Origin of the sequence: Sphingomonas alba (assembly GCF_023516555.1) — a bacterium.
Lineage (GTDB): Bacteria > Pseudomonadota > Alphaproteobacteria > Sphingomonadales > Sphingomonadaceae > Sphingomicrobium > Sphingomicrobium album.
Window position 1 is genome coordinate 1,622,501 of the sequence record NZ_JAMGBD010000001.1, and the last position, 110,971, is coordinate 1,733,471.

The 110,971-nt window shown below is 64.0% G+C and carries 118 protein-coding genes and 1 tRNA gene (2 of these 119 cut by a window edge); 50 read left to right on the forward strand and 69 right to left on the reverse strand.

Annotated elements, in window-relative coordinates:
• The 4 genes from LZ536_RS08535 to LZ536_RS08550 form a co-directional block, all read right to left on the reverse strand.
• Positions 1-2,171, reverse strand: partial view of a CHAT domain-containing protein gene (locus LZ536_RS08535; RefSeq protein WP_249848092.1) — the 5' portion only. 892 nt of this gene lie to the left of the window's left edge; the window shows 2,171 of its 3,063 coding nt (coding positions 1-2,171); its start codon is at positions 2,169-2,171; the stop codon falls past the left edge of the window.
• Positions 2,168-10,540: a beta strand repeat-containing protein gene (locus LZ536_RS08540; RefSeq protein ID WP_249848093.1), complete on the reverse strand. Its 8,373-nt coding sequence runs from the start codon at positions 10,538-10,540 to the stop codon at positions 2,168-2,170. The genes LZ536_RS08535 and LZ536_RS08540 overlap by 4 nt, the downstream gene beginning before the upstream one ends.
• Before the next feature lie 3 nt (positions 10,541-10,543).
• Complete coding sequence (locus LZ536_RS08545) at positions 10,544-12,304, reverse strand: ShlB/FhaC/HecB family hemolysin secretion/activation protein (protein WP_249848094.1); 1,761 nt, start codon at positions 12,302-12,304, stop codon at positions 10,544-10,546.
• Between the two features lie 243 nt (positions 12,305-12,547).
• Entirely contained in the window at positions 12,548-13,429 is an 882-nt protein-coding gene (locus LZ536_RS08550; RefSeq protein WP_249848095.1) for an arginase family protein, read from the reverse strand.
• Positions 13,430-13,470: 41 nt separating this feature from the next.
• Here LZ536_RS08550 and hutI point away from each other — a divergent pair, with 41 nt between their 5' ends.
• The 3 genes from hutI to hutH are packed head-to-tail and all read left to right on the forward strand — an operon-like array spanning position 13,471 to position 17,840.
• The gene (hutI, locus tag LZ536_RS08555) at positions 13,471-14,676 is read left to right on the forward strand and encodes an imidazolonepropionase (RefSeq protein ID WP_249848096.1); all 1,206 of its coding nucleotides are present in this window, start codon (positions 13,471-13,473) and stop codon (positions 14,674-14,676) included.
• Positions 14,677-16,338, forward strand: coding sequence for a urocanate hydratase (gene hutU, locus LZ536_RS08560; RefSeq protein WP_249848098.1), 1,662 nt, complete (start codon positions 14,677-14,679; stop codon positions 16,336-16,338).
• Complete coding sequence (hutH, locus tag LZ536_RS08565; RefSeq protein ID WP_249848100.1) at positions 16,335-17,840, forward strand: histidine ammonia-lyase; 1,506 nt, start codon at positions 16,335-16,337, stop codon at positions 17,838-17,840. Before hutU ends, hutH begins: the two co-directional genes overlap by 4 nt.
• Here hutH and LZ536_RS08570 read toward each other — a convergent pair.
• From LZ536_RS08570 to serS, 8 genes are read right to left on the reverse strand one after another with little or no spacing between them, the layout of a single operon-like run.
• On the reverse strand, positions 17,837-18,421 hold the full coding sequence (locus tag LZ536_RS08570; RefSeq protein ID WP_249848102.1) for an SOS response-associated peptidase: 585 nt from the start codon (positions 18,419-18,421) through the stop codon (positions 17,837-17,839). The two genes, hutH and LZ536_RS08570, sit on opposite strands and share 4 nt — an antisense overlap.
• 17 nt (positions 18,422-18,438) lie before the next feature.
• Entirely contained in the window at positions 18,439-18,837 is a 399-nt protein-coding gene (locus LZ536_RS08575; RefSeq protein ID WP_249848104.1) for a DUF2147 domain-containing protein, read from the reverse strand.
• Positions 18,838-18,879: 42 nt separating this feature from the next.
• Complete coding sequence (locus LZ536_RS08580) at positions 18,880-22,191, reverse strand: error-prone DNA polymerase (protein WP_249848106.1); 3,312 nt, start codon at positions 22,189-22,191, stop codon at positions 18,880-18,882.
• Positions 22,191-23,702 (reverse strand): DNA polymerase Y family protein, encoded by a 1,512-nt coding sequence (locus LZ536_RS08585; protein ID WP_249848108.1) that lies wholly within the window; start codon positions 23,700-23,702, stop codon positions 22,191-22,193. The genes LZ536_RS08580 and LZ536_RS08585 overlap by 1 nt, the downstream gene beginning before the upstream one ends.
• On the reverse strand, positions 23,629-24,321 hold the full coding sequence (locus tag LZ536_RS08590; protein WP_249848110.1) for an ImuA family protein: 693 nt from the start codon (positions 24,319-24,321) through the stop codon (positions 23,629-23,631). Before LZ536_RS08590 ends, LZ536_RS08585 begins: the two co-directional genes overlap by 74 nt.
• 59 nt (positions 24,322-24,380) lie before the next feature.
• Positions 24,381-25,214: an alpha/beta fold hydrolase gene (locus LZ536_RS08595; protein ID WP_249848111.1), complete on the reverse strand. Its 834-nt coding sequence runs from the start codon at positions 25,212-25,214 to the stop codon at positions 24,381-24,383.
• A 49-nt stretch (positions 25,215-25,263) separates the two neighbouring features.
• Positions 25,264-25,914: an alpha/beta fold hydrolase gene (locus LZ536_RS08600; RefSeq protein WP_249848113.1), complete on the reverse strand. Its 651-nt coding sequence runs from the start codon at positions 25,912-25,914 to the stop codon at positions 25,264-25,266.
• 35 nt (positions 25,915-25,949) lie between these two features.
• A complete protein-coding gene (gene serS, locus LZ536_RS08605) occupies positions 25,950-27,245 on the reverse strand; it encodes a serine--tRNA ligase (protein WP_249848115.1) in 1,296 nt (431 codons plus the stop codon).
• A gap of 18 nt (positions 27,246-27,263) precedes the next feature.
• Between serS and LZ536_RS08610 the strand changes: the two genes are divergently transcribed.
• Positions 27,264-28,217: a DUF808 domain-containing protein gene (locus tag LZ536_RS08610; RefSeq protein WP_249848117.1), complete on the forward strand. Its 954-nt coding sequence runs from the start codon at positions 27,264-27,266 to the stop codon at positions 28,215-28,217.
• On the opposite strand, the gene LZ536_RS08615 is transcribed toward LZ536_RS08610, so the two are convergent.
• On the reverse strand, positions 28,214-28,723 hold the full coding sequence (locus tag LZ536_RS08615; protein ID WP_249848119.1) for a flavin reductase family protein: 510 nt from the start codon (positions 28,721-28,723) through the stop codon (positions 28,214-28,216). The two genes, LZ536_RS08610 and LZ536_RS08615, sit on opposite strands and share 4 nt — an antisense overlap.
• 153 nt (positions 28,724-28,876) lie before the next feature.
• Between LZ536_RS08615 and LZ536_RS08620 the strand changes: the two genes are divergently transcribed.
• The 3 genes from LZ536_RS08620 (at position 28,877) to LZ536_RS08630 (ending at position 31,236) form a co-directional block, all read left to right on the forward strand.
• Positions 28,877-29,068 carry a hypothetical protein gene (locus LZ536_RS08620; RefSeq protein WP_249848121.1) on the forward strand — a complete coding sequence of 64 codons (192 nt, stop codon included), beginning with the start codon at positions 28,877-28,879 and terminating at the stop codon, positions 29,066-29,068.
• A 116-nt stretch (positions 29,069-29,184) separates the two neighbouring features.
• Positions 29,185-29,865, forward strand: coding sequence for a winged helix-turn-helix domain-containing protein (locus LZ536_RS08625; RefSeq protein WP_249848123.1), 681 nt, complete (start codon positions 29,185-29,187; stop codon positions 29,863-29,865).
• Positions 29,866-29,874: 9 nt separating this feature from the next.
• A complete protein-coding gene (locus tag LZ536_RS08630) occupies positions 29,875-31,236 on the forward strand; it encodes a HAMP domain-containing sensor histidine kinase (protein WP_249848125.1) in 1,362 nt (453 codons plus the stop codon).
• Positions 31,237-31,301: 65 nt separating this feature from the next.
• Here the strand turns inward: LZ536_RS08630 and LZ536_RS08635 are convergent, their stop codons facing one another.
• The gene (locus LZ536_RS08635; protein ID WP_249848126.1) at positions 31,302-32,072 is read right to left on the reverse strand and encodes a phenylalanine 4-monooxygenase; all 771 of its coding nucleotides are present in this window, start codon (positions 32,070-32,072) and stop codon (positions 31,302-31,304) included.
• Between the two features lie 287 nt (positions 32,073-32,359).
• Entirely contained in the window at positions 32,360-32,548 is a 189-nt protein-coding gene (locus tag LZ536_RS08640; protein WP_249848128.1) for a hypothetical protein, read from the reverse strand.
• A 235-nt stretch (positions 32,549-32,783) separates the two neighbouring features.
• On the opposite strand from LZ536_RS08640, the gene LZ536_RS08645 reads away from it, so the two are divergent.
• The gene (locus LZ536_RS08645; protein ID WP_249848130.1) at positions 32,784-33,383 is read left to right on the forward strand and encodes a hypothetical protein; all 600 of its coding nucleotides are present in this window, start codon (positions 32,784-32,786) and stop codon (positions 33,381-33,383) included.
• Positions 33,384-33,541: 158 nt separating this feature from the next.
• Here LZ536_RS08645 and LZ536_RS08650 read toward each other — a convergent pair whose 3' ends face one another.
• Positions 33,542-33,721, reverse strand: coding sequence for a hypothetical protein (locus LZ536_RS08650; protein WP_249848132.1), 180 nt, complete (start codon positions 33,719-33,721; stop codon positions 33,542-33,544).
• Positions 33,722-33,804: 83 nt separating this feature from the next.
• Here LZ536_RS08650 and LZ536_RS08655 point away from each other — a divergent pair, with 83 nt between their 5' ends.
• The gene (locus LZ536_RS08655) at positions 33,805-34,236 is read left to right on the forward strand and encodes a hypothetical protein (protein WP_249848134.1); all 432 of its coding nucleotides are present in this window, start codon (positions 33,805-33,807) and stop codon (positions 34,234-34,236) included.
• A gap of 25 nt (positions 34,237-34,261) precedes the next feature.
• Here the strand turns inward: LZ536_RS08655 and LZ536_RS08660 are convergent, their stop codons facing one another.
• Together LZ536_RS08660 and LZ536_RS08665 are read right to left on the reverse strand one after the other, a co-directional pair.
• Positions 34,262-34,516 carry a 4a-hydroxytetrahydrobiopterin dehydratase gene (locus tag LZ536_RS08660; protein ID WP_249848136.1) on the reverse strand — a complete coding sequence of 85 codons (255 nt, stop codon included), beginning with the start codon at positions 34,514-34,516 and terminating at the stop codon, positions 34,262-34,264.
• 8 nt (positions 34,517-34,524) lie between these two features.
• The gene (locus LZ536_RS08665) at positions 34,525-35,445 is read right to left on the reverse strand and encodes a transporter (RefSeq protein WP_249848137.1); all 921 of its coding nucleotides are present in this window, start codon (positions 35,443-35,445) and stop codon (positions 34,525-34,527) included.
• Between the two features lie 112 nt (positions 35,446-35,557).
• Here LZ536_RS08665 and hppD point away from each other — a divergent pair, with 112 nt between their 5' ends.
• The 3 genes from hppD (at position 35,558) to paaD (ending at position 38,405) form a co-directional block, all read left to right on the forward strand.
• Complete coding sequence (gene hppD / locus LZ536_RS08670) at positions 35,558-36,667, forward strand: 4-hydroxyphenylpyruvate dioxygenase (protein ID WP_249848139.1); 1,110 nt, start codon at positions 35,558-35,560, stop codon at positions 36,665-36,667.
• A 101-nt stretch (positions 36,668-36,768) separates the two neighbouring features.
• Positions 36,769-37,971: a 3-oxoadipyl-CoA thiolase gene (gene pcaF, locus LZ536_RS08675; protein ID WP_249848141.1), complete on the forward strand. Its 1,203-nt coding sequence runs from the start codon at positions 36,769-36,771 to the stop codon at positions 37,969-37,971.
• The gene (gene paaD / locus LZ536_RS08680; protein ID WP_249848142.1) at positions 37,968-38,405 is read left to right on the forward strand and encodes a 1,2-phenylacetyl-CoA epoxidase subunit PaaD; all 438 of its coding nucleotides are present in this window, start codon (positions 37,968-37,970) and stop codon (positions 38,403-38,405) included. Before pcaF ends, paaD begins: the two co-directional genes overlap by 4 nt.
• Here the strand turns inward: paaD and LZ536_RS08685 are convergent.
• The 7 genes from LZ536_RS08685 to cyoA are packed head-to-tail and all read right to left on the reverse strand — an operon-like array spanning position 38,399 to position 45,395.
• Positions 38,399-39,316, reverse strand: coding sequence for a chorismate synthase (locus LZ536_RS08685; protein ID WP_249848144.1), 918 nt, complete (start codon positions 39,314-39,316; stop codon positions 38,399-38,401). The genes paaD and LZ536_RS08685 overlap by 7 nt on opposite strands.
• Positions 39,313-40,590: a 3-phosphoshikimate 1-carboxyvinyltransferase gene (gene aroA / locus LZ536_RS08690; RefSeq protein ID WP_249848145.1), complete on the reverse strand. Its 1,278-nt coding sequence runs from the start codon at positions 40,588-40,590 to the stop codon at positions 39,313-39,315. Before aroA ends, LZ536_RS08685 begins: the two co-directional genes overlap by 4 nt.
• Before the next feature lie 4 nt (positions 40,591-40,594).
• A complete protein-coding gene (locus LZ536_RS08695; RefSeq protein WP_249848147.1) occupies positions 40,595-41,302 on the reverse strand; it encodes an SURF1 family protein in 708 nt (235 codons plus the stop codon).
• On the reverse strand, positions 41,299-41,688 hold the full coding sequence (gene cyoD, locus LZ536_RS08700; RefSeq protein ID WP_249848148.1) for a cytochrome o ubiquinol oxidase subunit IV: 390 nt from the start codon (positions 41,686-41,688) through the stop codon (positions 41,299-41,301). The genes LZ536_RS08695 and cyoD overlap by 4 nt, the downstream gene beginning before the upstream one ends.
• Complete coding sequence (gene cyoC / locus LZ536_RS08705; protein ID WP_249848596.1) at positions 41,685-42,317, reverse strand: cytochrome o ubiquinol oxidase subunit III; 633 nt, start codon at positions 42,315-42,317, stop codon at positions 41,685-41,687. Before cyoC ends, cyoD begins: the two co-directional genes overlap by 4 nt.
• A 4-nt stretch (positions 42,318-42,321) precedes the next feature.
• A complete protein-coding gene (cyoB, locus tag LZ536_RS08710) occupies positions 42,322-44,319 on the reverse strand; it encodes a cytochrome o ubiquinol oxidase subunit I (protein WP_249848150.1) in 1,998 nt (665 codons plus the stop codon).
• The gene (cyoA, locus tag LZ536_RS08715) at positions 44,319-45,395 is read right to left on the reverse strand and encodes a ubiquinol oxidase subunit II (protein ID WP_249848151.1); all 1,077 of its coding nucleotides are present in this window, start codon (positions 45,393-45,395) and stop codon (positions 44,319-44,321) included. Before cyoA ends, cyoB begins: the two co-directional genes overlap by 1 nt.
• 154 nt (positions 45,396-45,549) lie before the next feature.
• Between cyoA and LZ536_RS08720 the strand changes: the two genes are divergently transcribed.
• Together LZ536_RS08720 and LZ536_RS08725 are read left to right on the forward strand one after the other, a co-directional pair.
• A complete protein-coding gene (locus LZ536_RS08720) occupies positions 45,550-46,884 on the forward strand; it encodes an MFS transporter (protein WP_249848153.1) in 1,335 nt (444 codons plus the stop codon).
• Positions 46,885-47,498: 614 nt separating this feature from the next.
• Positions 47,499-48,098, forward strand: coding sequence for an SOS response-associated peptidase (locus LZ536_RS08725; RefSeq protein ID WP_249848154.1), 600 nt, complete (start codon positions 47,499-47,501; stop codon positions 48,096-48,098).
• On the opposite strand, the gene LZ536_RS08730 is transcribed toward LZ536_RS08725, so the two are convergent.
• The 8 genes from LZ536_RS08730 to LZ536_RS08765 all read right to left on the reverse strand — a co-directional run bounded on the left by LZ536_RS08730 (position 48,095) and on the right by LZ536_RS08765 (position 53,033).
• Positions 48,095-48,373: a hypothetical protein gene (locus LZ536_RS08730; RefSeq protein ID WP_249848156.1), complete on the reverse strand. Its 279-nt coding sequence runs from the start codon at positions 48,371-48,373 to the stop codon at positions 48,095-48,097. The genes LZ536_RS08725 and LZ536_RS08730 overlap by 4 nt on opposite strands.
• 55 nt (positions 48,374-48,428) lie before the next feature.
• The gene (locus LZ536_RS08735; RefSeq protein WP_249848158.1) at positions 48,429-49,022 is read right to left on the reverse strand and encodes a tyrosine-type recombinase/integrase; all 594 of its coding nucleotides are present in this window, start codon (positions 49,020-49,022) and stop codon (positions 48,429-48,431) included.
• A gap of 90 nt (positions 49,023-49,112) precedes the next feature.
• Positions 49,113-49,481, reverse strand: a complete 369-nt coding sequence (locus LZ536_RS08740; protein ID WP_249848159.1) for a hypothetical protein — start codon at positions 49,479-49,481, stop codon at positions 49,113-49,115.
• Positions 49,482-49,654: 173 nt separating this feature from the next.
• Complete coding sequence (locus LZ536_RS08745) at positions 49,655-50,434, reverse strand: hypothetical protein (RefSeq protein ID WP_249848160.1); 780 nt, start codon at positions 50,432-50,434, stop codon at positions 49,655-49,657.
• 515 nt (positions 50,435-50,949) lie between these two features.
• The gene (locus LZ536_RS08750; RefSeq protein ID WP_249848161.1) at positions 50,950-51,132 is read right to left on the reverse strand and encodes a helix-turn-helix domain-containing protein; all 183 of its coding nucleotides are present in this window, start codon (positions 51,130-51,132) and stop codon (positions 50,950-50,952) included.
• A gap of 104 nt (positions 51,133-51,236) precedes the next feature.
• Positions 51,237-51,569, reverse strand: a complete 333-nt coding sequence (locus LZ536_RS08755) for a hypothetical protein (protein ID WP_249848165.1) — start codon at positions 51,567-51,569, stop codon at positions 51,237-51,239.
• Between the two features lie 56 nt (positions 51,570-51,625).
• A complete protein-coding gene (locus LZ536_RS08760; RefSeq protein ID WP_249848168.1) occupies positions 51,626-52,804 on the reverse strand; it encodes a tyrosine-type recombinase/integrase in 1,179 nt (392 codons plus the stop codon).
• Positions 52,805-52,942: 138 nt separating this feature from the next.
• Positions 52,943-53,033: transfer RNA gene (locus tag LZ536_RS08765), tRNA-Ser, on the reverse strand.
• A 55-nt stretch (positions 53,034-53,088) separates the two neighbouring features.
• On the opposite strand from LZ536_RS08765, the gene LZ536_RS08770 reads away from it, so the two are divergent.
• Genes LZ536_RS08770 through LZ536_RS08780 form a run of 3 tightly spaced genes read left to right on the forward strand, consistent with a single transcriptional unit; the run spans position 53,089 to position 54,697 of the window.
• Positions 53,089-53,517, forward strand: a complete 429-nt coding sequence (locus LZ536_RS08770; RefSeq protein WP_431357924.1) for a metallopeptidase family protein — start codon at positions 53,089-53,091, stop codon at positions 53,515-53,517.
• Positions 53,514-54,062 (forward strand): heme ABC exporter ATP-binding protein CcmA, encoded by a 549-nt coding sequence (gene ccmA / locus LZ536_RS08775; RefSeq protein ID WP_249848170.1) that lies wholly within the window; start codon positions 53,514-53,516, stop codon positions 54,060-54,062. The genes LZ536_RS08770 and ccmA overlap by 4 nt, the downstream gene beginning before the upstream one ends.
• Positions 54,059-54,697 (forward strand): heme exporter protein CcmB, encoded by a 639-nt coding sequence (locus tag LZ536_RS08780; protein WP_249848172.1) that lies wholly within the window; start codon positions 54,059-54,061, stop codon positions 54,695-54,697. Before ccmA ends, LZ536_RS08780 begins: the two co-directional genes overlap by 4 nt.
• Here the strand turns inward: LZ536_RS08780 and LZ536_RS08785 are convergent.
• From LZ536_RS08785 to LZ536_RS08815, 8 genes are read right to left on the reverse strand one after another with little or no spacing between them, the layout of a single operon-like run.
• On the reverse strand, positions 54,694-55,554 hold the full coding sequence (locus tag LZ536_RS08785) for a class I SAM-dependent methyltransferase (protein ID WP_249848175.1): 861 nt from the start codon (positions 55,552-55,554) through the stop codon (positions 54,694-54,696). The genes LZ536_RS08780 and LZ536_RS08785 overlap by 4 nt on opposite strands.
• Positions 55,551-56,783 (reverse strand): M16 family metallopeptidase, encoded by a 1,233-nt coding sequence (locus LZ536_RS08790; RefSeq protein ID WP_249848177.1) that lies wholly within the window; start codon positions 56,781-56,783, stop codon positions 55,551-55,553. Before LZ536_RS08790 ends, LZ536_RS08785 begins: the two co-directional genes overlap by 4 nt.
• The gene (locus tag LZ536_RS08795; protein ID WP_249848179.1) at positions 56,780-57,385 is read right to left on the reverse strand and encodes an SURF1 family cytochrome oxidase biogenesis protein; all 606 of its coding nucleotides are present in this window, start codon (positions 57,383-57,385) and stop codon (positions 56,780-56,782) included. The genes LZ536_RS08790 and LZ536_RS08795 overlap by 4 nt, the downstream gene beginning before the upstream one ends.
• The gene (locus LZ536_RS08800) at positions 57,382-57,726 is read right to left on the reverse strand and encodes a DUF983 domain-containing protein (protein ID WP_249848181.1); all 345 of its coding nucleotides are present in this window, start codon (positions 57,724-57,726) and stop codon (positions 57,382-57,384) included. Before LZ536_RS08800 ends, LZ536_RS08795 begins: the two co-directional genes overlap by 4 nt.
• Complete coding sequence (locus LZ536_RS08805; RefSeq protein ID WP_249848182.1) at positions 57,726-58,568, reverse strand: cytochrome c oxidase subunit 3; 843 nt, start codon at positions 58,566-58,568, stop codon at positions 57,726-57,728. The genes LZ536_RS08800 and LZ536_RS08805 overlap by 1 nt, the downstream gene beginning before the upstream one ends.
• A 32-nt stretch (positions 58,569-58,600) precedes the next feature.
• A complete protein-coding gene (locus LZ536_RS08810) occupies positions 58,601-59,146 on the reverse strand; it encodes a cytochrome c oxidase assembly protein (protein ID WP_249848185.1) in 546 nt (181 codons plus the stop codon).
• A complete protein-coding gene (locus LZ536_RS13060; protein ID WP_283938395.1) occupies positions 59,143-59,274 on the reverse strand; it encodes a hypothetical protein in 132 nt (43 codons plus the stop codon). Before LZ536_RS13060 ends, LZ536_RS08810 begins: the two co-directional genes overlap by 4 nt.
• Complete coding sequence (locus LZ536_RS08815; RefSeq protein WP_431357925.1) at positions 59,271-60,185, reverse strand: heme o synthase; 915 nt, start codon at positions 60,183-60,185, stop codon at positions 59,271-59,273. The genes LZ536_RS13060 and LZ536_RS08815 overlap by 4 nt, the downstream gene beginning before the upstream one ends.
• Before the next feature lie 147 nt (positions 60,186-60,332).
• Between LZ536_RS08815 and LZ536_RS08820 the strand changes: the two genes are divergently transcribed.
• Both LZ536_RS08820 and LZ536_RS08825 read left to right on the forward strand, forming a co-directional pair.
• The gene (locus tag LZ536_RS08820) at positions 60,333-60,944 is read left to right on the forward strand and encodes a peptidylprolyl isomerase (protein ID WP_249848187.1); all 612 of its coding nucleotides are present in this window, start codon (positions 60,333-60,335) and stop codon (positions 60,942-60,944) included.
• A gap of 417 nt (positions 60,945-61,361) precedes the next feature.
• Positions 61,362-61,808 carry a hypothetical protein gene (locus LZ536_RS08825; protein ID WP_249848189.1) on the forward strand — a complete coding sequence of 149 codons (447 nt, stop codon included), beginning with the start codon at positions 61,362-61,364 and terminating at the stop codon, positions 61,806-61,808.
• 425 nt (positions 61,809-62,233) lie between these two features.
• Here LZ536_RS08825 and ctaD read toward each other — a convergent pair whose 3' ends face one another.
• Both ctaD and coxB read right to left on the reverse strand, forming a co-directional pair.
• Complete coding sequence (ctaD, locus tag LZ536_RS08830; RefSeq protein ID WP_249848190.1) at positions 62,234-63,922, reverse strand: cytochrome c oxidase subunit I; 1,689 nt, start codon at positions 63,920-63,922, stop codon at positions 62,234-62,236.
• Between the two features lie 18 nt (positions 63,923-63,940).
• Positions 63,941-65,008 carry a cytochrome c oxidase subunit II gene (gene coxB, locus LZ536_RS08835; RefSeq protein WP_249848192.1) on the reverse strand — a complete coding sequence of 356 codons (1,068 nt, stop codon included), beginning with the start codon at positions 65,006-65,008 and terminating at the stop codon, positions 63,941-63,943.
• Between the two features lie 134 nt (positions 65,009-65,142).
• On the opposite strand from coxB, the gene pyrE reads away from it, so the two are divergent.
• The 5 genes from pyrE to LZ536_RS08860 are packed head-to-tail and all read left to right on the forward strand — an operon-like array spanning position 65,143 to position 68,844.
• Positions 65,143-65,727, forward strand: a complete 585-nt coding sequence (pyrE, locus tag LZ536_RS08840; protein WP_249848195.1) for an orotate phosphoribosyltransferase — start codon at positions 65,143-65,145, stop codon at positions 65,725-65,727.
• Entirely contained in the window at positions 65,724-66,452 is a 729-nt protein-coding gene (locus LZ536_RS08845; RefSeq protein ID WP_249848197.1) for a pyridoxine 5'-phosphate synthase, read from the forward strand. The genes pyrE and LZ536_RS08845 overlap by 4 nt, the downstream gene beginning before the upstream one ends.
• Entirely contained in the window at positions 66,449-66,856 is a 408-nt protein-coding gene (gene acpS / locus LZ536_RS08850; RefSeq protein WP_249848198.1) for a holo-ACP synthase, read from the forward strand. Before LZ536_RS08845 ends, acpS begins: the two co-directional genes overlap by 4 nt.
• Complete coding sequence (lepB, locus tag LZ536_RS08855; protein ID WP_431357926.1) at positions 66,857-67,732, forward strand: signal peptidase I; 876 nt, start codon at positions 66,857-66,859, stop codon at positions 67,730-67,732. It abuts the gene before it with no gap.
• Positions 67,732-68,844, forward strand: a complete 1,113-nt coding sequence (locus tag LZ536_RS08860; RefSeq protein WP_249848200.1) for an AI-2E family transporter — start codon at positions 67,732-67,734, stop codon at positions 68,842-68,844. The genes lepB and LZ536_RS08860 overlap by 1 nt, the downstream gene beginning before the upstream one ends.
• On the opposite strand, the gene LZ536_RS08865 is transcribed toward LZ536_RS08860, so the two are convergent.
• A complete protein-coding gene (locus tag LZ536_RS08865) occupies positions 68,829-69,347 on the reverse strand; it encodes an FKBP-type peptidyl-prolyl cis-trans isomerase (RefSeq protein WP_249848202.1) in 519 nt (172 codons plus the stop codon). The genes LZ536_RS08860 and LZ536_RS08865 overlap by 16 nt on opposite strands.
• A gap of 73 nt (positions 69,348-69,420) precedes the next feature.
• A complete protein-coding gene (gene rpsU, locus LZ536_RS08870) occupies positions 69,421-69,627 on the reverse strand; it encodes a 30S ribosomal protein S21 (protein WP_118858261.1) in 207 nt (68 codons plus the stop codon).
• A gap of 312 nt (positions 69,628-69,939) precedes the next feature.
• Here rpsU and LZ536_RS08875 point away from each other — a divergent pair, with 312 nt between their 5' ends.
• Complete coding sequence (locus LZ536_RS08875; RefSeq protein WP_249848204.1) at positions 69,940-70,629, forward strand: murein L,D-transpeptidase catalytic domain family protein; 690 nt, start codon at positions 69,940-69,942, stop codon at positions 70,627-70,629.
• Positions 70,630-70,680: 51 nt separating this feature from the next.
• Here the strand turns inward: LZ536_RS08875 and LZ536_RS08880 are convergent, their stop codons facing one another.
• Positions 70,681-71,994, reverse strand: coding sequence for a L,D-transpeptidase family protein (locus tag LZ536_RS08880; protein ID WP_249848206.1), 1,314 nt, complete (start codon positions 71,992-71,994; stop codon positions 70,681-70,683).
• Between the two features lie 236 nt (positions 71,995-72,230).
• On the opposite strand from LZ536_RS08880, the gene LZ536_RS08885 reads away from it, so the two are divergent.
• From LZ536_RS08885 to LZ536_RS08895, 3 genes are all read left to right on the forward strand, one after another.
• Entirely contained in the window at positions 72,231-72,545 is a 315-nt protein-coding gene (locus LZ536_RS08885; RefSeq protein ID WP_249848208.1) for a PilZ domain-containing protein, read from the forward strand.
• A 23-nt stretch (positions 72,546-72,568) separates the two neighbouring features.
• Entirely contained in the window at positions 72,569-72,868 is a 300-nt protein-coding gene (locus LZ536_RS08890; RefSeq protein ID WP_249848216.1) for a PilZ domain-containing protein, read from the forward strand.
• Positions 72,869-73,004: 136 nt separating this feature from the next.
• Entirely contained in the window at positions 73,005-73,265 is a 261-nt protein-coding gene (locus LZ536_RS08895; RefSeq protein WP_249848218.1) for a hypothetical protein, read from the forward strand.
• A gap of 54 nt (positions 73,266-73,319) precedes the next feature.
• Here the strand turns inward: LZ536_RS08895 and LZ536_RS08900 are convergent, their stop codons facing one another.
• On the reverse strand, positions 73,320-74,201 hold the full coding sequence (locus LZ536_RS08900) for a peptidylprolyl isomerase (protein WP_249848220.1): 882 nt from the start codon (positions 74,199-74,201) through the stop codon (positions 73,320-73,322).
• Positions 74,202-74,273: 72 nt separating this feature from the next.
• On the opposite strand from LZ536_RS08900, the gene purT reads away from it, so the two are divergent.
• The 6 genes from purT to LZ536_RS08930 are packed head-to-tail and all read left to right on the forward strand — an operon-like array spanning position 74,274 to position 79,402.
• The gene (purT, locus tag LZ536_RS08905) at positions 74,274-75,443 is read left to right on the forward strand and encodes a formate-dependent phosphoribosylglycinamide formyltransferase (protein ID WP_249848222.1); all 1,170 of its coding nucleotides are present in this window, start codon (positions 74,274-74,276) and stop codon (positions 75,441-75,443) included.
• Between the two features lie 37 nt (positions 75,444-75,480).
• Positions 75,481-76,482, forward strand: coding sequence for an N-acetyl-gamma-glutamyl-phosphate reductase (gene argC / locus LZ536_RS08910; RefSeq protein ID WP_249848224.1), 1,002 nt, complete (start codon positions 75,481-75,483; stop codon positions 76,480-76,482).
• Complete coding sequence (gene argJ / locus LZ536_RS08915) at positions 76,479-77,642, forward strand: bifunctional glutamate N-acetyltransferase/amino-acid acetyltransferase ArgJ (RefSeq protein WP_249848232.1); 1,164 nt, start codon at positions 76,479-76,481, stop codon at positions 77,640-77,642. The genes argC and argJ overlap by 4 nt, the downstream gene beginning before the upstream one ends.
• Positions 77,639-78,490 (forward strand): acetylglutamate kinase, encoded by an 852-nt coding sequence (gene argB, locus LZ536_RS08920; protein WP_249848236.1) that lies wholly within the window; start codon positions 77,639-77,641, stop codon positions 78,488-78,490. The genes argJ and argB overlap by 4 nt, the downstream gene beginning before the upstream one ends.
• A complete protein-coding gene (argR, locus tag LZ536_RS08925) occupies positions 78,487-78,948 on the forward strand; it encodes an arginine repressor (protein WP_249848241.1) in 462 nt (153 codons plus the stop codon). The genes argB and argR overlap by 4 nt, the downstream gene beginning before the upstream one ends.
• A 49-nt stretch (positions 78,949-78,997) precedes the next feature.
• Complete coding sequence (locus LZ536_RS08930) at positions 78,998-79,402, forward strand: hypothetical protein (protein ID WP_249848243.1); 405 nt, start codon at positions 78,998-79,000, stop codon at positions 79,400-79,402.
• Between the two features lie 8 nt (positions 79,403-79,410).
• On the opposite strand, the gene LZ536_RS08935 is transcribed toward LZ536_RS08930, so the two are convergent.
• From LZ536_RS08935 to LZ536_RS08945, 3 genes are all read right to left on the reverse strand, one after another.
• Positions 79,411-79,689 (reverse strand): hypothetical protein, encoded by a 279-nt coding sequence (locus tag LZ536_RS08935; protein WP_249848244.1) that lies wholly within the window; start codon positions 79,687-79,689, stop codon positions 79,411-79,413.
• Positions 79,690-79,813: 124 nt separating this feature from the next.
• A complete protein-coding gene (locus LZ536_RS08940) occupies positions 79,814-80,026 on the reverse strand; it encodes a hypothetical protein (protein ID WP_249848246.1) in 213 nt (70 codons plus the stop codon).
• A 217-nt stretch (positions 80,027-80,243) separates the two neighbouring features.
• The gene (locus LZ536_RS08945) at positions 80,244-80,591 is read right to left on the reverse strand and encodes a hypothetical protein (protein ID WP_249848247.1); all 348 of its coding nucleotides are present in this window, start codon (positions 80,589-80,591) and stop codon (positions 80,244-80,246) included.
• A gap of 221 nt (positions 80,592-80,812) precedes the next feature.
• Here LZ536_RS08945 and LZ536_RS08950 point away from each other — a divergent pair, with 221 nt between their 5' ends.
• The 5 genes from LZ536_RS08950 (at position 80,813) to LZ536_RS08970 (ending at position 83,286) form a co-directional block, all read left to right on the forward strand.
• Positions 80,813-81,136, forward strand: coding sequence for a hypothetical protein (locus LZ536_RS08950; protein WP_249848249.1), 324 nt, complete (start codon positions 80,813-80,815; stop codon positions 81,134-81,136).
• Positions 81,137-81,182: 46 nt separating this feature from the next.
• The gene (locus LZ536_RS08955) at positions 81,183-81,413 is read left to right on the forward strand and encodes a hypothetical protein (RefSeq protein WP_249848251.1); all 231 of its coding nucleotides are present in this window, start codon (positions 81,183-81,185) and stop codon (positions 81,411-81,413) included.
• Between the two features lie 230 nt (positions 81,414-81,643).
• Entirely contained in the window at positions 81,644-82,468 is an 825-nt protein-coding gene (locus LZ536_RS08960; protein WP_249848253.1) for a hypothetical protein, read from the forward strand.
• A 42-nt stretch (positions 82,469-82,510) separates the two neighbouring features.
• Positions 82,511-82,843 (forward strand): hypothetical protein, encoded by a 333-nt coding sequence (locus LZ536_RS08965; RefSeq protein WP_249848255.1) that lies wholly within the window; start codon positions 82,511-82,513, stop codon positions 82,841-82,843.
• Between the two features lie 176 nt (positions 82,844-83,019).
• Positions 83,020-83,286, forward strand: a complete 267-nt coding sequence (locus tag LZ536_RS08970; RefSeq protein WP_249848257.1) for a hypothetical protein — start codon at positions 83,020-83,022, stop codon at positions 83,284-83,286.
• A 13-nt stretch (positions 83,287-83,299) separates the two neighbouring features.
• Here the strand turns inward: LZ536_RS08970 and LZ536_RS08975 are convergent, their stop codons facing one another.
• Positions 83,300-83,893, reverse strand: coding sequence for a hypothetical protein (locus tag LZ536_RS08975; RefSeq protein ID WP_249848259.1), 594 nt, complete (start codon positions 83,891-83,893; stop codon positions 83,300-83,302).
• A gap of 68 nt (positions 83,894-83,961) precedes the next feature.
• On the opposite strand from LZ536_RS08975, the gene LZ536_RS08980 reads away from it, so the two are divergent.
• Positions 83,962-84,324, forward strand: a complete 363-nt coding sequence (locus LZ536_RS08980) for a DUF2200 domain-containing protein (protein WP_249848268.1) — start codon at positions 83,962-83,964, stop codon at positions 84,322-84,324.
• 27 nt (positions 84,325-84,351) lie between these two features.
• Positions 84,352-84,921: a hypothetical protein gene (locus LZ536_RS08985; RefSeq protein ID WP_249848270.1), complete on the forward strand. Its 570-nt coding sequence runs from the start codon at positions 84,352-84,354 to the stop codon at positions 84,919-84,921.
• 358 nt (positions 84,922-85,279) lie between these two features.
• Here the strand turns inward: LZ536_RS08985 and LZ536_RS08990 are convergent, their stop codons facing one another.
• Together LZ536_RS08990 and LZ536_RS08995 are read right to left on the reverse strand one after the other, a co-directional pair.
• Entirely contained in the window at positions 85,280-85,480 is a 201-nt protein-coding gene (locus LZ536_RS08990; protein WP_249848271.1) for a hypothetical protein, read from the reverse strand.
• Positions 85,481-85,518: 38 nt separating this feature from the next.
• Positions 85,519-85,968, reverse strand: coding sequence for a DpnI domain-containing protein (locus tag LZ536_RS08995; protein WP_249848273.1), 450 nt, complete (start codon positions 85,966-85,968; stop codon positions 85,519-85,521).
• Between the two features lie 309 nt (positions 85,969-86,277).
• Here LZ536_RS08995 and LZ536_RS09000 point away from each other — a divergent pair, with 309 nt between their 5' ends.
• Together LZ536_RS09000 and LZ536_RS09005 are read left to right on the forward strand one after the other, a co-directional pair.
• The gene (locus tag LZ536_RS09000) at positions 86,278-86,739 is read left to right on the forward strand and encodes a thermonuclease family protein (protein WP_249848275.1); all 462 of its coding nucleotides are present in this window, start codon (positions 86,278-86,280) and stop codon (positions 86,737-86,739) included.
• A 23-nt stretch (positions 86,740-86,762) separates the two neighbouring features.
• Positions 86,763-87,047, forward strand: coding sequence for a hypothetical protein (locus tag LZ536_RS09005; protein ID WP_249848276.1), 285 nt, complete (start codon positions 86,763-86,765; stop codon positions 87,045-87,047).
• Positions 87,048-87,141: 94 nt separating this feature from the next.
• On the opposite strand, the gene LZ536_RS09010 is transcribed toward LZ536_RS09005, so the two are convergent.
• The 8 genes from LZ536_RS09010 to LZ536_RS09040 all read right to left on the reverse strand — a co-directional run bounded on the left by LZ536_RS09010 (position 87,142) and on the right by LZ536_RS09040 (position 91,804).
• The gene (locus LZ536_RS09010) at positions 87,142-87,321 is read right to left on the reverse strand and encodes a hypothetical protein (RefSeq protein ID WP_249848278.1); all 180 of its coding nucleotides are present in this window, start codon (positions 87,319-87,321) and stop codon (positions 87,142-87,144) included.
• 231 nt (positions 87,322-87,552) lie between these two features.
• Complete coding sequence (locus LZ536_RS09015; protein ID WP_249848279.1) at positions 87,553-88,632, reverse strand: ribonucleotide-diphosphate reductase subunit beta; 1,080 nt, start codon at positions 88,630-88,632, stop codon at positions 87,553-87,555.
• A gap of 2 nt (positions 88,633-88,634) precedes the next feature.
• Complete coding sequence (locus tag LZ536_RS13065; RefSeq protein ID WP_283938396.1) at positions 88,635-88,766, reverse strand: hypothetical protein; 132 nt, start codon at positions 88,764-88,766, stop codon at positions 88,635-88,637.
• Positions 88,763-89,146: a hypothetical protein gene (locus LZ536_RS09020; RefSeq protein ID WP_348538826.1), complete on the reverse strand. Its 384-nt coding sequence runs from the start codon at positions 89,144-89,146 to the stop codon at positions 88,763-88,765. Before LZ536_RS09020 ends, LZ536_RS13065 begins: the two co-directional genes overlap by 4 nt.
• Positions 89,059-89,484, reverse strand: a complete 426-nt coding sequence (locus tag LZ536_RS09025; protein WP_249848281.1) for a PepSY domain-containing protein — start codon at positions 89,482-89,484, stop codon at positions 89,059-89,061. The genes LZ536_RS09020 and LZ536_RS09025 overlap by 88 nt, the downstream gene beginning before the upstream one ends.
• 63 nt (positions 89,485-89,547) lie before the next feature.
• Positions 89,548-89,742 (reverse strand): hypothetical protein, encoded by a 195-nt coding sequence (locus LZ536_RS09030; protein ID WP_249848283.1) that lies wholly within the window; start codon positions 89,740-89,742, stop codon positions 89,548-89,550.
• Positions 89,743-89,744: 2 nt separating this feature from the next.
• Complete coding sequence (locus LZ536_RS09035; RefSeq protein ID WP_249848285.1) at positions 89,745-89,942, reverse strand: hypothetical protein; 198 nt, start codon at positions 89,940-89,942, stop codon at positions 89,745-89,747.
• Positions 89,939-91,804 carry a ribonucleoside-diphosphate reductase subunit alpha gene (locus tag LZ536_RS09040; protein ID WP_249848286.1) on the reverse strand — a complete coding sequence of 622 codons (1,866 nt, stop codon included), beginning with the start codon at positions 91,802-91,804 and terminating at the stop codon, positions 89,939-89,941. The genes LZ536_RS09035 and LZ536_RS09040 overlap by 4 nt, the downstream gene beginning before the upstream one ends.
• Before the next feature lie 432 nt (positions 91,805-92,236).
• Here LZ536_RS09040 and LZ536_RS09045 point away from each other — a divergent pair, with 432 nt between their 5' ends.
• Entirely contained in the window at positions 92,237-94,612 is a 2,376-nt protein-coding gene (locus LZ536_RS09045) for a membrane-bound PQQ-dependent dehydrogenase, glucose/quinate/shikimate family (protein ID WP_249848288.1), read from the forward strand.
• Here the strand turns inward: LZ536_RS09045 and LZ536_RS09050 are convergent.
• Genes LZ536_RS09050 through LZ536_RS09060 form a run of 3 tightly spaced genes read right to left on the reverse strand, consistent with a single transcriptional unit; the run spans position 94,609 to position 96,491 of the window.
• On the reverse strand, positions 94,609-95,493 hold the full coding sequence (locus LZ536_RS09050; protein ID WP_249848290.1) for a diacylglycerol/lipid kinase family protein: 885 nt from the start codon (positions 95,491-95,493) through the stop codon (positions 94,609-94,611). The genes LZ536_RS09045 and LZ536_RS09050 overlap by 4 nt on opposite strands.
• Positions 95,494-95,529: 36 nt before the next feature.
• Positions 95,530-95,922 carry a VOC family protein gene (locus tag LZ536_RS09055; RefSeq protein ID WP_249848291.1) on the reverse strand — a complete coding sequence of 131 codons (393 nt, stop codon included), beginning with the start codon at positions 95,920-95,922 and terminating at the stop codon, positions 95,530-95,532.
• Entirely contained in the window at positions 95,919-96,491 is a 573-nt protein-coding gene (locus LZ536_RS09060; protein ID WP_249848293.1) for a DUF3617 domain-containing protein, read from the reverse strand. The genes LZ536_RS09055 and LZ536_RS09060 overlap by 4 nt, the downstream gene beginning before the upstream one ends.
• 194 nt (positions 96,492-96,685) lie before the next feature.
• Here LZ536_RS09060 and uvrB point away from each other — a divergent pair, with 194 nt between their 5' ends.
• The 4 genes from uvrB to LZ536_RS09080 all read left to right on the forward strand — a co-directional run bounded on the left by uvrB (position 96,686) and on the right by LZ536_RS09080 (position 102,274).
• A complete protein-coding gene (uvrB, locus tag LZ536_RS09065) occupies positions 96,686-98,875 on the forward strand; it encodes an excinuclease ABC subunit UvrB (RefSeq protein WP_249848295.1) in 2,190 nt (729 codons plus the stop codon).
• Positions 98,876-98,985: 110 nt separating this feature from the next.
• Entirely contained in the window at positions 98,986-100,272 is a 1,287-nt protein-coding gene (locus tag LZ536_RS09070) for a L,D-transpeptidase family protein (protein ID WP_249848297.1), read from the forward strand.
• A 63-nt stretch (positions 100,273-100,335) separates the two neighbouring features.
• A complete protein-coding gene (locus tag LZ536_RS09075) occupies positions 100,336-100,695 on the forward strand; it encodes a hypothetical protein (protein WP_249848299.1) in 360 nt (119 codons plus the stop codon).
• Between the two features lie 82 nt (positions 100,696-100,777).
• The gene (locus LZ536_RS09080) at positions 100,778-102,274 is read left to right on the forward strand and encodes a S10 family peptidase (protein ID WP_249848301.1); all 1,497 of its coding nucleotides are present in this window, start codon (positions 100,778-100,780) and stop codon (positions 102,272-102,274) included.
• Positions 102,275-102,286: 12 nt separating this feature from the next.
• Here the strand turns inward: LZ536_RS09080 and LZ536_RS09085 are convergent, their stop codons facing one another.
• Positions 102,287-102,742 (reverse strand): NUDIX hydrolase, encoded by a 456-nt coding sequence (locus tag LZ536_RS09085; RefSeq protein WP_348538827.1) that lies wholly within the window; start codon positions 102,740-102,742, stop codon positions 102,287-102,289.
• Between the two features lie 89 nt (positions 102,743-102,831).
• On the opposite strand from LZ536_RS09085, the gene LZ536_RS09090 reads away from it, so the two are divergent.
• The gene (locus LZ536_RS09090; RefSeq protein WP_249848304.1) at positions 102,832-104,280 is read left to right on the forward strand and encodes a CYTH and CHAD domain-containing protein; all 1,449 of its coding nucleotides are present in this window, start codon (positions 102,832-102,834) and stop codon (positions 104,278-104,280) included.
• 7 nt (positions 104,281-104,287) lie between these two features.
• Here the strand turns inward: LZ536_RS09090 and LZ536_RS09095 are convergent, their stop codons facing one another.
• The 4 genes from LZ536_RS09095 to LZ536_RS09110 all read right to left on the reverse strand — a co-directional run bounded on the left by LZ536_RS09095 (position 104,288) and on the right by LZ536_RS09110 (position 110,102).
• Complete coding sequence (locus LZ536_RS09095) at positions 104,288-106,624, reverse strand: putative bifunctional diguanylate cyclase/phosphodiesterase (protein WP_249848306.1); 2,337 nt, start codon at positions 106,622-106,624, stop codon at positions 104,288-104,290.
• 236 nt (positions 106,625-106,860) lie between these two features.
• Positions 106,861-107,556, reverse strand: coding sequence for a phosphatase PAP2 family protein (locus LZ536_RS09100; protein ID WP_249848307.1), 696 nt, complete (start codon positions 107,554-107,556; stop codon positions 106,861-106,863).
• Between the two features lie 2 nt (positions 107,557-107,558).
• Entirely contained in the window at positions 107,559-109,499 is a 1,941-nt protein-coding gene (locus LZ536_RS09105; protein ID WP_249848309.1) for a M1 family metallopeptidase, read from the reverse strand.
• An 18-nt stretch (positions 109,500-109,517) separates the two neighbouring features.
• Positions 109,518-110,102, reverse strand: coding sequence for an HD domain-containing protein (locus LZ536_RS09110; protein ID WP_249848311.1), 585 nt, complete (start codon positions 110,100-110,102; stop codon positions 109,518-109,520).
• A gap of 118 nt (positions 110,103-110,220) precedes the next feature.
• Here LZ536_RS09110 and LZ536_RS09115 point away from each other — a divergent pair, with 118 nt between their 5' ends.
• Positions 110,221-110,971, forward strand: partial view of a sensor histidine kinase gene (locus LZ536_RS09115; RefSeq protein ID WP_249848313.1) — the 5' portion only. The gene runs 443 nt beyond the window's last position; 751 of the gene's 1,194 nt are visible here — the first part of the coding sequence; it begins with the start codon at positions 110,221-110,223; its stop codon lies beyond the right edge, outside the window.

Here is a 110,971-nt window from a genome sequence, read left to right on the forward strand (position 1 = left end):
CTCGCCTGCTTGGTGATCAGCAGATACGGCGGCAGCTGGAGCATCGGCCCGTCCGGCTCGAACACCAAATGCTTGAGCCCCTGCACCTCTGCATCGACGGGGCCGAACAGCTGCAAATAGAGCTTGCGGGCGCGGACCGCGTCGAACGGGTCGGTGATCGCCTTGTCGCCCTGGAAATAGACGATGCTGTCGCGGATCTTGGCGACATCGTCGGCCATTTGCCGCTTGGTGGGATCGAGCCGATAGGCGCGCGCCGTGTCGTGCGTCGCATAGATGGCGTACATCCGGTCGCCGATGACCATCATCTTGTAATAGCCCTCGCCGGGGCGAAGCGCGGCGCGAACTTCGGCGAGCTCGGTCTGTTGCGGCGCCAATACCTTGTACCGCGGATAGTCGGCGAGCTTGGCTTGCAACTGGGTCTGGTCGGCCTTCATCGAGTCGAGACTGGCCTTCGCCTGCGCAAGGTTGGTGAGGTCGCGGGCCGTCGGCGCCGGTTTGGTTGACAGACGGGCGATATCGGCTTCGGTGCGGACGATTTCGCGGGTGCGCGCGACCGCCAACCGGAACATCGTCGAGGCCTCGTCATTGCCTTCCGACATCTGGCGGGCAAGCACCGCCTGGGTCTGGGCGACGCCGGGGCGCTGCAAGGCCTGGCTAGCGCGGAACATGTTCGCCGCCGCATCGGCCGAACCATCGCGGGAAAGCAGCCCAAAATAGGGTGCCAGCAACTCGCGCAGGGCCGTGCCGCTGTCCGGGATGGTCGAGCTCTGGTCGACGACCTCGGCATAAAGGGTGCGTGCACCGGCCTCATCGCCCGAGCGCGCGAGGTAGCCCGCCTTGCGGGCCTTGGTCGCCAGCAACATCGGCGACTGCGGGAAGTTCTGCTGGAGAATGCCGATCGCCGTGTCGAAGGCGCCGATGGTCGAACCGTGGTCGCCGGAGGCTTCCGCGACCAGCGCTCGTTCGACGTCGATCTCGGCACTCAGCCATGCGGCCGATTGCAGCTTGCCTTCACGGACCTGCTGCAGCTTGCCGCGGGCCTGGCTGAGCAGGTTGCTAGCGTCCGCGAGACGGCCCTGCATACGGGCGGCGATTCCCGCGAGCTGGAGCGCCTGGGCATCGAGTACGGCCGCGCGCTCCGCTGGCCGCAATTCGTTGCCAAGGCCCGTGACCTGAGCGGCCGTGTTGGCGTCCTTGTTGATTTCGTCCGCCAGCGGGAGCGTGATGAGCCCGCCGCGCAGGGAATCCTGGTCATCTGAATCGATGACATCCGCAACGGCGGTCTTCAGTGCAGCCAATGCCCCATTGGCGTCGTGCTGGTTCAACTCATTGATGGCGCGATAATTGCGGAGCAGGCGCTGGATGACGCCATTGCCCTTCGGCGAGGCGCGCTCCGCGGCGGAGAGAAGCCGCTCGGCGGCGGCGAAATTGGCGAGGTTGGACTGTTGCAGGCCCTGGTTGGCCAGCGCCTCGGCGCGCGATGCGGCATCATTGCCCTCGCGGTCGGCGAGATTTTCGAAAAACTCAGCGGATTCAGCGAAGCGGCCGCCGTTGTTGCGTGCGTAAGCCTCGGTCCGGGCGGCTGACGGATCGAAGGCGCCGGCCTGCGTCCGGGCGAAAGCCGCCGCGTCGCTGACCTCGGTCGTCGCGACCTGGATCGAACCCTGCTGCATGCGGTCAGTAACCACCGACGCCAGCGCCAGGCGCAGCGCCGGGTCATAACCGGCGAGGCCTTCGACCATGTAATTGGTGCGGCCCCGAGACGCAGTGTAGCGTTTATAGTCGAGCTTGCTGACGTCATCGCGGCAATTGACGCCTGTGACATTGCCGACATTTTCGACGGTGGCCGCCGCCGGCGCAGTGCACGTGAGGGCGCCCGTCTTGATGATGCTTTGTTCGTTGGCAAGATCGATGGCGCGACGAACGGCAATGACGCTGCCGACGGCGCTCGCGGCGTCGCGGCAGGTCAGCACATAGGCGCGGTCGAAGACACCGGTCAGGCGGCGATCGGCCGAACGGATCTGCGCCGTGCACAGAACGCCGGCATCGCCCAGCCGGAAGCCGTTCATGGTCGAGAGAGGCTGCTCCGCCTTGCCGGAGGCGGCGCTGGCGGCGAGCAGGCTCGAGGCGAGAAGCGCCAGGCGCAGGCTATGTCCGAATACGCGGGTCATTGGCCATTGTCCTTCACGGGAGTGGGGCACTGCCCTTGCTCGCTCGCGTCGCAGTCGGCGTCGCTGCCGAGCAGTGCCGGGTTGCCGGTACCGGATACCGGATCATTGACGTCACCCGACGGGATCAGCGGCCGGGTGTCGAACAACGGCTGCGGCGGCACGATCGGGTTGGATGCGCCGTCATCACCTTCCTCATTGTCGTCGATATCCGGCTCGTTGCCGAACTCGCTGTCGCCGAGGGGGTTATTCGTGATGAGGTCGATCTGATTGTCGACCACGTTGGATGATGGCGGCGGCGCCGGCGGCCGGATGATGCATTCACCGGTCAGCGGGCAGCCGTTGATGGTGCTGTTCGACGTGAACGGCGTGATGTCGGTCTCTGGCGTGATCAATGCATCGCGGACGGCCACGCCAGTCAGCGTGCCCCCTTCGGTCACCAGCTGGCCGTTGACGATGAGGTTGATCGAACCTGCAGGTCCGGCGGTCTCGAAGTCTTCGTTGAGGAAGGCCTGGCGAACCAGGAAGCCGGCCGGCGCGCCATTCTGTCCGCTGGTGCCCATGTTCTGGATGAGCACGTCCTGCAAATTGTCGGACTCGATCCAGAGTGTGTCGGCACGCAGGACGCCTTCGGGTCGCTGGGTCGTCGCGGCCTTGTTCAGGTCGTCTTGGTAGTTGGTGTACGTCGGGTTGGCCGCCAACTTGTCGAGAATCGTACCTTCGGCAACGTGGATGCGGTCTGCGTAGAGACCGAGCTCGCCGCTCAGGCTGCTGCCGTTCGATGTAATTGAAATCGACCCTGTCCCCGCATCAAGCTCGAAGCGTGTCGCATAAAATTCCATGGACTGGCCGCTTGTGAAGTTCGGCGCATTGACATCGCCCACGACGCGGATGACGCCGCTCGGCGATTGAGTCTGCAGATTGCCGACCGCGAATACCAGGGCACCTGTCGGGCTGAGAATGGTGTGGCCGGTGGTCGCGTTGTTGACCGTGAGATCGCCCACCAGCATGTCCAGCGCCGCGCTTGCATCGCCGCGTCCGACGAGGGCCACGTTGCCGCCGGCAATCCGGCCGAACTCGGCATTGGACAGCGAGTAACCGCTTCCCGTGAAGCCGTCGCCGATCAGCATCTGCAGGGCGTTGCTCGACGCGATGGTCAGCGTGCCGTTCGCAATCATTTGACCCGTGCTGGTGATGTCGATGTTGTTGGACGTCAGCTGGGCGTCGTTGCCGACGTTCCACGCGCCGTTGATGGTCGCCGTGCCGCCGGCGCTCGCAGTCGCATTGGTTGCCGTCAGCGCCTGCGTCGTCAGGCCGGTGCCGGCGGCCGCGCGGAACGCGCCGGTCGTGACCGGACCGTTGATCGTGATCGACCCGCCGGTGGCAACCGGCGCAAGCGCGAGGACCGCATTCGCGTCGAAGAAGCCATCACCGTTGATCGTGCCGCCGTGCGCGAAGAACATGGAGTCGTCGGCCATATAGACCTGGGCGCCCGGCGCGTTCGGCGTGGTGATGGAGCCTGTGGTCGTGTTGCCGCCAACCAGAGTCATGATGAGCTGGTTGGAGTTCAGGTCGCCGGTAACGAGGTTGGCGCTGGTCGCAAAGCCCACCGGCCCCGGCCCGGAGGCGTTGCCGACGGTGAGGTTGCCGACCGCCCCGATCCCGATTGAGAAGTCGCCGTCGAGCGACAACCCGGCGATGAGGTTGCCGAGGTTGATCGTGCTGCCAGCTCCGCCGGAGATTTCATTGCCCGCGGTGACATTGCCGCCGATGATCGATTCGTCGGAGTCAAAGTCGATTGCCCCGCCGATGCCGGCATTGCCGAAGGCCATGTTGCCGGTCGAACTCAGGTCGGCATCATATCCGATGTCGAGATCGCCAAGCGTCATCGTTCCGCCGGCATCTGCATTGAGATAGCCGCCGGCATCGATGTCGTCGGTCAGCATGTTGCCACCCGAATAAAGCTCGACGAAGTCGAACGCATCGATGAGGCCGGTCGTCAAATTGCCGCCCGCATTGGCCCAGACGCCATCGATAGAGCTGATGTCGCCGGTCGAGATGTCGCCGCCCGCGTCGAGCGAGATGCTCGCGCCCGGGAAGGACAAGGTGTGTATGCCGTCGAAGGCGAACAACTGCAGGAATGCGGTCGTCAGGTCGCCGGTCGTGATGTCGTCGCCAGCGACGAGGTCGATGCTGCCGGCGAAGATGTCGCCGGTGCTGATGTCGTCGAATGCATCCAGGGCCACGGCACCGGAAGCGTCGATGTCGCCCGTGTTGATGTCGCCGCCAGTGCTCGTCATGTTGACCGAGAAGGCAAGAATATCGCCGGTCGTGATTGACCCGCCATTAGCCAGCACGAAGTCGCCAACGTCGAGGTCGCCGGTCGTAATTGCGCCACCGGCATCGAGCGAAATGCCACTGTCGGTGTTAAGCAGGCCGATCGTCAGATCCGTGCCCGCGGCCGCGGTGAAGCTTGCTGCGTTGACGTCGCCGACCGTGATGGAGCCGCCGGTCTTCTTCGGCGTCGCCGCGAAGATGTCTTCGACGTCCCCGCCATCGTTGCTCGGGATGGTGCCCCCTGCATCGGTATACATCGCATAGTCCGCGAGCAGGACCCGATCGCCGGCCGTGATGTCTCCCATGACGATATTGCCGTGCGCCAAGCCGAGCACGTCGTTGCCGGCATTGACGTCGCCGGTGTTAATGGTGCCGACCGAGATGAACGCGGCGCCATAAGCCGCGTCGACAGTGCCTACGTCGATCGATGTCCCTGAAATGAGGCCAAGCGAGAAGTTGTCGTTCTGCGGCTGCGGATTGACGAACCCAACCGAGATGTTGCCGTAGTGGATGGCGCCAAGCGCATCGGTGAAGAGAACGTTGCCGGTGGTCACGTCGCCGCCGGTAACGGACCCGAGCGCAGTGATGTCGGCCCCTCCTGCGGAATTGATGTCCGTGAGCGAAACCGAGCCGTCGCTGATGATCCGAATGGCGACCTGTCCGACCGATGCCGGACCTGCAACCAGATGGCCAACCGTGACATCGTCGCCTGCTTCGATGCGGATGTCGGAACCCGCGGTCAGATTGAGGGCATCGACGGTACCGCCGGCATCCATATGGATCGAATGATTCGTCGTCGCATCATTCATCGAGATCAGACCGGCGGCGGTCAGGTTGATGTCGCCATCGGCGTGTATGTCGCCATCGGTAACCGGGTCGTCGCCTGCGACCAGGAAGAGATCGTTCCCCGCGTCCAAGGTGACGGTGCCGAACGTCGAAGTCAGGTTTTCGAGACTGATGTTGCCCGTCGTCGTCTGGGCATAGATGTTTCCGCCGGTCGTGATGTCTTCGCCGTGGATCGCGCCATCGGCAATCAGCGTGACAAAGCTGTTCGCGGTCAGGTTGCCGACCTCGATCGATCCGCCTGTCGATTCCTCGTAAATGCTCGTGCCCGCGCCGATGTCGCCGGTGTCGATATTGCCTCCCGCGACCAGGGACACATAGGTGCCCGCCGAGAAGCCGCCCTGGATGCCGATCGAGCCGCCTGCCGTGAAATCAACGCCATTGTCGTCATGGATGCTGTCGAGCTCGATGAGGCCCGGCACGTTGACGAGGAAGGTGTTTGTCACATCCCAATTGGCATCGGCAACGAAGTCGCCGTCGCTGGTGATGTTGACCGTATCGGCCGAAATCAGGCCGCTGTTGGTCCAGGTGCGACCGTCATAAATGAAGTTGCCCGCGCCGAGCGTGAGCGTTTCGACATTGAAGGCTGCATTGTCGACGAAAACAGCAAGATTGCCGATGGTGTTGAAAGTGAAATTGTCGGCCGTAACGTTGCTGCCGGTGATCGAGATGAGGTCGTTGTTAGCGCCGCTGCCCAAGACGTCGGCGCCGACTTCGAAGTCGAGCGAGCCGATGGTGCCGGTGGCGTTGATGAATTGGACGAAATTGCCGCCCATGCTCGTGCCGACACCGTCGGCGGAGCCGAGGCCACCGGTCGCGCTGGCGCTTCCGTAGATCGTTCCGTTTGCCGCATTCAGCGTGCCATGCTGTGCCGGGAACTGGAAGCGCGGGCTGACGAGGACCGCGATGCCGCCGTCGCCGCCGACCAATGCGTCGCCGCCGATGCCGTCGCCATCGCCGCCATAACCGCCGTCGCCGCCAAAGGCGTCTGCGTACATGTCGGCTTCGCCGGTCAGGTTGACCGTAGAGCCGCGGACCAGCAGCGTGACCGATCCGCCCGTCGCGTCGCCGCCATTGCCGCCAACGCCATCCACTCCAAGGCTGCCCGAAAGGCCGGTGCCGCCGGCCGGAGTGCCAGGACCGCCGGTGCCGCCGGCGCCGGCCGATCCGCCAAAGCCGCCCGAACCGCCGCGACCACCATAAGCGCTCGCATCGGCCGTGACGTTCCCGAAGGTCGCGACGCCGAGGTTGCTACCGGTCGCTTCCGCAAATCCGCTGGACGTCCCGAAGTTGACCAGGCCGCCAATACCGGCGCCGCCGGTACCGCCCGTACCACCAGTCCCGCCGTTGCCGCCGGTCCCGCCGTTGCCGCCAGCCCCGGTGCTGCCGGTTCCGCCGGTTCCACCGGTGCCGCCAGTCCCGCCGTTGCCACCGGTCCCGCCCGAGCCGCCGTCGCCAGTCGCGGAAATATTCAGGCTATCGATGGTCAGCGAACCATTGCCGGCCGCCGCAAAGGCAAATGCAATTCCGCCCTGACCGATGCCGCCACTGCCGCCCGTACCGCCCGCGCCGCCGTTGCCGCCGGTACCGCCGTTGCCGCCCGTGAGGCCGTTGGTGCCCGGCAATCCGTCGAGGCCGCCCTGGCCGTCGAGGCCCACATCGCCGTCGCCGCCATAGCCGTCCGCGCTCACATAGGCGCTGGAATCAATTCCCTGAATCTTGACGGAGCTCGGGCCATCATCGCTGTTCGCTGCGAAGATGGACGCCCAGCCGCCGGTGCCGCCGCCGCCGTCGCCACCTGACCCGCCGGCAAAATAATAGCCCGCATCGCCGCCGTAGCCGTCCGATGAAACGCTGGCCCCACCGAGAATGATCGAGCCATGCTCGGCGACGATGTGCGCGCCATTCGTCCCGGTGCCCGTGTCGATGTTGTAGACGCCGCCGCCGGTGCCCTTGCCGCCGGTGTCGCCGTTGCCGCCGTAACCATCCGTGGCGACGCTCGCATAGCCGATGGTCACGGTCGCGCCGTTGGATGCGTAGACTTCGGCGTTCTTGCCGCGGCCGTCGCCGCCTATGCCGCCGGAACCGTCGACGCTGCCATCGCCACCGCTGCCGATGGCTGTTCCGTAAAGGCTGTTGTCGATGGTGATCGAGCCGGCATTGCCATAGACGCCCGCGCTGCCGCCGGTACCGTCGCCGCCGATGTTGCCGCTGCCGCCGAAGGACGAGAAGCTGCCGCCGTAACCGTCCGCACTGATGTAGGCGCTGCCGTCGATATTGAGTGAGACCGTGCCGGTCCCGAAGGTCAGGATTTCGATCGTTCCGCCGAAACCGTCGCCGCCGGTCGAAAGATCGCCGCTATAGCCGCCACCGCCGTAGCCGTCGGCCTCCAGGGTGACATCATTGTCGATATCCACCGATCCGCCATCATATGCCGCAAGCTGCGCAAATCCGCCCGTGCCCTTGCCGCCGACGCCGCCATCGGCAGGCAAGCCGCCATAGCCGCTCGCATAAGCGTAGATGTTTCCGGCCGAATTGAGTGATGCGCCCGTCCCGTTCGCAGTCACGTAGACTTGGCCGCCAAAACCGTCGCCGCCGCCGCCGCAGCTGAAGCATTCGCCGCCGCCGCCGGCCGTACCTTCGGCATTCAGGGTCGTATCGAATGCGATGTCGACCTTGGCATTGGTGCCGCTTGCGCTCAGGGTGATATCGCCACCCCGTCCGTCGCCGCCGTTGACGAGGCTTCCAAACGTGTCGCCGCCGAAGCCTTGAGCGTAGGCGTAGATATAGCTGTCGATCGTCAGGTGACCGCCGGCCTGGGCATTGATGGCGACGCTGCCACCGGTGCCGTCTCCCGACGTGGCGCCCGAAGTCTCGGTTGATCCGCCCTCACCATTCGCCCGGGCATATAGATAGCTGATGTCCAGGATGCCGCCATTCGCGCTGACGCTGATGCTGCCACCGTCTCCCGCGCCGCCATTTCCGCCGAATCCGTCGCCGCCAAAACCCTGTGCGTAAACATAGGCGTCACCGGGCAGATCGACGTTGCCGACGCCAGAACTGTTGATGCCGGCGCTGCCGCCGTTGCCGGCGCCACCGACCAGGCCGCTGCCGCCAAGGCCGTTGCCTGTGAGCGAGACCGATCCCGAAACATCGACTTCAGCCCCGGCGCTGTAGATACCGGCCGTTCCCCCCGTGCCGGTGCCGCCGGTCAACAGGTTCGAGCCCCCGCCAAATCCGACGGCGTGGAAGTCTGCTGCGCCGTTGATGATATAATGATGCGCGTTCGCGGACAGGAGGGCGTTCCCGCCCTGACCCGCTCCGCCGTTACCGCCGTCGGAGAAGCCGCCGGTCCCGTCCGCGGACAAGGAGACATTGCCGTTGAGGGTCATCAGGCCGCCACTGGTCGAGCCGCTGGATTGGACCAGGTATGCACCACCGCCAATGCCGCTGCCGGCGGTCGCCGTATCATGGCCGCCGCCTTGGCCGTCGCTGGCGACATTGGTCGTTCCGTTGACCGTCAGACCCCCGTTCTGGCCGACGTAGACATAAGCCTGGCCACCGTGCCCGGTTCCGGATACGCCAGCACCGGTCGCATTGCCGCCGGTCCCGCTCGCATTGACGTCGACGTTGCCGGTGATTGTCAGTGTCGAACTGTTGTCGCCATGAATCCAGACCGTGCCGCCGGTGCCGTTGCCGGCGTTGACGCCGGAGACGAGGCCGTTGCCGCCCGTACCCAGAGCAGTGACGTCGAGCGCGTGGAGGTTCATCGGCCCGCCATTGGCGTTGACGTTGATAAACCCACCGGTGCCGCTGCCAGCTGTGCCGCTGGAAGAATCCGCGCCGGTGACATTGGCGCTGAGATTCGTCGTGCCGGCAACCGTAAACGTTCCGCCGACTCCGGTCGAAAGCGAAATGTCGCTTGCGGTCAGGGACTGGCCGGCGGCGGCGGAGAGGTCGGTCGAAAGAACGAGATCGCCGCTAACGGTGAGCGACGCTCCCGCGCCAGATGCGTACATGCCAATGTCGCCGTCTGCGTGGACGGTCAGGTCATTGTTGAACAGCGTGGTTTGACCGGCGTTGGAGAAGATATTGGCGTTGCCGGTGGCCTCGCCGAAGACATTGTTGGTGAAATGCGCGCCGGAGGCCTGGAAGCTCGCGGTACCGCTGCCGTGACCGGCCGACTTCGACCCGATCACTCCGTCGACAACGTCGTTGCCCGCCGAAAGGATGATAACGCCATTGTCATCGACGGCCGTGTTGGCAAGCGTGAAGCCGAGATCGGCGCCGCTGCTGATGGCCATGGTCATGGCCTGGTTCTTCGGGACCGCAACCAAATAGATGCCCTGGCGATCGGTCGGTCCCGATGGCGTCGGCCCGGTGATGTCGCCGGAAACGTTGATGCCCTGGCTGTCGCCGCTGCCGACCGTCACCTGGATGTCGAACAGGCCGTCTGGCGAGAAATTGATCGTCGCTGCTTCGGCGGCGACCAGCGCCGCAGCGCCATTGGCCGTAATTGTGCCGGTATGGACGACGCGCGGCGCGATCAGCGCAACATAGCTGTTGCTGGGCGGCAGGGCGCCAATGCCGCTGTTGTTGACACTGATGCTGCCGTTCACGGTGATTGAGGCGTTCGAGTTGGGCGCCTGGCCGAAGGTGATCGTGCCGAAGCCGTTGTTACCTGCGCCGGCGAAGCTCGCGTTGCTGATTGGCAGCGCCGAAAGCCCCAGGGAGCCGACGCTGACAATGCTGGTTCCACCGAGCAGGAAGCCGCCCGGCGCATAGAAATAGACGGCGCCGCGCTGAGACGTGCCGACGCGCGCCTGGATCGTGCCATTCATCTCCACGACACGGGTGAGGCTGGCCGTATTGATGTTGTTGAGGACCGCGAAGTCGTTGCTCGCGGTGAAAAGCGCCGTCGTGCCGCTGTTCTGGAAGACGATGTTGCCGCCGGCCAGCGCATTGTCCGTTGGCGTCCAATTGATGACCGAATTGCCCGAATTCAGGGTGATCGTGGTCGTGCCGGCACCCGTCGCGATATTGGCGCTGCCGCCGCCGTTGACCGCAAACGTGCCGGTTCCGTTGAAACTCTGCGCCGCGGCGGGCGTGGCCCCGACTGCGAGCACGGTCGCAAGCGCGAGGACGGAGCAGCTTGGGCGGCTGCGGCGGCTGTTTCGGACGTTACGCATCATCGATCAGCTCCAGGGCAACAGACGGGTAGTGAACGTCAGCAGGAAACGGGGGCCGGGCTTGCGGCGCTCGTTGAGCAGGCCGGCTTCGTCGATCGGCACGGCGACGCTCATATCGAGCGCTGCGCGGTCGCTAAATTCGCCGCGGACACCCGCGCCAACGGATTTGAGGTGCCGGGGATCGTGCCAGTGAGCGCCTGGCTGGTCTTCGAGGAGCGCACCCTTGGTCCATGCCCAGGCAGCATCGCCGAAGGCATAAGGCTGTAGCGACAAAGGCATGCGCTGGAACGGAGACAGCCGCGGGCCGCGCAACTCGACGGCAACGCCGACGCCGCTGTCGCCGGTGATGATCGACGGCTCATAGCCCCGGCCGACGGTATAATTGCCAAGCGTGAACTGTTCGAACGACAGCAGCTTGTCGAACGCATATTGGGCGCGCGGGCTGACCGCGACCGCGAGCGAATTGAACAGGCCGACCTCGGCCGTGCCGTTGAACCGGACGACCATCGCGGTCGGATCCGCGTCGATCCTTGCCTGCGGCGTCGATCCATCAGAGCATCCGCTTTGCGGGCAGCTTTCGCTGGCATCGAACACGTCGATGCCGTGACGAAGCTCCAGCGTGCCAGCGACGCGCCACTTCGGCCGGCGCGAGCGGAGGTCGACGGCGTCGAAATCGGCCCGCGCCCAGATCACGCGCAGCCGGTCGCGGGCGATTGGGATGAGCAGGTTGGTGTTCTGGTTGACGAAATCGAAGCCGGCGCCGAGCGTCAGGTTCTTTTCCTGGGTCCGAATAAGCGGGTACGCCGCGCCGAGCGACGCGAACAATGTCTTGGACTTGAGGTTGTCCTCGACGTCGTCAAGCGCGGGCTGCGACCAGGCGTAGGTGAACTGGCCGCTGATCGTCAGGCCCTCGTTACCGGGCCGGAAGCTGTGGCTCGCCTGGAGGATCTGCTGCTCTTTGAAATCCGACGTCGAATAGATGGAGACGGTGGTTTCATCGCCAAGGCCGGTGAGGCCAAATGCCTGGGCGCGGAGCTGCCCGCCCCAGCGGCCGGTTTCCTTGGCCGCGAGGTTGGAGACCATCGCGTCGACCGCATAGGCGCGCCGGATGACGTTGACCTCGCCGATCATTTCGCCCGGCGCAGTGCCGGCGGGTTTGAGGACGAGCTGGACGTTGTAGCCGGGAAGGTCGCGGGCCAGCAGCAAATAGCGTTCTGCCCGGTTGCGATCGAAGATCTCGTCCTGGGTCAGCTTGCTCAGGTAACCGGCAAGCTTCGCCTCGGCGCCGCCGGTCTGGCCGCGGGCGCGGATAGTGGTGACGCGCGCGTAAAGCAGTTCGAGCCGGACCTGCCCATTCTCGATGCGTTGGGTCGGCACCTGGACGGCGGCGAGATAGCCCTTGTTCCGCAAATAGGTCGCGGCGCGGTCGCGGATTTCGCAGATGATGGAAACGGGCTGGTCTGTGCCGGCATATTCGGCCCAGGTCTGCCGCATCTCTTCGGGCGTCGCGCCCTTGAGGTTATGGAAGTCGACGTTGGAGATCGTCACCCGGACGTCGTTGAATTCGGGGTTGGCGAGCGGGCACGGTGAACGCTCGACTCCGCCGATGACGTTGAGCGTGGATTTGGCGGGAGGCGGCGCAAGCTGCGGCCGGGTCAGTTCCTCTCGAGTCGGCGCGACCGCCTGAGCCGCGACGGGAGTCTCCGCAAGGAGCCCGGCAGTCGCTGCCAGCGATCCCAGTACATAAACGCCAGCCCGAAGATCCATGCCGACAACCCCCTCGTCTCAGACACGGAAAAAGACCGACCCACCCCCAGCGACTCGGTCTTAGTCCCCTGTTAACTTTCGTGTAACCAGACTTAACCAGAGTCAATTGAATAGGTTGGAAAAATTGTCCTGCATCGGGTCATTTTTCCTTGAGCAACAAGCCTGTCCGCCTCACGGTCGGAACCCGTGCTCATCTCGAGCATGCAAAGTTAACGGCGCCGATAGCGCCTACCGAGGCCGTGGCTAGCGCGCCTCGAAGCCCGCCAGCACCTCGGCCAGCCAGCGCCCCGCCGTCAGCGCGCTGAGGTCGGTCGGGTCGAGCGGCGGGTCCCACTCCGTAAGGTCCATGACCCGCACTTTCGGCTCCGTCGCCAGCATGCGGACCGCCGCGAAGAAATCCTCGGCCCGCATGCCGCCCGGCCGTGCCCCCGGGGCGCCGGGAAATTGTGAACGGTCGATCACGTCGATGTCGCAGTCGACGACAATCGCGTCGCAATGGGCAACATGATCGAGCGCGTGGTCGATGGCTTGGTCGATACCTGCGTCACGGACCTCGCCGATCGTGACGACCAGATGTCCGCCCTCGACCGCGTCACGATGCATGTCAGCGGAATTGGCGAAGGGGGCGAGACCGATCTGGGCGATATTCCGGCCCGGTAGACCGTCCTCGATCAGGGCCCGGACCGGATTACCGTTGCCGAGGCCGCGGCTGAGATCGCGCATGTCGAAATGGGCATCGAGCGTAATCAACCCGACCTTGTTCAGCGGCAGTCCGAGGGCATGGACGCCCGGCCGGGTCACCGCATTGTTGCCGCCGATCAGCAGAGTCAGCCGATGCCGCTCCACGCTGGCCTTGCAGGCGGCCAAGATCGCGGGAGTCGCTTCCTCAATGCCGAGGCCGGCGACCGGCACGTCGCCATGGTCGGCGACCAACGTCTGTAGCTCGCGCAAGGTCTCGACGTCATAGCGCCCGATCCGCCGCAGAGTCGCCCGCAGCAGCCCCGGCGCTAGGTCGCACCGCCCGGGCGTCACCGATCCCATGTTGAGCGGGGCGCCGACCAGGCCGATTGGCGCATCGCTCGCCTTGTCGACGATGAGGTCGGAAAGGTTGGGCCAGCCGCTCATGGCTTTGACGCTAGCATCTGCCCCGCTTAATGCCAGCCGCCATGTGGGATCGCCTGTTCGTCGACTGCAATATCGCGACCATGGACGCGCGCGCCGGCGACCCGCTCGGCATCGTCACCAATGGCGCCATCGCCATCGAGGATGGCCGCATCCTGCGTGTCGGCAAGCGTACAGAACTGGCCGGATTCCGCGCAAAGGAAGTGGTGGCACTGGGCGGGGCATGGGTGACTCCGGGCCTGGTCGATTGTCACACGCACTTGGTTTTCGGTGGAACGCGCGCGGCTGAGCATGCCATGCGCCGGGCCGGCGCGACCTACGAGGAAATCGCCAAGGCGGGCGGCGGCATCGCCTCAACCGTCGCCGCGACGAAGAAGGCGTCCGACACTGAGTTGCTGGAACAGTCGCGCCGCCGCCTGCGGGCTCTGATGGCGGGCGGCTGCACCACGGTCGAAATCAAGTCCGGCTACGGCTTTGATACGGCCAGCGAACTGCGCTTGCTCGAAATCGCCCGAAAGCTCGGCGAGCAGGAAAAGGTGCGGATCGTTTCGACGCTCCTTGCTCTCCATGCCTTGCCGAAGGACGCGGACCGCGAGACCTTCGTCAAGGAAGCGACGGACAAGCTCATCCCCGAGGCCGCGCGCCGAAAGTTGGCCACCAGCGTCGACGCCTTTTGCGAGACCATCGCCTTCACGCCGGCCGAGGTCGAGCGCGCCTTCACCGCCGCCCGCGCCCACGGCCTCGGCGTTCGCCTTCACGCCGAGCAATTGTCGCACCAGAAAGGCGCCGAGATCGCTGCCAGGTATAAGGCGCTCTCGGCCGACCATCTCGAGCACCTCGACGCCGCGGGCGCCAAGGCGATGGCGCGCGCTGGCACCGTCGCCGTACTGCTGCCCGGGGCCTTCTACGCGCTCAACGAAATGACCAAGCCGCCGGTGCAGTTGCTGCGCGACGCCGGGGTGCCAATCGCGGTTGCTACGGATTGCAATCCGGGCACAGCGCCGCTTCTCAATCCGCAATTGGCGATGAACATGGCTTGCACCTTGTTCGGGCTGACGCCGGAGGAAGCGATTGCCGGCATGACGATCAACGCGGCTCGCGCTCTCGGCTTGGCGCACGAGGTTGGCAGCATCGCCGCCGGCAAGGCCGCCGACCTCTGCGTCTGGCGCATCGCCGAACTGGCGGAGCTCGGCTATTGGGTCGGCATGCCCGGCCCGGAACGCCGCATCTATGGGGGAATGGATTCCTAAGTGACCGATCGACGCGACAATTCACGCCATATCCGTGCCCGCCGCGGCAGCGACATCAAGGCGAAGCATTGGACGACCGAGGCCGCCGTCCGCATGCTGATGAACAACCTCGACGACGAGGTCGCCGAGGACCCGCAAAGCCTGGTCGTCTACGGCGGAATCGGCCGCGCGGCGCGCAATTGGGAGTCCTACGACCGGATCGTCGAGACGCTGGAGCGGCTGGAAGAAGACCAGACCCTGCTCGTCCAGTCGGGCAAGCCGGTCGGCGTCTTCCGCACGCACAAGGATGCGCCCCGCGTGCTCCTCGCCAACTCGAACCTCGTGCCCAAATGGGCGAACTGGGAAGTCTTCAACGACCTCGATCGCAAGGGGTTGATGATGTACGGCCAGATGACGGCCGGCAGCTGGATCTACATCGGTAGCCAGGGCATCGTCCAAGGAACGTACGAGACCTTCGCGGAGATGGGCCGCCAGCATTTCGATGGCGATCTCAGGGACAAGTGGATCCTGACTGCCGGCCTCGGTGGCATGGGCGGCGCGCAGCCGCTGGCGGCGGTCATGGCCGGCGCGCATTGCATCGCCGTCGAATGCCAGGAAAGCCGCATCGAGAAGCGGCTGGAGACGCGCTACGTCGACAAGCGCGCCACCAGCATCGACGAGGCGCTCGACATTATCAAGAACGCCACCGAGCCGACCAGCGTCGGCCTGCTCGGCAATGCCGCCGAAATCCTGCCGGAGATGGTTGCGCGGGGCATCCGCCCGGATGCGGTCACCGACCAGACCTCGGCGCATGATCCCGCCAACGGCTACTGCCCCGCAGGCTGGAGTGTCGCGAAGTGGCAGGAGATGCGTGAGAAGGACCCGGCCACCGTTGCTACCGCAGCGCGTCACTCGATGGCAAAGCACGTCGAGGCGATGCTCGCCTTCAAGGCGATGGGCATTCCGACCTTCGATTATGGCAACAACATCCGCCAGGAAGCCTATGACGACGGCGTCCTGAACGCCTTCGATTTCCCCGGCTTCGTTCCGGCCTATGTCCGCCCGCTCTTCTGCCGCGGCATCGGTCCGTTCCGCTGGGCGGCGCTGTCGGGCAACCCTGAGGACATTTACCGCACCGATCAGCGCGTCAAAGAGCTGATCACGGACGATGCGCACCTCCACCGCTGGCTGGACATGGCGCGCGAGCGCATCGCCTTCCAGGGCCTGCCGGCACGCATTTGCTGGGTCGGGCTCGGCCAGCGCCATCGCCTCGGCCTCGCGTTCAACGAGATGGTGAGGAACGGCGAAGTCTCGGCGCCGATCGTCATCGGCCGCGACCACCTGGACAGCGGCAGCGTCGCCTCGCCCAATCGCGAGACCGAAAGCATGATAGACGGCAGCGACGCCGTTTCCGACTGGCCGCTGCTCAATGCCCTCCTCAACACCGCCAGCGGCGCAACCTGGGTGTCGCTGCACCACGGCGGCGGCGTCGGCATGGGTTATTCACAGCATGCCGGCATGGTCATCGTCGCCGATGGCACGGACGATGCCGCGCGGCGGCTGGAGCGGGTGCTTTGGAACGACCCCGGCACTGGTGTCATGCGCCACGCCGATGCCGGCTACGACATCGCCGTCGACTGCGCGAAAGAACAGGGCTTGGATTTGCCGATGGTGACGACGTGAAACTGAATCCGGAGAGCATCGACCTCACCACATTGCGCCAGCTTTGGCAGGGCGCCGATGCGCGTCTCGATGACGCTGCGATGGGGCGCATTGCGGGCGCCGCCGACAGCGTTAGCCGCATCGTTGCCGGCGGCGAAACGGTCTATGGCGTGAACACGGGCTTTGGCCTGCTCGCCAACACGGCGATTCCGGCGGAACGCCTCGCCGAGCTTCAGACCAACCTCATCCTTTCGCATAGCGCCGGGATCGGCGACCCCCTGCCACGCCACGTCACACGGCTGATGATCGTCCTCAAGCTGCTCGGGCTCGGTCGGGGTTTCTCGGGCGTTCGGCCCTTGGTGATCGACGCGCTGCAGGCATTGCTCGACCGCGACGCAATGCCGGTCATCCCGAGCCAGGGGAGTGTCGGCGCTTCCGGCGATCTCGCACCGCTCGCGCACCTGATCTCGGCGCTAATGGGTTACGGCAAGATCGACCTTGCAGGCACCATCGTGCCGGCCAAGGACGCGCTGACGAAACTGGGAATGCAGCCACTTGAGCTCGGCCCGAAAGAAGGCCTTGCACTCATCAATGGCACGCAGGCTTCGACCGCCATCGCCCTCGATGCTTTGTTCGCCGCCGAGCGCGTCTTTGCTTCGGCCATCGCCGCCGGAGCCCTCTCCGTTGATGCCTTGAAAGGCAGCGCCAAGCCATTCGATCCGCGCATCTCCGCGCTGCGCGGCCAGCCCGGCCAGATTCGAGTCGCGGCCGTCATTGCCGAGTTGTTGGCGGGCAGCGAAATCCTCGACAGTCACGGCCGCTGCGGCAAAGTGCAGGATCCCTACAGCTTCCGCTGCCAGCCGCAGGTCATGGGCGCGTCGCTCGACCTCCTCGTCAATGCTGCGCGCACGTTGGTAATCGAGGCGGGCGCGGTGACCGACAATCCGATCGTCTTCCCCGACGAGGATTCGGCCATTTCGGGTGGCAATTTCCACGCGCAGCCGGTGGCGTTCGCCGCCGACACCATCGCCATTGCGTTGTGCGAGGTCGGCTCGATCTCGGAGCGGCGGACCAGCGTCCTGGTCGACCCGAAGATGAGCGGCCTGCCTGCCTTCCTGACCGACGATCCGGGCGTCAATTCGGGCCTGATGATCCCGCAGGTGACGGCCGCCGCATTGACCTCGGAAAACAAGAGCCTCGCCTTCCCGGCCAGCGTCGATTCCATCCCGACATCGGCGGGGCAGGAAGATCATGTGTCGATGGCGCCGATCGCCGCCCGCAAGGCCGGCCAGATCGCCCGCAACGCCGCCGGCATCATCGCCGTCGAGCTGATCACGGCAGCGCAGGGCATCGACCACCATGCGCCGCTGAAGACATCGGCAAAGCTGCGGAAGGTGCATGCGAAGATCCGCAACTCATCGCCGCATTTCGGCGCCGACCGCTATTGGGCGGATGAAATGACATTGCTGCAGTCGGCTGTGCTGGCCGGGGATTTCGGCACATTCGAAGCGGAAGGTCGCTAGGCCTGCGATACCTCAAGGCTTCCGGCAGGCAGCGGGCCGATCACATCTTTCGCGGGGACTTGGGGATCGAGCCAGTCGCGCCATTGGCTTCGGTTGAGCAGTGCGACCTGGCGCGTGTGATAGGGCGTAATGTCCGGGCCCGGCTCGGTCGTCAGCATCGTGAACGCTTCGCCGACTTGCGGATGCGTCCGCCACAGCCCCGCAATGCAGAACCAGGGCTCGTCCGCCTTGGTGAACAGCCAGCGGTCCTTGGGCCCCTTGCCGGCTGCCGGCGTCGTATATTCATAGAATCCGTCGGCGACGATCAGGCAGCGCCCTTGCGGGAATTCGCGGCCGTCCGAACGATAGTTGAAGACCGGCTTGCCGGTCGGGCCGGGCCAGCTCCAGCGGCGCTGCACTAGCTCTGGCGCGCCATCGTCGGCGGCACGGATGATGGTGCCCGTATCGGTGATGCAGATATCCGTCGCCTGCAGGTTCGGCCGGCCTTCGGGGAAGCGCAGCGGGATGCGGATGTCGGAGATTTCGGTGAAGCCGACGTCGATCTCACCCAGCGTAATGGCGCGGCGATAGCGGTTGCACATGGCGCCTGCACTAGCAGCTATTGCGGCAGCGGGTCGTCGTATTTGTTCCAATATTGCGTGTGGCAAAGGACGCCGGCGGCGCAGCCGGTGACCTTGAGCTGCCCTGGGCTGGTGAGCTGGATTTTTGCGGTGACGCGCATGTTGCGGTCCGGAACGAAGAGCTTCCCCTGCCAGCGGCCCGCCTTGGTCTCTTTAAGGTCGGTCAGCAATTGCGTTCCGATCAGCTGGCTGGTCGTCTTGGCGGCATCCTGCTTTGCCTTGTCGCTCGCCCAGGCAACGGTGCCGCAATAATTGCTGCCGCACGATGCGATCTCGATGATGCTGTTACCGCCGGGGCTCCGCCAGCGGCCCTCGATCTCTGCTGCTGCGAGCGGGGCGGACGAACTAAGCAAGGCGATCGCTCCAAGAACGCGCATACCGACTCCTACTGGAGCCGCCTTTTAGCGGGTAAGTGGCGACTAATGGAAATCCCGACTTTTCGGGATGACCTGGACGTCGCGCGGGTGGCGCCCGACCGGCTGCCGCCACGACCCACCGGCATCGCCCTGGTTGAGCGTCGACGGGAGCAATCCGTCACCTAGGTGCCGGAGCATGTCCGTCCCGTCTTCCAGCTTGCGGACGACGACATGGATGACCTCGCTGTCCGCATCGCGCTGGACGATGCCGCGGACGACCAGTAGCCGCGCGCCCATGACGACCCGGCGTTGCTTGTCGAACACGTCCGGCCAGACGATGAGATTGGCGACGCCAGTCTCATCCTCCAGCGTGATGAAGCAGACGCCCTTGGCGCTGCCCGGCCGCTGGCGGGTCAGGATGACCCCGGCCAACAGCACGCGCTTGCCGTCGCGGATGGTCTTCAGCCGGTCGGCAGTGATGAAACCCTTGCCCGCATAATGGTCGCGCAGGAAATGCATTGGGTGCGCCTTCAGCGACAAACGGACGGTCTGGTAATCGCTGACGACATGCTCGCTCAAAGGCATTGCCGGCAGTTCGGCGGTTTCCATTTCGTCGCCTTCGTCGCGGGCATCGGCTGCGACGAACAGAGGCAAATCGAGCGCCGGTTTCAGCGCGCGCGCGTCCCATAGGGCGGCCCGTCGATCGAGGCCGATCGAGCGGAAAGCATCGGCCTCGGCCAGCCGTTCGATGGCATGCACCGGCAGCCCGCCGCGGCTACGCAATTCCTCGACCGTCCGGTATGGCCGCGACCGTTTCGCGACCAGTTTATCCGCCGCGTCGCGGTGACAGCCTTCGACCTGGCGCAGGCCGAGCCTAAGCGCCAAGCTTCCAACTTCGTTCGTCCTGAGCGTAGTCGAAGGGCGAGCGATTGTTGGTTCAAGCGTGCAATCCCAGTCGCTGTGATTGACGTCGACGGCGCGCACCTCGACGCCATGCTCGCGCACGTCGCGGACGATCTGCGCCGGTGCGTAGAATCCCATCGGCTGCGAATTGAGCAATGCCGCCGCGAACGCCGCCGGATATTTCCACTTCAACCAGGTCGAAATGTAGGCGAGGTGCGCGAAGCTGATCGCATGGCTTTCGGGGAAACCATATTCGCCGAACCCCTTGATCTGGTCGAAGCAGCGTTGCGCGAATTCGCGGTCGTAACCGCGCCCGACCATCCGTCCGACCATCAATTCTTCCAGCTTGGCGATCGTACCGCGCGAGCGGAAGGTCGCCATCGCCTTGCGCAATTCATTGGCTTCCTCGGGGCTGAACTTGGCGGCATCCAAAGCGATCTTCATCGCCTGCTCCTGGAAGATCGGCACGCCCATCGTTCGGTCGAGGATGCGCTTCAATTCGTCGGGTGGGCCATGTTCGGGAGATGGCGAAGGATAGGTGACCTTCTCCTTGCCGGAACGCCGCTTGAGATAGGGATGGACCATATCGCCCTGGATCGGTCCCGGACGGACGATGGCGACCTGGATGGCGAGGTCGTAGAATTCGCGCGGTTTCAGCCTCGGCAGCATGTTCATCTGCGCCCGGCTTTCGACCTGGAAAACGCCGAGGGAATCGCCCCGGCACAGCATGTCGTAAACCGCCGGTTCTTCGCGCGGGACGGTCGCCAGGTCCCGGCGCTCGCCATGGTGCTGCGCGACCAGGTCGAACGCCTTGCGGATGCAGGTCAGCATGCCGAGGCCGAGCACGTCGATCTTGAGGATCTTCAAATCGTCGATGTCGTCCTTGTCCCATTCGATGAAGGTCCGCTCTTCCATCGCGCCATTGCCGATCGGCACCGTCTCGGTCAGCGGCCGCTCGGTCAGGATGAAGCCGCCGACATGCTGCGACAGATGGCGCGGCATGCCGATCATCTGCTGTGCGAGCTTGATCGTCCGCTTGAGATGCGGGTCGGAAAGGTCGAGCCCGGCATCGTTCGCGCGCTCCTCCTCAAGCTCGCCGCCGGCACCCCAGATCATCGACGCAAGCGCGCCGCACATATCCTCCGACAGCCCCATGGCCTTGCCGACTTCGCGGACCGCCGAGCGCGGGCGGAAATGGATGACGGTGGCGGCGATCCCGGCGCGGTCGCGGCCATATTTCTCGTAGATGTGCTGGATCACTTCCTCGCGCCGCTCATGCTCGAAATCGACGTCGATGTCGGGAGGTTCGCGGCGTTCTTCGGACAGGAAGCGCTCGAACAGCAAATCGTTCACGGCCGGGTCGGCATTGGTGATTTTCAGGCAATAACAGACCGTGCTGTTCGCCGCCGATCCGCGTCCCTGGCAGAGAATGCCGATGCTGCGGGCGAAAGCAACGATGTCGTGAACAGTCAGGAAATAGCGCGCGAAATCGAGCTTCGCGATGATCGCCAGTTCCTTGTCGATTTGTTTACGGACCTTCTTTGGAATGTCGCCGGGCCAATAATCTTCGGCGCCTTTCCAGGTGAGATAGGCCAACTGCTCCTGCGGCGTCCGGCCGTCGGGCACGCTTTCGCGCGGATATTCGTAACGCAGCTCATCGAGCGAGAAATGGAGGGCATCGGCGAACTCGCGCGTCGCGGCAATGGCATGCGGCCAGCGCGCAAAAAGGCGCCCCATCTCCTCCGGTGGTTTCAAATGCCGCTCGGCATTGGCGTGCAGCAGGAAGCCAGCTTCGGTGATGGCCGTTTTCTCGCGGATGCAGGTCAGTATGTCCTGCAGCGGTCGCCGGTCGGGCGCGTCGTAATGCACGTCGTTGGTCGCGAGGATCGTGCCGCCGATCCCGCGCGCCAGCCGGTCCAGCCGCTCGATCCGGGCAAGGTCGTCTCCGCGATAACAATGCGCGGCGGCGACATGGCGGAGTGACGGCAAGGCCGCCTTCAGCCGATGCAGCTCGCTTTCGAAACCGTCGAGATCGTCCGGCGGCCAGGCGATGAAGGCGACGCCTTCCTGGCGCCCGGCGACATCGTTCAGCACCAGATGGCACTCGCCCTTGTCGGACCGCATCTTGCCGAGGCTGAGCAGGCTGGAAAGCCGGCCATAACCTTCGCGATCCAGCGGATAAGCGAGCAGGCTTGGCGCGTCGGCAAGGTCCAGGCGGCAGCCGATCAGCGGCCGCATCTTCGCGCCCTTGGCCGCGCTGTGCATCCGGACGACGCCGGCCAAAGTGTTGCGGTCGGCGATGCCGATGGCGTCGTACCCAAGGTCATAGGCGCACATCGCCAGTTCTTTCGCGTCGGACGCACCGCGCAGGAATGAAAAGGGCGACGTTACGCCGAGCTCGACGAACGGCGCCGGCGGGTTGGGCGGCCCTTCCAGGACCAGCCGGACCCGTGCATGGACATTGTCGGGCATCAGCCGAAAAGCCCGTGAAGGTACCATTCGGGCGCACCGCCGCGCCCGTCGCCGACCAGCCCTTCGCGGAAAATCCAGTAACGGCGGCCGTCCTTGTCCTCGACGCGATAATAATCGCGAAGACGAGCGGTCGACCGTTCCCGCCACCACTCGGGCGCGATCCGCTCCGGGCCTTCCGCCTTGGCGATGTCATGCACCAGCCGCCGCCAGACGAAGCGGCGCGGCAGCCCCTCGGGCGTCGCATAAACGACGGCAATGGCTTCCGGCCGGTCGAGGAGATGTTGCGGACGCGTGCTCCCTCTCCCGCTTGCGGGAGAGAGTTGGGGTGAGGGTCTCTCTTCAACCGCTAACCGCCAGCCATTCGCCCGCTCGGGAAGATGGCTGGCAATGGGTTGCGGCCGCCGCACGCGCTGCGGCCCCAGCTTGACGCTCAGCCGGTCAACCAGCTTCGCCACTTCTGCCTCACCGCTTGGTTCGTCGACTAGGCTCTCCTGCGTGGCGCCGAGCGGCTCGCACCAACTTGCCGTCAAAGCGAAGGCATCGAAGCCGAATTCGGGATCGAGGACGGTCGCCTTGTCGATCAGCAGGCGCATCAGATGCTTCGGATCGCGGGTCGGGATGGCGGTAGCGACGCCGGTGCCGGCGACGCTGCCGTCGACCCGATAGCCCGCGAGATGCAGCCGCCGCGCGCCGAGCTTCCGGTCCTGCAACTGCCGCGCCAGCCCCGGCACGAGGCGGCCTAACGCCTGGCCCGCCGCTTCCGGATGAGTTGCCGGCTCAGACAGCTTTGCAAGCACGCGGGGCGGGAGCTCGATACGCTCACCGGTCAGCGGCTCATCCTTGAGGCCCAACGCCCGATCGAGCGCATTCAGCGGATTATCCGCCTCGCGGAACCGCCGCTGCAGGCTCTTGCGGGGGACCTTCGCAAGCTGGCCGATGGTCTTGAGGCCCAGCCGTTCGAGGATCTGGATCGAACGAGCATCGAGCCGGAGGGCCGCGACGGGGAGGGGCGCCAAGGCCTTCGCCACATCCTTATCGACGACGCGGGGGGAGAATCGCGCCAATGCCCAGGCTGCTCCGGCGGTCGGGGCGATGGCGGTGCAGGCCGTCAGGCCAAGCGCGCCGAAGCGGCTCCGTATGTCTGTGGCCAAACCTTCCTCACCGCCGAACAAATGCGCGACGCCGCTGACGTCGAGCCGCAGCCCATCCTCGCCATCCACTTCGACCAAAGGCGACCAGCGTCCCGCCCACCGCGCCAGCCGCTTCAACAGCGCCGCATCGCCTGCCGGATCGGCCGGCTCGGCGAGCAACTTTGGGTCGAGCGCGCGGGCATCGGTCAGGCGCATGCCGGGATGGGCGCCCCGTTCGGCGGCGGCGGGCGTGACGGCATGGATCAACTGGCCATGCGCGGCCTCGACGACGAGTGCGACCGGAGCCTCAGGCGCGTCGGCGAAACGGCTCCAGCGCTCGATCGCCAGTACCGGCAAGCAAATGGAAGCGATCCGTTTCATGGGCGATGCCCCACGATCCCGGCGCATGCCCGCGCGCCCGGAACAGCTCCGCCTCCCAGGCCGGTGTGCCGGGCGCCTTTAAGTCGAAAGGGTGCGGCAGTGACGGCATGCTGCCCACCCGCCAGCGCATTCGCGCGCCGCTCAAATTGGCTGTGCCGCCCAGCCGCACCAGCCAGCAGGGCACTTGAGTTCGCTCCGCCGCGACCGCCAGCCGCCGCGTCGCGGTAAAGTCGAGGTTGACCGGATCGCCGTAAAGCTCGCCGATGACGGCGCCGATGCCAAAGCATCTCAGGCCCTCCTCCATCGCCCACAAGGCATCGCGCCCGTCGCGTGCTTCGACATGAATGAGTTCGATGCCCGGCAGGCCGGCAGGATGGACGCGGCCGGATTCGCGGATCGCCATCCGATCCTGGATCCAGAGCAAAGGCTTGGCCGCTTCCAGCTGGGGCAGGAGGAAGCCCGCCCAGCCGCCGTCCCGGGGACTGGACGCGAACAGCTCGCTAAGCGTCGGCTGGAGCGGCGCGGGTAGCCGGAAAGGTTCGCCCAACTCCCTCTGGAGCAGACGTTTTTCGGCCGCACGGCTTTCGCCGCCGGCGACCAGGGTAAGACCTGCAGCCACACGACTCGCAACGCTTATGTTCTTCTTTTGTTCTTATTCCCGTGAATCCGGGAACAGAGTCAAGGCTGCGACTCGGGAGCGCCCTTGAGGACCCGCGCCGGCGCCTTGGGTGAGGCTTCCGCCATCGGGTGAAGTTCGGGGGCGTTACCCTCCATTTCCGTGAGGAAGATGCCGATCTCCGCGACCACCCGGCTCAATGCCGGCCGGTAAACGGCGAAGCCCATGTGGTTGGTGTCGATTTCGACCGCCTTGTCGACCTCGGTGGCAAGGCCTCGCGCCGCGCTAGGCGCGACAATGCCATCGCGGCGTCCCCACAAAGCCAAAGTCGGTACGGGCGGTTTGTCATTATTCACCGGAAACGGCGGCCTGTTGACGTCGTGACCGGCGACCCGTTCGTAAATCTCGCGGACGTTGGTGTTGGTCTTGAGGTCGCCGGAGAAGGGCGAGGCGAGGGTGATCACCGCCCGCACCTTGTCCGGGCATTTGTGCGCCAGCTGCCGGGCGAACATTCCGCCGAGGCTCCAGCCGACGACCAGCACCTTGCGCGGATCCTCAAGGTCGGCGAGCCGCCTGCAGAGCAGGTTCAGCGTGTTTTTCTTCGCACCGCTGTTGATGCCGAGCAGCCAGGGATGTGCCCGCCATCCGGCCCGTGCCAGCGCCCGACGCAGGTCCATCGTCGTCCGGTCGGTGCCGAAGAAACCGGGGATGACCAGCACCGGAGGCCCGTCCTCGGGCCCGCGCGGGCCCAGCGGCCCAAGCCCCGAAAGCATGCGCGGCATGTGCCAGGCGACTTCGCGAAAGCGGCTCCAGGCCGACGGCGCAACGTCGTCGGGATTAACCTCACCCTCGGCGGCCGGTGGGCCGGCGGGCGCAGGGGCGCGCAGCCACTTCATGGGCCTGAAAATGGGGTCAATCCGCGAACGAAACAAGAATCGACGGTCGTCAGGGATGCTTTTTCAGGAAGCTGTCGATTTCCCGCACCACCTTGCGAGTGGCCGATTGCGAAACCGCGAAGGCCATATGGCCGCAGGATAGCTCCACAGCTTCGTCGCTTTCGCCAGCCAGTCCCTTGGCAGCCCGGATGGCGACAATTCCGTCTTTAGGCGACCAGATCGCCAATGTGGGGACCGGAGGCTTTTCGAAGATTCGTTCGACCGGCGGCTCATCAACTTTGTGACCGGCGACCCATTCATAGAGCCGCCAGACGTTGTTCCAGTGCGCGTCACCCGAGAATGGCGAGCCGAGGGTAGTGACTGCCCGGACCTTGTCAGGCACAGCCCTTGCGAGCTCACGAGCGAAGATCCCGCCGAGGCTCCAGCCGATGATGAGTACCGGCCTGCCATCCCAGATTTCGTCGAGGCGCTTGCGAAGCCGGTCAATGATGTCCTCGGTCGCGCCCAGGTTCCAGCCCATGCTCCACGGATAAACCCGCCACCCGGCCTCCGCGAGCGCGCGCCGCAGCTCCATGGTTGTCCGGTCATTGGCGACAAAGCCTGGAATAACGAGTGCCGGCTCTCCGTCTTCCGGACCGCGCGCGTCGAGATGTCCAAAGCCATGAGCTGTCCGCGACAGGAGGTAGCCCGCTTCGGACAATCGCCGCCAACCCGGCGGCGGACGCGTCTCATCCCTCAGAGATATTCTCCCCCCATCAGATCTTGCAGCGCCTTGGGCAGCCGCACCCTTCCGTCCTCGACTTGGTGGTTTTCCAGTAGCGGAACCAGGATGCGTGGGCTGGCCAGCGCCGTATTGTTGAGCGTGTGCGCGAAGCGCACTTTCCCATCGCTGCCGCGATACCGGATGTTCGCCCGCCGCGCCTGCCAGTCGTGCAGGGTCGAGCAGCTGTGCGTCTCACGATATTTGCCCAGGCTCGGCACCCAGCTTTCGATATCGTTCATGCGATATTTGCCGAGGCCCATGTCGCCGGTCGACGTCTCGATCACTTGGTAAGGGATTTCGAGGTCGGTCAGCAGACTTTCGGCGAGCGCCAGCAGCTTGGCATGGAATTCGGCGGACTGCGCATCGTCAGCCTCACAGATGACATACTGCTCCACCTTCACGAACTGGTGGACGCGCAACAGGCCGCGCACGTCCTTGCCGGCGCTGCCCGCCTCGCGACGGAAGCAGGGTGAATAGCCGGCATAAAGGATGGGCAGCCGGTCGGCCTCGATGATCTCGCCCGAATGGAGCGACGTCAGCGCGACCTCGGCCGTCCCCGCCAGCCAGACGTCGTCATTGGGCAGCTCGTAGGTCTCTTCCTTGTGGCCGGGAAACTGGCCCTGATTGAGGAAAGCCTGCTCCCGGGCGATGGCGGGTACCGTGATCGGCGTGAAGTCGGCGGCGGCGATTTTCTCCAACGCCCAGGCCATCAGCTTCATTTCCAAGAGCGCCAGCCTGCCCTTGAGGCAGTAGGTCCGCGATCCGGAAACCTGGGTGATGCGGCTCAAATCCGCCCAGTCGTTCTTCTCGATCAGCGCGACATGGTCGAGCGGCTCAAAGCTGAACTTGGGAACTGTCCCTTCCTGCCGGACGACGGTGTTGAAGCTTTCGTCCGGGCCAACCGGCGCGCCCTCATAAGGAATGCCGGGAAGCTTCAGCATCAGGCCTTTGAGCGCCGCTTCCTTGTCATTCAGCCCATTCTCAAGCTCGCTCGCACGAGCGCCGGCTTCCTTCGCCTTGCGGCCAAGCTCGGCCTTCTCCTCGGCTGCTGCCTTCGGAAACTGAGCGCTGATGGCGTTGCGTTCGGCTCGAAGATTGTCGATCTCGGTCTTCAGCGACCGCGTCTCGCCGTCGAGCGCCAGCAATGCATCGAGGTTGAGGTCGACCCCTTTGTCCCGGATCGCTTTCTCGACCGTCTCGCGGTTCGCCTTGATAAAATCCATCGCCAGCATGGCCGGGTCGATGCGCGAATTGCGCCCCGACCGCAAGTTTCCTAAGCGCCCGCCATGCCGTCCGGTCTAATCGCCCTCCTCGACGATGTCGCCACCATCGCCAAACTGGCGGCCTCCTCGATCGACGATGTCGCCGGCGCGGCCGGCAAGGCCAGCGCCAAGGCAGCGGGCGTCGTCATTGACGACACCGCCGTCACGCCGCGCTATGTGATCGGGCTGGCGCCGGAGCGGGAACTGCCGATCATCGGCAAGATTGCCCTCGGCTCGCTCAAGAACAAGTTGCTGTTCCTGCTCCCGGGCGCACTGCTGCTGACCGCTTTCGCGCCCTGGGCGATCGTTCCGATCCTGATGCTCGGCGGTTCCTATCTGGCCTTCGAGGCCGCGGAGAAAATCGCCGAGGCTTTGCTCCATGAGCATCACCACAAGAAACAGCTGCTCGATTCGATCGACGACCCGAAGGAGCTTGAGCAGCTGCAGGTGAAAGGGGCGATCCGCACCGACCTCATCCTCTCGGCGGAAATCATGGCGATCGCACTCTCCAGCCTCGAGCATTTGACGCTGGGCCGGACCGCCATCGCGCTGACGGTAGTCGCCTTCGCCATCACCTTCGGCGTCTATGGCGCCGTCGCCGTCATCGTAAAGCTCGACGACATCGGCCTGGAGTTATCGAAGCGGAAGCGGGGCCGCCGTCTCGGCAATCTGCTGGTGCGGATCGTCCCGGGTCTTCTCAGCTTCATTTCTACGCTGGGCACTGCGGCAATGCTGTGGGTCGGCGGCGGCATTCTGGTGCACGGCCTCGAGGAACTGCACATCCTGACCGTCGTCCCGGAGACGATTCATCACCTGTCGCTGAAGGCCGACGTCGCGGCCGGCTCGCTCGGCCCGGTCGCCGAATGGCTGGTGAATGCCCTTGGCGGCGCGGTCGTCGGCCTCGTCATCGGCGGGATCATCGCGATGATCGTCCGCAAACTGACCAAGCACCCAGAAGACTTCGTCGTCGACGCCTAGTCGAAGTGAAGCCGCCGGTAGCTGCCGCGGAAATAGAGCAACGGGTCGAGCGCGGAATCGAAGGTCGCCTTGATGACCCTGCCGAGCAGGATGTGATGGTCGCCGCCCTCATGGACGGCGTGTGCCTCGCACTCGAATACGCCCAGCGACTGATTCAGGACCGGGGCGCCTAGCTCGCCCGGCGACCAGTCGTTCGGGCCGAAGCGGTCTTCGTGACGTGTTGCAAAGCGGATCGAGGCCGGCTGCTGGCCCGTCTGTAAAACGTTGATGGCGAAATGCCGGGCGGCGAGGAAGGCCGGCGCCGTGGTCGCGTTTTTCGCAATGCAAACCAGCAGCAACGGCGGATCCAGGCTGACGCTCGTCAGGCTGTTGACGGTCAGCCCTGCCGGCTGCCCGCCGCTGTCCACGCAGGTGACGACCGTTACCCCGGTGGCGAAGCAGCCGAGCGCGTCGCGCAAAGTGCGCGGGTCGCAGCCGGTGCGATATTCGGAAGAGGCGTCGGCCATTGCCCAAGGGCTATACCAGCCCCTTCACCACATGCCAGCGCGCCTCATGGCGAAGATGAACAAGATTTCATGTGTCCGACACAGCGAGGCAATTGGGCACCGCGTATTTCCCGTTTTCAGCCGGACCAATGCCGGCATCAGGAGATATGACCAATGACCAAGCGTCTCATTGCCTCGTTCGCGGCCCTCGCCGTGCTTGCCGGGCCGGCCATGGCGTCGAGCACGGCCAAGCCTGCCGACACCACCAAGGTCCACAAGCAGTCGAAGAAGGAAAAGAAGAACGCCAACGCGACTGCCCAGAATGACAAGGTGAAGGTCGAAAAGACCGCCAAGCCCAAGAAGTAATTTCCTCCCTTTTCACGTGCCCCCTCGCCGCCCGGTGTTCCCCATTCCCTAACGCCGGGCGGCACCCGGCCATTGCCGCGCCGGCAGGCGGCATATTATGCAGGCGCCGGAGTGCCATGGGCCGCAAGATCCTCATCATCGAAGACGACGCGGAAACCGCGGACTATCTCGCCCGGGGCCTGATGCAGGAAGGCCATATGGTCGAGCAGGCCGCGAACGGCCAGGACGGCCTCTACCGCGCCACCGACGGCAGCTTCGACCTTGTCATTCTCGACCGCATGGTGCCGATCATCGATGGCCTGTCCGTCCTCCGCGCGCTGCGCGCCGCCAAGATCGAGACGCCGGTGCTGATCCTTTCCGCGCTTGCCTCGGTCGGTGACCGGATCGAGGGCCTCGAATGCGGCTCGGACGATTACCTCGTGAAGCCCTTTTCCTTCGCCGAGCTGTTGGCTCGCGCGAATGCGCTTTTGCGGCGGAGCGAGGCGCGCGTCGCCACCGATCCCAAGCTGACCGTCGGCGACCTCGTCATCGATCCGCTGTCCCGTACCGTGAAGCGCGGTGGCAAAAAGCTCGACCTCAAGCCGCGCGAATATCTCCTGCTCGAATATTTCGCCCGCAACGAGGGCCGGGTCGTCACCCGCACCATGCTTCTCGAACAGGTCTGGGATTATCATTTCGACCCGGCGACCAACGTCATCGACGTCCATGTCAGCCGCCTGCGGCGCAAGCTCGAGGAGGGTTTCGACCGGCCAATGCTCCACACGGTGCGCGGCGCCGGCTACATGCTGGCGGCCTGAGGCGGTTCCATGTCGACCAAGCTCCGCATCGCCCTGCTGGCCGGCCTCCTCGCCTTCGCCTCCAACCTGCTGATCATCGGCTTCATCCATTTCCAGACTCGCGACGAGATCGTCTCGGAGCTTCGCCACCAGGTCGCCGAGCAGTCGGCGGCGTTGAACCAGGTTTACAGGAAGGGCGGTGTCGCAGCGCTAAAACGCGAAATCTCGGAAGCGACGGACGCCGACGACCCTCAAACGGCGCTCGCCATCATCGATCGGTCGGGAACGCCCGTCTATGGCAATGTCGATTCCCTGCTGGCGCCGGACGTCGCGTGGTTCGCGAAATCGAGAAGCGCGGTCCTTCGCCTGAAGGGCGAAGATTCGGTGCTGGAAGCGTCCGTGAACTTCCGGCCGATCGCCGGCGGCCAATGGCTGCTGACCGGCCGCACCGTCTCCGCCGGTATCAGCCTGCGTGAAACGCTGGAGCGGTCGCTTGCTGTCGCGCTCGCCGTTTCGGTGCTGCTCGGACTGCTCTGCGGCCTGATCATCGGGCAATATGTCGATCGCCGGATCCACGACATCGTGCTCGTCGCCGACCGGGTCAGCGGCGGCGACATGTCCGAACGCGTTCCTTTATCGGGGGCGGACGACAGCTTCGCCAGGCTCTCGCGCCAGATCAACCAGATGCTCGACCGCATTTCGACCCTGATGGGCGAATTGCGAATGCTCACCGACAGCCTCGCCCACGACCTCCGCTCACCTGTCGGCCGGCTCCGCGCCGCCGCCGATGCAGCGTTGACCGCCGAGACTCCCGAAGAGCGCGACCAGATGCTCGGCGCCATCATCCGCCAGTCGGATTCGCTGATGCGGATCCTGACGACGGCGCTGGAGATCGCCCGGTCCGAGGCTTTCACCAGCAAGAACCAGTTCAGCTGGTTCGACCCGGCCCAGCTCGCCGGCGAACTGGTCGAAATGTACGAGCCGGTTGCCGAGGAAGCGGGCGCGGCCATGCGTCTCGACCGCTCGCCGGTCGTCATCCCGGTCTTCGGCCATCGCCAGTTGCTCGCCCAGGCGCTCAGCAACCTCATCGAGAACGCCATCAAATATGCGGCATCGGGCGGCGAAATCGCCGTCCTCGTCCATGATGAGCACTCAACACTGAAGCTGGGCGTCAGCGACCGCGGCCCCGGCATTCCCGCCGAGCGCCGCGACGAAGCCCGCCGCCGATTCGGCCGGCTCGACCCCAGCCGCGGCGACGAGGGCGCGGGCCTCGGCTTGTCGCTGGTGCAGGCCATCGCCCATTTGCATCAGGGTGACCTGGCCCTGTTCGACAATGCACCGGGCCTGGTGGCGCTGGTCCAGATCCCCGTTCGCGCCGACCGGCGATCCTAGGCCGCCGGCTGTTCCCAGAGCTCGATGGCATTGCCTTCGGGATCGTGCAGCCGCGCCGTGCGACGTCAGAGCGCCAGCAGCCGCTCCGCCGTCATTTCCCGCACCTCGGCAATCGTCGCATCCAGCGACTCCGACACCAGGTAGCGCGGCTGGAAGGCATCATGTTTGTACGGCGTATGCACCGCCCGCTCGACCGAGAAGGGCAGCCGCTCCACCTCCCCGCTCTCCAGACTGAAATGCGCCTCGCCGAAGCTGGAGGCGAGCCCTGCACCGAGGATCTTGAGCTCGCCGCGCTCCGTCGCCAGCCCGAACTCGACGCTGTGCCAGTAAATGCGCGCGACCTTCTCGCCTTGCCCGGCGGCAATCGCCGTCAGCCCGAGCCGGCCCATATGCTCTGCCATCTCCGCAAAATCGTGATGCGCCAGCATCGGGATATGGCCGAACATGTCGTGGAAGCAGTCCGGCGCCTCAAGGTAATCGAGCTGTGCCCGCGTGCGGATGAAATTGCCGACCGGAAAGACCCGTTCCGACAGCATGGCGAAGAAGGCCTCGTCCGGCACCAGCCCGGGCACCGCCACCACCCGCCAGCCGGTCCGCGGCGTCAGGATCGCGTTCAGCCCTTCGACGTCCGGTACCCCCGGATGCGACAGGCGCAGCAAATCGATCCCGTCGAGGAACGGCGAAACCACCCGCGATCCCAGCAGCTCCACCTGCCGCGCGAACAGCAGGTCCCAGACCGCATGGTCCTCGGGCGTAAAGCTCTCCCAGCACTGCGGGACGACAAAGTCCTGCCACCGGCGGGCCTCGTCATCCCTGGTAATCACATCCTGAAGCATTTCGTCGTCCTTCAATCGGGCAATAAAAAACCCGCCGAGCGGAGGCCGGGCGGGTCGAGGTCGGTCGTCAGAACTGAACGCGCGTCAGCTGCTCCCAACCTCGTCGGGATAATAATAAGGAGCGCTGGTCGTGCGGCGGTTCATTGCCTGCCCTCTATGTCAGGTGTGGAATGAACGTTCAATGGACGTCTTGGTTCAGAAGCCGAGCAGCACCGAGCCCAGCCAGACGAGGCCTCCACACAGGCCCATGCCGATCAGCGCAATCCAGAAGGGAGAGAGGTCGCGGGTCATGATGCTGCTTTCTCCGGAGTGCTGACGACGGCGACCAGCCGCGATTCCTGCCAGACCTCGCACGGCATGGCGAGCAGCTCGCGGACGCGGGCGACCGCTTCCTCGTCGCTGGCGGCGATAATCACTTCGGGCGCGGTCAGGATGCGTCCTGAACCGTCACGTCGGTATAGCCGGTATTCGGTCATACCCGCTCCTTAACTTGGGTTAAGCAGGCACTCCCATCTCCCAAGCGCCGAATTCGTTAAGAATTCCTTACCAAAAGGGGCCCAGGCGCCCGCTGGCCGAGTCTTCGCGGCAAACCGTCCAGTTTCGGTCCAGCCGTTCAGGTAAAACCCGATGGTGGAAATCCTTGATGGTTGTCGCCATTGCCGTCAGGCGGCATTCATCCCAGTCCTGCTCTTGCCAACCAAAAGGAATCCCATGCGCCGGCAAGCATTGATCGTCACGGCTTTCGCCATTGGCCTCGCGGCCCAGCCCGCATTGGCTAAGAGCGGCGTTTATCTCAGCCTGATGGGCGAGCCTTTCCGGACGAGCGCCAGCGGCGAAGACCCGTTCGACCAGTGGTTCAAGCTCGCCGACGACAATGGCGACGGCAGCATTTCGCGCCTCGAGTTCCGCCACGACGCGGAGGCCTTCTTCAAGATGCTCGACGCCAACGACGACAAGGTGATCGACGGCCAGGAAATGGCCGCCTACGAGCAATTGGCGCCCTCGCGGACCAGGGTTGCTGGCGGCGGAGGACCGGAAATATCGAGCGCCCGGCCCACGGCCAAGGCCTCATCGAAGGTGGAGAAGGGGCAGGTCGCGCTGGTCACCACCGGCGACGCGCCGTCCGCCACCCGCATCCATCCCGGCGACACCACCGTCAATTTCTCCGAAGTGCCGCAGCCGGTGGCCATGGCCGACCTCAATATCGACGGCCGCGTGACTCTGGACGAATTCCTGAAAACCGCCGGCAAGCGCTTTACCAACTACGACGTCAACCAGGACCAGAAGCTGACGCGAGAGGAACTGCGCTAAGCTGAAGCCACCGAGCGCAGCGCCGCCGACGCGGAACGCGTCGCCGGAGCAGCGCGGAGAGATGGCGATAGCCGGCCGGCCTGCCGCGCAGCGGACAGGACCGACGCCACGAATTTACTTCGTGAGGGCCAATGTCCGCTTTCGACCCTTTACGGACATTAAGTTCGGCAATCCCAGTGTTTGATGAGATTGCTTTCCTGCCACAGCTCCGCTGGCGGTTGCTTGACCAGCTCATTGGCGATCTGGATCGCGGCCTGATCTCCGTCGGCCTCGTAGCTATGCCAGCCCAAGACCACGGCCTTCTCCGTCGCAAATAAATAGAGGTCGTAGACTTTCACTGCCCCAGCGCCCAACCCTGCTCTGGCTATGTAATAAACATAACCTATGTCATAACCAATCGGCCCGGCAGACCGGAGAGCCAATGCCCGACAGCCTCATTGCCCGAGATATGTTTCTATCCGAAGCCTCGGGTCGCTTTGCACTCGGCCACGTATTTCGCACCTCGCAAGAGGTTGAAGGTGCGAGCGGAGCGATCGCGGACGATATCGGAAGGTGGAGGTGCGACATCATCGAAGGCGACCAGCTTACCTGGTCCAAAAAGGTCTACGAGCTGTTTGGGCTCCCTGCTGGAAAGCCCGTTGTACGGGAGCAGGCCGTTCGCTGTTACAAAGAGCATTCTAAGAGCGTTCTCGACCGATTGCGGAACGACGCTATCAGGCACAAGTGCGCATTCATCCTGGACGCTGCAATCGAGGTGACAGGAAAGGGCACTAAGTGGATTAGGGTGCTCGCCGTCCCCATCCTGCAGGGTGATCGCGTGATTGGGCTGCACGGCTTGAAACGCGCACTCTAGAGTCCGTTTTCCACCCAAATCGGACCTACCCCGCCAGCCGGTTGATCGCTTCTGCCAGCTTGATGTCGCGGGTGGTGACGCTGCCCGTCTCGTGCGTCACCAGCCGGAAATCGACGCGGTTCCAGACGCTGGTGAACTCCGGATGATGGTCGACCTTCTCGGCATAGTCGGCGACGCGGGTCAGGAAGGCGAAGGCCTCCGCGAAATCCTTGAAGGTGAAGCTGCGGGTCAGCGCCTTGCACGTACCCTCTTCGGTCCAGCCGTCCGGCACTTCCATCATCTGCTCCCCTAAATTCCGCCGCCCCAGCGATACTGCAATGCAATGCCGTAAAGGTCGAAATTGTTTCCGGTCCGCGTCGACACGCCGGTACTGGCATTGGCCTTCAACGAGAAGCGGCGGTTGATCGGCGCGGCGAAGATCAGGCCCGCCCGCCAATTCTGTTGCAAATTGTCGTCTTCGACCCCGTCGATGCTGGTCCGGCCGCCCGCGAACCAGCTGAGGTTCCCGGCCAGCCACATGCCCGGCTTCAAATTGTAGATGATATGGCCCTGGGCCGAATAGATCGGCTTCTGCGTTCGTTTGTGGCCGCCGAAGAAATCATTGTTGGCGGTATAAAGAGTCACGCCCAGCGCCGTCTCCACCGTCCATCGCCCCCAGGTCTTGGATGCACCAAGCTCTGGCTTGATCGACCAGCGGTTGCCGCCAAGGTTGATCAGCCGCTCATGGTCATATTGCCCCATGGGGATCGACACCTGGACGCTGGCGCCGAGCAGAAGGTCCTGCCGGTAGCCGCGAAACTCGGCCGCATTCATCGCCGGCGCGCCGTGGAACAGGATCGTCAGTCGCGCCAGCGGATCGCTAAGGCCCCGGATGTCGCGCTCGACCGGCTCACCGAAATAGGTCGCCTCACCCTTCAAATGGGCGATGGGGACGATCAGGTCGAACTTGCCGGATTCGCCGAACAGGTTCACCGACCGGGCATAGGCCGCCAGCACCGCATCTACATGCAGGTCGATATCGGACAGCGGCAATGCCGGGTCGACCGGGATCGCGCCCTTGGACTCACTGAAGGCGACAATCGCGAAATTGGTGCCGACCGGCGCGGGCGAGTAGGCGCGCGGCTCGATGCTCTGCGCGTCGGCGGGGGTTCCCTCCAATGAACCGGCCAATACAATGGCGAACGCAAGGCAGGCGGGCACGAAACGCATAGGCGATTCCCCTGTCGCGCGGCTTGTCGCAAGGGACTATAGCGCCACCGCACGCGCGCTTGAAATGCGCTTGGCCCGCACGCACTTGGGCCACCGAAAAGGAGTTGAAACCATGGCTTCCACCGCCGCCCCCTCCATCGAGCTCGGCCCTCTCGGCCTTGAGAATCCGATGGGCACCGACGGCTTCGAGTTCGTCGAATATACCGCGCCGGACATCGAGCTCTTGCGCTCGCTCTTCACCAAGATGGGCTTTCCAGAGGTCGCCCGTCACAAGAGCAAGGACGTCACGCTCCACAAGCAGGGCGACTGCAACTTCATCATCAATGCCGAGCCGGGCAGCTATGCCCAGGATTATGCCAACGCCCATGGCCCGTCGGCCTGCGCCATGGCATTCCGGGTCAAGGACGCCAAAGCCGCGCATGCTCGGGCGGTGAAGCTCGGCGCCACCAATGTCGATGTGAAGCGCGGCGATGGCGAGCTCGACATTCCGGCGATCGAAGGCATCGGCGGCTCACGCCTGTTCTTCGTCGACCAATATGGCGAGGGAAAGGGCATCGACGGGTCGATCTACGAGGTCGACTTCAACTTCCATCCCGACTGGCAGGAGCGGATGGAGTCGGCGGACTCGAAGCTGACCTACATCGACCACCTCACCCACAATGTGAATCGCGGCAACATGAAGACCTGGGCCGACTTCTATGAGCGGCTCTTCAACTTCCGCGAGATCCGCTACTTCGACATCGAGGGCAAGCAGACCGGCCTTTTCTCCAAGGCCATGACCTCGCCCTGCGGCAAGATCCGCATTCCCTTGAATGAGAGCCAGGACGACAAGAGCCAGATCGAGGAATTCCTGCGCGAGTACAAAGGCGAAGGCATCCAGCACATCGCGCTCGGCACGTCGGACATTTACGAGGCCGTCGACATCATCCGCGAGCGCGGCATTCCCTTCCAGGACACGCCCGACACCTATTACGAAATGCTCCCCGAGCGCATCCAGGGCCACGACGAGAACATCCCCGAACTCGAGAAGCGCCGCATCCTGATGGACGGCGCCCCGACCGAAGGACAGGGCCTGCTGCTGCAAATCTTCACCCAGAACGTCATCGGCCCAATCTTCTTCGAGATCATCCAGCGCAAGGGCAACGAAGGCTTCGGCGAGGGCAATTTCAAGGCGCTGTTTGAATCGATCGAATTGGATCAGATGCGCAGGGGTGTGATTTGATCGAACTCGCATGTTCCCCGGCGAAGGCCGGGGCCCAGGCCGCTGTGAAGCAGCGGTACCCGCTGCCCTGGACCCCGGCCTTCGCCGGGGAGCGCTGAAAAATGACCGAAGCCTACATTTGCGATGCCGTCCGTACGCCGATCGGGCGTTACGGGGGTAGCCTGTCGAGCATCCGCGCCGACGACCTCGCCGCGATCCCGATCAAGGCGCTGATCGACCGCAATCCTGGCGTGGATTGGGCCGCGCTCGACGATGTCATCCTCGGCTGTGCCAACCAGGCGGGTGAGGACAATCGCAACCTGGCGCGCATGGCCGGATTGCTCGCCGGCCTGCCGGATAGTTCGGGCGGTGTGACCCTCAATCGCCTGTGCGGTTCCGGCCTCGACGCCGTCGCGATGGCGGCCCGCGCGATCCGCGGCGGCGATGCCGATTTGATCATCGCCGGCGGCTCAGAAAGCATGAGCCGCGCGCCTTTCGTCATGCCCAAGGCGACCTCGGCCTTCGACCGCAATGCCGAGATTTACGACACGACCATCGGCTGGCGTTTCGTCAACCCGAAGATGCGCGACCAATATGGCGACGACACCATGCCTTCGACGGCGGAAAACGTCGCCCAGGACTTCCAGATCAGCCGCGAGGACCAGGACGCCTTTGCGCTCCGCAGCCAGGAAAAGACCGCCGCGGCGCAGGCCAGCGGCCGCCTCGCAGCGGAGATCGTCGCCGTCGAAATCCCGCAGCGGAAAGGCGACGCAATCGTCGTCGACAAGGACGAGCATCCGCGCCTGACGAGCCTCGACAAGCTCGCGGCGTTGAAGCCCATCGTCCGTAAGGGCGGCAGCGTCACCGCCGGCAATGCCTCGGGCGTCAATGACGGTGCCGCCGCCATCATCATCGCTTCGGAAGAGGCGGCGAAGCGCCACGGCCTGACGCCGCGCGCCCGCATCCTCGGCGCCGCCGTCGCCGGCGTCCCGCCGCGCATCATGGGCATCGGCCCGGCGCCCGCGACCGAGAAACTGTCCAAGCGCCTCGGCATTGCGGTTGCGGATTACGACGTCATTGAACTCAACGAAGCCTTCGCGGCGCAGGGTCTCGCCGTCCTCCGCCAGCTCGGCATTGCCGATGACGATGCTCGCGTGAATCCGAACGGCGGCGCGATCGCGCTCGGCCATCCGCTCGGCATGTCCGGTGCGCGCCTCGCGCTGACGGCGACGGAGGAATTGCAGCGGGGCGGCGGCCGCTACGGCCTCGCCACCATGTGCATCGGCGTCGGCCAGGGAATCGCGCTGGCGCTGGAGCGCGTGTGACCACCGGCTCCATCTGGGCCGTGCTGCGGTCGGTCATGGATCCGGAAATCCCGGTCGTCTCGGTCGTCGACCTCGGCATCGTCCGCGACGTCACTCCCGGTGAGGTGACGATCACACCGACGTACTCCGGTTGCCCGGCGACCGACGTCATCGAGCGCACCATCCGCGAGGAACTGGACGCGGCCGGCTATCGCGATGTTGCCATCAAGACCGTCCTCTCACCGCCGTGGACCACCGACTGGATCAGCGAAAAGGGCAAGGAGGAGCTGGTTGCCTACGGCATTTCGCCGCCCGATTTGGCGAAACTGGCGACCTGCCCCCGCTGTGGCTCGACCGATACGGAGGAAGTCAGCCGGTTCGGTTCAACCCCGTGCAAGGCGCAGTGGCGCTGCAAGTCCTGCCTGGAGCCGTTCGACCGCTTCAAATGTCACTGACCGCCGCACTGCCCCCGATGCAGCAGCTTGTGATCCGCCAGCACTAGAGCGACCATCGCCTCGACCACCGGCGCGCCGCGGGTGGCTACACAGGGGTCGTGCCGGCCCTTGATGCCGAAGCTTGAGGTCGGCTTGAACGCGACGCGCAGGACAATCGGATTGCCGGTCGAAATGCCGCCGTCGATACCGCTGACGCGCATGCCCTCGACATTCTCGCTGCCTTTGCGCCGCCCCGCCGCAAAACCCTCGCCAATCTCGACGCCTTTGACCGCATTGATGCCCATGCACGCTGCTGCCAGCTCCGCATCCAGCTTGGCATAGACCGGCGCGCCCCATCCCGCCGGCACGCCGCTGGCGACGCATTCAACAATCCCGCCCAGCGAATCTCCCGCCGATTTTGCCGCCTCGATCATCGCGCTCCAGCGGCTTGAATCCGCCTCGCCACCCATCTCGACGAGCCCGGCCTCGATCGTGACCTCGGGGATGACGAGTCTCGCCACCGCGCCAGCCGCGACCCGCGCCGCAGTCTCCCGCGCCGAAGCCCTGCCGCCACCCCTAGGATCGCGAATTCCATATTTGTTTTCATAGGCTTGGTCGGCATGGCCAAGCCGCGGCGGCAGCCCCTCGTAGTCCGCCGGCCGGGCGTCGACATTCTCGATCATCAGGCTGATCGGCGTCCCCGTCGTCCGGCCCTCGAACACGCCCGATAGGATTTGCACCCGGTCCGGCTCCCGCCGCGCCGACACCTGCGCCGAAGTGCCGGGACGCCGTTTTGCAATCCACTGCTCTATCCATTTCTCATTGAGCTGCAGTCCCGGCGGGCAGCCGTCGACCACTGCGCCGATCGCCGGCCCATGGCTCTCGCCCCAGGTCGTCATGGTCAGCAAATGACCGAAGCGGTTGATGCTCATTCGATGTTGGCCCCCAGCGCCCGCATGGTCTCGGCGAATCCCGGAAAGCTGGTGCTGATCATCTCTGCGCTGTCAACTGTGACCGGCTCGTCGCTGGCGAGGCCCAGCACCAGGAACGCCATTGCGATGCGGTGGTCGCCCTGCGCCGCGATCCGCGCGCCACCTCGTACCCTGCCGCGTCCGACGATGTGCAGGCTATCACCCCCGGCGACCACGGTGACCCCGCAGGCCGTCAGCCCGGCAATCACGGCGTCAAGCCGGTTGCTCTCCTTGTGTCGCAATTCGGCAAGCCCATGGATGGCGCTCTCGCCGTCGGCAAAGGCGGCAGCCACTGCGAGCAATGGGATCTCGTCGATCATCGCGGGAATACGCTCGGGCGGAATTTCGATCGGCTGTAGCGGCGCGTGGCCGATGCGAAGCGTGGCGACGACCTCGCCAGATTGAAGGCGCTTGTCAGACAATTCGACGTCGGCGCCCATCTCGTCGAGCGATTCGAACAGGCCGGTGCGCAGCGGATTGACCAGCAGGTCGCGGACCTCGACCGACGATCCCGGCACGATCGCCGCCGCAGTGAGCGCGAACGCCGCGGATGAGGGGTCCGCCCCAATGGCGATTTCGCAACCGGTCAGCTCGCGCATATCTCCCAACGCTACGAAATCGTCGCCCTGCACGACATCGCAGCCAAACTCGCGAAGCATGATTTCGGTATGATCGCGGCTCAGGGAAGGCTCCCGCACTGTAACTGCGCCGTGAGCCTTCAACCCCGCGAGGAGGAGGGCGGACTTTACCTGGGCGGAGCTTGGCTCGTTGACCCAGTCAATGCCGCCGAGTCTGCGGCCCCGCAGCGTGATTGGAAGCCTGTCGCCGCCACCCAGCTCGGCGCCCATCCTCGCCAAGGGCTGCATCACGCGCGCCATCGGCCGCCGCGACAAGCTGTCGTCGCCGGTAAATGTCGCAGTAAGGTCGAATCCCGCTGCTGCCCCCATGAGGATCCGCGCGGTCGTGCCGCTGTTCCCGCAGTCGATTGGACCGGGCGGGCTGCGCCACTTGGCACCCGTGACGCGCCACTGGCTGTCAACCTCTTCTACCCGCGCGCCAAATGCCTCCACGGCCCGGCGTGTAGCCATGACGTCTTCTGACACCAGCAACCCGGAAATCCGCGTTTCACCGTCCGCCAGAGCCCCTAGAATCAACGCGCGATGCGAACAGCTTTTGTCGCCCGGAATCTCGGCAATGCCGCTGATCGGCCCGGATCGCATCGACCGAAGATCCATCCGCTTAGCGTTCCCGCCGGAAAAGCATGGCAAGACCCGCCAGCGACAGCGCCGCCAGTCCGAACCAGGTCAAAGCGTAGACGAGGTGCATATTGCGGAACGTCACGACGGTCATGCCGCCGATGGGATAGCCGCCGGGATTGGGCGTTGCGTCCGCGTCGATGAAATATGGCGCGACATTGCTCAAGCCTCGCGCTTTGGCGATCGCGGCGACGTCGCGCGAATACCAACGGTTCTCCGCTGGTCGATTGGGACGGAGGATTCGGCCCTTGGGCTCGGTCATCCTCAGCAGGCCAGTTACCGTAACAGGCTCGGTCACCTGACCTTCGGCTTGGGCTGCCGACGGGGTTCGTTCCGCAGGTACGAAGCCCCGGTTGATCAGGATTGTGCCGTCCGCGGTCTGCAACGGCGTAACTACCCAGAAACCCGCGCCGCGCTCAGTCAGCGCATCGACCAGGGTTTCACGGTTGTTGAGCAAGAGACCCGATGCACGAACATGGCGATATTCGTCATCCTTCGCGTTGACCCTTGCCCACGCAGTCCGGGCAGGCAGGGGTTGGACGGGCGCAGCCACGCGCGCATTGACGCGCGCTATCAGGTCCAGCTTCCAGTCGCGCCGCTCGACCTGCCAAACTCCAAGCGCGGAAAAGAGAAGGAAACCAAACAGGCAAAGCAGGATGAGGAAGCGCCGCTTGCCTCGCGATGCGGTCACAAACTGTTGGCGGCCTGCGCGGGCACGCTCGGCATCATGTTCGAATTGAGGTGGTACATGATCCACAATGAGCCGGCGATCGTGATGATGAGCAGGATGGCCGTGAACATATAGGCCATCAGCGTCCAGCCACCCTCGGCCTCGCTGTTGACGTGCAGGAAGCAAACGGTGTGCACCAGGATCTGCAACGCAGCGAAGACGATGACGAACGCCGCCGTGACGCCAGCGTTGGCGATCGGGTGCGCCATCACCAGCCAGAACGGCACTGCGGTCAGGATGACTGAGAGGATGAAACCTATCGTATAGCTGCGATAGGAGCCATGACCGTGCGTATCGCCATGGGCGTGAAGTTCGGCGTCCAGATTGGCTTCGCTGTGGATGCTCATCTCAGGACCCCAAGCAAATAGACGAAGGTGAAGACGCCGATCCAGACGACGTCGAGGAAGTGCCAGAACATGCCGAGGCACATCAGCCTGCGCTTGTTGGCGACGATCAGGCCGCGCTGGCCAATCTGGGCCAGCATGACGAAGATCCAGACGATCCCGGCAGTGACGTGCAGCCCGTGCAGCCCGACGAGCGTGAAGAAGCCCGACAGGAAACCGCTACGTTGCGGTGTCGCGCCTTCGGCGATCAGACTGCCGAACTCGTAAAGCTCGACGGCAACGAACGAGGCGCCGAGAAGCGCTGTCACGAGCAGCCAGGCCTGAGTCGAGCGGACTTTGCCCGGCTCCATCGCCAGCATGGCAAATCCGAAGGTGATTGAAGAGACGAGCAGGATCGCCGTATTGAGCGCGACCAGCGGCAATTCGAAAATCTCGCGCGGCGTTGGGCCGCCCGCATAAGCGCTGCTGAGCACGCCGAAGCTCGCGAACACTGCCGCGAACAGCAGCGCGTCGCTCATTAGGTAAATCCAGAAGCCGAGCAGCGTGCCCCCGCCGGCGCCATGCTCGTGACTGTGCGCCTCGACCAAGTGGAAGGTCGGATCGGGAAGGGTCTGTTCGGTGACCGTCGCCATCGCCTCAGGCCCCCGCCACCGCTGGACGAACGCGCGCATTCTCGACTTGCTCAACCTCATCGGCCGGCACGTAATAGTCGCGGTTGTAGTTGAACGTGTGGATGATGATCGCCGCGATGAGTGACACAAATGACAGCGCTGCAAGCCACCAGATGTACCAGATCATTGCGAAGCCCATGACCATGGCGATGGCCGAGATTATGACTCCGGCGCCGGTGTTGTGCGGCATGTGGATCGGACGGAAGCCGCCGCTCGGTTTTTGGTAGCCGCGGTCCTTCATGTCGTACCAGGCGTCGAGGTCGCTGACGACCGGCGTGAATGCAAAATTGTAGAACGGCGGCGGAGAGCTGGTCGACCATTCCAGCGTGCGCCCGTCCCACGGATCGCCGGTCGTGTCGCGCAGCTTCTCGCGATTCTTGATGCTGACCGCGACCTGGATGACGAAACCGATGATGCCGACGCCGATGATCAGGGCGCCGATTGCGGCGACGACGAACCAGGGCTGCAGCGTCGGATCGTTGAAGTGGCTTACGCGGCGCGTCGTTCCCATCAGGCCGACGATGTATATTGGTGTCCAGGCGACCCAGTAGCCGATGACCCAGCCCCAGAACGCGACCTTGCCCCAGAATTCGTCGAGCTTGAACCCGAATGCCTTGGGGAACCAGTACGTCATCCCCGCGAACATCGCGAAGACGACGCCGCCGATGATGACGTTATGGAAGTGCGCTACCAGGAACAGGGAGTTGTGAAGCACGAAGTCGGCAGGCGGCACGGCGAGCAGCACGCCGGTCATGCCTCCGACGGTGAACGTCAGCATGAAGGCGACCACCCACATCATCGGCAGTTCGAAACGGATCGAGCCGCGATACATCGTGAACAGCCAGTTGAAGATCTTCGCTCCCGTCGGGATCGAGATCACCATCGTCGCGATTCCGAAGAAGCTGTTGACGCTGGCGCCCGAGCCCATGGTGAAGAAGTGGTGCAGCCAGACGATGTAGCTGAGGATGGTGATGACCACCGTCGCATAGACCATCGACGAATAGCCGAAGAGCCTCTTGCCCGTGAAGGTCGAGGTGATCTCGGAATAGATTCCGAACGCCGGCAGGACCAGGACGTAGACTTCCGGATGACCCCAGATCCACACCAGGTTCCAATACATCATCGGGTTTCCGCCGAGATCGTTGGTGAAGAAGTTGGTGCCGACGTAACGATCGAGCATCAGCAGCGCGAAGGCACCCGTCAGCGCGGGGAAGATGGCGATCGCGAGGACGTTGCTGCACAAAGCCGTCCAGGTGAAGACCGGCATCTTCATCATCGTCATGCCCGGCGCACGCATCTTGATGATGGTCGTGACCATGTTGATCGCCGACAATGTCGTTCCCACGCCTGCTATCTGCAGCGCCCAAAGATAATAATCGGGCCCCGTCCCTGGACTGTTCTGCAGGTTCGCAACCGGCACGTAATTGAGCCAGCCGGCCGTCGAGAATTCGCCGATGAAGAGCGAGATCATCACCAGCACGGCGCCAGCGACCGTCAGCCACAGACTGAGGCTATTAAGGAACGGGAACGCGACGTCGCGCGCGCCGATCTGCAGCGGCATGACCAAATTGACGAGGCCGACCACCAGCGGGATCGCCACGAAAAAGATCATGATCGTTCCGTGGGCGGTGAACACCTGATCGTAATGGTGCGGCGGGAGATATCCCTGGTTGGCGCCGAAAGCGATCGCCTGCTGGGCGCGCATCATGACGGCGTCGGCGAACCCGCGCACCAGCATTATGATGCCCAGGATCAGGTACATGATACCGATCTTCTTGTGGTCGACCGAGGTCAGCCACTCACGCCAAAGATAGCCCCACAACTTGAACTTCGTGACGGCGGCCAGAACCGCGATCCCGCCCAGCGCGACCACAATGAACGTGCCAAGCAGGATCGGTTCGTGGAGCGGAATGGATTCCCAACTCAATCGTCCGAAAATGATTTTGGAAAGCGACTGGTCCATTAGTGCGTCGGCCCCTTGTCCGCCTCGTTCCCCGGAGCGACGAACCGATTCCGGTTGGGCTGTGCGCCCTTCTCGCCCGGTGACTTCATGAGCGCGCCTTCGGGTTTATTGGTCGGCATCGACTCGCGGCCTGCGGGCATGGCGCCGGCTCCCATCGGTTCGTGTGCCATGACTTCGGTCGCGCAGGGTTTGCCGGGCTCGACGCAGCGCTCGAGGATGCGCCGGTATAGGTCCTGGTCGACACCGGCGAACCGCATCGCCGGCACTTTCTCGCTCGGCTTCAGCAGCTGCAGGTAAGTTGGCAGGTCGAGCGTCCGACCGCTGCCCTTTGAAGATGCGACCCACTGATCGAATTTGCCCGAGTCGACGCCATGCAAGGCGAAGCGCATGTCGCTAAAGCCGCGGCCGCTGTAGTTGGCGGAGAAGCCCTCGTCGTCGACGGGCCTGTTCAGCACCGCATGCAGCTGGCTCTGCATTCCCGGCATCGCGTAGATCATGCCTGCTAATGTCGGCGCGTAGAAGGTGTTCATCATGTTGGTGGAGGTGATGTCGAACCGCACCTCCCGGTTGACCGGCAGCACCAGCTCATTGACCGTGGCTATCCCTTGGTCGGGATAAATGAACAGCCACTTCCAATCCATCGACACAACCTGGACGTGCAGGGCTTCCTGGCGAGGTTCGGCGGCCAGCGCTGGATCGGTCGTGACCCGGTCGAGTGGCCGGAACGGATCCAGCAAATGCGTACTCGACCAGGTGAGGGCACCCAGCATGATGATGATCAGGAGCGGCGCCGACCAGATGACCAGCTCCAACGAGGTCGAATGGTCGAATTCGGGATCGTAGGTGCCGCCTTGGCCCTTGCGGTAGCGCCAGGCGAAAATGACGATCAGCAACATCACCGGAACGATGATCAGCAGCATCAGGCCGGTCGAGATGTAGATGATGTCGCGTTGTTGCCTGGCGACGTCGCCCGCCGGATTGAGCACTCCTCGCTGGCAAGCCGATAACAGACCGACAGCAGCGACCAGAATCAGCGTGCCAAAACGCCGCGTCCGGGGGTGGAGTCGCTGAGTCATTGCGCCGCCCTATACAAAGCAAACGCGGTTTCGACACTGGGACTTTTCTCGATTTCGCCAAACAGATGTTTTGCGGAAGAAAAGCGCGCCGCTCTTGCATTGATGGCCGGAGCGAGTGAATAGGGCCGCCGCGCCTGCTGGAGATGATTGCAGCATGACCCCGCCTCTATCCGCGTCCAGTTCGAGGCCACTTGAACGAGACGCCCTGATTGTCAACGCTCGCCACGGCACGATCTCGCCGGGTGACATTGCGATCGGCGTCATTATCGGCCGCACCAGCGAGTTCTTCGACTTCTTCGTCTACGCGCTCGCCGCCGTGCTTGTTTTCCCGGCGATGGTGTTTCCTTACGCGGACCCGGTCACGGCGACTCTTTATTCTTTCGCGCTCTTCTCGCTGGCCTTCGTCGGCCGTCCGTTCGGCACCTTGATCTTCACCGCCCTCGACCAAAAGCACGGCCGCGGCGTGAAGCTGACGATCGCTTTGTTCCTGCTCGGCGGCTCCACCATGGCGATCGCCTTGTTGCCCAGTTACGATCAGGTCGGGGTCCTCAGCGCCTGGCTGCTCGGTTTCTTCCGTTTCTGCCAGGGCGTCGCGCTGGGAGGGTCCTGGGACGGTTTACCGTCGCTGCTATCGTTGAACGCGCCGAAGAAATATCGCGGCTGGTATGCGATGATTCCGCAATTGGGTGCGCCGCTTGGCCTGTTCGTCGCCAGCGGTCTCTTCGCTTATTTCCTTGGCATTCTCACGGCCGATGATTTCTTCCGTTGGGGCTGGCGTTATCCCTTCTTCGTCGCGCTGGCGATCAACACAGTGGCGCTGTTCGCGCGGCTGCGGCTGGTGGCAACGCCGGAGTTCCAGCGCCTGTTCGAATCACGCGACCTGCAACCATCGCCGCCCTTCCAGGCTCTTTTCAGCGAATGGCGGACGATCGTACTCGGCGCCTTCGCGCCGCTCGCGAGCTTTGCGCTTTTCCACCTGGTGACAGTGTTTCCGCTTTCCTGGGTAAAGCTGATGACCCAGGACGATCCTGTCCGCTTCCTGCTGATCGAAGCTGCCGGCGCCATCATCTGCGTCACTGCAATCGGTGCATCCGGCTTCATCGCCGACAAGGTCGGCCGGCGCGCGGTGCTCGGCGTTTCGGCGGCGTTGATCGGCGCCTACAGCGGATTCGCGCCGCAGTTGCTCGCCGCCGGCCAGGTCGGCGAAATCGTCTACATGTTCACGGGCTTCGTGCTGCTCGGCCTTGCTTTCGGCCAATCGTCGGGCGCGGTGAACAGCAATTTTTCCGACTATCACCGCTATACGGGCGCCGCGATCGTCTCCAACTCGGCCTGGTTCATCGGCGCCGGATTCGCGCCTTTGGTTGCCTTGTTCCTGGCAAGCCGGCTCGGCCTTTGGGCGGTCGGGATATACCTGCTGTCGGGCGTCCTCTGCACGCTCGCCGCGTTGTTCATCAACCGCGAATGGGCCAAGCGCGAAGCTGATTGAGGCAAGTGGCGGAGCGGGAGTCCGTATAAGTATGCCGCCTAACGTCTTGAATGTTTGATACTTAATCAAAATCTATCAACCGCACTCCCACACTTTCTCCCACGCCAGCCGGTCGTCACCCCGTATTTTCGCCTATTTTACGGTCGCCGCCGCGTGCGCCCGCGTGGAGTGCGCGAAAATGCCTTGTGTCCGATCCGACGACACGCTCCGCTCTCATTATCTAAAGTAGAGAAATGTAGAGCGACCCCACACACGTTTTTCCTAGAGTCCGGTTTCGACCCATTGCGGACATTACCGCCGACCTTCATACCCACCGACGAAGTGGATAGGGATTTGGCCAAGTCGATTATTCTGTCGCTGATCCTTGTGATAATTCTTGTTCTCGGACTTAAATTCAGGACGATCGGTGTAAGAGGCGTGGCTTACGACCGTGACGACAGTCCGGCTTTATATTGGTCCGGGATTGCGCTCCTCTCTGTAGCGCTCGTCACATTGTTGGTCTCTGTGGGGTTTACGCTAGCCAGAATGTAATAAGGACGGACTTCGAGCAATGTCCGCTCTCCACCCAAAACCGCCACTAGCGTTCCGGCCGGACCGGTCGCAAAATGGGCAGCATGTGCAACCTCTACAATATGCGCAAGAACGTGGACGAGGTGGCGCGGCTCTTTAAGGCTGATCCCGACCCACGCGGCAATGCGGGCGAGACTGTCTATCCCGGCTATCCCGGCCTAGTCGTTGCGGAAGGCAGGGTCCGGCAAATGACCTGGGGCTTCCCGTTGACCCTCAAGGGGAAGAACGGCCAGCCGCTGAAACCCAAGCCGGTCAACAATGCCCGCACGGACAAGCTCGATAGCTTCATGTGGCGTTACAGCTTCCAGGAGCGCCGCTGCCTCATCCCCGTGACAAGCTTTTGCGAAGCCGAAGGCGAAAAGGGCGCGAAGACTCGCACATGGTTCTCGCTGCCGGACCAGGAGCTGTTCGCTGTCGCCGGTATCTGGCGCGACACCGACGAATGGGGACCGGCTTATTCGATGATTATGACGGAGGCTTGTGAGCATGTGCAGGGCGTCCATGACCGAATGCCTGCGATCCTGCCGCCTAGCGACTGGCAGGACTGGCTAGACGGCCCTCCAGACGCGGCAGGCATCCTTTGCCGACCCTTTGAAGGGGTAATGACCGTAGAGCGCACACAAGAGCCTTGGGTGAGGCGCTAAGATCGGGACTGGTCAGCAAAGGGTAGCTGGACGCCGCGCCATTCATAAGGCCGTGCCGAGCCGAATACGGCGCAAGCCTTCAATCGATCGGCCAGGGCATTCGCCACCTTCCGCGCTGCCTCATCAGCTTTGGTGGCGTCCCGGCCGTAGAGGTCGCTCCGGACCCGCTTGGGAAGCGTCCGGATCGCGAAATAGAGAAGGCTGGCAATCTCTTCAGCCGTCATCTGCTTCCAGCCGTGGCCTTGATTGTCGGTAGGGTCCTCGACTCGAAGCATGGCCGCGATAGTGGAACATCATGAGAACATCTGGCTAGGCCAATTTACGGCCGGACTAGATTTCCAGTGCCTCAGACAGCGCCAGGGCGTCGTCTAGCTCCACTCCCAGATAGCGGACGGTGCTCTCCAGCTTGGTGTGACCAAGCAGGAGCTGGCAGGCTCTGACGTTGCCGGTCTTACGGTAAAGCATGGCAACCTTCGTTCGCCTCAGGCTGTGGCTTCCATAAGCGGCCGGCTCCAGGCCAATGAGCGCGACCCACTCCTTCACGAGCCGCATATATTGGCGGGTGGATAAGTGAGCGCTTCGATCCATCCGGCTGGGAAAGAGCCAGCCGTCCGCCTCTCCCCGCCTGACCTCCAGCCAATCGGCAAGCGAGCGACGCGCGGTCTCCGTAATCTCGAATTGGACGGGGCGACCGGTCTTCTGTTGGATCACGCTGGCGCGGCTCCGGATCGCACCGGCTGACAGTATGTCGGGGAGCCTCAGCGCCAATACATCGCAGCCCCTCAGCTTACTATCCAAGGCAATGTCGAACAGCGCCAGGTCTCGGACGCGGCGGGCCATCTGGAGGCGGACGCGGATCGCCCAAACGTGCATCGGCCGGAGAGGGAGCTTTGCTCCGACTATCACTTGCGGCGGCTGGCTCATCGATCGCTCCCTTGGGTAGAGCGATATTCAACGAGCTAGTGGCGGGTTTGGGTGGAAAGCGGACGCTAGCAATCGCGACCTCTTCTGATCTCATTTGCGATAAAAAACGAACTCTTGCTTGCAGTGTGAGACGCCACAAAGAGTGAAAGCCTTTCGGTCCTGAGAGAAAGAGATGACCGTATAGGTTCGGCCACCCGCAACACTGACACGGTTGCCAGAAACCACGACATTCTGCGTTGGATGACCGGTAAGGCCGAACTTCATATTTTCGAGTGTGAAGGGGACAGGAGTGCCATCAATGAGCATCGACCCGTCTCTGAGTTCGACGGGCGCACAGCAAGCATTCCGATAGACGCCATTCACGACCGCGACCGGAGGTCGGTGGATGCGGCCGTAGACGTACCAACCCGACGCAAGAAGCAGCAGCACGACCAAGGCCACACGCTGGGTTGCAGGCATCGATAACTGCACGTCACGAGTTATGAAACTTCATCTTAGTGTCCGCAATGGGTCGAAAGCGGACTCTAATATTTTCCGCTATTTTATTCGGAGCACCGCACTGCCCGCATAGTGGACTGTAAAAAAGCTGGCTGGGTCATGGCAATGCGGCGGCCGGTGGCGGCTAAACATTGCTACTTTAGTAATCGAGACCGTGCAGTCCGGTTGATGTTCTCGCTCATCCCGTAGCGCTTGCCCCATAGCTCGCCGCCAGGACGCCTCAGAGCCAATCCAAGCGCCTCCGCCGCCTTCGGCTCCGCACCCTTCACAATGTATTCCAGAACGCCCCTGAGGGCGTCCGAGTAATGCTGGCCGAATTGGATCTCATAGATACTGTGCTTGAGGCTCATGCCGACCGGCACCGACTTGAAAGCTCGCTTGCATGGCTTCGCGCCCATGAGCTTGCGCCAGCCGCGTTCGCGCTTGGCAAACTCTCGGCTCAAGAGAGGCGGAACATACCAAAGGATGTGGACGTGATCGCCTTTGCCATCGCCCGCTTCGCGCACCCAAATATATCGGAGCGCCTCTCCCTTGGTCCTAAGCCAGTCGCCAGCGAGCTTCATGAGCCGGCCGATTGCCCAGACAGGATCAGCTATCTTTGCCGCCTCAAAATGAATGGTCGTGAAGCGGTTGAAGCCACGGTGTTCTCTCGGTGTATTATCACCGGCAGCGAGGATGTTTTCGACGTCCCTTTTTCGCAGTCCCGTGGATCGCCTTCCCCGTCTCAATGTGGCGACAGGCTGATGCATCGCGCTACTAGTATCTATCCCTTTAAATGCAAGCGTCGTGCCAGCCTTTTTACGGCTACGGAAAACGGCGCTTTCGGGGTTATTGGATGCCTTTACGCGCGGGCGCGCGAGGGCGCGCGTATCTGCCGACCAGTCAGCCTGTTTTCTGCCTGTATTAACAGGCATTTCGCCCGCTTTTGTTAGCGGCAAAAGAGCGGCCGGATTCGCAAGTTTTGATGGGTAGGGACGCAACACAGACTCAAGCGGCCGGAGCGTTGGAAAAAGGGCGGAGCTACGGCTAACCGCACCCCCGCCCAGATTAGGCCTCTAGGCCGCGTCCTGAGCTGTTTCAGACTCATTGGCAGCTAAGTAACGACCAAGGCTCTCGTGGAGGCCGTGGAGGCCGCTAAGAGGGACGGTGCAGCCCTTCCTGCCGTGCAGCCACTCGTCGCCGCGCCGAAAGAAGCGACGAAGGTCCGCGAAGCGGCTGCCGTTTAGCTCGGAAATGCCAAAGCGGATTAGCTCGGCTCCGTGCTCACGTTCCCAAATGACCCCCAACGGGAAATCCTCTGGGTCCGGCCGGATTGCCAATTCCGATTGGCTTGGGCTATCGGGGGGCGTTCCTTGACGAAAGAGAACAACCCTGGCCTCCGTTGCGGCTGCAACCGCGCGGGGGCCATTTCCTTGGCTTCGGTCTGTCATCAAGCGGCCTCCCCTTGTGCGAGAGCCTTGACGCTATCGACGCGGACCAAGCGGCGGCGACCGATATTCACCGTCAACAAACGGCCTTCGCTAATCAGCTCGTAGGTTTTTGAGCGAGAGAGACCCAGAGCGGTGCAGGTCTGCGGGATGCTGTAGAGCATGGGTTCGATTGCGTTACTCAAATACTCGTCCTTTCGACTTTGAGTGTGCACGGACAGATTCCGGCACACACCCAGAGTCTAAGGGAGTGACCCCTCGTTCAAGGTCAGATTCGGGCAGAAATCATTTACCTGTGGATAAATGCAAGCTGCTCTAAGGTTCGAAAGCGGGCTTCGAAGAGCAGCTCCTCGTCTTCGATCTCCAGCTTCGTCATTAGATAATCGTCTATCGACACAGCGTCCTGGTGCGCAGGTTCTCCAGGTTGCGCACGGCCGATTCCCTCCTTGCGGGCAAGCTTCCATGCTGCTTCGATCCGCCTCGTTGAAACCAGCATTCCAGTCTGTGATGTGTAATGTATGGCGGCAGCAAGCAGGACATACGGGCGATAGTAATATGGCCGCCGGTCGTAGCCGCTCAGCCAATACCAGACCCGCTCGCAAGCGGTCCCTATTCGCCTCATTTGATGATCATCTAGGACGCGCGGGCGACCCGCTCCTTCGCGCTTGCCGCCGCGCGTCACCGAACAGCCAGTCGAACAACCTTTGCCGTTTCCCGCACAGAATAGTCCGCCCAAGCGTCCATGAGCTTGCGCCTCTTGTCCAAGAGGTTGCCGCGTCGGTAGGCCGCTTCCGTCTTGTCCTTCACGGCGTGGGCTAAAGCCGCCTCGGCCAAGTCGCCGGAGAAATAACTTTCCTCTGACACCCAATCGCGGAACGTGGAGCGGAAGCCGTGGACCGTGAAGGGCAGCTTCATATCGCGGAGTAGCTTGGTCAAAGTCATATCGCTCATGGCCTTGCTCGGCTTGCCGCCCTGAAAGACGAACTTGCTGCCAGCGACGCGAAGCTCAGTAGCGCGCCGGAATACCCGCAGAGCCGGTTCAGAGAGCGGGACAACATGCTCCCGCTTGGCTTTCATTCGTTCGGCCGGGACGGTCCAAAGCCTCTTGTCCAGGTCGATTTCGTCCCAAGTCGCTCCCCGTATCTCGCCAGAGCGGGCGGCAGTCATGATCAGAGCCTCCAGCGCTAGGCGGCTCCACGTTTCCTTCTCGTGCAGCCGATCGATGAAGTCCGGCAGGTCCGCATAGGGCATAGCTGCAAAGTGTTTGGCCTTGGCCTGTCGCTTTGGAAGGCCCTTGAGGATCGCTGCGCGGGAAACCTCAGTCGTGCGATAGCCCTTGGCTACCGACCAATGGAGCACGGTCAGGATGCGTTGCAGGACGCGCTTCGCGGTCTCTGGCTTGTCGGTCCAGATCACGACCAACAGATCGCGGATCGCCGCCGTGTCGATGGCGCTGACCGACTGATCGCCAATCTCCGGATAGGCGTAAGTTTCCAGCGTGTTGATCCACTGGTCCTGATGTTTCCCGTTTTTCCAGGTTTTTTTATTCTCTCCGTGCACGATCACGGCGGCTTCTCGGAATGTGGGAATGCCAGCCGCCTTCTTGCGCTCTTTGACAGGATCGATGCCGGTCTCGATGAGCTTCCGCGTTTCGTCGGCACGGTCTCGTGCCAGACTGAGGCCAACCTTCTTGAAGCTGCCAAGTCCGATGTCGCGGCGCTTGCCGTCCTTCTGGACACGGAGCACCCATGAGCCGCTGCCAGGTTTCGCTACTTGCAGGAAAAGGCCGTCGCCGTCGCCATACTTACCAGCCGCCTTGAGGGCCGCTGTGACCGCCGTTGCCGTGAGCTTACCCATGCTACTCTCCCACAATTTCTCCCACACTGTATCGTGGCTGTGGGCGACTGGCAATGGACACCAGCGGACAGAAAGTGGCAGATTTGCTTTGATTTCCGTTGATTGAAATCAACTGACGAACGTCTGGGAATGTGCAAGTGGCGGAGCGGGAGGGATTCGAACCCTCGATACGGTTTTGCCGTATACTCACTTTCCAGGCGAGCGCCTTCGACCACTCGGCCACCGCTCCGCATGCTCTGGAGGAAGGCGCCCTTTAGGGCGGGACTCCGCCCTCGGCAAGTTGCATGGAACGACGGCTCGGCTATGCCGCTGCCATGGATCGGCGGTTCGGGACGGCGCCCAGCGCAGCAGAGATCGAGGCGATCGCGCGCGCCTCTCTCGAACGCTTGCCCGAACCATTTGCGGCCCACCTGAAAGACGTGGTCCTGACCGTCGAGGAATTCGCCGACGACCGCACGCTCGACGAGATGGGAATTGAAGACCCCTTCGAACTGACCGGCCTCTATCATGGCCTTCCGATAGGCGAGAAAAGCGTCGACCAAAGCGGTGCCTTGCCCGACCGCATCTTCCTTTATCGCCGCGCCGTTCTCGATGAATGGGCAAGCGAGGGCGAAACCCTGGAGCATCTCGTCCACCACATCCTCGTCCATGAGGTAGGCCACCATTTCGGCCTCAGCGATGCCGACATGCACGCGCTCGAGGACGAAGCGTGAGGCTGCTCGACGGCACGAACCTGGCCCTGATCCGTGGAGGCCGCCTGCTGTTCGAGAGCCTCGACCTGCATCTCGATGCCGGCGAGGCGCTGCACGTGACCGGTCCCAACGGTTGCGGCAAGTCGAGCCTCTTGCGGCTGGCGGCGGGACTGTTGCGGCCGAGCACCGGGCGTATCGAACATGGCGGGGTGGCCCTCGCCGACGAACATCTGGCTTTGGATCGTGAACTACCGTTGGGACGAGCGTTAGCCTTTTGGAACGGCGATACGGCTGGCGGCATGAATGCGATGGGCATCGGCCACCTTGCCGATGTTCCCGTGCGCCTGCTGTCGACCGGCCAGGCCCGGCGGGCACGGCTTGCCCGTGTCATCGGCTCGCAAGCGTCACTTTGGCTGCTCGATGAGCCGCTGAACGGCCTGGACAGCGACGGCGCGGACCGGCTCGCCACAGCTATCGCCGCGCATCGCAAGGCGGGTGGAGCGGTGCTGGCCGCGAGCCACCAGCCCCTTGCGTCCGACTGGCGGCAGCTGGAGCTAGGCGCGTGACGGGCGCGCTGATCTCCCGCGAAGTCCGTCGCGCTTTGCACGGCGCCGCGTGGCTCCCCGCCATCTTCTTTCTGCTGGTCGCGACCCTTGTACCCTTCGCCGTCGGCCCGGACGCAAAACTCCTGGCGCGCATTGCAGGCGGTACATTGTGGATAGCCGCTTTGACGGCGGCACTCCTGCCGATTGAACGCCTTATCGAACCGGATCGTGCCGACGGCGTGCTCGACCAATTGGCAATCGCAGGGACCAGTGAGGAGGCCATCGGCGTCGCCAAGATCGCCGGTCATTGGCTCACATTCGGGCCTTTGCTATTGCTCGCCGCGCTGCCGGGTAGTTTCCTGCTCGGCCTTGAAGGCCAATCGCTTGTCGCGCCGCTGATCGCGCTGGCAGTCGGCACCCCGGCATTGGCCGCCTTGGCTGTCGCGGTTTCGGCTTTGACTGCCGGCTTGCCACGTTCAGGCGCACTCGGCGGGTTATTGCTGATGCCTTTAGCTATACCCCTGCTCATCTTTGGCGCAGCCGCCGCCAGTGGCGAAGGTGCGGGTCCGCTCAAGCTGGAAGCGGCGATTGCGCTCTTGATCCTCGCCGGCGCGCCGTTCGTGACTGGCGCTGCCATTCGCGCCGCAAGGACCTAGCGCGACCACCTCGCGAAAATGGCCGTCGGCAGCAACAGGCCGCGCGCTTCTTCGCGCACGGCCATCTCTCCGCATTCAACCGTGCCGCCAAGGTCGGCCATCACTTGGCTGACGAGCTCACCGATCGCCAGCGCCGACATCCGGACCGCGTAAACCGTCAGAACGAGAAAGCGGCTGTTCTCGTCGAGCAGCTTGCGGCAGTCGGCGAGCAAGGGCGCGAGATGCTCTTCCAGCCGCCAGACCTCGCCTTCGGGTCCGCGCCCGAACTTCGGAGGGTCGAGCAGGATGCCGTCGTAACGCCGTCCGCGCCGGACCTCACGCGCCGTAAACTTGGTCGCGTCGTCGACGATCCAACGGATGGGCCTGTCTTCAAGGCCTGACAGCGCCGCGTTGGCCTTGCCGCCGTCGACCGACTTCTTCGAAGCGTCGACATGGACGAGTCGGCCGCCGGCTTCGCTTAGGAGCAATGTCCCGACGCCCGTGTATCCGAACAGGTTGAGGATATCGGCGTCGTCGGCGCGGTCGCGCATCCAGTCCCATTGCGGCGCCATGTCGGGAAAGAAACCAAGGTGACGGAACGGGGTCAGCGACGCATGGAACCGAACGTCGCCACGCCCGAGCGGCCAGCTCTTGGGGACGGGCTTGTCCTGCACCCAGCGGCCGCCGCCCTCCTCGTCCGACCCGGGGACGAACGTCGCGTCCGCCCGCCAGTCATCGGAAGCCGGCGCCCACATGGCCTGCGGCTCCGGTCGGATGACCCGGACCTTGCCATAGCGTTCGAGCTTGCGGCCATGGCCGCTGTCGATCAGCCCCCAGTCGACCCAAGGCTCGGCGACAATCGTCTCCAGGTCGGTCATGCGGCGCGGGCCGCAGGCATGCCGATGGTGGCGCGCGCGCCAGGCCCCGCGATCATTCGGGCGCCGGCGGCACAGACGTCGTCGAGCTTCACCGCTAACAATGCGTCGATGACTTCGGCAGGATCGACCAGCCGGCCGTGAACCGATAGCTGACGGGCGACATAATGCGCCTGGCCCCAAGGGGTTTCCAGCGACATCAGCAAGCCGGCGCGGGTCTGCGTACGGACTCGGTCGAGCTCGCGCTGGGTCACCGATGACACGGTGCCATGGACGATTTCCTCGATCAGCTGCAGCGCCGAAGCCGCCTGCCGGCGCGATGTGGCGGCGTAGATGTAGAACATGCCGATGTCGGCATAAGGGTGAAGTGTCGAACTCACGGAATAGGCCAGCCCGCGATCCTCACGCACCTGCTGGAACAACCGCGACGAGGCGCCTCCACCGATGATGTCGGAGAACAGCCGCGCTGCGTAATAATCGGGCGCATCGTCGCACGGGCCTGGGAAGCCAAGCGTCAGCTGGGCCTGCTCAGTCGGGTGCCGGACGGCCCGTGTCCCGCCGACGAACCGGGCGATCTCGTGCGCCGCCTTTGGCCCAGCCGGGATTGCAGACAGATGCCGCTCGGCAAGATCGACCAGCTGGTCGTGGTCGACCTTGCCAGCCGCGACGAGCGCGACATCCTCGCCGCGATAGTGGAGATCGCGCCAGTGATGCAGGTCGGCGACGGTGACGGCGCCGATGGTCGGTTCCTCGCCCAGGATCGAGCGGCCAAGGCTCTGGCCCTCGAACGCCGCCGCCCACAAGGCGTCGAACACCATGTCGCTTGGCGTGTCGCGGGCCTCCGCGAGCTCCTGGAAGACGACATCCTTCTCGCGCTCGAGGTCGACCTCGGCGAAATGCGGACGGAGGATCAGGTCCGAAATGAGCTCCACCGCCAGCGGCACATGCTCGGCCATGACGGTTGCGGTGAAATTGGTCGCGTCGCGCTCGGTCGAAGCGTTGAGATCGCCGCCGACCTCCTCGATCGCCTCGTTGAGGTCACGGGCCGAACGGCCGCCGGCGCCCTTGAACACCATATGTTCGAAGAGATGGGCGATGCCGTTTAGCGCCGCCGGCTCGTCGCGCGATCCGACCTCGGTGAACAGGCCGACCGCGGCGGTCTGCAGGTCCGGCATGCTGTGGGTCGCGACCCTCAGGCCATTGGCCAATGTCGTCAGCCGCATCGCGGTCATGGGCGGGCTTGCCTCCAGCGCTTGCGAAGGGCGAGCCCGTAAATCACCAGCGCAATCAGTGCCAGGCCGAACCAGGTCGCGGCATAGCCGTGATGCACCGCCGGAGTGATCGGGCTGACTGAGCTGACATCGGGTACTCGGCTCGGTTCCAGCCCGGCGGGTGCCGTCGCCGCGACCAGCCGGATCTGTGAAAGCCGGTCGGGAACGATGATCCCGCTGACCGGCCCGCCGTTCCAGCTGAACTTCGCATTCGGGTCCTGCGACCAGCCCACCTCGACCGCCATTCCCGGACCTTCGGCACCGGTGGAGCAATCGACGATTTGCGCATAGCCGCTGTCGCCTTTGGCATTCTCACCGGCGATTGCCCGCTTGCCGACGGGGCGCAGGCAGACACCGGTGGCATGGCGGAAGTAAGGAACATCGTCTTTCGCCAGCGGGATCGTCGGCCAGCTGATCGGCGGCAATTTCTCCGCTGCTTCATATTTGGCGAGCAGCTCGGCTTTCCAGTTGGCGCGCTGCATTTGCCAAATGCCAAGCCAGATCATGACCAGCACGGCAGCCGCAACGGCCAGCGTCGGCAACAATGGAATGCGCTTCGTCATAAGCGCCGGCCCTCTTGGGCGCCCGTTTCATATTCGCGGGCGAGGAGGAGGGCCTTGGCGACCCTGAGGCCTCCGAGCGTCAACGCCGCCCCAATCGGGATCCAGACGAGGTGCACCCACCAGGGCGGCTCGAACGACAGTTCGACGGTGATCGCACTCGCGGTGAGGATCGCCCCGACGATCAGGATCAGGAAGGCCGCCGGTCCGTCGCCGACGTTGAAGCCGGCGAAGTCCAGCCCGCAGCCACTGCACTTGGGAGCGAAGGCGGCGGCGCCGTTGAACAGGGTCCGCTCGCCGCAGCGAGGGCAGGCCCCCTCAAGCGCCGCCGTCAGCCTGGACATTAGCCGTGGATCGGCGCGCCCCAGCCGCCCCAAACGTAGATGGAGACGAACAGGAACAGCCAGACGACGTCGACGAAGTGCCAGTACCAGGCCGCCGCCTCGAAGCCGAAATGCTGCTTGGGGGTGAAGTCGCCGTTGTAGGCGCGCTTCAGGCAGACGGCGAGGAAGATCGTGCCGACGATGACATGGAAACCGTGGAAGCCGGTCGCCATGAAGAAGGTCGAACCATAGATGTTGCCCGGGTCCGTTTCGTTCAGGCGCGAGAAGCTGAACGGCGCGTGCGCATATTCCCAGCCCTGGATGAAGGTGAAGGTGAGGCCAAGGAGGATGGTGCACCACAAGCCCTTCTTGAGGCCTTCGCGGTCGCCGTGGATCAGCGCGTGGTGCGCCCAGGTGACGGTCGTACCGGAGCAGAGCAGGATGAAGGTGTTGAGCAGCGGAAAGCCGAACGGGTTGAGGACTTCGGTTCCCTTCGGCGGCCATTGCGCACCCACCACATCGACCGCTGATGGGAAGAGTGCGGACGAGAAGAAAGCCCAGAACCAGGCGACGAAGAACATCACTTCCGAGGCAATGAACAGGATCATGCCGTAGCGCAGGTGAAGCTGGACGACGGGCGTGTGATGACCCTCGTGCGCTTCCTTCACGGTGTTCGACCACCATGCGTACATGGTGTAGAGGACCATCGCCAAGCCGCCGCCCATGACGAACTTGCCGTACGGATTGTCATGCATCCACATGACCAGTCCGCCGAACAGGCCCAGCGCCGAAAATGCGCCGATGATCGGCCAGGGATCGGGCGGCAGGATGTGATAATCATGGTTAGGCTTGGTTGCAGCCATGGATGCGTCCCTCAAAATGCTTTGGTGCGGCTCTAGCCGGTCGTTTCGCCAGATTCCACAGGGTAAAACGTATAGCTCAAGGTGATCTCGTCGATCGTCTTCGTATCCTCGTCCTTCAGGATCTTCGGATCGACGAAAAACACGACCGGCATGATCACGCTTTCGCCCGGTTTCAGGGTCTGCTCGGTGAAGCAGAAACAGGCGATCTTGTTGAAATACGGGCCGGTTTCTTCCGGCGTCACGTTGAAGATGGCCTGCCCAGTCGTCTTCCGCGCCGTGAGGTTCGTCGCCCGGTAATAAATCGTCGTCCTCTCGCCCGGGTGGACGCGGACTGTTTCCTGAACCGGCTCGAACCGCCACGGTAGCTTGGAGTCAATATTGGCGTCGAAGCGGACGCCGATCTCCCCGGCCACCGCGCCCGGTGCTCTCTCGGCCCGCTGGGTCGTGCCGCCAAAGCCCGTGGCCTGGCAGAAGGCGCGGTAAAGCGGCACGGAAGCGAAGGCGAGGGCGACCATCGCCACTGCAACCAGCGCCAGTCGCAGGCCGGTCTTGGCGTTCTTGGCGGCGACAGCCGTCACCGGTTCACCGTCATTTTGGCGATGCTGATGGCGAAGATCAGGACGACGAACAGGCCGAGCAGGATGGCGGTGATCCGCGCCCGCTCGCGCTGGCGCTTGCGGACTTCGGGTTCGAGGTCGGGGGTCATGCCAGCATCCATTTGTCGACGACCAGGGCGGCGAACAGGCAGAATAGGTAGAGGATGGAGAAAGCGAAGAGGCGCTTTTCCGGCCCCATTTCCTTGGGCTCGGTCGCGCGGTTGGCGGAGACGTAAAGCGCCAGGATCAGGAAGGCGGCGCTGAGGCCGACGGCGACGGCGCCATAGATCCAGCCGGTGAGGCCCAAAGCCCAGGGCGCGACCGCGGCGGCGATCATCGGCAGCGTGTAGACGAGGATGTGGCGGCGGGTGGACTGAACGCCGGCGACGACCGGCAGCATCGGCACGCCCGCGGCGGCATAATCGGAGCGGACGAACAGCGACAGCGCCCAGAAGTGCGGCGGCGTCCACAGGAAGATGATGGCGAACAGCAGGACCGGCAGGGTCGAAACGTCGCCGGTCGCGGCAGCCCAGCCAATCAGCGGCGGAAAGGCGCCTGCCGCGCCGCCGATGACGATGTTCTGCGCGGTGCGGCGTTTGAGCCAGACGGTATAGACGAGGACGTAGAAGAGGATCGACACCGCCAGGATGATCGCGGCCAAATGGTTGGCGGCGAGATCCATGAGGATGACCGAGAAGAAGGACAGGCCGACGCCGAAGTGGAGCGCGGTCTGCCTGTCCATGCGCCCGCCCGGCAGGGGCCGAGAGGCAGTGCGCTTCATCTTGGCGTCGAGGTCGGCCTCGTACCACATGTTGAGCGCACCCGCCGCGCCCGCGCCGAGGGCGATGCAGAGCACCGCCGCGAAGGCCAAAACGGGGTGAACGTGGACCGGCGCCGCCAGTAGGCCGCACAGCCCGGTGAAGACCACGAGACTCATGACGCGCGGCTTGGTCAGCGCGAACAGGTCGCGTGAAGTGGCGGGCAGGTTGGCCGCGTCTTGGCTGATCGGCAGGGAAGTCACGCGGGCGGGCTATAAGGGGTTGGCGACAAGAGGAAAAGGGCGCTGTTCCCCTGCGCAGGCAGGGGTCCAGTTGTTCTTGGAAGGACTGAGCTCCTGCCTCCGCAGGAGCACTGCATTTGTTCAGGAAATCGACGCTAAGAGCAGCGAATGAAAACGCGAATCGTGATCGCCGCTTGCCTTGCCGCCATTGCGGCGCCCGCCCCGGCCCAGCCGGCGCCAATGGGCATATTGAAGCCGGTACCCAGGGACGACCTCGTCAAGGTGGCGCTGGAGACGGACAAGGGCCGTATCGTCCTTGCGCTCGACCGCGGCCGGGCGCCGCTGACCACAGCCAATTTCCTCGCCTATGTCGACAAGCACTGGTTCGACGGAGAGGCCTTTTACCGCGCCTTCCAATATGGGAGCGGCGGTATCATCCAGGGCGGAGTGAGGAGCGGCGGCAAGCAGCTGCCGCCGATCGAGGTGGAGACGACCGCCAAGACCGGCCTCAGCAACAAGGCCTGGACCATCGCCATGGCCAATGCCGGGCCGGGGACGACGCACAGCGATTTCTTCATCATGACAACCGACATTCCGGCCTTCGACGCCAAGGGCGCGGACATCGGCTTCGCCGCCTTCGGCCGTGTTATCGAAGGGCAGGAGGTGGTGAAGGCGATCCTCGCCGCGCCGGTCTCACCGGACAAGGGCGAAGGGTCGATGAAGGGCCAGATGCTGGAACCGGCCGTGAAGATCGTGAAAGCCGAGCGGGTGCCGGGCTAGGGTAACGCCCAAGCCTACGAAAACGGGGGGTCGTTACCTCCGTTACCTTTGCCCCGAAACGGGATTGGAATCGACGCTGCGAAAGAGCCGTGAGCGGCGTGACATGGGTCTGTGGCTGTAGGACAGCGAAATCTAATGGCAGGAATGGGTGGAAAGCGGACTCTACGCTTCGTCGCCCCGCGTCTTCGCGACAGCAACGGACTGGACGGACCTAGCAAGTTCCCACAGTCCGATTGCGACAAGCGCCAGGCCACCAGCCAAAATCCAATTTAGCGTCTCGCCTTCGACGGCGCTGGAAGGTGGCGAGATGAAGTTGGCTCGCCATGCCATGAAGGTGAGTCCAAGAACAAATGCGCCGGGCAATCGCATAGAAACGAGCTTCACGAGATGGCTCCTATCGGGTTTTACGAGACGAAAATGTCACTCGCCGCCAATGTCCGCAATGGGTCGAAAGCGGACGTTGCCTTCCGTCCGGTTATGAACGAGACAATCAGCATGAAGGAATGGGTGTTTTGGGCCTACGCGGCTGCAAGCTTGGCCGCGTTAAAGGTCGTTCTGATTGTGCCGTTTATCGGCTTGTTGGTGGTCGGTGTCGGCGTCGCCCTTTGTGTTGTCAGCTTTCGACGCGAACCAAAGGCGGCCGGCAATCCGGCAATCGGTCTTCTCGGCAACGTAGTTTTTATGTCGGGCGTATTCGGATTAATCGCCATGCCGACCGTCGTTCTGAACGACTGGGCCTACTACCTGATAATGGGCGTCATCTTCAGCGGCATGGGCATCATACTGCTTTGGATTTTCGTCAACGCATGGCGGAAAAGAGCGGCTTGGGAGGCGCGACAGTCGGACGCAAACGTGGGGGGCTAGTGTCCGCTTTGGGTCGAAAGCGGACATTAGCGTCATCTTGAACCGAATCTCCGGTTCCAAGCGTTGCGGGGGCGACACTTGGCAAAGGAGAGAGTCATGCGTTCCGCGTTATTGTGGCTGATCGGTATCCCGATCCCGCTCATTTTGCTGGTCGCTTTCTGCACCGGGCACCTTTGATCGCCCGCTGCCGGTTACCACAACAGGCAAAGAAAAAGGGCCGCCCCACCGGAAGTGGGACGGCCCTATTTTCATGTCCGGAGTGGTAGCCGGTCACTTCACGGCGCGCTCACAATGCTGCGCATTGTTGACGCTTGCTTCGTGACGTCGGTCGGGCTGGCCTTGGCGGCCACCCGCCGTCCGCATTTCGGCGGCTCTTCGACGTAAGTCAGGTTTCGCTGCGCAAAACCCGCCTTACCCTCGGCGCCTCAATGTTTCCCGTCGTCGATCACCGGAAGCGTTTCGAACTGGTGGAACGGCGGCGGGCTGCTTAGCGTCCACTCCAGCGTCGTCGCGCCTTCGCCCCACGGGTTGCCGGGAGCCTTCTTGCCGGCGGCCAGCGACCAGGCGAGGTTGATGAAGAAGATCGCCATGCCGGCAATCGTCACCATGTAACCGTAGGTCGACACCTGGTTCCACTTCTCGAACGCCGGTGTGTAGTCCGGGATACGGCGCGGCATGCCGTCGAGGCCGAGGAAGTGCTGCGGGAAGAAGATCAGGTTCACGCCGACGAACATGATGAAGAAGTGCAACTTGCCGAGCGCTTCGTTGTACATTTTCCCGCTCATCTTCGGGAACCAGTAGTAGAAGCCGGCGAAGATGGCGAAGACGGCGCCGAGGCTGAGCACGTAGTGGAAGTGCGCCACCACGTAATAGGTGTCGTGCATGTAATTATCGACACCGCCGTTGGCGAGGACGACGCCGGTGACGCCGCCGACCGTGAACAGGAAGATGAAGCCGATCGCCCACAGCATCGGCGTTTCGAAGCTGATCGATCCGCCCCACATCGTCGCGATCCACGAGAAGATCTTCACGCCCGTGGGCACGGCGATGATCATCGTCGCGGCGGTGAAGTACATCTTCGTGTTCACGTCCATGCCGATGGTGAACATGTGGTGCGCCCAGACGACGAAGCCGACGACGCCGATGGCGACCATGGCATAGGCCATGCCGAGGTAGCCGAAGACCGGCTTGCGGCTGAAGGTGGCGATGATCTGGCTGACCATGCCGAAGCCCGGCAGGATCATGATGTACACTTCGGGGTGGCCGAAGAACCAGAAGAGGTGCTGGTACAGCACTGGGTCGCCGCCCGCCGAAGCATCGAAGAAGCTGGTGCCGAAGTTGCGGTCGGTCAGCAGCATGGTGATGGCGCCGGCGAGGACCGGGAGCGCGAGCAGCAGCAGGAAGGCGGTGATCAGCACCGACCAGACGAACAGAGGCATTTTGTGCAGGGTCATGCCCGGCGCGCGCATGTTGAAGATGGTGGTGATGAAGTTGATCGCACCAAGGATCGAGCTGGCGCCCGCCAAGTGGAGCGAGAAGATCGCCATATCGACCGCGGGCCCCGCGGACCCTGAGGTCGAGAGCGGCGCATAGACCGTCCAGCCTGTCCCGGCGCCAAGGCCGGTGCCGCCGCTGACGAAGCTTGAGCCAAGCAGCAGGATGAAGGCCGGGACCAGCAGCCAGAAGCTGATGTTGTTCATGCGCGGGAAGGCCATGTCCGGAGCGCCGATCATCAGCGGCACGATCCAGTTGCCGAAGCCGCCGATCATCGCCGGCATGACCATGAAGAAGACCATGATCAGGCCGTGGGCGGTGATGAGCACGTTCCAGTGGTGCAGCGCCTCGTCGAAATTGGCGCCGGCGCCGGCGCCAAGCGGCCAGGCGTGATTGAGGATCTGGATGCCCGGGTGCATCAGCTCGGCACGCATGATGCCGGAAATGCCGCCGCCGATGATGCCCGCGACGATCGCGAAGATCAGGTAGAGCGTGCCGATGTCCTTGTGGTTTGTCGACATGAACCAGCGGGCGAAGAAGCCCGGCTTGTGATCGGCATCGTGATGCGCGTGGTCGTCGTGGGCCTTCAGCGCAACGGCGTCGGCGGGAATGGTGCTCATGGTCTCTACTTCCGCGTCTTAGTTCTGGGCCGTGGCGGCTTGATTGGTAGCAGGCTGGGCCGTCGCCGGAGCAGCGCCGGGGGCGACCGCCGGCTGCGGCGCTCCGCCAGCGGCCGGGACGGCGGCTTCGGTCACCGGCGAGGCAGCCGTGCTGTCGGGCGTTGCTGCGGGCTTGGCGCCCGGCATGGTGCCGCCCTTGCTGGCGACCCACTGCGCGAACTCGGCCGGGGGAACGACCTGGACGGCGATCGGCATGAAGCCGTGGCGCGCGCCGCAAAGCTCGCTGCACTGGCCGAAATAGACGCCCGGACGGTCGACCTTCACCCAGGTCTCATTGAGGCGGCCGGGGTTGGCGTCGATCTTGGTCCAGAAGGCCGGTACGGCGAAGGAGTGGATGACGTCGTTCGAGGTGACGATGAACTTCACGATCTTGCCCTGGGGGATGACGATGCGCTCGTCGACCGCGAGGAGCTTGGGACCGTCGGCGTCGGTGCGGTAGCGCTCGCCCGCCTTCACCTGGTCCTTTTCCTTCAGCATGTTGGCGACGATCTCGAACCCGCCATTGTCCGGATATTGGTAGGTCCAGTACCACTGGTTGCCGATCACCTTGACCGTGAGGTCGGCGGGCGGCGGCGAATATTGCTTGCGGAGCAGGCCGATCGACGGGATCGCGATGCCGACCAGGATCAGCACCGGGACCAGGGTCCAGACCACCTCGATGGCCGTGTTGTGGCTGGTGCGCGACGGGGTCGGGTTGGCCTTGCGGTTGAAGCGGATCAGCGTCCAGACAAGCAGCGCCAGCACCAGCGCGCTGATCAGCCCGCACAGCAGCAGCAGCCAGTTATTGTGGAAACTCTGCGCTTCGCGGCCGAGCTCGGTCACCTGCGGCTGGATGGCGATGCCACCCGGGGTCGGCTCGCCGATATCGGGCGTCGGGGCGACCATCGGGATGCCAGGAGCGGCGGGGGCAGTGTCATTTGCGGGAGCCGTCGTATTCGCGGCCGGCGCGGTCGCTTGCGGAGCCGCTGCGGCCAGTGGAGTCATCGCCGCGGCCGCAAGGGCAATTGCCCATCCAATCCGTTTCATTCTCACCCCGAAAATTGGGTTGCAGGACGGCCCGCCGAGGATGGCGTGCCCGTGAAGTCGGCGGCCTTATAGGGCGGGGTTCGCGCGCTCTCAAGGGCGTTGAACCGTTGGACTTGCGCGCCTAATTGGCGGCCATGACCGACGAGGAAATCCTGGCCGAGTTCCGGGCGGCGGAAGCGCTGCTCGACGGGCATTTCATATTGTCTTCCGGCCTCCGCAGCCCGCGCTATTTGCAATGCGCACGGGTGCTGATGGACGGAGCGCGAGCGGAGCAGCTGGCGAAGGCTCTGGCCGAGAAGATTCCGTCCGACATCCGCAACCGGATCGACGTCGTCGTCTCGCCGGCGATGGGCGGCGTGATCATCGGCCACGAAATGGGCCGGGCGCTGGGCAAGCCGGCGGTGTTCCTCGAGCGACCGGAAGGCGTCTTCGAGTTCCGTCGCGGCTTCGGCCTGGAGCGGGACCAGAAAGTCCTGATGGTCGAGGACGTGGTGACCACCGGCCTGTCGAGCCGCGAAGCGATCGAAGCCGTGATCGAAACGGGCGCCGAGGTGATCGCCGAAGCGTCGCTGGTCGACCGTTCGTCGGGGAGCGCGGACCTCGGCGTGCCCTTCTTTCCGCTGATCCGCATCGACGTGCCGACCTACTCTGCCGACGATTTGCCGCCCGAGCTGGCAGCGATCCCGGCGGTCAAGCCCGGGAGCAGGGCGGCGGCTTGAGCGGACATCTGCGTCTTGGCGTGAACATCGATCACGTCGCGACCGTGCGGAATGCGCGCGGCGCCGGCTATCCCGATCCGGTGCGCGCCGGTCTGCTGGCGGCGAAGGCGGGCGCGGACGGCATCACGGCGCACCTCCGCGAAGACCGCCGTCACATTACCGACGACGACATTGCCCGCCTGTGCGCCGAACTGCCGGTTCCGCTCAATTTCGAAATGGCAGCAACCGAGGAGATGTTGGCCATCGCGATGAAGCATCGCCCGCATGCCGCCTGCATCGTCCCCGAGAAGCGGGAGGAGCGGACGACCGAGGGTGGGCTCGATGCGGCCGGACAGCACAATCATTTGGCTTATTATTGCGAGAAGCTGCGCGACGCGGGGGTTCGGGTCAGCCTGTTCATCGAGCCCGACCCTGCCCAGATCGAAGCCGCGATCCGCCTCGGCGCGCCGGTCGTCGAATTCCACACCGGCCGGTACGCGCACCTCGAAGGCGCCGAGCAGGTGACCGAATTGAAGCGCGTCGCCGACGCCGCCGCCCTTGCCGCCAAGAACGGCATCGAGCCGCATGCGGGCCACGGCCTGACCTTCGACAATGTCCAGCCGATCGCCGCCATCCCCCAGATCGCGGAATTGAACATCGGCCATTTCCTGGTCGGCGAAGCGATCTTCACCGGCCTCGAAGCCGCGGTGCAGCGGATGCGCGCCTTGATGGGCGCCGCGCGATGATCGTCGGCCTCGGCTCCGACCTTTGCTCAATCGAGCGGATCCAGAATTCGGTTGACCGCTGGGGCGACCGCTTCCTCAACCGCGTCTTCACCGAGACCGAGCGGGCCAAGGCCGCCCGCCGCCCCCACACCATCGCCGGGACGTTGGCCAAGCGCTTCGCCGCCAAGGAGGCATTCTCCAAGGCGGTCGGCACCGGCTTCAAGCGCGGCGTCTTCATGAAGGACATCGGGGTAGTGAATTTGCCGTCGGGCGCACCTACCTTGGCGCTCACCGGCGGGGCCCGGGCGCGGCTTGACGCGCTGACGCCTTCGGGCCACGCCATGCACATCCATTTGACCATGACCGACGATCATCCCTGGGCGCAGGCCTTCGTCATCCTTGAAGCCCGCAAGCTGGAGTCCTGAGTGACCGAAGACATCGCCGTCCCCGAGACCAAGGCCGTCGAGCCCGAGAAGCCCAAGGAATCCGCCGTCTGGCGTGAGATAAAGGGCCTGTTCTGGGTGCTGGTCGCCGTGCTTGCCTTCCACAGCTTCATCGCCAAGCCCTTCTACATTCCGTCGGAATCGATGATGCCGGTATTGCTCAAGGGCGACCGGCTGGTGGTTTCGAAATACCCCTATGGCTGGTCCTGGGTCAGCCCCAGCTTCCACGTCCTCCCGCACTGGGACGGTCGCCTGCTCGGCAAGCTTCCGCGCCGGGGCGACATCGTCATCGTCACGCCGCCGGGCGGCAGCCAGGATTATATCAAGCGGGCCATCGGCCTCCCCGGCGACACGGTTGAACTGCGCAGCGGCCGGCTGATCCTCAACGGCAAGCCGGTCCATTCAGAACAGCGCCCGCCGGCAATGATTCCTGTCGATGCCAATGCGCCCTGCGGCATGGATTTCTTCGGTGCACAGGTGAGGACCGACGACGGCAAGGCCTATTGCCGCCTGCCGATCGTCCGCGAAACCCTTCCCGGCGGACCCAGCTACGACACCATCGACCTCGGTCCCAGCCAGGGCGATAATTTCGGGCCGATCAAGGTCCCGGCCGGCCATGTCTTCCTGATGGGCGACAATCGCGACCGCAGCGCCGACAGCCGCTTCCCGCTCGAGGAGCAGGGGCTCGGCGGTCCGGTGCCGTGGGAGAATATCGGCGGACGCGCCGAGTTCATTACCTTCTCGCTCGACGGCACGACCAAGCTGCTCAACCCCCTGACCTGGTTCCGGGCGCTCCGCAGCGGCCGCGCCGGCGACACTCTGCGCGGCACGACCCAGACCGAGGAAAGCGCCGAATAATGGCACGACGGCCGGTCCGGAGAGCGAAAGCCGCTCCGGCCGTCGAAGTGCATATCGAGCAGCCCGGCCCGACCGAATTCAGCGACCCGTTCGTCCGACGCGAGCTGGCGCGGGCCTCGGTCTGGCTCGGTCTCGCACTGGCGATCATCGGCGTCATCGTCCTCGCCCAGCCGCTCATGCTGATCATCGGCGGGATGATCTTCGCCGTCTTCCTTGACGGGGGTACCCGTTTGCTCGGTCGCGTCCTGCCGATCCGGCGCGGCTTCCGGCTGGCTTTGGTCATCATCCTTGGCTTCGGCTTCGTCGGCTGGACCTTCTACATTGCCGGCACGACCATCGCCGCCCAGTTCGAGGCTCTGCGTGCCGTCGTCGAGGCGCAGTTCACCAAGCTTATGGCCTTCGCCGCCTCGCTAGGCCTGATCCCTACCGGCAACAGCCTGTCCAACATCGGCCAGCAATTGCTCGGCTCGGTCGGCCGCCTGACGAGCGCTGTCGGCACCGCGCTTGGCGCCTTCGCCAGCCTGCTGGTGATGATCGTCATCGGTATTTTCATCGCCGCCGAGCCGCGTCTCTACGACCGGGGCGTCGCCTGGATGCTGCCGCTGCGCCACCGCGAGCGCTTCTACGCGCTTGGCGACAAGATCGGCTGGACCCTGCGCCGGCTGCTGTTCGGGCGGCTCATTGCCATGCTGTTCGAGGGCGTCGGCACCTGGCTGCTGCTTACCATCGGGGGTGTGCCGATGGCGGCTTTATTGGGACTCATCACCGGCCTGCTCGCCTTCCTGCCCAACATCGGCGCCATCACGTCGGGCGTCCTGATGGTCGCGGTCGGCTTCAGCGCCGGCACCAGCGAGGGATTGTGGGCGATTGTCGTCTATTTCTTCGTCCAGAACGCCGATGCCTATCTCGTCGTCCCGTACATCGCCAGGAAGACCGTCGACCTCGCCCCGGCGCTGGTGCTCGCCATGCAGCTGCTGATGGGAGCGCTGTTCGGAATCCTCGGACTACTGTTCGCCGACCCGATCCTGGCGATGCTGAAGGTGAGCCTGGTCGAGCTAAGCCGCCAGCGTGCCGTGGAGGACGCTGCGGCGGAGGCTCAGAGCCCCGGCTGAGGCGCTGCTTCGGGCTGCTGCTGCTGCTGCATCATCAGCGCCGCGTTCGGCACGATCTGGACGATCGAGATGTCGAAATTGAGGTTGGCGTTGGGCGGGATCGGGCTGCCCTCGGGCGGGCTGGCGCCATAGGCGAGCGCGGCCGGAATATGGATCTTGTAGCTGCCGCCCTTTTGCATCTTCTGCAGCGCTTCGGCGAAGCCCGGAATCACCTGGCCGGCGATCATCGGCACCGGCTGGCCGCGGCTCGAATCGAACTCCTTGCCGTCTTCGAGGCGGCCGACATATTCGAGCAGGACGCCGTCGACCGGCTTGATGAAGGCACCTTCGCCGGCCTTGACGGTGCGGATGGTGACGCCGTTCGGTGTCGTCTCGCCGCGCAGGGAGCCGGCCCCGACCCATGCCAGGAGGACGGCGGCGGCGACCAGTAGCAGGATGCCCAGCCAGAGCTTGGAGACAGAGCCGCGCTTCAACGGCTGAAGCGGAACCTGGCTGACGGACATGGGCGACCCCTTTGGGCTGGGAACAGGCAAAAAAAGAGGGCGCTCGACGGCGCCCTCCGGAATTCAATCGGTCTTAGCGGGCGCCTTCGCGCTCAATCCGCTTGCGCTCCAGCTTGCGGGCGCGGCGGATTGCAGCGGCGCGCTCGCGGGCGCGCTTTTCCGACGGCTTCTCGTAATGCCGGCGCAGCTTCATCTCGCGATAGACGCCCTCGCGCTGCAGCTTTTTCTTCAGTGCGCGCAGCGCCTGGTCGACATTATTGTCGCGAACGATGATTTGCATAAAAGACCGTCACTCCTAAACCGGCCATCCGCCGGGCGAATAAGGCGGCCATGCGGGACATTCATCCCGTCCACAACCGCGCAAATAATATTGTTCACCGCGAAGCCCTTCTCCGCGGCGGTGGCGGGCCACCTACCAGCGCAGCGGGGAATATACAAGAGCGGCCTATTTGCAGCCACTTAGCCCATCGAACTAAACGAATCACGACGAATCGAGCCGCCGGCGGGATGGAATTGGAAACCTGAACGATAAGGTTATCGGCAGTTAACGATCCGCCTGTTACACCCTTTGCTTCGCATTTGGAGTGGGTGGATGTCATTGAATCGTCGGGAATTGTTGCGCTTGGGTGCTGCCGGAGCCGGGGGATTGCTAATCTCTTCCGCGGCAAGCTCGGTGCCGCTCCCGATGGGCATCCTTGCCGCTCCGCAGGTCGATCTGAAGGCCGCGATGCCGACGCCTCCTGCTGCGCAGGCCCTCACCAGCGCGCCGGGCGGGATCAACCCGGTCCTGTTCCAGAAAGCCAAGGCGGCGCTCGATTCGCGCCCCTTCATCCAGAATCGCGATTTCATCGGCATAGTCGACTTTTCGAAGAGCTCGGCCGAGGGCCGATTCCACGTCGTTCACATGCCGACCGGCCAGGTCGAAAGCTATCCGGTCGCCCACGGCCGCGGCTCCGATCCCGACCATTCGGGCTTCCTCGAGCAATTCTCGAACCGTCCCGGCTCCGCCGCGACGTCGAATGGCGCCTATACGACCGGCGACTATTATAATGGCAAATACGGTCTCTCGATGAAGGTCCACGGCCTCGACTGGACCAACAACAATGCCGAGAACCGCGCCATCGTCATTCACAATGCCTGGTATGCCGAGCCGGAGATGATCGCCATTCACGGCAAGCTCGGCCGTTCGGAAGGCTGCTTCGCCTTCAGCCGCGCCGACCAGCAAAAGGTCATGGCCCGCCTCGGCGGCGGCCGCATGATCTACGCGGATAAGTTAGCGTAGCAGCGCAGGCGCGGACCCACTCCGCGCCTCCACCTTCCCAAGCACTGGATTTTATTTCGCCGCCGTCTGGGTGGCCTTCGCCTTGACCGGCGCCGCAGGCTTCTTGTCGAGCAATGCGGCAATCACCTTCGCGTCGCGGCCGTAGAGATCCTTGTAGTCAATGATCGTACCGTCATTGAGCGCGGCCGAGCTGAAATAGACGATATAGACCGGGACCGGCTTCACGAACTTCGCCTCGACCGTCTTTTCAGTCGCCAGCACCTCGTCGATGTGCTCGCGAGTCCATTCGCCGCCATCGTCGCTGCCGAGTTCGGCCGCGAGGTCATGGATGTTCTGGGTGCGGATGCAGCCGTGGCTCAAGGCCCGGACCTGGCCATTGAAGCGGCTTCGGGCGTTCGTGTCGTGCAGATAGATGTTGTACGGATTGTACATCACGAATTTCATCTGCCCGAGCGCATTGGTCGGCCCGGGCGGCTGGCGCCAGCGCTGGACCTTGCCGTCCTTGCCCTTCACGGACACGAAGCCCGCCTTGCCGGCGACCTCCTTGTTGATGCTGGTCGGCACTTCCCACCAGGGATTGAGAATGACGCCGGTCGCCATCGCAGTCAGCTGCGGCGTCGGTGTCTTGATCGACCCCGCAATCGCCCGCTGCTTCCAGCGCGTGACGCCATTCTCGACCAGCGTCGCGTAGAAAGCCGGCACATTGACGATCACGTATTTGTTGCCGAGGTCGCGGGGCAGCCAGCGCCAGCGGTCCATGTTGAGCCGGATGCGGTTGATCTTGGCCGTGTCGGATTTGTCGGTTGCCGCCAGCGCCGCCCTCAGGAAGCCATATTGCGAATGGGTCGGCAGCAGGCCCTGGAAAGCGGTGCGGATGCTGTGGGTCGCCAGCGCATAATCCAGCAATTGGCGCTGCCGCGCATCGTCCAGGTCCTTGTCGACGACAAACCAGCCTTGCCGGTCGTCGCCGCGGACATGGCCGAAGGCGAGGTCCGACGAGACTCGGTTGAAGAGGTCCGTAGCCGTCTTCGAGATGGTCATCGGGTCGCCTCCGCGGATGGCGCGGTTGAGGCCGGCGGGATCGTAATCCGCGGGGTCGAGCCCCTCGGCGCCAATGCCGATGATATAGGCAAGCAGGTCCTGGGCGTCGCTGACCTGCCACATCGGCGGCGGAAGTACTTCGAGGGCCGGGGCGGCGCCCTCGGCCGGCGGCAGGGGCGCCATTGGGTCACGCGCCGGCGGGCTGACCGGTGTCTGGATGCGCGCGTTCGGCGATTTCGGCTGCGGCTGGGCCGGGGCGTGAGGCGTGCTCGTGATTGGCTCCGCGCTCGATTGGGCGAATGCCTGGACCGGCAGCAGTGTCATCACCGTTGCCAAACTCAGCGAGCGGACAAGCTCAAACCTCTTCACGTCGACTATCCCCGTATCTCTGTGGGTGGTTACGCATTGGCGGCGACACAGTTTTGCCTGATCTGCATCATACACAGGATGAACAGCCTGCTCTAGAGACATTCGATGCCGAAACACATGATTGATGGCTTGCAAACCAAACGTTAAGTAGCGGCAATTATAGAGAAAATGTCTGACACGCGGAGGGCGCGATGCCTGGCAAATTTGGTCTCGAAGGTGGCATGATCCCGCGCAACGTCCGCCGTATGTTCGATGAACGCGACGAGCCGCGCTTCGATGTCGAAGGCGAGTTGCAGACCGCCACCATGACCTTTCGCGGCAAGACCCATGTCGTCCGTGTCGGCAATATTTCGAAATCCGGCGTCATGGTGATCTTTGCTGATGTGCCGCATATCGGCGAGGACGTAGGGCTTCAGTTGCTTGACCACGGGGCGGTCGCGGGGCAGGTGCGTTGGGTCCGTGAAGGTCGCGTCGGGATCAATTTTGTTGCGCAGCTTGAATCATAACGCCTGGAGATGAAGTTTTTTCGATGATTAAGGCGCGCATTGCCGAAGCCGACCCGTCCGATCGTCGAAGCGAACCGCGCTACCCGATCGATGTCGAGGGCAAGGTGCGGGAGCTTGGCTCCGAAGGCACGGAAGCCCGCGTCCTCAACATTTCCGAAAAAGGCTTCATGGCTGAGACCGCCGGCGAGTTCGATGTCGGCGCCCGGATCTGGCTGATCCTGCCCGGCCGCGACCGCGCCAGCGCCATCGTCCGCTGGACGGCTGGCCTCAGGCTCGGCGCCGAATTTGCGGAACCGGTGACGCTCGAAGGGCTTGCCGACTAGCTGCCAGCCCATCCGACTGTGACATAACGAACACGGTAAACTGTCCCGAAACGACACCTACGGATTCGTCCCCATAGCTGGCATGCAACCTTCCGGCGTATTCGTCCGTTCCAACCGACCGAAAGGAACGGTTTTTATGTCGAGCTATCCGACACTTGGCGATCTGCGCATGGCGCATGATCCTGCCGGCCGTGGCTATCACGCCGTGTATCGTGAGCATGAAGTGAATCACTGCCCCGGTTGCGGGCGTACGCACTGGATCATCGGCCGGGTTTCGGCGGAGTGCGCCTTCTGCACGACGGCCTTGCCCTTGGCTGAAGCCAGCATGCGGTCGCACAGCGGCCCGGCAATCATTCACCATCGCAACCGGATGCAGTCGCCCGCCTGGGCGGCCTAGCAACAGGTCCACAAATCCCGAAGAGCGCCCGTCCCGCGAGGGGCGGGCGTTTCTTTATCCGCCCACCGGCCGGACCGGCACCGGCGCATTGCAAAGGTCGACGCCGCCCGCCGGACGAATGTAGAAATCGTCCTTGCGGTTCTTCCTGAGGCGTAGCCATGTTGCGAAGGAGGCTGAGCCCTCCTTCAGATATTCGAACTTGGGCCGCTCGCCTTCCGGCATCATCGAGGCCAGCTTCACCGAGGCGATCGGCACGTCGCTAGTGCGCTCCTTGTAGAAGCCCAGTGCCTCGGTCCCGCGCGGCAGGCTGGAGAGGTTCTCGATCCCGCTGACGACGCGGCCGACGACGGCAATGTTCCGGTCGAGATGGCGGGGGGCGTGACCAATGGCGGCATAAAGTTCGCCGCCCATGCCGGTGTCGGGCGACAGGCCGCGGCCGACGCCGACGCTGCCGTAGCAGTGGGTGAGGTTGGCGGTGCCGCGCTTCGGATCGTAAGCGACCGGCCAGCCGAGCGAGAAGCCGGCGGCGGGCGCATAGGCGTCGGGCGAGCCCAGCGGCACGATCTTCAGCCCCTTGAGCGCGCGGTGATATTCGGCGGGCGGCACCTTTACGACGCCGGCGGGCAGCGGCTTCTCGCTGTCGTTATTGCCCCATTGCGCGACGTAATTGTCCTGGACCCGGTAGATGTTCGCGCCCTGCCAGTAGCCGGCGTGCGCCAGCTTCTGGATGTTGGCGACGTGCACCGGCGCGAATTGCGGCGCCAGTTCGACGACGACGCGCTTGCCGGAAGCGAGGTCGATGACCAGCAAATCGTCGGCCGGGATCTGCGCCCATTCCGCGGGTTTGGACGCCGCGATCGCGTCGGTCGGGGTCTTGGGCGGCGCTGGAGCCGCGGAGACCAGGGCTAGGGCGGGCAGGATTAGAAGGTGGCGCACGAAAATCCCCCTGTTCGCATCAACCCGCCTGTGCGGGGTGACGAATGAATGGGGAGAAGCTAGCGAGCAGTCATGCATATCGCCACCCTCATGCTTCTCGGTTCCGGTGAGCTCGGCCGCGAATTCGCCATCGCCGCCAAGCGCCTCGGCTGCAAAGTCATCGCTTGCGACCGTTACGCCAATGCCCCCGCCATGCAGGTCGCCGATGCGTTCGAGGTCTTTTCGATGCTCGACGGCGCGGCGTTGCGCGCGGCGGTCGAGAAGCACCACCCCGACCACATCGTCCCCGAGATCGAGGCGATCGACACGGCGACGCTGGGCGTTTTGGAGGGCGAGGGCTGGCACGTGGTGCCGTCGGCAAAAGCGGTGCAGCTGACCATGAACCGCGACGGCATCCGCGATTTCGCGGCGAAGGAGCTGGGCCTCAAGACCTCCGCCTATGTTTTCGCAGAAAGCCGCGATGAGGCCGTGGCGGCCGGGGACACCGTCGGCTTCCCCTGTGTCGTGAAGCCCGTCATGTCATCCTCGGGCAAGGGCCAGAGCGTCGCCAATCACGCCGACGAGCTTGGCCGCGCCTATGATTATGCCGTCGCCAACATGCGCGGCGAACGACCTCGAGTGATCGTCGAGCAATTCATCCGGTTCGACAGCGAGATCACGCTCCTGACCATCGCGACGAAGGACGGCATCCTCTTCTGCGAGCCGGTCGGACACCGCCAGGAGGCGGGCGATTATCGGGAGAGCTGGCAACCGGCGCGACTTCCGGACGCGGCGCTCCAATCCGCGAAGGACCAGGCAGCCAAGGTCGTCAATGCACTCGGCGGGCATGGCATTTTCGGCGTCGAATTCTTCATTGCGGGCGACGAGGCCATTTTCTCCGAATTGTCGCCGCGCCCTCACGACACCGGCATGGTCACCCTGATCAGCCAGAATTTGAACGAGTTCGAGCTGCACCTGCGCGCCATCCTCGGCCTGCCGATTCCGGCGATCGAGTTTTATGGGCCGTCGGCCAGCGCTGTGATCCTCGCGGGCCGGGAGTGCACGGATTTCCGGTTCGAAGGGCTGGATGATGCCATGGCCCTAGGTCGCGAAGGCTCGCCCGTGGACATCCGCATCTTCGCCAAGCCGAACACGCTGAAGAATCGCCGCATGGGAGTGGCCCTCGCCCGCGCCGAAGATACGGAGCAGGCCGTGGTCCGCGCGGTTCAGGCCGCAGGTTGCGTCAGGATTGAATATTCATAGTCTTGCATAAATATGCATTAATTTGCATAGGACCTGCATGATTCGTGCAGCCATCCTTGGTGCTTCCGGTTACGTCGGTGGCGAGTTGATGCGGCTTCTCGCTGCCCATCCGGGCATCGATGTCGCGCGGGCCTTCGGCGCGTCAGCCGCCGGCAAGCCGGTTCCTGCGTTCCATCCACACCTGAGCCTTGCTTATGGCGACTGGGCGTTCGATGCATGGGACGAGAGCCTGCTAGACGGCTGCGACCTGGTCTTCGCCGCGCTTCCGCATGGCGAGAGCCAGAAGCTGGTCGACGCCATTGGCGATCGCAAGTTCGTCGACCTCGGCGCCGATTTCCGGCTCGATACCGCCGAGGAATATGAGCTTTGGTATGGCGAGAAGCATGAGCGGCCGGACCTGCTCTCAAGCTTCGTCTATGGCCTGCCGGAATTCCGCCGCGCCGATATCGCCGCCGCCAATCGTGTCGCCGCGCCGGGCTGTTACCCGACGGCCGCCAGCCTGGCGCTAAAGCCCCTCGTCGAAGCGGGGGTCATCGAGACAAAGGGCGTCATCGTCGATGCCGCCTCCGGCGTTAGCGGCGCCGGCCGGATCCCCTCCCACGGCACGATCTACGGCGCGGTCGAGGGCAATTTCAAAGCTTATGGCCTGCTGAAACATCGCCACACAGCCGAGATGCAGATGGTGACCGGCGCCGAGGTCATCTTCACGCCGCACCTCGCGCCAATGAGCCGGGGCATCCTCGCCACCTGCTATGCCCGCGCCACCGGCCCTTCGGACCCGCTGGCGATCCTCGCCGAGGCCTATGCCGCCGAGCCGTTCGTCTATGTCGGCCAGACGCCGCCCGAGACCAAATGGGCGAGCGGATCGAATGCCGCCTTCCTGACTGCACGTTACGACCAGCGCACCAACATGGTCGTCGCCATCGCCGCCATCGACAATCTCGGCAAGGGCGCGGCCGGCCAGATGATCCAGTGCGCCAACATCATGCTCGGCCTCGACGAGACGGCCGGGCTTCCCATTGCCGGAGTCTATCCATGAGCGTTACCGCTGCTGAAGGCTTTGTCGCCGCCGGCGTCCATGCCGGGCTGAAGGCCAGCCGCCGCGACGTCGCCTTGCTGGCGACCGACGACGGCAATCCCGTGCCGACCGCCGCCGTCTTCACCACCAACAAGTTTCGCGCCCCGCCGGTCGAGGCCTGCGTCGAGCGGCTGCAGGCGTCGAACGGCATGGCGTCGGGCGTCATCGTCAATTCGGGCAACGCCAATGCCGGCACCGGCGCCAAGGGCCGCGCCAATGCCGAGACGATGTGCGAGTCCGCGGCGGAGGCAGTCGGCTGCTCGGCGCAGGAAATGCTGGTCTGCTCGACCGGCCTCATCGGCTTCCAGCTGCCGATGCGGAAGATCCTCGGCGGCATCACCAGGCTTGGCGACGCCCTGAGCCGCGACGGCCATCGCGACGCCGCCAAGGGTATCCTGACGACCGACACGCGCCCGAAGGAATCGCTGGTCCGCGGCGACGGCTGGACGGTTGGCGGCATGGCCAAGGGCTGCGGCATGCTGGCGCCGAACATGGCGACCATGCTCGCTTTCCTGACCACCGACGCCGATGTCGAGCGGCCGGTCCTGCAGGACATATTGTTCCGTGCCGCCGATGCCAGCTTCAACTGCCTGATCACCGACGGCGCGACCTCGACCAACGACACGGTCATGCTCTTCGCCAGCGGCCGCAAGGGGCCGCCCAAGGGCATGGCGGCGTTCGAGGACGGCGTCTTCCAGGTCTGCGAAGAATTGATGTTGCAGATGGCCCGCGACGCCGAGGGCATGACCAAGCTGGTCGTCATCCGAGTCACCGGAGCGGCCTCCGATGCCGAGGCCCGCAAGGCGGCCCGTTCGATTGGCTCGAACCAGCTGATCAAATGCAGCTGGTACGGCGCCGATGCCTATTGGGGCCGGCTTCTGGCCGAGGCCGGCTCCTGCGGCATCGCCTTCGAGGCTGACAAATCGTCGGTCAGCTATGGGGGCATCAAGGTCGCCGAGGGCGGAGTCGAGATCGCCCACGACGCCAAGGCGGTCCTCGCTCACATGAAAGGGAAGGAGATCGACATCCTCGTCGATCTCGGCATCGGCTCGGGCCAAGGCCGCGCCGTCTCAGTCGACCTTGGTCCCGGCTACATCAAAGAGAATGCGGCGACCTCATGATCACGCCCCACGATACCGCACGGCTGCTGATCGAGGCTTTGCCCTACATCCGCCGCTTCACCGGCAAGACCCTGGTCGTAAAGGTCGGCGGCCTGCCGATGACCGATCCGGATCGGGCGCGTAGCCTCGCCAAGGACGTGCTCCTTCTACACAGCGTCGGCATCCGCGTCGTGCTCGTCCATGGCGGCGGGCCGCAGATCGATGAGCAGATGGAGCGCGCCGGCATAGCCGTACAGCGGATCGACGGCCTCCGAGTCACCGACGCCGACACGCTCGACATTGTCCGCATGGTGCTGGTCGGCAAGACCAACCGCGACCTGGTCGCCGCGATCAACGCATTGGAGCCGGTGGCGATCGGCGTCGCCGGCGAGGATGGGCGGCTGCTGGAGGTCGAGCCGGTGGACGAACGGCTGGGCTTTGTCGGCCGTGTCACCAAGGTCCGTGGCGAACTGCTCCACGACTTCCATGATGACGGTTTGATTCCGGTGGTCTCCACGGTGGGCGCCGATACCTCGGCCCAGCCTTACAACATCAACGCCGACGACGCCGCCCGCGCCATCGCCATCGCCATGAAGGCGGAGAAGATCATCTATCTGACTGGCGCTCCGGGCCTGCTCGAGGACCCATCCAATCCTGACAGCCTCGTCCACCGCTTGAGCGCCGCCGAGGCTCGCGCCCGCATCGCCGATGAAAGCGTCACCGGCGGCATGATCCCCAAGCTCCTTGCCTGCGCCGAGGCGATCGAGGGCGGCGTCGGAAGCGCCCACATGATCGACGGTCGTGCCGAGCATGCCATCCTCATCGAACTCTTCACCGACGCCGGCATCGGCACGATGGTGACCCAATGACCGCCGCCAAGCAGCAGCGCCAGCGGATGATTGCCGACTGGTTGAGACAGCACAGGATCGGCAGCCAGGAGGAACTGGTTGCGCGGCTCGACCTGGCAGGCGTTCCGGCGACCCAGGCCACTGTCAGCCGCGACCTCGACGAGCTGGGCGCCGTCCGTATCCGTCGCGACGGGACCATGCATTATCGCTTGCCGGAGCAATTGGAGACGGGCGAAGCCGGGCGGCTCGACCGGCTTCTCAGCGAATGGGTGACCGACATTGTCACGGCCGGGAATCTCATTGTCCTCAAGACGCCGCCGGGCTCGGCGAATCTCGTCGCCAATGCGCTCGATGCCGCCGGCCTTGAGGAAGTGGCCGGGACGATCGCTGGCGACGACACAATTTTCCTCGCTCTGGTCGATGGTGCAGTGCCAGGAGCGGTCGCATCGGCCCTTCGCCGCCGCCGCGAAGGGCGCTAGGAAGCCTTTTCGTGCCGGAACGCGTTGCATACGGCAAAGGAGTCCACTGATGGCCAGGCTATTGCTGCCGCTCGCCCTGCTCGCCACTTTGGCGGCCTGCAACAATGACAATCCGGCGACCCAGCCGTCGCAACCCATCGTCGTCCGCTCCGAAGGGCAGGACAAATTGCACCAGCTCGACGACATGAACCGCGCCATCGCTCTCAAGCGCGCGATCTACGAAACGGGGGGTGAATGCCGGACGGTGACCAAGTCCGGCTATGTCGGCGAATATAAGAACGTGTCCTATTGGACCGCGAGCTGCCAGGACAAATACGGCCGTAGCCGCGACTGGGCGCTGTTCGTCGGGCCGGACGAAAGCGTCCAGGTCAGGCTTTGCGAAGATGTCGTGAAGGCGGGACTCCCCGCCTGCACCATCAAGCCCGGAGCCAAGGTCCCGAGCAAGGTCGGCTAGGCTTCAGGTCAGTCGCACTTCCGGGTCGTCTTCACCGACCCGTCGGCGCCGCCTTCCTTGATCGTGACGCAGGCGCCCTGGCGGGTTTCCTCGCGCCAGCTGCCGTCCGGATTGGTGATCCGGTTGCCCGGCTTCGGCACCCGCTGGCCGTCCTTGATTTCATAGTTGAACGGCGTGTTCTGGGTGCCCGCCTGCTGACCGCCCGCGTTCTGCGCATAGGCCGCGCCTGCAGCCAGCGCCGCAACGGCGACGCCGCCAACAACGAACATGATCGCACGACGAGTCATGGAATTTCTCCTCATGGCACCCTTCATAACGCCGGCGAAGTGAACCGCCGCTGAAAGTGCCTGCAGCCCGGCGTTCATACAGCAAAGAGCGCGCGAAGCCGATAATCTTTTTGGAAAGAAAGACTTAGAGGCCTTTGATAGCCTTTTCCAGCTTCTTCATGTCCTCGTCTTTGACGGGGGCGCCGGTGATGTCGGTAGCTTGGGCCTGCTCATCCTTCTTGGCAGGGGCGGGCGGGCCAGGTGTAGCGACCTGCATCGCGAAATAGATGATCCCGGCCGCCCAGATGAGCGCCATCCAGCGACTCTTGAATATCGACGAGTGCTTCATCGGGATCATGGCCCCAAGAATGCGCCGACAAGGTTAAGGGAGAGTTGCCGCGCCTTTGAAAGGCTGCGGATAGGCGAGGCCCATAAACGGAAAGGACCGGAAGTGTTGCCACTTCCGGTCCCCCGACTCTCCGGCTTTCGCCTTCGAGACAATCAATGTGTGCGACTCTTCCAGGCGATTCGCAAGCCCTAATTTAACAAAAATTTGATTCGGGAATTTCGGGGCTTCAGCAACGCAGTGTCGAACCCTGATACCAAGGCTTGGCGCAGTCCTGATTGTTGCGCATCCATGCCGGATAGGCCCGCTCCGGGCGGTCGTGCCACCAGCCGTTGAAGCTGTCGGGTTCGAACGGCCTATTGTTGTATCGGGCCCATTCGCCGCCATTGATCCAGACCCCGCTGTCGCCATTGTTGTTGCGGCGGCGGCCGTCATGTCGATCGCCGAAACTCCCGCCGCCGCCGCTGACGACGAAAAAGCCGTTAGGACTGTTGGGGGAATTGCCTCCGAAGCCATCGGCCATGGCAGGTGTCGATAAAGCGGCGATGCCCGCCAGTCCAAGCAACATCTTGTACATGTCGCTCTCCTCTATTTCCGCCCGGATCGGGCGCGGCAAGAAACGCCCCAGCACTCGGCCCGTTCAATCCGTGCTTCTGCCGATGTCGGCAGCGCTTACATCAGGCCGCTGCGAATGGTGGGAACGACAGGTCGAGCAACGCGGACGCCGCCTGAGCGTTGAGGGCCGAACAGGGAGCTGTGCCGCGTCTTGCAACGGGGGGCACTGAAAAGGAGCTCCACATGAAAATCGGAATTCTGATGATCGCCGCCGGCGCATTCGCGCTCGCGCCGGCGGTGGCCGCACCGGGTCACAGCCACGGTCCGACCACGGGCAAGGGCTGGGTTCATATGAACGGCCCGACCGAGCCTGCGCACGATGTCGAATGCGGCGAGGAAGATGCGACCCGACTTCCGGGCCACGCCGCCGATGCCCGCGGTTCGCCATTCAACGAGGATGGTGTCGCCGGCACGAAATATGCCGGAGAGCAGCCGCAGAATTCGCGGAACGGCCGGTCGGTGTCGCAATATGACCTGGCATGCGCCGGGGGTCCGCCGACGGAATAGGGCCGCGATAACCCGATCGTAACCGAACAATGGTTACGGTCGGGACATGAAGCACTGGGACGAAACCGACGTCGCCGACTGCAAGCCGATTCGCCTGTCGCGGGCGGATCGCAAGCGGCTGCGCGCCATGTTCGCACACGTCCCGGAGCATCGCCGCCGCCGCGAGCCGACACATCCCGGATCGATAATCGGGGTGGCTTTGGCCTTCGCGACACTGGCCGCGTTGGCCTGGGCGTTGGCGCCGGCCGGACCCGTGTCCCCGAAGATCCTGCCTTAAGCCTAGAAGCTGCGGAAGCCGGCGACGATTGCCAGCAGAAGCACGACAAAACTCATGCCTTCCTCCCTCTGCCCCGTCGAAGAGGCTGATCGAGTCGGCAGGAAGCGTCCAGCGGGCGTGAGGTTGCCAGTCGCGCTTGCATCACCTTTCGCCGACAATGGCGCGGGCGTTAGCGCATAGTTACCGGCTCCAGCGCGTGCTATGCGGAGGCAAGCAGCGGGGGGCATCCGATGCCGTACAGAAATGCGCCTTATTACGTATTGGCCTGTATCGCCGTGATCCTGGCCGGCTTCTGGGAAAGCTATTTCTCGCCGATCCTGACGGTTCCGTGGCAGTTCCACGCCCACGGCGTCGCCGCCAGTATCTGGGTGCTGATGGTGCTGTTCCAGAGCTGGTCGGTGCAGAAAGAGCAGCTGCCGCTGCACCGCGCGGTCGGCAAGTCGAGCCTCATCCTCTTCCCGTTCCTGATCTGCGGCCTCACCGCCATCATCGACCTTACCGGCAAGGGCTTCGTCGCCGGCAACGGCCCGACGCGGGTCCTGTTCGGCGGCCAGTTTTTCATCGGCCTCGCCATCGCCGTCGCCGCCTACGTCACCCTCTACTATCGGGCGCTCAAATACCGGCGGAAGGTGTGGCAGCATTCTGGATATATGCTGGCGACGCCGCTGATCCTGTTCGAATCGCCGTTCAGCCGAGTGCTCGGCACGTGGATTCCGCCGCTGCAGGTTCATGGGCCGCAGGATTTTCCGCGGATCATGACCACGATCGAACTCGGGATGGCAACGGAGCTCGTCATCATCGCCGTCATCTGGTGGCGGTTCCGCGACAAGGCGCGGCCGTTCCTGGTCGCGGGCGGGTTCATCGTCGCGCAGATGCTGACCATGGGCCTGATGCAGCACAATCCGGCGCTGGAGCGAATCCTAGTGCTGATCGGGACCGTGCCGAGCGCATTGGTCGTCGGCACCGGCTTCACCATCGGCGCGCTGACAAGCTGGGCGGGCTGGCAGGCGGGGAAGAGGCCGTCGGTGCCGGTGGCCGCGGCCCAGCCGGCCTGAATGCTAACCGACTTGTAACCACCGCCGTTTAGCGTTGCCGCCATGTCCCAGCGTTCGATTCTCCAGTTCCTTAACCCGTGGAAGCTCAAGCGCGAGCGGGAGGCGGCACGGCTTGCGGCGCTCCGCCATCGCGACGGCGATAGTTGCGCCCGCTGCCGGCGGCCGATGCGCTTCGATCTGCCGAGGGGATACGACCAGGTCTGTACGATCGAACCGGTATCGCCGGCCGGCGGCGAGGGCCTCGACAATTTCCGCCTGTGCCACACCCGCTGCAATCCATCGGGCAAGGACCATACCGGCGAAGCGCGGGCGAGGGTGCGGCGTGAGAGTGAAGCGGCCTTGTTCGACAAGGCGCGGAAGAGCCGGGCGGCCTGAGCCGTCACGGAGTCAATCCGTGACGTCGATCGGGTTGTCCTCCCTTCGGTCGTTCCCCGTCGGCCGGCACTCGCCATCTCTACGCGCTGTTCCGGCGGCGCAAGCGCCGGCGTCACTGCGCTCGGCGGCTCGGGCGCTAACCGTCTCGTAACCCTGTTCGGCCTAGAGTCCTGCGCATGACGAGGCCAGTCCCTTCCGGAAAGCAGTTCGTCGACCTCGCGGCCGAGGCGGCGAAGCCGTCGCGTATCCGCCGCGACCCGCCGCTTAAAGTGGCGAAGAAGACCGTCGTCCCGGACCGCGAAATCGTCGATCGCCAAGCGGTGCTGATCGGCATTGTCGCCATCGCCCTGAGCCTGGTGGTGATCGCGCTGTTCATCGGCAACTGGGCCGGCTGGTCGCCGCGGCAAGTGACGTTGGAAGTGGACGACCGCGGGGGATACTAGGCCGGCCAACCGGTCACGGGATCGGCTTCGGATCGCCCCATTTGACCATCGGCGGCCCCGCGTCGTCCTTCAACCTCAGGATCGCATAAGTCCGCGCCTGTGCATTGGCTTTCAGCCCTTGAGGTACTGGGATCGCCTGGGCTGAAATCTTGTTGAGCTCGCCGTCCTTCCACTGCTTGGGAGGTTCGTAATCGACACTGCGGTTGCAATAGGGATCTTTCGCACCTTGGGGCACGATCGGCCTGGTCCAGCACTTGCCGCTGTCGGCATGGCAATAGGGGTAGCCTTCGCCCGTAGCGCAGCCGTCGTCGTCGGTGCAGGTTTTCCCGGCCATCTGAGTGTAGCCCAGATCGGCGGGACGGAAGAGGATGCATTCCCCGCCGAGGCGATCGGATTCGATTCCGTCCTTGGAGCTCTTGACCTTGAACCATGAATTGATCCCGGGCTGGCGGTTGCCCGTGATCGTCCCGGCCTCGATAACGTAGAGTTCGGCTGCTGGCGCGGCGGCCGCGTCATTGGCCGATGCGTTTTCCGCGGGGCTATATTTGTTGCAACCGGTGGCGAAGAGAGGCGAGACGAAGAGAAGCGCGAGTGCAAGGTGACGCATGGACTTTCTCCTGCATCAGGTCGATTCGGCACCGTAATAATTACATAGATCAATTCGGAGGGCGACTCATGCCTAACGCTGTCTGGCTCCGTTTCTACAAGATGCCCTTCGCAAAGGTTTACCCGGCCTATATCGCCAAGGCCGAGCGGAAGGGGCGGACGAAGGCGGAGATTGACGAGATCATCCGCTGGCTGACCGGTTATTCGCAAAGCCAGCTGGAGGCGGAGATTGCGGCGGGCACGGACGTCGAGACCTTCTACACCAAAGCCCCGGCGCTGAACCCGGCGCGCTCCCTCATCACCGGCACGATCTGCGGCGACCGCGTGCAGGACATCGAGGAACCGCTGAGGCGCGAGTGCCGCTATCTCGACAAGCTCATCGACGAACTCGCCAAGGGCAAGGCGATGGAAAAGATCCTGCGGGCGGGCTAGCCGGCCAGTTGAGGACGAGGAGCGCCGATGCGCAGGAAACCGACGAGCGTGCAGGCGCTGACCGAGCTTGGCCGGGTGCGGCTGAGCAAGAGCTTCTTCATGCGCGACATGCTGCATTCGGAAATCGCGCAGGTGCACGGGCTGCTCAACGCGCCCGACGACCCGGACCTGGCGATCGCGGCGGGGACCCGGCTGTGCGAGGAACTGCTCGAACCGCTGCAGGACCGCTGGGGGCGCGTCGCGGTTCGCGGCGCCTATCGCAACCAGGAGGTCAACGCGCTCGGCAACCGGATGATGCGCGCCGGCAAGGCGGGCTATAATTGCGCTATCAACGAGAGCAGCGCGGCCGGCCACATCTGGGACCTGCGCGACAAGCATGGCTGCATGGGCGCGACGGCGTGCGTCGTCGTACCGGCCTTCTACGATTTGCACCCGGAGCCCGGCGGCTGGCAGCACCTCGCCCGCTGGATCGACGAGAATTTGCCTTATTCCTGGCTGCAGTTCTTCCCGAAATATTGGGCGTTCAACATCAACTGGCACGAGCGGCCGCTGCGGCGGATCGGCAGCTATGTCGAACCGAGAGGGCGGTGGCGGTGATTTTGCGGGCGAATGCGGTCGCCCGACGAGATTCTGCAATCTCCCTGGAGATTCGATTTTCAAAGAGCCGCTCCAATTCCCAATCGAAAGTTCGCTAAGTTCACTCCTCAACGCGCTTGAGCGCGCGCACGAACGGCCGATGGCTTCGGCGATCTGCCGTTCGCTTGGCATTTCCATGTTTGGGTGGACTCCGTCGGAAAAGGAGCCGCACCACATGGATCACATCATGGGCTGTAGGACAGCAAAAATTGCCGAGCGCAGGCGAGCGATTGCGTCAGCAATCGGGAGCCAGCGTCGAAGAGACAATTTTTGCCCGGCCGACGGGTCGGCGCAGCCGAACCCGTTCGACGTCCCGGATTCACTCCGTGACGGCTTGCTTCAATTCAACCTCGAGCAGGGACGCTTCGCAGTCGCACTTATGGCAGTGGCCATAGTCAAAGACCGCACCGAGCACCCATTCTTGCTTGCCAGTGTCCCAGTCGGCCCATGCGTCGCGGCTGACCGCGTCCGACCCGCATGTTCCGCAGACAATTGCGATGCGCTTGCCGGGCTTTGTCATTGGCACACCGTGCCCAGGCCCGAGCAATTTTCAACCCACTATTTGATCCGAACTAACCGGTCCGCCACATGGGTCAGCTTGTAGAGAAATCCCTGCCAGCCCGCCCGCTTTGCAGTTGCACTCAGAGGGTTGCGTGGTTCGAAGATCGAGGCATCCTGCAAGTCCGCAGACAGGTAATAGATCGCCTTCTTCTTCCCCGATTTTGCGACAGTGACAATGAACAGCGGAAAGAAGATTCCCGAATCCATTCGCTCCTTCTGCGGCCCCCACGCCGCGCCAAGGATGGAATCCGGTTTGCGGTCTACGTCATCGACGCGTGTTGCTTTCACCTGTGCAAGGTAGCCACAGAAATCGCAGATCAGGTCGGCGCAACGAAAGTTTATCGGGAGACGCTTGAGCGTTCGCGCGCGCTTACACCGGGGACAATTGCAGCTTGCCGCGACAAGCTTCTCGCCCAGTTCGCCGAGGTCCTGCTTGTCGGTCGCCAACCCGAATCTCCCGCTTTTACAGCGGTAGATCTGAAAAGGCTTCGTCCGGCAAGGAGACTTGAGTAGCGTTCGTCTATGGGCGGGGAACGCAAGGACAATGTGTATCGTGGCCAATTCGGTCGGCGGCGTTCTAACGCGCCAAGACCAAAGTGGCAGGGCACGGACTGGATCAGCCCGGAGGCCTACCAAGCCCTGAGCCGAGAAGAGAAACAGGAGCTAGCCAGCCGTCGCCAGCAGGTGAGGGGTCAGCGCAAGCAACGGAATTTCCAGCGCTATAGGAGAAAACCTAGGCGCGGCTTCGGCGGTTATTTGCGTTACAAAGCGACCGTCATCGGCACGGCGGCTGCACTCATCATTGGTGGCGGCTGGATCGGTGATCGACTGAGCCAGAAGCCGGTAGCAACGGCAACGGGCGCCTCGTCCGTTCGTGAGAGTTTCCACTTTTGCCATACGGGCGGCGGGACGAATTGCGTCGTCGATGGCGACACGATCTGGCTGCAAGGCGAGAATATTCGGATCGCCGACATCGATGCGCCGGAAACTCACGAATATGATTGTGCTTCCGAGAAGGCCCTAGGCGACCGGGCGACCCAACGGCTGCTGCAACTGGTGAACAGCGGGACGATCACGCTGAAATCAGTCGACCGGGACGCGGACGTTTATGGTCGCAAGCTGAGGCTAGTCCTCGTCGATGGGCACGACGTCGGCGATACGCTCGTGAACGAAGGGCTTGCTCGCTACTACCAAGGCGGTAAGCGACCTTGGTGTTGAACGTTTGCGTTGAGGAGTTGCGTATGAAGTACAGCATGGATTTCCAGTACATGCCCCGCGGCCATGATCGGCCTCTCGACGACGGCGAGATCGTCGGTCTCTCGGTAGACCAATCCCAATTCGCGCTCATCCCTGCAGTCGGCGACTACGTTCAACTCGAACCGATGACTTCGGACGCCGACCATGCGCGTTTTTCCGGGCGAGTTAAATCGCGTCTGTTCAGGTATTTCGGAAATGAGCACTGCGGGATCAACATCGTCATTGAAGAGACGGATGACGCTGTCTGGGGTGGACTGATCAAGGAATAAGCGGGGCTGCAGCATTCTGGCATTCGGCTCGCAAATATCGAGGGCGGCCGAAGCCGCCCCCTTTATCCGCTCAGCAATTGGGCCAAGCGCCGGCCTATCCGGTTTCTGCGCGGGCGAGGTTGAGCTGGAATTCACGCAATGCGGCCAGGGCCTCGTCTCGCGTGAAATAGGCTCGGTGGGATATGACGATTACTCTTCCTTGGGAGTCCATAAGGTAGAAACGCCACATCCATTCCTCGTCCATGTGCAGATATGCTTGCGCTTCTGCGAACATGGCTCCGCCTTCCTAAGAAGTGCAGGTGGAAGTGTGGGTACGGATTTTCCTGATCCCGACGTTGGGAGCTTATGCTTGCGGCCGATGTTTCGGTTCCACCCCAGACCAACCAGGGGACTGGGTGCTGAGCAGTACGCGAAGGGTCCTGATCCGCAGCCATTTGGTTATTGCGATCGATTTATGGCCCTTGCGACATACTACCCTCCCTAAGCTAGCTGAGCGGAAATTATCTTATTCAGCAGCAACCCCAGCCCGAGAGAACATATCCCCCTCATCGCCGCTGCCGCCTTCGTCGCCGGCACCGTCCTGGCCATCGTTCGCCGCGTTCGACTTGGCCTTCTGCCGGCGGTCGAAATTGTCCCAGACTTCGCCCCAATTCCCGCGGGTCGCGGCCTTGGAATATTCCGTCGCGCGGGTTTCGAAGAAGTTGGCGTGCTCGACGCCGTTCAGCATCGGCGCCAGCCAGGGCAGCGGGTGCTCGTCGACCATGTAGATGGGCTTCATGCCCAGCTGGCCCAGGCGCCAGTCGGCGATGAAGCGGATGTACTTCTGGATCTGCTTGGGCGTCATGCCCTCGACCGGGCCCATTTCGAAGGCGAGCTCGATGAAGGCGTCTTCCAGCCGAACCGTCTTCTGGCAGGCGTCGATGATCGATTCCTGGACGTTGCGGGTCAGGCAGTCGCGTTCCTTCACGAAGGTGTGGAACAGCTTGATGATGCCTTCGCAGTGCAGGCTCTCGTCGCGGACCGACCAGCTGACGATCTGGCCCATGCCCTTCATCTTGTTGAAGCGCGGGAAGTTCATCAGCATGGCGAAGCTGGCGAACAGCTGCAGCCCCTCGGTGAAGCCGCCGAACATGGCGAGCGTCTTGGCGATGTCCTCGTCCGTGTCGACGCCGAAGGTGCTCAAATAATCGTGCTTGTCCTTCATCTCCTTGTACTGGAGGAAGGCGGAATATTCGCTCTCCGGCATGCCGATGGTGTCGAGGAGGTGCGAGTAAGCGGCGATGTGCACCGTCTCCATGTTGGAGAAGGCGGTCAGCATCATCTTGATCTCGGTCGGCTTGAACACGCGGCCGTATTTGTCGTGGTAGCAATCCTGCACCTCGACGTCGGCCTGGGTGAAGAAGCGGAAGATCTGGGTGAGCAGGTTGCGCTCATGATCGGTGAGCTTCTGCGCCCAGTCGCGGCAATCCTCGCCCAGCGGCACTTCCTCCGGCATCCAGTGGATCTGCTGCTGGCGCTTCCAATATTCGAACGCCCAGGGGTATTCGAACGGCTTGTACTGCTTGCGGGCTTGAAGGAGGGGCATGCTTACTCTCCGTCCTCGCCGTCAACTCGGCGGGTTTCAATGTGGGTGACACGCGGGCCGGTCCTGCCCGCGAAAACAAGTGCAATGGCGACCAGGACGCCAATGGCGATGGCGATGATGATGGGCAGGCTCATTCGCCCGGCTCCACGATGCGTTTCGCCTTCACCTCGATGGTGCGGTCGCGGTAGACGGTCTGCGTCTTGCGGGCGCCGACGCCGAACACGCAGATGCCGAGGAAATAGCCGAAATCGTACCAGCCGCCGTCATTGGGGACGGCGTAAATGGCGGTGTTGCTGCTGAACAGCGAGATGACCCAGGCGACCGGGAAGATGAAGCCGTGCCACAGGCCTTCGAGGAAGCCGGGGGCGGCGGGATCGACGGCGGTCGCGGCCTGTTGCGCGCAGGCGGTGAGGGCGAAGGCTGCCCCTACCGCCAGAAGAAGCGGCCGCCGCGGAGCGGTTTGCCCGCCTGCCTGCGAGACTGCCGGAAACGCCAGATCTGAATGTACATCCACAGGCCGGAGAAGGCGAAGAAGAGCAGCGACAGGCCGGACATAATCGAGATGACGACGCCCGCGGGTCCGAAGCTCTCGCCCGAATGCAGATGATGGAGCAGGCCGACATTCCACGGCCCCGGCTGCTGCTTGGGCCGGCAGGTCATGTCCTCGGGGCATTTGAAGCCCGGCGGGGAGTTGGGCGAGGCTTTGGGAGGCGGCCCGGCGCGCGACGTCTCCGCGCGCTCGAACCCGCCCTTGTTGACCAGGCTGCCCACCTGGCTGAGCACGCCCGTCACCGAGATCCACAGCAAAAAGACGCCGAATATCGTCGCCACCCACCGATGCCACTTGCGCACGCGAATCTCCGTCTTGCGAATGTTTCGCAATATCAAGACGAAGTTGGTGCGATTGGCAAGGGGTCATTGCGCGCCCTCCAATTTGCCGGCGAGGCCGAGCGCGAAAACCGTGAGCGCGGCGCCCAATGCAGCCATCATCGTGCCGATCATGCGGCGGGCGTAACGCTGTGCGTCGCTGCCGCGGCGGCTGGAGAGGAGGATGACCATCCCCGCCGCCAGTGCGACGAGCCCGATGCCGAGCATGATGAGCTGGCCCATGGTCATAATCCCGCCGAATGCCTGTATTCGAGCAGGCCGGAGCCGTGGATCAGCAGGATCAGCCCGACGATCAGCAGGACGACGGCAGACTGGCTGCCGGTCTTCGCCTCACCCTCCGGCCCACGGCGGCGATAGAGCACCACCGCGCCCACCATCAGCGCCGCGCCGAACGCAATCTCGATGATGGAGGTAGTCGTCATTGGCAGGCCAGGCATTCGTCATAGTCTGTGGACGAGGCGAGCTGGATTTCTTTCAGCTCGGGCGTGTTGTCCGCTTCGACGCCGCCGGCGAACCCAGCGCGCTGCACCGATTTGGAGCGCAGGTAATAGAGCGACTTGATGCCGAGCTCCCAGGCGCGGAAGTGCAGCATCAGCAGGTCCCATTTGTCGACATCGGCCGGGATGAAGAGGTTGAGGCTGGTCGCCTGGTCGATGAACGGCGTGCGGTCGGCGGCAAGCTCGATCAGCCAGCGCTGGTCGATCTCGAAGCTGGTCTTGTAGACGTCCTTTTCCTCCTGGGTGAGGAAGTCGAGGTGCTGGACGGAGCCGCCGCGCTCGAGGATCGAGTTCCAGACGCTGTCCGAGTTCTTCGACTTCTCGGTGAGCAGCTTCTCCAAATACGGGTTTTTGATCGAGAAACTGCCCGACAGCGTCTTGTGGGTGTAGATGTTGGCCGGGATCGGCTCGATGCAGGCCGAGGTGCCGCCGCAGATGATCGAGATCGACGCGGTCGGCGCGATCGCCATCTTGCAGCTGAAGCGCTCCATGACGCCCATGTCGGCGGCATCGGGACACGGGCCGCGCTCGTTCGCCAGCATCATCGAGGCTTCGTCGACCTGCGCCTTGATGTGCTTGAAGATGCGCATGTTCCACGACTTGGCCATGGCGCCTTCGAACGGCAGTCCGCGCGCCTGCAGGAAGCTGTGGAAGCCCATGACGCCGAGGCCGACCGACCGCTCGCGCTCGGCACTGTACTTGGCGCGCGCCATCTCGTCCGGCGCGCGGGCGATATAGTCGGAGAGCACATTGTCGAGGAAGCGCATGACGTCCTCGACGAACTGCTTGTCGCCGTTCCATTCGTCCCAGGTTTCAAGGTTCATCGAGCTCAAACAGCAGACGGCCGTGCGGTCGGCGCCGAGATGGTCCTTGCCGGTCGGCAAGGTGATCTCGGAGCAGAGGTTCGACGTCGTCACCTTGAGGCCGAGGTCGCGGTGATGTTTCGGCATCGACCGGTTCACCTGGTCGATGAAGATGATGTACGGCTCGCCGGTCGCCAGCCGGGTCTCGACCAGCTTCTGGAAGAGGGCGCGGGCGTCGACCTTGCCGCGCTCGGTGCCGTCGCGTGGGCTGCGGAGCGTGAACTCGGCGCCGTCGCGGACCGCTTCCATGAACTCGTCGGTGACCAGCACGCCATGGTGCAGGTTCAAGGCCTTGCGGTTGAAGTCGCCCGACGGCTTGCGGATCTCCAGGAACTCCTCGATCTCGGGATGCGAGATATCGAGGTAGCAGGCGGCCGAGCCGCGCCGCAGCGAGCCCTGCGAAATCGCCAGCGTCAGCGAATCCATGACGCGGACGAACGGGATGATGCCGCTGGTCTTGCCGTTGAGGCCGACCGGCTCGCCGATGCCGCGCACCGATCCCCAATAGGTGCCGATACCGCCGCCCTTGGACGCCAGCCAGACATTCTCGTTCCAGGTGCCGACGATGCCGTCGAGGCTGTCGGAGACGCTATTCAGATAGCAGCTGATCGGCAGGCCGCGGCCGGTACCGCCGTTCGACAAGACGGGTGTCGCCGGCATGAACCACAGCTTGGAAATATAGTCATAGACGCGCTGCGCATGTGCGGCGTCGTCCGCGTAAGCCGAGGCGACGCGCGCGAAGAGATCCTGGTAGGTCTCGCCTGGCAGGAGGTAGCGGTCGTTCAGCGTCTCCTTGCCGAAATCGGTCAGGAGCGCGTCGCGCGACGGGTCGATCTCGACCTTGTGCGCCTTGGGGTCGACCCGCTTGCTGCCAGTCTCAACGACATCGTCGGCGCTGACTTCGCTGCTGCTCGAAAAATCCATGTCCTCACCCCGTGACTCGACCGCATTTCCCGCGGTCTGTTCTACTAATGTTCGACTCGGCGCCATGGGCCGAATCTAGCCCAAATTCGCAACGAAAGGGGTCTTTTCTCAGCCAGTCCCCGATATCCACAGGGCACGCAAATGGCCTCACCGGAAGATAGTGTCTTCCGGCCACAACCACAAGAAGTTGAGAAGCTCCCCCGTCGCTACACAATCTATAGTGCCTCAACTGGAATCGGACGCAAGATCAATTTTTAATCCAGCGCAAAAAAACTGTGGCCCGCAGAGAGGATTGTGGCGGCGCGGCCACGCAGAGCGTTAACCATGATTCAATTCGGGACAGGTCGCGCGCCGTGAATTCGTGGCTGGCGGACGCAACAACCGGCCGCCTGAGCGGTTGAGGGGCCGTCCGCACTACTTACGGAGGCTCGAATGAGCGACCAGGACCGGCCGAATCGGCCATCGCCATTTGCCCGAATCATGGGCGTCGTCATCGGGCTCATCGGATTGTGGCTGGCGGGCGGCGGCGCTTACCTGCTGACGCTGGGCGGCTCATTTTATTATGTGATCGCCGGCATCGGCCTGATTGCGGCTGCGGTGCTGCTGTTCCGTGGCAAGGCGTCCGCGCTGCTGGTTTATGCGGCCGTGCTCGCGGGCACGCTCGTCTGGGCGCTGGTCGAAGTTGGCTTCGACTTCTGGCAGCTGACGCCGCGCGGCGATTTGCTGGTGCCGATCGGCGTCCTGCTGATCTTGCCGTGGCTGACGCGGTCGCTGGCGCCTCGCACCAGCGCGATTCGCGGCTCAGGCCTGGCTTTATCGCTGGCGCTGCTTGCGAGTTTCATCGTTCTCGGCATCGCTTTGTCGCGCGACGTCCGCGACCAGTCCGGCAACCTCCCCGGCCAGCGCGCGCAGCTGCCGATCACCTACGCCGCCGCGCACGGCGACTGGCCAGCCTATGGCGGGACCGTCGCCGGGCTGAAGTGGTCCCCGCTGGCGCAGATCAATCCCGGCAACGTCAAGGATTTGAAGGTCGCCTGGCAAATCCACACCGGCGATTTGAAGCGCGCCAGCGATCCCGGCGAGTTCACTTATGAGGTAACGCCGATCAAGGTCGGCAGCCTCCTCTACATCTGCACGCCCCACGACATCGTCATGGCGCTCGATCCCGTCACCGGGAAAACGGTCTGGAAGTTCGATGCCAAGGTATCGGTCAAGGGCACGCAGCACATGAGCTGCCGCGGCGTATCTTATTACGACTCGGCGGCCGCCCCTGGTGCCGCGCCGAGTCCGCCGCGCGCCGCCGACTGCAGCACGCGCATCTTCATCGCCACCAACGACGCCCGGCTGATTGCCCTCGACGCCGCCAGCGGCAAGCGATGCGGCGATTTCGGCGACCAAGGCCAGCTCAACCTGACCCCGCAATATCCGGGCTATGAGGAAGGCCATTACCAGTTCACTTCGGCACCGCTGGTGACCAAGGGCCTCGTCGTCGTCGCCGGCAGCATCTTCGACAACAAGTCGGACAAGATGCCGTCGGGCGTCGTGCGCGCCTTCGATGCCAAGAGCGGCAAGCTGGTCTGGAACTTCGACCCGGGCAATCCGGACAGCACGGCGCCACTCGCCAATGGCCAGCATTACAGCCTGTCGTCGCCAAACAGCTGGAGCACCTCCAGTGCCGATGAGAAACTGGGGCTCATCTATATCCCCTTCGGCATGGGCGCGGTCGACCAATGGGGCGGCAACCGACCGCCGACGACCGAGAAATTCGCCTCCAGCATCGTCGCGCTCGATGCCGCCAGCGGGCGGCTTCGCTGGGTCTACCAGACCGTTCACCACGACCTGTGGGATATGGACGTTCCTGCTCAGCCCGCGCTGATCGACTTGCCGGTCGGTGGGCAGATGGTCCCGGCGCTCGTCCAGACGACGAAGACGGGGAATATATTCGTGCTCGACCGGCGCAGCGGCACACCGATCGTCCCGGTAGACGAGAAGCGCGTACCCGGCGGTCCTGCGCCGGGTGACCGATTGTCTCCGACGCAGCCTTATTCGCGCCTCACCCTGATGCCGCTCGATCCGGTCCGCGAACGCGACATGTGGGGCGCGACGATGCTCGACCAGCTGATGTGCCGGATCGCCTTCAAGCAGTTGCGATACGAAGGCGCCTTCACGCCACCGTCGCTGCAGGGGACTTTGGTCTATCCCGGCAATTTCGGCGTCATGGACTGGGGCGGCATGGCTTACGACCCTGCCCGGGGCGTAGCCTTCGCCAACCCGGACTACATGGCCTTCGTCGACAAGCTGGTGAAGAACCGGCCACAATGGCCGCAAAGCGAGATGGACAAAAAGGGCCTCAATCCCAACAAGGGCGCGCCATTCGCGGTCTACCTCAACCCGTTCCTGTCGAAACTCGGCTTGCCCTGCCAGGCGCCGCCCTGGGGCTATGTCGCCGGTGTCGACCTCGCCGGTGCGAAAATCGCCTGGAAGCATCGCAACGGCACAATCCAGGACAAGAGCCCGGTGCCGTTGCCGTTGAAGCTCGGCGTGCCGTCGCTGGGCGGTCCGATGATGACCGGCGGCGGAGTCGCCTTCATGAGCTCGACGCTCGACAATTATGCGCGCGCCTATGACGTGACGAGCGGGCGGCAGCTTTGGCAGGCGCGCTTGCCGGCGGGCGGGCAGGCGACGCCGATGACCTACGAAGGCGCCGACGGCCGGCAATATGTCGTCGTCGTTGCCGGCGGGCACGGCACGCTCGGGACGACCGCGGGCGACGAGGTGATCGCCTACGCCTTGCCGAAAGCCGCCTAAGCGGGCGCGATCACTTTCAGCGCTCTCGGACGAATGCGGAAGGTCAGCGGCGGCGGCAGGGACAGCGCTTCCCCGTCCATCGCGACGGACAAATGCGAGCGCGGGCTGTCGACCTTCAATTCCTTGACGCCTTTAAGCCGTACCATGTCGTCGCGCCGCCTGATGCCGATGAGGGCGCGGCCGGTGGCGGCCAAAAAGCCAGGAAGCGATTTGCTGCGCATGACCATGACGCAGAGTTCGCCATCGTCGAGCGCCTCGCGGCGACCGGCGGCGGGAAGTGCAACGCGATAATCGTTGTTGCCCACGAACAGCAGCGGAGTGTCGACCTTCGCCTCGCCGCCATCGGTGCTGAGCGTCAGGCGGCGGGAATGGAAGCGCGTCATGGTACGCAAGGATGCCACCAGCATCGCCAGCCGCTTCGAGCGCCCGAGCCGTTTCCGCTGGCCGTCGCGGTCCATGACCATCAGCGGATAGAGCCCGATCGAGGCGTTGTTGATGAAGATGCGGCCGTTGACCTCGGCAATATCGACCTTGCGGGGCTTTGCTTGCGCAACGACCTTCGCTGCCTCGGCGATGTCGAAAGGAATGCCGAGGTCGCGGGCGAAATGGTTGAGCGTGCCCAAGGGCATGATGCCCATGACCGCCTTGCTTCCCGCCAGCTCGCCGGCAACCGCGCCCATCGTCCCGTCGCCGCCGGCGGCAATGATCAGTTCGACACCCTGCTTGACGTGATCGGCGGCGCGGGCGGCGCAATCCTTGCCCTCGACGAGGACGATCTCGCTATCGACGCCCGCCGCGGCCAGCGCCTCGCCGATGCGGTCGCCGGCGCCGTCGGCGAAGCTACCGCCGCTTGTGTTGACCAAGGTGATCGCGCGTTTCATCCCGCCGAGAACAATCCGGCGGCGAAACAGTGCCTTCTAGTCGGCGGGCCCGATGCAAAAGGCCGCAAGCTTGTTGCCGTCGAGGTCGCGGAAATAGGCGCCGTAAAAGGCCTGCGGGCCTTCGTCGCCGCGCACTCCGGGAGCGCCCTCATCGCTGCCGCCCAGCTCCATTGCCTTGGCGTGGAAGGCATCAACGCGGGCGCGGCTGTCGCAGGCGATGGAGGTCATATTTCCATTGCCGACTGTCGCCGAATTGCCGTCATAAGGCTTGCAGACGGCGAGGCCGGGCTTGCCCATGCCGGTGCCGTACATGGTGAAGTTCGGGCCGAACTCCATGATGCGACCGGCGCCCAGCACCGGCATCAGCTGGTCGTAGAAGCCGCGCGCCTTCTCAAGGTCGTTGCTGCCGACCGTCACGTAACCAATCATGGCGCCTTCTCCTCCTGTTTCGCCGCGGCCAGTTGCTCTGCCGTGCAGGCGCCGGTGCGCTTGGCATCGACGCGCATCTTCATGACCATGTGCTCGCCTGGCTCCTTGCCCTCGTTGGTCATGGTCATGGCCATTTCGTAACTCTGCGGCTGATAGTTACCGGTCAGTTCCATGACCTGGTGGGCGTTCGGATGCTGGCAATCGAGCTTAAGGTCGATCTTGCCGCCGCCCCATTTGAAATGCTCGTAGCGGCAATTCTTGTCGGCGCCCGCGAAGAAGTCGGCGCGCGGGTTCTTGGCCTTGTCCTCGGTCAGGCAGACGTCATGGACCTGGGTCTTTCCCATCGCGCGGGCCATCATGTCCTTGGCCTCGGGCGGCATTCCGGGCGCCTCCATCGAGACGAAGGTGACGGTCTGCTCCCAGGCGCCCGGGTCGATGAAGCTGTCGGCGGCGCCCTTGGCCTCCATCGTCTTTGCGACCTCCGAGACTGAAGCGTTCTTCATCTCAACCTTGTCGCTGTCGCCGCAGGCGGTGAGCGCGAGCAGCGGGATGATCGACCAGAATTTCATGCGCGCCCCCTCGATGTTGCGGGCCGCCTCATAGGTCATTTGCGGCGGCGGGTCACTGCGCCGGGCTATTCTCCGCTTCCGGCGCCGCATTCGGAGCAGGCTCTTTCAGGCCATATGGCCGCCAGGCTGGGAGAGGCTCCTCCCTTTGGCCGCCGCGTTGCGCGGGCGCGCTCCGGCAACCATATGGCAAGGCGATGGCGATTCAAATCCGCACCTCGCTGGCCGAGCCGGAGACCGGCGAGACCTTCGTCCCGCACCGCCCGCCACGGCCGGACAAGGCGGAGGGCGGGCGCAAGTTCGTGCTTAGGTCGGATTACACACCGGCCGGCGACCAGCCGGCTGCGATCAAGGAGCTGACCGAGGCGGCGCTCGAAGGCGAGAAGAGCCAGGTGCTGCTGGGCGTCACGGGCTCGGGCAAGACCTTCACCATGGCGAAGGTTATCGAGACCTTGCAGCGCCCAGCCTTGGTGCTGGCGCCGAACAAGATCCTCGCCGCCCAGCTCTACGGGGAGTTCAAGAACTACTTCCCCGACAATGCGGTCGAATATTTCGTCAGCTATTACGATTATTACCAGCCCGAAGCCTACGTCCCGCGCACCGACACCTATATCGAGAAGGAAAGCTCGGTAAACGAGGCGATCGACCGCATGCGCCACTCGGCGACGCGCTCGCTTCTGGAGCGCGACGACGTCATCATCGTCGCCTCGGTGTCCTGTCTTTATGGCATTGGCTCGGTCGAGACCTATTCGGCCATGACCTTCAGCCTGAAGAAGGGCGGGACGGAGGACCAGCGCGAGATCATCCGCAAGCTGGTCGCGCTGCAATATAAGCGCAACGACCAGGCGTTCGCGCGCGGCAATTTCCGGGTGCGCGGCGACAATCTGGAAATCTTCCCTTCCCACTATGAGGACACGGCCTGGCGGATCAGCTTCTTCGGCGACGAGCTTGAGGACATCGTCGAGTTCGATCCACTGACCGGCAAGAAGGTCGCGTCGCTCGACAGCATCAAGGTCTATGCGAACTCGCACTATGTGACGCCCGGGCCGACGCTCAAACAGGCGATGGAGGCGATCCGCCATGAGCTCGCCGAGCGGCTCAAGGAATTGCAGGCGGAAGGCCGGCTGCTGGAAGCGCAGCGGATCGAGCAAAGGACAAATTTCGACCTGGAGATGATCGCCGCCACGGGCTCTTGCGCCGGCATCGAGAATTACAGCCGCTTCCTCACTGGCCGCCTGCCCGGCGAGCCGCCTCCGACCCTGTTCGAGTATCTCCCCGACAACGCCCTGCTGTTCGTCGACGAGAGCCACCAGACGGTGCCGCAGATCGGCGCCATGGCGCGCGGCGATCACCGGCGGAAGATCACGCTCGCCGAATATGGGTTCCGCCTGCCGAGCTGCATCGACAACCGGCCGCTGCGCTTCAACGAGTGGGAAGCGATGCGGCCGCAGACGACGTTCGTGTCCGCGACGCCCGGCCCGTGGGAAATGAATGAAACCGGCGGCGTCTTCTCCGAGCAGGTCATTCGCCCGACCGGGCTGATCGACCCCCCCGTGGAGATCAAGCCGGTCGAGGACCAGGTGGATGACCTTGTCCACGAGGCCAAGGAGACGGCGCGAAAGGGCTATCGGACCTTAGTCACGACCCTGACCAAGCGCATGGCCGAGGATTTGACCGAGTATCTGCACGAGGCGGGCCTGAAGGTCCGCTACATGCACAGCGACGTCGAGACGCTGGAGCGCATCGAGCTGATCCGCGACCTGCGGCTCGGCGTCTATGACGTGCTGGTCGGCATCAACCTGCTGCGCGAAGGCCTCGACATTCCCGAATGCGGGCTGGTCGCCATCCTCGATGCCGACAAGGAAGGCTTCCTCCGTTCCGAGACTTCGCTGATCCAGACTATCGGCCGCGCCGCCCGCAATATCGACGGCCGGGTCATCCTCTATGCCGACCGAGTTACCGGCAGCATGGAGCGCGCTCTCAACGAAACCGATCGGCGGCGCGAGAAGCAGGTCGCCTACAACCTTGAGCACGGCATCACACCGGCGTCCATCAAGAGCCACATCAACGATATCATGAGCGATGTGACGATGCGCGACGGCGTCCTGGTCGAAACCGGCGACGACGATCGGCCGCACCTCGTTGGGCATAATCTCAAGGCTTATATCGGCGACCTTGAGCAGCGGATGCGCAAGGCCGCCGCCGACCTGGAGTTCGAGGAGGCCGCGCGGCTTCGCGACGAGATCCGCCGGCTGGAGGAAGACGAGCTCGGAATCCCCGATCCGAACCGCGTCGCACCGCGACCCAGCGGCACCGCCACCGAGGGCCGGCCGGGCACCCGCAAGATGCGCTACGGCAAGACCAGCAGGACGCGCTTCGCGAGATAGTCGTTGGACTCCCGAAACTTTGGGTTCAGCCAGAGGCAACCCAATGCCGTGCAGAATGTTTGGCTAGTAGTTCCACTCGGGGAATGCGCTGCAAACCCGGCGCAACATTCATGAAAAAGCAGATTTCCATCACTCTCGGCGCACTGGCGTTCATCGCCTCCACGCCGGTCCTTTCACAGCCGCGCGGCGATGAGCCGGTGGCGGTTCCGCGGGCCATCAAGCAGGGCATCGACTTCGTCTATGTCGATCCGCAGCTGTCGACCGTCGCCAGGAAGCACCAGAGGTCGCAGAACTGGCTGGCGCGCCTGTTCAGTCCCAGCTCGGGCCGCCAGTCGCCGAACCCCGTCTTCTTCGACCTGCAGCGCGGCCTGCAACAATATGAAGCGAGCTACGGCCGCTTGCCGCAAACCAAGATCCCGGCTGGCGCTGCGCTGAAATCCGGATCGACCGGGAAACGCGTCCAGCTGCTGCGCACCCGGCTCGGCCTCCCGGCCTCGGGCGGCTTCGACCGCAACCTGCTCGACGCCGTCACCGCCTATCAGCGCGTCCACGGCCTCGGCACGCCCGACGGCATCGCCGGCAAGGGCACCATCGCCTCGCTGAACCGCGGCGCCAATTATTACGAACGCAAGATCGCCATCAACATGGAGCGCGCCTATCGACTGCCGCAGACGCGAACCTTCGATCGCTATGTCGTCGTCGATTCAGGCTCCGCCAACACCTATTTGTTCAGCCGGGACCGCGTCGCCGACAGCATGAAGGTCGTCGTCGGCATGGCCAAGACCAAGACGCCGATGATGGCGGTCATGATCCGCAATGCGAAAGCCAATCCCTACTGGAACGTCCCGCCGGAGTTGATCCGTTCGCTGACCGCCAAGCGGATCGGCGAACAGGGTCTCTCCTACCTCAAGGATTTCCATTACGAAGTCCTGTCCGACTGGACCGCCAATGCGCAGGTCATCGATCCGAGCACCGTCAACTGGAAGGCGATCGCCAGCGGCAAGCAGCAGCCGACGATCCTCGTCCGCCAGCTGCCGGGGCCATGGAATTCGATGCGCAACATGAAGTTCGAGATGAAGAACGACTTCGGCATCTACATGCACGACACGCCGCATGACGAGCTGTTCGCTGCGGCCGACCGGCATTTGAGCAATGGCTGCATCCGCCTTCAGGACTATCGCCGCTTCGCAGATTGGGTGTTCGGCTATGTGCCGGAGCCGCGTACCAACCGCGAAGAGCGGTTCGAAGTCCCGCGGCCGGTACCGGTCTTCCTGACCTACTTGACGGTCGATGCCAGCAATGGCGGGATCAGCTTCCGTCCAGACCCCTATGGCTGGGACGATCTGGCGATGCCGCAAATGTTCAACCCGGCAATGCAGGTGGCCTCGGTCAACTAAGCCGGCCTGCCGTTCATCGACAGGGACTTGCCAAGACACGCCGGGCATTGATCATGCGCCGGCGTGTCCGCCGCACTGTTCCTTTTCGCTCTGGCGTCCTCGTCGCCCGACATCGGCGGCGAGGCGACCCGCGAAGTCCTGCGGCAGAATTGCGTGCCCGTGGACAAGGACGAAATCCTGGTCTGCGGCTCGCGACGTCCCAACGAGAAATATCGCATGCCCGGCCGTGATGGGCCCTTCGATCCCGCCGGCGAGACCATGAGCGTGATGCGCGAGCGGCAAAGCTGGGTCGAGGAAGGCGACACGGGCGTCCAATCGTGCAGCGCCGTCGGCCCAGGCGGCTGGACCGGTTGCATGGTAAAGTCATGGAAGCAGGAACGCGACCAGACGGCCTGGGGCAAGAACGTCCCGAAGAAGTGGTAGCCCGTCGATCCGTCGAAGGCCCCTTGTCCTCCTCGCAATGAACGGCATGGTTCGCGCCAATTGCGAATCGGGGAGGAAGTCGATGAAGTCAGCTGTGTCGTTTGCCTTGGCACTTGCGCTCGCTGTCACCGCAGCGCCGGTCCTGGCCCAGGACAAAAGCGACAAGGACGCGCCGGCCGAGAAGGTCGTGCCGCAGGTCGTCACGACCCGGCACAGCGGCGTCTTTGGCGGGCAGAAGGTCAACTATACCGCGACCATCGGCGAGACGATCCTCAGCGCCGAGGACGGCACGCAGAAGGCGGCGGTCGTCACCACGGCCTATATCAAGGAACCGCGCGACCCGAACCGCCCGGTCACCTTTCTGTTCAACGGTGGCCCAGGCTCGGGCTCAGTCTGGCTGATGATGGGTGCTTTCGGGCCGATGCGGGTCGCGATTCCCTCCGATGCCCGCGACGACGGCAGCCCGCCTTATCCGATCGTTCCGAACCCTGACTGCCTGCTCGATGTCACCGACATCGTCTTCATCGACCCGCCTGGCACCGGCTTCTCGCATTTGATCGGAAAGACCGAGGGCAAGGAATATTACGGCGTCACCGCCGACGCCAAAGCGGTCGCCGAAGTCATCCGCCGCTGGCTCGGCGACAATGGTCGGTGGAACAGCCCGAAATATCTGGGCGGCGAAAGCTACGGGACGACCCGCTCGGCGGCGGTTGCTAATCAGCTCGTCAACACGACCTACAACGACGTTGCGCTGAACGGCATCATCCTGATGTCGACGGTGCTGGACTTCGCCGCCGGTGCCGACACCGCGGGCAATGAGCTGAGCTACATCACCAACCTGCCGTCGATGGCGGCGACCGCTTTCTATCACGGCAAGACCAGCTCACCGTCGGTCGAGCAGATCGTCGAGGAAGCGCGCCAGTGGGCGATGGGCCCCTATGCGGCGGCCTTGTTCAAGGGGCAGAAATTGTCGCCGGAAGAGCGGGCAAGCATCCGCAAGCAGCTGTCGCATTTCACCGGGCTCAGCGAGACCTATCTCGAGAGCGCCGACCTGCGGGTGACTCCGGACCGCTTCTACAAGGAATTGCTGCGTGACCGGGGTGTGACCGTCGGCCGGCTCGATTCCCGCTACACCGGCAAGGACTACGACAGCGCCGGCGAAAGCCCGGACAATGATCCGAGCTTCTACGGAATCGACGCCGCTTACACCGCCGCGGTCAACAGCTGGGAGCGGGACTCGCTCGGCTTCAAGACCAACCGCGAATATCAGTCGATCAGCGGCATCGGCCGCGACTGGGACTGGCGGATCGGCGGCCGCGACGCCAACGCCTATCTCAACGTCGCGCCCTATCTCGGCCAGGCCTTGCGCGAGGATTCACAGCTGCGGATTTTCGTCGGCCAGGGCTATTATGACTTCGCCACGCCCTTCTTTGCGACCGAATATGCCTTGTCGCGGACGGGCATCCCGCAGGACCGCATCCAGTTCCATTACTATCACGCCGGGCACATGATGTACGTCCGCGACGAAGACCGCCACAAGCTGGCAGCCGACGTCCGCGAGTTCATCCGCGCGAGGTAAAGATGGCGGCCGTCAGGCCCGCGACAGCTTCTTTTTGCAGTCGAGGATGAGCTCGGCCAATGCTTCCGACGAGACGGCCTTGGCTGCCTTGCGGAACGAAAACCATTTGCGCTTGCGCTCGAGCCGCTCCGGCCAGTTGGCCCGTACCTTGGTCACCGCCAGCGGATGGACCACGATCTTGATAGCGCGGCGGCCGCGCGGGACCTGCGATTTGATATAGTCGAAGCTGCCGATGGGCCGCCTGTCGACTCGACCTTCGACGCCGCCCTCCTCGAACGCCTCGATGGCGGCGGCTTCCGCCAGGCTGTGGCCGCGCATCGGCCAGCCCTTGGGCAAGAGCCATTGCTGCGTGTCACGGCTAGTCACGAGGAGAATTTCAAGGCGGCCGTTTGCGCGCGTCCGCCAAGGAAGGGCAGCGGTTTGAATCTGCGTTCCCTTTTTCGTCGTTTGCATGTTGTCCTGAACCATGCCGACGATCCTTCTCACCGCGACTTTCGCTCCGCAAAAGCCGTGGCGCAAGGGGGTGCTCGGACGGAATTTCGGCTATCAGGCGCGCCATGAGCCTGGAGATGGAGCTCAAACTTGAGGTGGCGCCCGAGTTTTCGGACAAGCTTCGGGCGCTCCCGCTCCTGCGGCGGGTGGAGCCAGACGTCGCCTGCCAGGCGTCCGTCTATTTCGATACTCGCAGGAAGAGGCTCCGCCGCCATGGCTGGACCCTGCGCGTGCGCGAATCGCGCGGCCGTTTCGTGCAGACGATCAAGCGTTCCGAGTTCTCGGCCGGCCTCTTCGAACGGGAAGAGTGGGAGGAGGTCGTCCACGGCCTTCGACCCGATTCCGATGCTATCGCCTGGACCCCGCTCGCCGCACTTTTGAGTACGCATCAGCTCCGACGCCTGGCCCCGGTTGTCACGGTCGAGGTGGAACGATCGACCTGGCTGATTCCCGCCGGCAAGGGGCTGGTCGAGGTGGCGTTCGACGAAGGCCAGGTCCGAGCGGGCGGGGCCCACGACGATTTTCACGAGATCGAACTGGAGCTGAAGCGAGGCGAAGTCGGCGACTTGTCCGCAATTGCCAGGAGCATCGGCCGCCGCATCCCCGTCCGCCTCGGCGTGCAATCCAAGGCCGAACGCGGGATCGCCCTCGCCAAGCGCAAATCATGCAAGGCATTCAAGGCAGACCCGATCGTCGTCGATGAGGATATGACGGTAGCCGACGGCGTCGCCACCATCCTCTCCTCGTGCATCAAGCAGTTCCGGCTGAACGAGCCGCTGATCGGCGCTGACCGGGACCCGGAAGCGCTGCACCAGTCGCGGGTCGCGATACGCCGGCTTCGGGCTGCCTTGTCTTTGTTCAAGCCGGCCATGGAGGACGAGGAATCCGTTCGGCTGCGTGCCGCGCTCGGGGACTTCACCAATCGGCTCGGACCCGCGCGGGACCTGGACGTGATGCTTTTCGCCGTCCCGCCCGCCGAACGGCGGCGGCCGGTGATGGAGCGCAAGCGCGAGCGCGCATACGCAGCAATCGCTCGAATGCTAGCCTCCGCCCGTTTTCGCAGCTGGATGCTCGAATTCGTCATCTGGACCCATGCCGGGGCGTGGCGAAATGGGAAGAGGGCGCAGCAGCCGCTGATGACGTTCGCGCTCAAGCGGCTCGATCGGCTGTGGCGCGCTATCCAGGGCGGCGCCGAGGCCTTCGATACTTTGTCGGTTACTGAGCGGCACCAATTGCGGATCGATGGCAAGAAGATGCGCTACTCCCTCGAGTTCCTAGAGGCGGCCTTAGGCCGGCACAGCAGCCAGAGACGGTTCGCGAAGGCAGTCGAGAATTTGCAGGAAACGCTCGGCGTGTTGAACGACCTCGCGACGGCGCGTGCGCTTTCACCGACAAGGAAGGTGCGCCAACCACCCGACGAGTTCGCCCCCGACGAAGAACAATTGCTGCAGGCTAGTCGCCGGCACCTGCGCGCTCTGCTCAGAACCGGCGCCTATTGGAAACAAGAATTCTGAAGCGCGGTCAGGCCGACTTGCGCTGGGTGCCGAGGCCGACAACCATCTGGTTGGCGCGCTCGTAGGGCAAAGGCTTGCCGAACAGATAGCCCTGGATGGTGTCGACGCCGAGGTCGCGCATGCGCTCGAAATCCTCGGCGGTTTCGACGCCTTCCGCCGTCACGTTCATGCGGAAGCTCTTGGCGAGCTGGACGATCGACTGGATGATGGCGACGTTTTCGGGCCGCGTGCCGGCCTCGCGGACGAAGCTGCCGTCGATCTTCAGTTTGTGGAAGACGGCTTTGTTGAGGTAGCCGATCGACGAATAGCCGGTGCCGAAATCGTCGAGCGCGATGCCGACGCCGAGCTGGCGCAGGCGCTTCAGCACATCGAGCGTCTGGTTGGTGTCGCCCAGGAAGACGCCTTCGGTGACTTCCAGCTCCAGCCGGTTGCCGGCCAGCTTGTAGCGCGACAGCGCCTGGCTGACGATGTTGGGCAGCGCCGGCATGATGATTTGCTTCGGGCTGATGTTGATTGCGACCGTGATCGGCTCCGGCCAGGTCGCAGCGGCGCGGCAGGCCTCGTCGATCACCCATTCGCCGATGGCCACCATCAGGCCGGTTTCCTCGGCAACCGGGATGAAAACCGGCGGCGGCACAAAGCCGCGCTGCGGGTGGTTCCAGCGGATGAGCGCCTCGAAGCCGGTCAGCTTCTGCGTCTTGGCGCTGACCAAAGGCTGGAAAACCAGGTGGAATTGCTTGGCGGCAATGGCCTGGCGGAGGTCCCCCTCCAGCCGCACACGGTCGTCCTGCTCGGTCTGCAGCTCAGACGAGAAGTAACGGGCGACACCGCGGCCGGCGTCCTTCGCCTGGTAGAGAGCGAGGTCGGCCTTGAGGATCAAATCGTCGACGGTGGCGCCGTCGATGGGTCCGAAGGCGCAGCCGACGGAGACTCCGATGCGGATCTCGGTGCCGTCGATCATGTAGGGCTCGGCGATCGACTTGATGATCGCCTCGGCCAGCATCTCGACCTTCTTGCGGCTCTGTGCATCGACGACGACGATGGCGAATTCGTCGCCGCCCATGCGGCCCACATGCCCGTCGCTGCCGACCTGTTCGCACAGGCGCTTGGCCACCGACTGCAGGACGGCGTCACCCTTCGGGTGGCCGAAGGTGTCGTTGACCGGCTTGAAGCCGTCGAGGTCGAGGAACATGATCGCGCAAGGCACATTGCTGACCGTCGCCTGGCGCAGGGACTCGCCCAGGAGCTGGCGGACGCGACCGCGGTTGGGCAGGCCGGAAAGCACGTCCATGTTGGCGAGATGGGTCAGCCGCTCCTGCGTCTGGCGGATTTCGGTGATGTCCGAGCCGACCCCGCGGAATCCTTCGAAGCGGCCGGCGGTGTCGATGATCGGGTCGCCGGCGATGGAAATCCAGCGCGGGCCGCGCGGCGTACCAAGCTCCATCTCCAGATTATTGAACGGAGCCTTCTCAAGCAGGATTCGGCCGAGCTCGGCATGGCCGCCGAGCAGCGACGGCAGCGAGTGGCCGAGGAGCGCGCTGGCGGGACGGCCCAGCAGGGCGGTCATGCGCGAGCTGATGTAGGTGACGCGATTTTCGCCATCGACCTGCCACAGCCAGCCCACGCCGCGCTGCTCATATTCCTGCAGCAGCAGCGATGCGCTCTCACTGGCCGAACCCATGTCGGCGTTGGTCTTCAGCTGGCCGAATGCCCAGCGGGCGACCGTGAAGACGCCGACCGTGGCGACACCGAGCGTAAACAGGATGTCGAGCGTGTGCAGGAAAGGCACCTGCTTGCGGGCAAGGAACAAGGCGAAGCAAACCGCGGCCGTGAAGCTGGCGATCCAGGCGGTAACGCAGGCGGGCATCACGACGAGGCCGAGCGCTGCAACGCCGAGGCCGGCGATCAGGGAGGCGGTGATAATCTGGCTGCCGGGCTCAAGCCATGGAAAGACGTAGAGCGGCAGGCTGAGCCACAAGGATGCGCGCACGACGACCTCGCCGACCAGGAACCATTCCGGCACCGGGCGGCCCGAACGGCCGACATGAGTGATGGCCTGCGTCCGGGCGACATGCATCGCCCCGAAATTGACGAGGCCGACGAGGCCTGCCCATCCAAGCAGCCACTGTGCCGGCACGTGCAGCCAAAGCTCGGCGACGATGAGCAGTGCCGCCACGGTGTTGGCGGCGGCGAAGAAGGGCGCGAGCTGGGCGCGGGAGATCAGCTGGACGTCGCGCAGGGGCGAGCTTCCCTCACTCTGCGCACCGGCAGTGAGAGCGAGCGATTCGCCGCCCGGCAGGCGGGCTGAAACCATGCGTTTGTAACGGTCAGGCGCCTCGTACATCCCGGATCCTGCAATCTTGAGCCGGACGGAGGTAGCTGAAGAGGGTTTAAGGGCGGTTAAAACTTGCCTCAGGCGGACGAATTCCGACGTCGGCGGATTTACTGGCCGCGAGAGCGATTTTTCCGCCAGGTGGCGAGCCGGATCAGTATGAAGACCGTCGGCGGGAAGAAACCGGCCACTGGGCGTTCTTGCGATGTAATGAATCGACGAAAAATGGAGCGCTTAACCGCAAGCGTTCAGGGGCCTTTGCCTGGCGGGTCAATGGCTTGGCGGCGTTGGAGCGCCCGGGCCGCGAGCGAACAGCCCAAAGCCCAGGCGGCGCCGACGCACCAGCCTGCAGCGACGTCGCTTGGCCAGTGAACGCCGAGATACACACGCGAGAAGCCGACGATCATAGTGAGAGCGATGGCCGCCGCGAGCAGGAAGATGCGGACGGAATGGCGCTTCTCCGCCCGCGCCAGCAGCCCGCCAAGCGTGAGATAAACGATGGCCGAGTTCATCGCATGACCGCTCGGGAAGCTGGTCGTCTGGACCTGGACGAGATGCGCGACCAGTTCCGGCCGCGGACGGGCGAACAGGTCCTTCAGGATGCCGTTCAAGGCCATGCCCAGCGCGATGGAGGCGAACAGGAATCCGGCCGTCTTGGCGCGCCGGGCAGCCAGTAAATAGCCGGTCGCAAGCAGGGTCACGAGCCACAGCACCGGGGCGCCGCCCAGCGCCGTCAGCTGCAGCATGATATTCGAAAGCCAAGGCGGCCCGACGGGCACAGAAGGGTCGCTGGCCCGAAGCGCCAGCATGAGCGTCTTGTCGATCGGCAGCGTCTCGCCCTCGCTCATCTCCCAGGCGAGCCGCAGGAACAGGAACAGCAGCAGCGCGAGCGCGAGGAAGGCCGTGAGGATACGGCCGTCCGTACGCAGTCGCGGCAGGCGCATGACTAGTTCTTGTTGGCCGCTGGGGCGCCCAGTCCCAGCTTGTCGATGCGGCCGGTCACCGACGGGTGATACATCGGCCGCGCCTTGGCATAGATGGCGATCGCCTTCGGGCGGCCCCATACCTCGTCCTCGAAGAGCGCGGATAGGAGCGGGCGGACGAACTTGCCGCGGCCCTGGCTGGTGACGAACTGCTCGACGCTCGGAATGGCCGGGTCGTAGCGATTGCCGATCGCCAGATCGAGCCAGGCGAACCTCACTTCGCTGTTGCGGATATCGTTGAGCTTGAGACCCTGCTCGAGCGTGTCGAGACGCGCTTTGGGCAGCTTGCGCGGCAACTTGTTGAGGAAGCGCAGGCGCTCGTCGGTCGTCCATCTGGCCCAAAGAGCCGTGTCGAGCGGCTTGCCGGCAGCGAAGGCGGCAACGGCCTTGTCGACTTCGGCAAATGCCTGCGGGTCGGGCTTCACCAGGTTCGACGGAATGCCGGGCTTGTAGACCCAATTGTCGAGCTGCAACCTGGCTTCCAGCGCCTTGTCGCCCTTGACCAGATGCTCGCGCATGTCGGCAAGGAACATGGCGGACGTGACCGGCTGGAAGGCGTGGCGGTCGAACCAGCCGCGCATATAGGCGTCGAACTTGTCGCGGCCGACGATGGATTCGACGGTACGCAGGAAGGCCGAACCTTTTTCATAAGCGATATCGCTCAGGCCGGCGTCGGGGTGACGGCCCTTGAGGTCGATGTGCAACCTCGTATCGGCGCCTTTGGAGCCGCCATTTTCTGCAACGGTCTTGTTCAATGCATCGACGCCCAAGGCTACCTGCTGTGCCGCGACCTTCGGGCCATAAAGCGATTCGACGATCCGCCGCTCGGCGTAAGTCGTGGTCCCCTCGTTGAGCCAGAAGTCGGCCCAGGTCGCGTTGGTGGCGAGATTGCCCGACCAGCTGTGCGCCAGTTCGTGCGCGATCAGGCTGACGAGGCTCTTGTCGCCGGCGATGAAGGTCGGCGTCAGGAAGGTGAGCGTCGGGTTCTCCATGCCGCCCAGTGGGAAGGACGGCGGCAGGACGAGCATGTCATAGCGGCCCCAGCGATAGGGGCCGAAGAGCTTCTCGGCCGCATCGACCATTTTCTCGGTATCGGCGAGCTCGGCCGCGGCGGCGTCGAGCATGCTCGGTTCCGTCCACACGCCGGTACGCGGCCCAAGCGACCGGAACTTCAAATCGCCGACCGCGATTGCGATCAGGTAGGGCGCGACCGGCTTGTCCATGTTGAAGGAGAAAATGGTCTCGCCGCCCTGGGTTAGCGGCTCGGCGGCGCGCGGCGCGCTCATGACTGCGGTTAGCGGGGCGGGGACGTGAATCTTGGCTTCCCAGCTCTGGCGGATACCAGGGCTGTCCTGCGTCGGGATCCAGCTCCGGTTGTAGATCGCCTCACCCTGGCTGAAGAGATAGGGGTGCTGCTTGCCGGCCGTCTGCGCCGGACTCAGCCACTGCAGCGCCTGCGCATCGGGCGCCGACTTGTAGGTGATGACCAGCTTCTTCGTGTCCGGGTTGAGCGCCACCGCCAGCGGCGTGCCCAAATTCTCGTCGACGGCGCCGACCTTGTACTGAAGCGGCTTCTCGCCGTCGGTGATCGACTGAATCTCCAGCCCCTTGTCGTCGAGGACGATTTCCTTGGCGTCCGGCTTGCGGTCGATATCGAGCGTCGCGGTGCCAGAGACCCGCTTGGCGTCGAAGTCGACGCTGAGGTCGAGCGCGACGTGATAGACCCTTGCCTCCAACGGCTTGGCAAAGCTGTGCGGATCGACCGCGTCGGCGGTCGTCAGGACCGGCGCGATCCTCGGCGCTTCGGTCGTCTCCTTCTCAGTGACCCTTGGCGCCTCGTCGGATTTCTCGCAGGCGGAAAGCAGGAGCAAAGCCGCGGCGGTGGCGGCGAACAGACGCATCATGGGGAAGGGAACTCCGTCTTATTCGGATTGGGTAACGTAGATGGTTCGCTTCGGTGCCGCGAAAGTGCGGCGAACCATCGGTTCGAAGAAGGCCAGGGGCGCACTGTCATAGGCCTCATCGAACGCCGCCTGGTCGTAGATTTCACAGAATCGGGCCGTCTCTTCGAAATGCTCATGACCGCGGAACTGCTCGCGCATATCGCGGTCCATCCCGAGGTAATGGAAGAAATAATAGCCCTGGAAGATACCGTGGTGCTCGACGATCCAGTGCAGCTTCTCGTCGACGAAGGGCTTCAGAATCGCCGCGGCGATGTCCGGATGGTTGTAGCTGCCAAGCGTGTCGCCGATGTCGTGGAGGAGGGCGGCGGCGACATAGTCCTCGCTCTCGCCGGCCCGATGGGCGCGGGTCGCCGTCTGCAGGCTGTGCTGAAGCCGGTCGACCGGGAAGCCGCCATAATCGCCGTCGAGAAGGCGCAGGTGGTCGAGTACGCGGTCGGCGAGGCCCTTGCCGTAGTGCATGAAGTGATTGCCGATGATCGCCCAGTCCTCCGGGCGAGCCTCGTCCATGCTGCGGAAGGTCGCGCGCGATTGCACTTCGTTCATGGCCTGTCCTCTCCGCATGGGGCCATAGACCCGGCCCGGCCCTGTCGCCAAGCCTTGGGGTTCGCGCTTGCCTCGCCTATATCCGGCTCGATGCGGCGTCAGGGACAAGGCAGCTAGGATGGCGAGCGACAGCGCGCGCCTGCTCGATGCGGCGGTTCAAGCCGACCCGCGGCCACGGCCGCGTCCCAAGGGGCCGGCCCGCCCGATCCTGAAGGGCGTCGGCCTCGATGCGCCCTTCTTCGCCGACAAGAACAAGGCCTTCTGGGTCCTGCAGTCGATTGGCTGGACCGGCTATTTCACGCTCCGTTCGCTGAGCGGCATCGCCAATTCGATGGGGGCGATGTTCGTCGTCCACACGCTCTTGCTGACCGCGACCGGCTATTCGATCACCCTGCTGATGGGCTCGCTCTACCGCCGGCTCATCACCATGCGGGCGCTCCTGACCGCATTGCTGTCGCTGTTCGCCGTCATCGTCGCCAGCTTCGCCTTCTCGTTCATCGAGACCTGGAGCTACGCGACCTTCCTGAGACCCGGGGCGCGGCCGGTCGGCATTGAGTATCTCGGCGCCCTGCTGCTCAACTTCTCGCTGCTCGCCGCCTGGTCGGCGCTCTATTACGGCATCAATTATTACCTGCTGCTGGAAGAGGAGATCAACCAGCGTGCCAAGCTGGAAAGCGCCGCTTCCTCGGCGACGCTGGCGATGCTCCGCTACCAGCTCAACCCGCACTTCCTGTTCAACACGCTGAACAGCATCTCGACCCTGGTGCTGCTGAAGCAGACCGAACGCGCCAATGCGATGCTCGCCCGCCTGTCGTCCTTCCTGCGCTACACGCTCGTCAATGAGCCGACCGCGCAGGTGACTTTGGCGC

Coding starts and splice junctions, on each gene's coding strand:
- LZ536_RS08655 (WP_249848134.1), top strand. CDS start 33,805: ATGCCCGACAGCCTCATTGCCCGAGATATGTTTCTATCCGAAGCCTCG.
- LZ536_RS09015 (WP_249848279.1), bottom strand. CDS start 88,632: ATGCCCCTCCTTCAAGCCCGCAAGCAGTACAAGCCGTTCGAATACCCC.
- LZ536_RS08740 (WP_249848159.1), bottom strand. CDS start 49,481: ATGCCTGCAACCCAGCGTGTGGCCTTGGTCGTGCTGCTGCTTCTTGCG.
- LZ536_RS08980 (WP_249848268.1), top strand. CDS start 83,962: ATGCCTAACGCTGTCTGGCTCCGTTTCTACAAGATGCCCTTCGCAAAG.
- LZ536_RS08760 (WP_249848168.1), bottom strand. CDS start 52,804: ATGGGTAAGCTCACGGCAACGGCGGTCACAGCGGCCCTCAAGGCGGCT.
- LZ536_RS08720 (WP_249848153.1), top strand. CDS start 45,550: ATGACCCCGCCTCTATCCGCGTCCAGTTCGAGGCCACTTGAACGAGAC.
- LZ536_RS09080 (WP_249848301.1), top strand. CDS start 100,778: ATGAAGTCAGCTGTGTCGTTTGCCTTGGCACTTGCGCTCGCTGTCACC.
- uvrB (WP_249848295.1), top strand. CDS start 96,686: ATGGCGATTCAAATCCGCACCTCGCTGGCCGAGCCGGAGACCGGCGAG.
- cyoA (WP_249848151.1), bottom strand. CDS start 45,395: ATGACTCAGCGACTCCACCCCCGGACGCGGCGTTTTGGCACGCTGATT.
- pyrE (WP_249848195.1), top strand. CDS start 65,143: ATGACCGACGAGGAAATCCTGGCCGAGTTCCGGGCGGCGGAAGCGCTG.
- LZ536_RS08790 (WP_249848177.1), bottom strand. CDS start 56,783: ATGACCGCGATGCGGCTGACGACATTGGCCAATGGCCTGAGGGTCGCG.
- argR (WP_249848241.1), top strand. CDS start 78,487: ATGACCGCCGCCAAGCAGCAGCGCCAGCGGATGATTGCCGACTGGTTG.
- LZ536_RS08820 (WP_249848187.1), top strand. CDS start 60,333: ATGAAAACGCGAATCGTGATCGCCGCTTGCCTTGCCGCCATTGCGGCG.
- LZ536_RS08630 (WP_249848125.1), top strand. CDS start 29,875: ATGTCGACCAAGCTCCGCATCGCCCTGCTGGCCGGCCTCCTCGCCTTC.
- LZ536_RS08950 (WP_249848249.1), top strand. CDS start 80,813: ATGAAAATCGGAATTCTGATGATCGCCGCCGGCGCATTCGCGCTCGCG.
- LZ536_RS08725 (WP_249848154.1), top strand. CDS start 47,499: ATGTGCAACCTCTACAATATGCGCAAGAACGTGGACGAGGTGGCGCGG.
- LZ536_RS08945 (WP_249848247.1), bottom strand. CDS start 80,591: ATGTACAAGATGTTGCTTGGACTGGCGGGCATCGCCGCTTTATCGACA.
- LZ536_RS08755 (WP_249848165.1), bottom strand. CDS start 51,569: ATGAGGCGAATAGGGACCGCTTGCGAGCGGGTCTGGTATTGGCTGAGC.
- LZ536_RS08550 (WP_249848095.1), bottom strand. CDS start 13,429: ATGAGCGGCTGGCCCAACCTTTCCGACCTCATCGTCGACAAGGCGAGC.
- LZ536_RS09035 (WP_249848285.1), bottom strand. CDS start 89,942: ATGACGACTACCTCCATCATCGAGATTGCGTTCGGCGCGGCGCTGATG.
- LZ536_RS08635 (WP_249848126.1), bottom strand. CDS start 32,072: ATGCTTCAGGATGTGATTACCAGGGATGACGAGGCCCGCCGGTGGCAG.
- LZ536_RS09090 (WP_249848304.1), top strand. CDS start 102,832: ATGAGCCTGGAGATGGAGCTCAAACTTGAGGTGGCGCCCGAGTTTTCG.
- LZ536_RS13065 (WP_283938396.1), bottom strand. CDS start 88,766: ATGAGCCTGCCCATCATCATCGCCATCGCCATTGGCGTCCTGGTCGCC.
- LZ536_RS09055 (WP_249848291.1), bottom strand. CDS start 95,922: ATGATTGGTTACGTGACGGTCGGCAGCAACGACCTTGAGAAGGCGCGC.
- hppD (WP_249848139.1), top strand. CDS start 35,558: ATGGCTTCCACCGCCGCCCCCTCCATCGAGCTCGGCCCTCTCGGCCTT.
- coxB (WP_249848192.1), bottom strand. CDS start 65,008: ATGAAACGGATTGGATGGGCAATTGCCCTTGCGGCCGCGGCGATGACT.
- LZ536_RS09105 (WP_249848309.1), bottom strand. CDS start 109,499: ATGATGCGTCTGTTCGCCGCCACCGCCGCGGCTTTGCTCCTGCTTTCC.
- LZ536_RS08895 (WP_249848218.1), top strand. CDS start 73,005: ATGTCGAGCTATCCGACACTTGGCGATCTGCGCATGGCGCATGATCCT.
- LZ536_RS08885 (WP_249848208.1), top strand. CDS start 72,231: ATGCCTGGCAAATTTGGTCTCGAAGGTGGCATGATCCCGCGCAACGTC.
- LZ536_RS08615 (WP_249848119.1), bottom strand. CDS start 28,723: ATGGCCGACGCCTCTTCCGAATATCGCACCGGCTGCGACCCGCGCACT.
- LZ536_RS09030 (WP_249848283.1), bottom strand. CDS start 89,742: ATGGGCCAGCTCATCATGCTCGGCATCGGGCTCGTCGCACTGGCGGCG.
- LZ536_RS08985 (WP_249848270.1), top strand. CDS start 84,352: ATGCGCAGGAAACCGACGAGCGTGCAGGCGCTGACCGAGCTTGGCCGG.
- LZ536_RS08965 (WP_249848255.1), top strand. CDS start 82,511: ATGTCCCAGCGTTCGATTCTCCAGTTCCTTAACCCGTGGAAGCTCAAG.
- LZ536_RS08930 (WP_249848243.1), top strand. CDS start 78,998: ATGGCCAGGCTATTGCTGCCGCTCGCCCTGCTCGCCACTTTGGCGGCC.
- LZ536_RS08685 (WP_249848144.1), bottom strand. CDS start 39,316: ATGAGCATCAACCGCTTCGGTCATTTGCTGACCATGACGACCTGGGGC.
- LZ536_RS08875 (WP_249848204.1), top strand. CDS start 69,940: ATGTCATTGAATCGTCGGGAATTGTTGCGCTTGGGTGCTGCCGGAGCC.
- LZ536_RS08745 (WP_249848160.1), bottom strand. CDS start 50,434: ATGCCTGTTAATACAGGCAGAAAACAGGCTGACTGGTCGGCAGATACG.
- LZ536_RS08880 (WP_249848206.1), bottom strand. CDS start 71,994: ATGACACTGCTGCCGGTCCAGGCATTCGCCCAATCGAGCGCGGAGCCA.
- LZ536_RS08825 (WP_249848189.1), top strand. CDS start 61,362: ATGTCACTCGCCGCCAATGTCCGCAATGGGTCGAAAGCGGACGTTGCC.
- LZ536_RS08940 (WP_249848246.1), bottom strand. CDS start 80,026: ATGATCCCGATGAAGCACTCGTCGATATTCAAGAGTCGCTGGATGGCG.
- LZ536_RS09100 (WP_249848307.1), bottom strand. CDS start 107,556: ATGCGCCTGCCGCGACTGCGTACGGACGGCCGTATCCTCACGGCCTTC.
- LZ536_RS08795 (WP_249848179.1), bottom strand. CDS start 57,385: ATGACGAAGCGCATTCCATTGTTGCCGACGCTGGCCGTTGCGGCTGCC.
- LZ536_RS08660 (WP_249848136.1), bottom strand. CDS start 34,516: ATGATGGAAGTGCCGGACGGCTGGACCGAAGAGGGTACGTGCAAGGCG.
- LZ536_RS08540 (WP_249848093.1), bottom strand. CDS start 10,540: ATGATGCGTAACGTCCGAAACAGCCGCCGCAGCCGCCCAAGCTGCTCC.
- LZ536_RS08585 (WP_249848108.1), bottom strand. CDS start 23,702: ATGAAACGGATCGCTTCCATTTGCTTGCCGGTACTGGCGATCGAGCGC.
- LZ536_RS08935 (WP_249848244.1), bottom strand. CDS start 79,689: ATGACTCGTCGTGCGATCATGTTCGTTGTTGGCGGCGTCGCCGTTGCG.
- cyoB (WP_249848150.1), bottom strand. CDS start 44,319: ATGGACCAGTCGCTTTCCAAAATCATTTTCGGACGATTGAGTTGGGAA.
- LZ536_RS08890 (WP_249848216.1), top strand. CDS start 72,569: ATGATTAAGGCGCGCATTGCCGAAGCCGACCCGTCCGATCGTCGAAGC.
- purT (WP_249848222.1), top strand. CDS start 74,274: ATGCATATCGCCACCCTCATGCTTCTCGGTTCCGGTGAGCTCGGCCGC.
- LZ536_RS09050 (WP_249848290.1), bottom strand. CDS start 95,493: ATGAAACGCGCGATCACCTTGGTCAACACAAGCGGCGGTAGCTTCGCC.
- LZ536_RS09060 (WP_249848293.1), bottom strand. CDS start 96,491: ATGAAATTCTGGTCGATCATCCCGCTGCTCGCGCTCACCGCCTGCGGC.
- aroA (WP_249848145.1), bottom strand. CDS start 40,590: ATGGATCTTCGGTCGATGCGATCCGGGCCGATCAGCGGCATTGCCGAG.
- LZ536_RS08860 (WP_249848200.1), top strand. CDS start 67,732: ATGGCACGACGGCCGGTCCGGAGAGCGAAAGCCGCTCCGGCCGTCGAA.
- LZ536_RS13060 (WP_283938395.1), bottom strand. CDS start 59,274: ATGACCCCCGACCTCGAACCCGAAGTCCGCAAGCGCCAGCGCGAGCGG.
- LZ536_RS08575 (WP_249848104.1), bottom strand. CDS start 18,837: ATGCGCGTTCTTGGAGCGATCGCCTTGCTTAGTTCGTCCGCCCCGCTC.
- hutI (WP_249848096.1), top strand. CDS start 13,471: ATGTGGGATCGCCTGTTCGTCGACTGCAATATCGCGACCATGGACGCG.
- LZ536_RS08665 (WP_249848137.1), bottom strand. CDS start 35,445: ATGCGTTTCGTGCCCGCCTGCCTTGCGTTCGCCATTGTATTGGCCGGT.
- pcaF (WP_249848141.1), top strand. CDS start 36,769: ATGACCGAAGCCTACATTTGCGATGCCGTCCGTACGCCGATCGGGCGT.
- LZ536_RS08595 (WP_249848111.1), bottom strand. CDS start 25,214: ATGAAGTGGCTGCGCGCCCCTGCGCCCGCCGGCCCACCGGCCGCCGAG.
- LZ536_RS08975 (WP_249848259.1), bottom strand. CDS start 83,893: ATGCGTCACCTTGCACTCGCGCTTCTCTTCGTCTCGCCTCTCTTCGCC.
- LZ536_RS09040 (WP_249848286.1), bottom strand. CDS start 91,804: ATGGATTTTTCGAGCAGCAGCGAAGTCAGCGCCGACGATGTCGTTGAG.
- LZ536_RS08620 (WP_249848121.1), top strand. CDS start 28,877: ATGACCAAGCGTCTCATTGCCTCGTTCGCGGCCCTCGCCGTGCTTGCC.
- acpS (WP_249848198.1), top strand. CDS start 66,449: ATGATCGTCGGCCTCGGCTCCGACCTTTGCTCAATCGAGCGGATCCAG.
- LZ536_RS08770 (WP_431357924.1), top strand. CDS start 53,089: ATGGAACGACGGCTCGGCTATGCCGCTGCCATGGATCGGCGGTTCGGG.
- LZ536_RS08645 (WP_249848130.1), top strand. CDS start 32,784: ATGCGCCGGCAAGCATTGATCGTCACGGCTTTCGCCATTGGCCTCGCG.
- argJ (WP_249848232.1), top strand. CDS start 76,479: ATGAGCGTTACCGCTGCTGAAGGCTTTGTCGCCGCCGGCGTCCATGCC.
- LZ536_RS08955 (WP_249848251.1), top strand. CDS start 81,183: ATGAAGCACTGGGACGAAACCGACGTCGCCGACTGCAAGCCGATTCGC.
- LZ536_RS08805 (WP_249848182.1), bottom strand. CDS start 58,568: ATGGCTGCAACCAAGCCTAACCATGATTATCACATCCTGCCGCCCGAT.
- LZ536_RS08730 (WP_249848156.1), bottom strand. CDS start 48,373: ATGCTTCGAGTCGAGGACCCTACCGACAATCAAGGCCACGGCTGGAAG.
- LZ536_RS08800 (WP_249848181.1), bottom strand. CDS start 57,726: ATGTCCAGGCTGACGGCGGCGCTTGAGGGGGCCTGCCCTCGCTGCGGC.
- LZ536_RS08970 (WP_249848257.1), top strand. CDS start 83,020: ATGACGAGGCCAGTCCCTTCCGGAAAGCAGTTCGTCGACCTCGCGGCC.
- LZ536_RS08960 (WP_249848253.1), top strand. CDS start 81,644: ATGCCGTACAGAAATGCGCCTTATTACGTATTGGCCTGTATCGCCGTG.
- rpsU (WP_118858261.1), bottom strand. CDS start 69,627: ATGCAAATCATCGTTCGCGACAATAATGTCGACCAGGCGCTGCGCGCA.
- LZ536_RS09010 (WP_249848278.1), bottom strand. CDS start 87,321: ATGTTCGCAGAAGCGCAAGCATATCTGCACATGGACGAGGAATGGATG.
- LZ536_RS08625 (WP_249848123.1), top strand. CDS start 29,185: ATGGGCCGCAAGATCCTCATCATCGAAGACGACGCGGAAACCGCGGAC.
- LZ536_RS09070 (WP_249848297.1), top strand. CDS start 98,986: ATGAAAAAGCAGATTTCCATCACTCTCGGCGCACTGGCGTTCATCGCC.
- LZ536_RS08610 (WP_249848117.1), top strand. CDS start 27,264: ATGCCGTCCGGTCTAATCGCCCTCCTCGACGATGTCGCCACCATCGCC.
- LZ536_RS09045 (WP_249848288.1), top strand. CDS start 92,237: ATGAGCGACCAGGACCGGCCGAATCGGCCATCGCCATTTGCCCGAATC.
- LZ536_RS09110 (WP_249848311.1), bottom strand. CDS start 110,102: ATGAACGAAGTGCAATCGCGCGCGACCTTCCGCAGCATGGACGAGGCT.
- LZ536_RS08545 (WP_249848094.1), bottom strand. CDS start 12,304: ATGGATCTTCGGGCTGGCGTTTATGTACTGGGATCGCTGGCAGCGACT.
- LZ536_RS08570 (WP_249848102.1), bottom strand. CDS start 18,421: ATGTGCAACCGCTATCGCCGCGCCATTACGCTGGGTGAGATCGACGTC.
- LZ536_RS08990 (WP_249848271.1), bottom strand. CDS start 85,480: ATGACAAAGCCCGGCAAGCGCATCGCAATTGTCTGCGGAACATGCGGG.
- LZ536_RS08640 (WP_249848128.1), bottom strand. CDS start 32,548: ATGACCGAATACCGGCTATACCGACGTGACGGTTCAGGACGCATCCTG.
- argB (WP_249848236.1), top strand. CDS start 77,639: ATGATCACGCCCCACGATACCGCACGGCTGCTGATCGAGGCTTTGCCC.
- LZ536_RS08735 (WP_249848158.1), bottom strand. CDS start 49,022: ATGAGCCAGCCGCCGCAAGTGATAGTCGGAGCAAAGCTCCCTCTCCGG.
- cyoD (WP_249848148.1), bottom strand. CDS start 41,688: ATGAGCATCCACAGCGAAGCCAATCTGGACGCCGAACTTCACGCCCAT.
- LZ536_RS09005 (WP_249848276.1), top strand. CDS start 86,763: ATGAAGTACAGCATGGATTTCCAGTACATGCCCCGCGGCCATGATCGG.
- ctaD (WP_249848190.1), bottom strand. CDS start 63,922: ATGAGCACCATTCCCGCCGACGCCGTTGCGCTGAAGGCCCACGACGAC.
- LZ536_RS09095 (WP_249848306.1), bottom strand. CDS start 106,624: ATGTACGAGGCGCCTGACCGTTACAAACGCATGGTTTCAGCCCGCCTG.
- cyoC (WP_249848596.1), bottom strand. CDS start 42,317: ATGGCGACGGTCACCGAACAGACCCTTCCCGATCCGACCTTCCACTTG.
- LZ536_RS08785 (WP_249848175.1), bottom strand. CDS start 55,554: ATGACCGACCTGGAGACGATTGTCGCCGAGCCTTGGGTCGACTGGGGG.
- LZ536_RS08865 (WP_249848202.1), bottom strand. CDS start 69,347: ATGTCCGTCAGCCAGGTTCCGCTTCAGCCGTTGAAGCGCGGCTCTGTC.
- argC (WP_249848224.1), top strand. CDS start 75,481: ATGATTCGTGCAGCCATCCTTGGTGCTTCCGGTTACGTCGGTGGCGAG.
- LZ536_RS09085 (WP_348538827.1), bottom strand. CDS start 102,742: ATGGTTCAGGACAACATGCAAACGACGAAAAAGGGAACGCAGATTCAA.
- LZ536_RS08580 (WP_249848106.1), bottom strand. CDS start 22,191: ATGCCCGACAATGTCCATGCACGGGTCCGGCTGGTCCTGGAAGGGCCG.